This is a genomic window from Sporosarcina cyprini (assembly GCF_022048975.1).
In the GTDB taxonomy this organism is placed as follows: domain Bacteria; phylum Bacillota; class Bacilli; order Bacillales_A; family Planococcaceae; genus Sporosarcina; species Sporosarcina cyprini.
Window position 1 is genome coordinate 173,015 of sequence record NZ_JAKMHX010000038.1, and the last position, 115,343, is coordinate 288,357.

The 115,343-nt window shown below is 45.6% G+C and carries 119 protein-coding genes and 1 other annotated feature (2 of these 120 running past the window's edge); of the genes, 3 read left to right on the forward strand and 116 right to left on the reverse strand.

All coding sequences use genetic code 11. The features are described 5' to 3' along the window. The 59 genes from flhB to L7D49_RS19675 all read right to left on the reverse strand — a co-directional run. Nucleotides 1-381, reverse strand: partial view of a flagellar biosynthesis protein FlhB gene (gene flhB, locus L7D49_RS19385; RefSeq protein WP_238084051.1) — the beginning only. Its footprint begins 711 nt before the window's first position; 381 of the gene's 1,092 nt are visible here — the first part of the coding sequence; the start codon lies at nt 379-381; the stop codon falls past the left edge of the window. Further along, nucleotides 374-1,150: a flagellar biosynthetic protein FliR gene (gene fliR, locus L7D49_RS19390; RefSeq protein ID WP_238084053.1), complete on the reverse strand. Its 777-nt coding sequence runs from the start codon at nt 1,148-1,150 to the stop codon at nt 374-376. Before fliR ends, flhB begins: the two co-directional genes overlap by 8 nt. 4 nt (nt 1,151-1,154) lie before the next feature. Then, on the reverse strand, nt 1,155-1,424 hold the full coding sequence (gene fliQ, locus L7D49_RS19395; protein ID WP_238084055.1) for a flagellar biosynthesis protein FliQ: 270 nt from the start codon (nt 1,422-1,424) through the stop codon (nt 1,155-1,157). 41 nt (nt 1,425-1,465) lie between these two features. Then, on the reverse strand, nt 1,466-2,131 hold the full coding sequence (gene fliP / locus L7D49_RS19400; RefSeq protein WP_238084056.1) for a flagellar type III secretion system pore protein FliP: 666 nt from the start codon (nt 2,129-2,131) through the stop codon (nt 1,466-1,468). Further along, nucleotides 2,124-2,816 carry a flagellar biosynthetic protein FliO gene (locus L7D49_RS19405; protein ID WP_238084058.1) on the reverse strand — a complete coding sequence of 231 codons (693 nt, stop codon included), beginning with the start codon at nt 2,814-2,816 and terminating at the stop codon, nt 2,124-2,126. Before L7D49_RS19405 ends, fliP begins: the two co-directional genes overlap by 8 nt. A gap of 4 nt (nt 2,817-2,820) precedes the next feature. Continuing rightward, on the reverse strand, nt 2,821-3,183 hold the full coding sequence (locus tag L7D49_RS19410; protein WP_238084060.1) for a response regulator: 363 nt from the start codon (nt 3,181-3,183) through the stop codon (nt 2,821-2,823). A 20-nt stretch (nt 3,184-3,203) separates the two neighbouring features. After that, complete coding sequence (gene fliY / locus L7D49_RS19415; protein ID WP_238084355.1) at nt 3,204-4,412, reverse strand: flagellar motor switch phosphatase FliY; 1,209 nt, start codon at nt 4,410-4,412, stop codon at nt 3,204-3,206. Then, nucleotides 4,405-5,403: a flagellar motor switch protein FliM gene (gene fliM / locus L7D49_RS19420; RefSeq protein WP_238084063.1), complete on the reverse strand. Its 999-nt coding sequence runs from the start codon at nt 5,401-5,403 to the stop codon at nt 4,405-4,407. Before fliM ends, fliY begins: the two co-directional genes overlap by 8 nt. Nucleotides 5,404-5,448: 45 nt before the next feature. Continuing rightward, entirely contained in the window at nt 5,449-5,877 is a 429-nt protein-coding gene (gene fliL / locus L7D49_RS19425) for a flagellar basal body-associated protein FliL (RefSeq protein WP_238084065.1), read from the reverse strand. Continuing rightward, nucleotides 5,867-6,088, reverse strand: a complete 222-nt coding sequence (locus L7D49_RS19430) for a flagellar FlbD family protein (protein WP_184207140.1) — start codon at nt 6,086-6,088, stop codon at nt 5,867-5,869. The genes fliL and L7D49_RS19430 overlap by 11 nt, the downstream gene beginning before the upstream one ends. 315 nt (nt 6,089-6,403) lie before the next feature. Beyond that, nucleotides 6,404-7,288: a flagellar basal body rod protein FlgG gene (flgG, locus tag L7D49_RS19435; RefSeq protein ID WP_238084068.1), complete on the reverse strand. Its 885-nt coding sequence runs from the start codon at nt 7,286-7,288 to the stop codon at nt 6,404-6,406. Between the two features lie 84 nt (nt 7,289-7,372). After that, complete coding sequence (locus L7D49_RS19440) at nt 7,373-7,753, reverse strand: TIGR02530 family flagellar biosynthesis protein (RefSeq protein ID WP_238084070.1); 381 nt, start codon at nt 7,751-7,753, stop codon at nt 7,373-7,375. A 15-nt stretch (nt 7,754-7,768) separates the two neighbouring features. Then, nucleotides 7,769-8,413 carry a flagellar hook assembly protein FlgD gene (flgD, locus tag L7D49_RS19445; protein ID WP_238084072.1) on the reverse strand — a complete coding sequence of 215 codons (645 nt, stop codon included), beginning with the start codon at nt 8,411-8,413 and terminating at the stop codon, nt 7,769-7,771. A gap of 2 nt (nt 8,414-8,415) precedes the next feature. Beyond that, a complete protein-coding gene (locus L7D49_RS19450) occupies nt 8,416-9,702 on the reverse strand; it encodes a flagellar hook-length control protein FliK (protein ID WP_238084074.1) in 1,287 nt (428 codons plus the stop codon). Nucleotides 9,703-9,742: 40 nt separating this feature from the next. After that, the gene (locus L7D49_RS20390; RefSeq protein WP_238084075.1) at nt 9,743-10,348 is read right to left on the reverse strand and encodes a MotE family protein; all 606 of its coding nucleotides are present in this window, start codon (nt 10,346-10,348) and stop codon (nt 9,743-9,745) included. Nucleotide 10,349: 1 nt separating this feature from the next. Next, nucleotides 10,350-10,802, reverse strand: a complete 453-nt coding sequence (gene fliJ, locus L7D49_RS19460) for a flagellar export protein FliJ (RefSeq protein WP_238084077.1) — start codon at nt 10,800-10,802, stop codon at nt 10,350-10,352. Then, nucleotides 10,802-12,130, reverse strand: a complete 1,329-nt coding sequence (gene fliI, locus L7D49_RS19465) for a flagellar protein export ATPase FliI (RefSeq protein ID WP_238084078.1) — start codon at nt 12,128-12,130, stop codon at nt 10,802-10,804. The genes fliJ and fliI overlap by 1 nt, the downstream gene beginning before the upstream one ends. Nucleotide 12,131: 1 nt before the next feature. Then, the gene (gene fliH, locus L7D49_RS19470) at nt 12,132-12,911 is read right to left on the reverse strand and encodes a flagellar assembly protein FliH (RefSeq protein WP_238084080.1); all 780 of its coding nucleotides are present in this window, start codon (nt 12,909-12,911) and stop codon (nt 12,132-12,134) included. Continuing rightward, nucleotides 12,895-13,908: a flagellar motor switch protein FliG gene (fliG, locus tag L7D49_RS19475; protein WP_238084082.1), complete on the reverse strand. Its 1,014-nt coding sequence runs from the start codon at nt 13,906-13,908 to the stop codon at nt 12,895-12,897. Before fliG ends, fliH begins: the two co-directional genes overlap by 17 nt. 14 nt (nt 13,909-13,922) lie before the next feature. Further along, on the reverse strand, nt 13,923-15,515 hold the full coding sequence (fliF, locus tag L7D49_RS19480; RefSeq protein ID WP_238084084.1) for a flagellar basal-body MS-ring/collar protein FliF: 1,593 nt from the start codon (nt 15,513-15,515) through the stop codon (nt 13,923-13,925). A gap of 56 nt (nt 15,516-15,571) precedes the next feature. Beyond that, complete coding sequence (gene fliE / locus L7D49_RS19485) at nt 15,572-15,829, reverse strand: flagellar hook-basal body complex protein FliE (protein ID WP_238084357.1); 258 nt, start codon at nt 15,827-15,829, stop codon at nt 15,572-15,574. Between the two features lie 70 nt (nt 15,830-15,899). Then, on the reverse strand, nt 15,900-16,361 hold the full coding sequence (flgC, locus tag L7D49_RS19490) for a flagellar basal body rod protein FlgC (RefSeq protein WP_238084086.1): 462 nt from the start codon (nt 16,359-16,361) through the stop codon (nt 15,900-15,902). A 2-nt stretch (nt 16,362-16,363) separates the two neighbouring features. Then, nucleotides 16,364-16,756 (reverse strand): flagellar basal body rod protein FlgB, encoded by a 393-nt coding sequence (gene flgB, locus L7D49_RS19495; protein WP_238084088.1) that lies wholly within the window; start codon nt 16,754-16,756, stop codon nt 16,364-16,366. 299 nt (nt 16,757-17,055) lie between these two features. Further along, nucleotides 17,056-17,832, reverse strand: coding sequence for a GTP-sensing pleiotropic transcriptional regulator CodY (gene codY / locus L7D49_RS19500; RefSeq protein ID WP_184206761.1), 777 nt, complete (start codon nt 17,830-17,832; stop codon nt 17,056-17,058). 86 nt (nt 17,833-17,918) lie between these two features. Next, complete coding sequence (gene hslU / locus L7D49_RS19505; RefSeq protein ID WP_238084090.1) at nt 17,919-19,319, reverse strand: ATP-dependent protease ATPase subunit HslU; 1,401 nt, start codon at nt 19,317-19,319, stop codon at nt 17,919-17,921. After that, on the reverse strand, nt 19,319-19,864 hold the full coding sequence (gene hslV, locus L7D49_RS19510) for an ATP-dependent protease subunit HslV (RefSeq protein ID WP_238084092.1): 546 nt from the start codon (nt 19,862-19,864) through the stop codon (nt 19,319-19,321). Before hslV ends, hslU begins: the two co-directional genes overlap by 1 nt. A 13-nt stretch (nt 19,865-19,877) precedes the next feature. Next, nucleotides 19,878-20,768: a tyrosine recombinase XerC gene (gene xerC, locus L7D49_RS19515; RefSeq protein WP_418895912.1), complete on the reverse strand. Its 891-nt coding sequence runs from the start codon at nt 20,766-20,768 to the stop codon at nt 19,878-19,880. Nucleotides 20,769-21,133: 365 nt separating this feature from the next. Then, nucleotides 21,134-22,453, reverse strand: coding sequence for an FADH(2)-oxidizing methylenetetrahydrofolate--tRNA-(uracil(54)-C(5))-methyltransferase TrmFO (gene trmFO / locus L7D49_RS19520; RefSeq protein ID WP_238084096.1), 1,320 nt, complete (start codon nt 22,451-22,453; stop codon nt 21,134-21,136). Nucleotides 22,454-22,473: 20 nt separating this feature from the next. Next, nucleotides 22,474-24,552, reverse strand: a complete 2,079-nt coding sequence (topA, locus tag L7D49_RS19525) for a type I DNA topoisomerase (protein ID WP_238084098.1) — start codon at nt 24,550-24,552, stop codon at nt 22,474-22,476. A gap of 175 nt (nt 24,553-24,727) precedes the next feature. Further along, nucleotides 24,728-25,603: a DNA-processing protein DprA gene (gene dprA, locus L7D49_RS19530; RefSeq protein WP_238084100.1), complete on the reverse strand. Its 876-nt coding sequence runs from the start codon at nt 25,601-25,603 to the stop codon at nt 24,728-24,730. A gap of 65 nt (nt 25,604-25,668) precedes the next feature. After that, complete coding sequence (gene sucD, locus L7D49_RS19535; protein ID WP_238084102.1) at nt 25,669-26,571, reverse strand: succinate--CoA ligase subunit alpha; 903 nt, start codon at nt 26,569-26,571, stop codon at nt 25,669-25,671. Nucleotides 26,572-26,589: 18 nt separating this feature from the next. After that, nucleotides 26,590-27,750, reverse strand: a complete 1,161-nt coding sequence (gene sucC, locus L7D49_RS19540; RefSeq protein ID WP_238084104.1) for an ADP-forming succinate--CoA ligase subunit beta — start codon at nt 27,748-27,750, stop codon at nt 26,590-26,592. Between the two features lie 94 nt (nt 27,751-27,844). Then, complete coding sequence (locus L7D49_RS19545) at nt 27,845-28,150, reverse strand: EscU/YscU/HrcU family type III secretion system export apparatus switch protein (protein ID WP_238084106.1); 306 nt, start codon at nt 28,148-28,150, stop codon at nt 27,845-27,847. Next, the gene (locus L7D49_RS19550; protein ID WP_238084108.1) at nt 28,147-30,084 is read right to left on the reverse strand and encodes a hypothetical protein; all 1,938 of its coding nucleotides are present in this window, start codon (nt 30,082-30,084) and stop codon (nt 28,147-28,149) included. The genes L7D49_RS19545 and L7D49_RS19550 overlap by 4 nt, the downstream gene beginning before the upstream one ends. Then, nucleotides 30,032-30,862: a ribonuclease HII gene (locus L7D49_RS19555; protein ID WP_238084110.1), complete on the reverse strand. Its 831-nt coding sequence runs from the start codon at nt 30,860-30,862 to the stop codon at nt 30,032-30,034. The genes L7D49_RS19550 and L7D49_RS19555 overlap by 53 nt, the downstream gene beginning before the upstream one ends. A gap of 135 nt (nt 30,863-30,997) precedes the next feature. Beyond that, nucleotides 30,998-31,876, reverse strand: a complete 879-nt coding sequence (ylqF, locus tag L7D49_RS19560) for a ribosome biogenesis GTPase YlqF (RefSeq protein ID WP_238084112.1) — start codon at nt 31,874-31,876, stop codon at nt 30,998-31,000. A 20-nt stretch (nt 31,877-31,896) separates the two neighbouring features. Next, nucleotides 31,897-32,454 carry a signal peptidase I gene (gene lepB, locus L7D49_RS19565; protein WP_238084114.1) on the reverse strand — a complete coding sequence of 186 codons (558 nt, stop codon included), beginning with the start codon at nt 32,452-32,454 and terminating at the stop codon, nt 31,897-31,899. Between the two features lie 105 nt (nt 32,455-32,559). Beyond that, nucleotides 32,560-32,904, reverse strand: coding sequence for a 50S ribosomal protein L19 (rplS, locus tag L7D49_RS19570; RefSeq protein ID WP_184206775.1), 345 nt, complete (start codon nt 32,902-32,904; stop codon nt 32,560-32,562). Nucleotides 32,905-33,034: 130 nt separating this feature from the next. Next, on the reverse strand, nt 33,035-33,772 hold the full coding sequence (trmD, locus tag L7D49_RS19575; RefSeq protein ID WP_238084359.1) for a tRNA (guanosine(37)-N1)-methyltransferase TrmD: 738 nt from the start codon (nt 33,770-33,772) through the stop codon (nt 33,035-33,037). Then, nucleotides 33,772-34,287 (reverse strand): ribosome maturation factor RimM, encoded by a 516-nt coding sequence (rimM, locus tag L7D49_RS19580; RefSeq protein WP_238084116.1) that lies wholly within the window; start codon nt 34,285-34,287, stop codon nt 33,772-33,774. The genes trmD and rimM overlap by 1 nt, the downstream gene beginning before the upstream one ends. A gap of 106 nt (nt 34,288-34,393) precedes the next feature. Further along, on the reverse strand, nt 34,394-34,627 hold the full coding sequence (locus L7D49_RS19585) for a KH domain-containing protein (protein ID WP_238084118.1): 234 nt from the start codon (nt 34,625-34,627) through the stop codon (nt 34,394-34,396). Between the two features lie 15 nt (nt 34,628-34,642). Beyond that, on the reverse strand, nt 34,643-34,915 hold the full coding sequence (gene rpsP / locus L7D49_RS19590; RefSeq protein ID WP_060209070.1) for a 30S ribosomal protein S16: 273 nt from the start codon (nt 34,913-34,915) through the stop codon (nt 34,643-34,645). A gap of 103 nt (nt 34,916-35,018) precedes the next feature. Next, nucleotides 35,019-36,374 carry a signal recognition particle protein gene (gene ffh / locus L7D49_RS19595; protein WP_238084120.1) on the reverse strand — a complete coding sequence of 452 codons (1,356 nt, stop codon included), beginning with the start codon at nt 36,372-36,374 and terminating at the stop codon, nt 35,019-35,021. Nucleotides 36,375-36,387: 13 nt separating this feature from the next. Continuing rightward, a complete protein-coding gene (locus L7D49_RS19600; protein ID WP_238084123.1) occupies nt 36,388-36,720 on the reverse strand; it encodes a putative DNA-binding protein in 333 nt (110 codons plus the stop codon). Between the two features lie 86 nt (nt 36,721-36,806). Further along, nucleotides 36,807-37,799, reverse strand: a complete 993-nt coding sequence (gene ftsY, locus L7D49_RS19605) for a signal recognition particle-docking protein FtsY (RefSeq protein WP_238084125.1) — start codon at nt 37,797-37,799, stop codon at nt 36,807-36,809. 27 nt (nt 37,800-37,826) lie between these two features. Beyond that, the gene (smc, locus tag L7D49_RS19610) at nt 37,827-41,387 is read right to left on the reverse strand and encodes a chromosome segregation protein SMC (protein ID WP_238084127.1); all 3,561 of its coding nucleotides are present in this window, start codon (nt 41,385-41,387) and stop codon (nt 37,827-37,829) included. A 2-nt stretch (nt 41,388-41,389) separates the two neighbouring features. Further along, complete coding sequence (gene rnc, locus L7D49_RS19615; protein WP_238084128.1) at nt 41,390-42,157, reverse strand: ribonuclease III; 768 nt, start codon at nt 42,155-42,157, stop codon at nt 41,390-41,392. Between the two features lie 137 nt (nt 42,158-42,294). Continuing rightward, nucleotides 42,295-42,531, reverse strand: coding sequence for an acyl carrier protein (locus L7D49_RS19620; protein WP_238084130.1), 237 nt, complete (start codon nt 42,529-42,531; stop codon nt 42,295-42,297). A 98-nt stretch (nt 42,532-42,629) separates the two neighbouring features. Then, nucleotides 42,630-43,376, reverse strand: a complete 747-nt coding sequence (gene fabG, locus L7D49_RS19625) for a 3-oxoacyl-[acyl-carrier-protein] reductase (RefSeq protein WP_238084132.1) — start codon at nt 43,374-43,376, stop codon at nt 42,630-42,632. Next, the gene (gene fabD / locus L7D49_RS19630) at nt 43,376-44,320 is read right to left on the reverse strand and encodes an ACP S-malonyltransferase (RefSeq protein WP_238084361.1); all 945 of its coding nucleotides are present in this window, start codon (nt 44,318-44,320) and stop codon (nt 43,376-43,378) included. Before fabD ends, fabG begins: the two co-directional genes overlap by 1 nt. Continuing rightward, nucleotides 44,314-45,309: a phosphate acyltransferase PlsX gene (gene plsX / locus L7D49_RS19635; protein WP_238084135.1), complete on the reverse strand. Its 996-nt coding sequence runs from the start codon at nt 45,307-45,309 to the stop codon at nt 44,314-44,316. Before plsX ends, fabD begins: the two co-directional genes overlap by 7 nt. Continuing rightward, nucleotides 45,306-45,890, reverse strand: coding sequence for a transcription factor FapR (gene fapR / locus L7D49_RS19640; RefSeq protein WP_238084137.1), 585 nt, complete (start codon nt 45,888-45,890; stop codon nt 45,306-45,308). Before fapR ends, plsX begins: the two co-directional genes overlap by 4 nt. 311 nt (nt 45,891-46,201) lie before the next feature. Then, nucleotides 46,202-48,250 carry an ATP-dependent DNA helicase RecG gene (recG, locus tag L7D49_RS19645; protein ID WP_418895909.1) on the reverse strand — a complete coding sequence of 683 codons (2,049 nt, stop codon included), beginning with the start codon at nt 48,248-48,250 and terminating at the stop codon, nt 46,202-46,204. Next, entirely contained in the window at nt 48,231-49,139 is a 909-nt protein-coding gene (gene sdaAA, locus L7D49_RS19650; RefSeq protein ID WP_238084139.1) for an L-serine ammonia-lyase, iron-sulfur-dependent, subunit alpha, read from the reverse strand. The genes recG and sdaAA overlap by 20 nt, the downstream gene beginning before the upstream one ends. 12 nt (nt 49,140-49,151) lie before the next feature. After that, nucleotides 49,152-49,814 carry an L-serine ammonia-lyase, iron-sulfur-dependent subunit beta gene (sdaAB, locus tag L7D49_RS19655; RefSeq protein ID WP_238084141.1) on the reverse strand — a complete coding sequence of 221 codons (663 nt, stop codon included), beginning with the start codon at nt 49,812-49,814 and terminating at the stop codon, nt 49,152-49,154. 225 nt (nt 49,815-50,039) lie between these two features. Further along, entirely contained in the window at nt 50,040-51,707 is a 1,668-nt protein-coding gene (locus L7D49_RS19660; RefSeq protein WP_238084143.1) for a DAK2 domain-containing protein, read from the reverse strand. Between the two features lie 18 nt (nt 51,708-51,725). Beyond that, on the reverse strand, nt 51,726-52,085 hold the full coding sequence (locus L7D49_RS19665; protein ID WP_238084145.1) for an Asp23/Gls24 family envelope stress response protein: 360 nt from the start codon (nt 52,083-52,085) through the stop codon (nt 51,726-51,728). A gap of 365 nt (nt 52,086-52,450) precedes the next feature. After that, nucleotides 52,451-52,681 (reverse strand): hypothetical protein, encoded by a 231-nt coding sequence (locus L7D49_RS19670; protein ID WP_238084147.1) that lies wholly within the window; start codon nt 52,679-52,681, stop codon nt 52,451-52,453. Nucleotides 52,682-52,926: 245 nt separating this feature from the next. After that, entirely contained in the window at nt 52,927-53,163 is a 237-nt protein-coding gene (locus tag L7D49_RS19675) for a hypothetical protein (RefSeq protein WP_238084149.1), read from the reverse strand. A 141-nt stretch (nt 53,164-53,304) separates the two neighbouring features. Here L7D49_RS19675 and L7D49_RS20260 point away from each other — a divergent pair, with 141 nt between their 5' ends. Next, nucleotides 53,305-53,436: a hypothetical protein gene (locus tag L7D49_RS20260; RefSeq protein WP_269136070.1), complete on the forward strand. Its 132-nt coding sequence runs from the start codon at nt 53,305-53,307 to the stop codon at nt 53,434-53,436. Between the two features lie 259 nt (nt 53,437-53,695). Continuing rightward, nucleotides 53,696-53,884 (forward strand): 50S ribosomal protein L28, encoded by a 189-nt coding sequence (rpmB, locus tag L7D49_RS19680; protein ID WP_184206806.1) that lies wholly within the window; start codon nt 53,696-53,698, stop codon nt 53,882-53,884. 60 nt (nt 53,885-53,944) lie between these two features. Here the strand turns inward: rpmB and spoVM are convergent, their stop codons facing one another. The 13 genes from spoVM to gmk form a co-directional block, all read right to left on the reverse strand. After that, on the reverse strand, nt 53,945-54,091 hold the full coding sequence (spoVM, locus tag L7D49_RS19685; RefSeq protein ID WP_207962124.1) for a stage V sporulation protein SpoVM: 147 nt from the start codon (nt 54,089-54,091) through the stop codon (nt 53,945-53,947). 14 nt (nt 54,092-54,105) lie between these two features. Further along, nucleotides 54,106-54,762 (reverse strand): thiamine diphosphokinase, encoded by a 657-nt coding sequence (locus L7D49_RS19690; RefSeq protein ID WP_238084151.1) that lies wholly within the window; start codon nt 54,760-54,762, stop codon nt 54,106-54,108. After that, a complete protein-coding gene (gene rpe, locus L7D49_RS19695; protein WP_238084153.1) occupies nt 54,759-55,427 on the reverse strand; it encodes a ribulose-phosphate 3-epimerase in 669 nt (222 codons plus the stop codon). Before rpe ends, L7D49_RS19690 begins: the two co-directional genes overlap by 4 nt. A 2-nt stretch (nt 55,428-55,429) precedes the next feature. Continuing rightward, on the reverse strand, nt 55,430-56,314 hold the full coding sequence (gene rsgA / locus L7D49_RS19700) for a ribosome small subunit-dependent GTPase A (protein WP_238084154.1): 885 nt from the start codon (nt 56,312-56,314) through the stop codon (nt 55,430-55,432). Between the two features lie 18 nt (nt 56,315-56,332). Beyond that, nucleotides 56,333-58,315 carry a Stk1 family PASTA domain-containing Ser/Thr kinase gene (pknB, locus tag L7D49_RS19705; RefSeq protein WP_336246410.1) on the reverse strand — a complete coding sequence of 661 codons (1,983 nt, stop codon included), beginning with the start codon at nt 58,313-58,315 and terminating at the stop codon, nt 56,333-56,335. Nucleotides 58,316-58,317: 2 nt separating this feature from the next. After that, on the reverse strand, nt 58,318-59,070 hold the full coding sequence (locus tag L7D49_RS19710) for a Stp1/IreP family PP2C-type Ser/Thr phosphatase (protein ID WP_238084366.1): 753 nt from the start codon (nt 59,068-59,070) through the stop codon (nt 58,318-58,320). A 26-nt stretch (nt 59,071-59,096) separates the two neighbouring features. Continuing rightward, complete coding sequence (gene rsmB, locus L7D49_RS19715; protein ID WP_238084159.1) at nt 59,097-60,458, reverse strand: 16S rRNA (cytosine(967)-C(5))-methyltransferase RsmB; 1,362 nt, start codon at nt 60,456-60,458, stop codon at nt 59,097-59,099. Next, a complete protein-coding gene (gene fmt / locus L7D49_RS19720) occupies nt 60,455-61,399 on the reverse strand; it encodes a methionyl-tRNA formyltransferase (protein WP_238084162.1) in 945 nt (314 codons plus the stop codon). Before fmt ends, rsmB begins: the two co-directional genes overlap by 4 nt. Next, nucleotides 61,396-61,902, reverse strand: a complete 507-nt coding sequence (gene def, locus L7D49_RS19725; protein ID WP_238084165.1) for a peptide deformylase — start codon at nt 61,900-61,902, stop codon at nt 61,396-61,398. Before def ends, fmt begins: the two co-directional genes overlap by 4 nt. A 14-nt stretch (nt 61,903-61,916) precedes the next feature. Beyond that, nucleotides 61,917-64,331, reverse strand: coding sequence for a primosomal protein N' (gene priA, locus L7D49_RS19730; RefSeq protein ID WP_238084168.1), 2,415 nt, complete (start codon nt 64,329-64,331; stop codon nt 61,917-61,919). Further along, nucleotides 64,321-65,541 (reverse strand): bifunctional phosphopantothenoylcysteine decarboxylase/phosphopantothenate--cysteine ligase CoaBC, encoded by a 1,221-nt coding sequence (gene coaBC, locus L7D49_RS19735; RefSeq protein ID WP_238084171.1) that lies wholly within the window; start codon nt 65,539-65,541, stop codon nt 64,321-64,323. The genes priA and coaBC overlap by 11 nt, the downstream gene beginning before the upstream one ends. Nucleotides 65,542-65,770: 229 nt before the next feature. Next, complete coding sequence (gene rpoZ, locus L7D49_RS19740; protein WP_238084175.1) at nt 65,771-65,995, reverse strand: DNA-directed RNA polymerase subunit omega; 225 nt, start codon at nt 65,993-65,995, stop codon at nt 65,771-65,773. 4 nt (nt 65,996-65,999) lie between these two features. Continuing rightward, nucleotides 66,000-66,617 carry a guanylate kinase gene (gene gmk / locus L7D49_RS19745; RefSeq protein ID WP_238084177.1) on the reverse strand — a complete coding sequence of 206 codons (618 nt, stop codon included), beginning with the start codon at nt 66,615-66,617 and terminating at the stop codon, nt 66,000-66,002. 214 nt (nt 66,618-66,831) lie between these two features. Between gmk and L7D49_RS19750 the strand changes: the two genes are divergently transcribed. Then, the gene (locus L7D49_RS19750; protein WP_238084180.1) at nt 66,832-68,523 is read left to right on the forward strand and encodes an Rqc2 family fibronectin-binding protein; all 1,692 of its coding nucleotides are present in this window, start codon (nt 66,832-66,834) and stop codon (nt 68,521-68,523) included. Nucleotides 68,524-68,672: 149 nt separating this feature from the next. Here L7D49_RS19750 and L7D49_RS19755 read toward each other — a convergent pair whose 3' ends face one another. From L7D49_RS19755 to L7D49_RS19970, 44 genes are all read right to left on the reverse strand, one after another. Continuing rightward, entirely contained in the window at nt 68,673-69,113 is a 441-nt protein-coding gene (locus L7D49_RS19755; RefSeq protein WP_238084183.1) for a hypothetical protein, read from the reverse strand. A 151-nt stretch (nt 69,114-69,264) separates the two neighbouring features. After that, entirely contained in the window at nt 69,265-71,493 is a 2,229-nt protein-coding gene (locus tag L7D49_RS19760; protein WP_238084186.1) for an S-layer homology domain-containing protein, read from the reverse strand. 142 nt (nt 71,494-71,635) lie between these two features. Continuing rightward, nucleotides 71,636-72,265 (reverse strand): orotate phosphoribosyltransferase, encoded by a 630-nt coding sequence (gene pyrE, locus L7D49_RS19765; RefSeq protein ID WP_238084368.1) that lies wholly within the window; start codon nt 72,263-72,265, stop codon nt 71,636-71,638. Continuing rightward, a complete protein-coding gene (gene pyrF / locus L7D49_RS19770) occupies nt 72,265-72,975 on the reverse strand; it encodes an orotidine-5'-phosphate decarboxylase (protein WP_238084188.1) in 711 nt (236 codons plus the stop codon). Before pyrF ends, pyrE begins: the two co-directional genes overlap by 1 nt. Then, nucleotides 72,972-73,886 (reverse strand): dihydroorotate dehydrogenase, encoded by a 915-nt coding sequence (locus L7D49_RS19775; protein ID WP_238084192.1) that lies wholly within the window; start codon nt 73,884-73,886, stop codon nt 72,972-72,974. The genes pyrF and L7D49_RS19775 overlap by 4 nt, the downstream gene beginning before the upstream one ends. After that, nucleotides 73,883-74,659 (reverse strand): dihydroorotate dehydrogenase electron transfer subunit, encoded by a 777-nt coding sequence (locus L7D49_RS19780; RefSeq protein WP_238084195.1) that lies wholly within the window; start codon nt 74,657-74,659, stop codon nt 73,883-73,885. Before L7D49_RS19780 ends, L7D49_RS19775 begins: the two co-directional genes overlap by 4 nt. Next, a complete protein-coding gene (gene carB / locus L7D49_RS19785; RefSeq protein WP_238084197.1) occupies nt 74,656-77,853 on the reverse strand; it encodes a carbamoyl-phosphate synthase large subunit in 3,198 nt (1,065 codons plus the stop codon). Before carB ends, L7D49_RS19780 begins: the two co-directional genes overlap by 4 nt. Next, nucleotides 77,846-78,946, reverse strand: coding sequence for a carbamoyl phosphate synthase small subunit (locus L7D49_RS19790; protein ID WP_238084199.1), 1,101 nt, complete (start codon nt 78,944-78,946; stop codon nt 77,846-77,848). Before L7D49_RS19790 ends, carB begins: the two co-directional genes overlap by 8 nt. Beyond that, complete coding sequence (locus tag L7D49_RS19795) at nt 78,946-80,223, reverse strand: dihydroorotase (RefSeq protein WP_238084201.1); 1,278 nt, start codon at nt 80,221-80,223, stop codon at nt 78,946-78,948. The genes L7D49_RS19790 and L7D49_RS19795 overlap by 1 nt, the downstream gene beginning before the upstream one ends. A gap of 1 nt (nt 80,224) precedes the next feature. After that, the gene (locus L7D49_RS19800; RefSeq protein WP_238084203.1) at nt 80,225-81,103 is read right to left on the reverse strand and encodes an aspartate carbamoyltransferase catalytic subunit; all 879 of its coding nucleotides are present in this window, start codon (nt 81,101-81,103) and stop codon (nt 80,225-80,227) included. Nucleotides 81,104-81,302: 199 nt separating this feature from the next. Beyond that, nucleotides 81,303-82,589, reverse strand: a complete 1,287-nt coding sequence (locus L7D49_RS19805) for a uracil-xanthine permease family protein (RefSeq protein ID WP_238084205.1) — start codon at nt 82,587-82,589, stop codon at nt 81,303-81,305. A 27-nt stretch (nt 82,590-82,616) separates the two neighbouring features. Next, complete coding sequence (pyrR, locus tag L7D49_RS19810) at nt 82,617-83,192, reverse strand: bifunctional pyr operon transcriptional regulator/uracil phosphoribosyltransferase PyrR (protein WP_238084208.1); 576 nt, start codon at nt 83,190-83,192, stop codon at nt 82,617-82,619. Between the two features lie 175 nt (nt 83,193-83,367). Then, nucleotides 83,368-84,282 carry an RluA family pseudouridine synthase gene (locus tag L7D49_RS19815; RefSeq protein ID WP_238084210.1) on the reverse strand — a complete coding sequence of 305 codons (915 nt, stop codon included), beginning with the start codon at nt 84,280-84,282 and terminating at the stop codon, nt 83,368-83,370. Further along, the gene (lspA, locus tag L7D49_RS19820; RefSeq protein WP_238084212.1) at nt 84,282-84,758 is read right to left on the reverse strand and encodes a signal peptidase II; all 477 of its coding nucleotides are present in this window, start codon (nt 84,756-84,758) and stop codon (nt 84,282-84,284) included. Before lspA ends, L7D49_RS19815 begins: the two co-directional genes overlap by 1 nt. Before the next feature lie 178 nt (nt 84,759-84,936). Further along, nucleotides 84,937-87,696, reverse strand: a complete 2,760-nt coding sequence (ileS, locus tag L7D49_RS19825; RefSeq protein ID WP_238084214.1) for an isoleucine--tRNA ligase — start codon at nt 87,694-87,696, stop codon at nt 84,937-84,939. Nucleotides 87,697-87,776: 80 nt separating this feature from the next. Next, nucleotides 87,777-87,990, reverse strand: a binding site (T-box leader). Nucleotides 87,991-88,041: 51 nt separating this feature from the next. Further along, complete coding sequence (locus L7D49_RS19830; protein WP_238084216.1) at nt 88,042-88,548, reverse strand: DivIVA domain-containing protein; 507 nt, start codon at nt 88,546-88,548, stop codon at nt 88,042-88,044. A gap of 89 nt (nt 88,549-88,637) precedes the next feature. Further along, nucleotides 88,638-89,414: a YlmH family RNA-binding protein gene (locus tag L7D49_RS19835; protein ID WP_238084219.1), complete on the reverse strand. Its 777-nt coding sequence runs from the start codon at nt 89,412-89,414 to the stop codon at nt 88,638-88,640. A gap of 71 nt (nt 89,415-89,485) precedes the next feature. After that, the gene (locus tag L7D49_RS19840) at nt 89,486-89,773 is read right to left on the reverse strand and encodes a YggT family protein (protein WP_238084222.1); all 288 of its coding nucleotides are present in this window, start codon (nt 89,771-89,773) and stop codon (nt 89,486-89,488) included. A gap of 26 nt (nt 89,774-89,799) precedes the next feature. Further along, the gene (locus tag L7D49_RS19845) at nt 89,800-90,243 is read right to left on the reverse strand and encodes a cell division protein SepF (RefSeq protein ID WP_238084225.1); all 444 of its coding nucleotides are present in this window, start codon (nt 90,241-90,243) and stop codon (nt 89,800-89,802) included. Between the two features lie 2 nt (nt 90,244-90,245). Beyond that, a complete protein-coding gene (locus L7D49_RS19850) occupies nt 90,246-90,932 on the reverse strand; it encodes a YggS family pyridoxal phosphate-dependent enzyme (protein WP_238084227.1) in 687 nt (228 codons plus the stop codon). A 70-nt stretch (nt 90,933-91,002) separates the two neighbouring features. Continuing rightward, nucleotides 91,003-91,248, reverse strand: a complete 246-nt coding sequence (locus L7D49_RS19855; protein ID WP_238084228.1) for a PRC-barrel domain-containing protein — start codon at nt 91,246-91,248, stop codon at nt 91,003-91,005. A 316-nt stretch (nt 91,249-91,564) separates the two neighbouring features. Continuing rightward, the gene (sigG, locus tag L7D49_RS19860) at nt 91,565-92,347 is read right to left on the reverse strand and encodes an RNA polymerase sporulation sigma factor SigG (RefSeq protein ID WP_418895913.1); all 783 of its coding nucleotides are present in this window, start codon (nt 92,345-92,347) and stop codon (nt 91,565-91,567) included. A 97-nt stretch (nt 92,348-92,444) separates the two neighbouring features. Beyond that, entirely contained in the window at nt 92,445-93,155 is a 711-nt protein-coding gene (sigE, locus tag L7D49_RS19865; protein ID WP_184206871.1) for an RNA polymerase sporulation sigma factor SigE, read from the reverse strand. Beyond that, the gene (locus L7D49_RS19870) at nt 93,145-93,999 is read right to left on the reverse strand and encodes a sigma-E processing peptidase SpoIIGA (protein WP_238084232.1); all 855 of its coding nucleotides are present in this window, start codon (nt 93,997-93,999) and stop codon (nt 93,145-93,147) included. Before L7D49_RS19870 ends, sigE begins: the two co-directional genes overlap by 11 nt. Before the next feature lie 190 nt (nt 94,000-94,189). Then, the gene (gene ftsZ, locus L7D49_RS19875) at nt 94,190-95,359 is read right to left on the reverse strand and encodes a cell division protein FtsZ (RefSeq protein ID WP_238084234.1); all 1,170 of its coding nucleotides are present in this window, start codon (nt 95,357-95,359) and stop codon (nt 94,190-94,192) included. Nucleotides 95,360-95,402: 43 nt separating this feature from the next. Next, nucleotides 95,403-96,689, reverse strand: coding sequence for a cell division protein FtsA (gene ftsA, locus L7D49_RS19880; protein WP_238084236.1), 1,287 nt, complete (start codon nt 96,687-96,689; stop codon nt 95,403-95,405). A 95-nt stretch (nt 96,690-96,784) separates the two neighbouring features. Further along, nucleotides 96,785-97,156, reverse strand: coding sequence for a small basic family protein (locus tag L7D49_RS19885; RefSeq protein WP_238084239.1), 372 nt, complete (start codon nt 97,154-97,156; stop codon nt 96,785-96,787). 2 nt (nt 97,157-97,158) lie between these two features. Further along, nucleotides 97,159-97,878 (reverse strand): DUF881 domain-containing protein, encoded by a 720-nt coding sequence (locus tag L7D49_RS19890; RefSeq protein ID WP_238084240.1) that lies wholly within the window; start codon nt 97,876-97,878, stop codon nt 97,159-97,161. Between the two features lie 30 nt (nt 97,879-97,908). Further along, nucleotides 97,909-98,631, reverse strand: a complete 723-nt coding sequence (locus tag L7D49_RS19895; protein ID WP_238084243.1) for a DUF881 domain-containing protein — start codon at nt 98,629-98,631, stop codon at nt 97,909-97,911. After that, nucleotides 98,612-99,394 carry a cell division protein FtsQ/DivIB gene (locus tag L7D49_RS19900; protein WP_238084246.1) on the reverse strand — a complete coding sequence of 261 codons (783 nt, stop codon included), beginning with the start codon at nt 99,392-99,394 and terminating at the stop codon, nt 98,612-98,614. Before L7D49_RS19900 ends, L7D49_RS19895 begins: the two co-directional genes overlap by 20 nt. A 12-nt stretch (nt 99,395-99,406) precedes the next feature. Then, complete coding sequence (gene ftsW, locus L7D49_RS19905) at nt 99,407-100,501, reverse strand: putative lipid II flippase FtsW (RefSeq protein WP_238084248.1); 1,095 nt, start codon at nt 100,499-100,501, stop codon at nt 99,407-99,409. Between the two features lie 30 nt (nt 100,502-100,531). Next, nucleotides 100,532-101,881: a UDP-N-acetylmuramoyl-L-alanine--D-glutamate ligase gene (murD, locus tag L7D49_RS19910; RefSeq protein WP_238084250.1), complete on the reverse strand. Its 1,350-nt coding sequence runs from the start codon at nt 101,879-101,881 to the stop codon at nt 100,532-100,534. After that, on the reverse strand, nt 101,878-102,855 hold the full coding sequence (mraY, locus tag L7D49_RS19915) for a phospho-N-acetylmuramoyl-pentapeptide-transferase (protein WP_238084252.1): 978 nt from the start codon (nt 102,853-102,855) through the stop codon (nt 101,878-101,880). The genes murD and mraY overlap by 4 nt, the downstream gene beginning before the upstream one ends. Nucleotides 102,856-103,014: 159 nt before the next feature. Further along, on the reverse strand, nt 103,015-104,928 hold the full coding sequence (locus tag L7D49_RS19920; protein WP_238084370.1) for a penicillin-binding transpeptidase domain-containing protein: 1,914 nt from the start codon (nt 104,926-104,928) through the stop codon (nt 103,015-103,017). A gap of 57 nt (nt 104,929-104,985) precedes the next feature. Continuing rightward, nucleotides 104,986-107,169, reverse strand: coding sequence for a penicillin-binding protein (locus L7D49_RS19925; RefSeq protein WP_238084255.1), 2,184 nt, complete (start codon nt 107,167-107,169; stop codon nt 104,986-104,988). Nucleotides 107,170-107,204: 35 nt separating this feature from the next. Then, entirely contained in the window at nt 107,205-107,576 is a 372-nt protein-coding gene (gene ftsL, locus L7D49_RS19930) for a cell division protein FtsL (protein WP_238084257.1), read from the reverse strand. Nucleotides 107,577-107,590: 14 nt separating this feature from the next. Continuing rightward, nucleotides 107,591-108,523: a 16S rRNA (cytosine(1402)-N(4))-methyltransferase RsmH gene (gene rsmH / locus L7D49_RS19935; RefSeq protein ID WP_238084372.1), complete on the reverse strand. Its 933-nt coding sequence runs from the start codon at nt 108,521-108,523 to the stop codon at nt 107,591-107,593. 53 nt (nt 108,524-108,576) lie between these two features. Beyond that, on the reverse strand, nt 108,577-109,008 hold the full coding sequence (mraZ, locus tag L7D49_RS19940) for a division/cell wall cluster transcriptional repressor MraZ (protein ID WP_238084259.1): 432 nt from the start codon (nt 109,006-109,008) through the stop codon (nt 108,577-108,579). A 395-nt stretch (nt 109,009-109,403) separates the two neighbouring features. Next, nucleotides 109,404-111,020 (reverse strand): bacillithiol biosynthesis cysteine-adding enzyme BshC, encoded by a 1,617-nt coding sequence (gene bshC / locus L7D49_RS19945; RefSeq protein ID WP_238084261.1) that lies wholly within the window; start codon nt 111,018-111,020, stop codon nt 109,404-109,406. A gap of 96 nt (nt 111,021-111,116) precedes the next feature. Next, nucleotides 111,117-111,506, reverse strand: coding sequence for a DUF3397 family protein (locus L7D49_RS19950; protein ID WP_238084263.1), 390 nt, complete (start codon nt 111,504-111,506; stop codon nt 111,117-111,119). Beyond that, a complete protein-coding gene (locus L7D49_RS19955; RefSeq protein ID WP_238084266.1) occupies nt 111,494-112,411 on the reverse strand; it encodes a 2-dehydropantoate 2-reductase in 918 nt (305 codons plus the stop codon). The genes L7D49_RS19950 and L7D49_RS19955 overlap by 13 nt, the downstream gene beginning before the upstream one ends. A 73-nt stretch (nt 112,412-112,484) precedes the next feature. Further along, nucleotides 112,485-114,035 (reverse strand): acyl-CoA carboxylase subunit beta, encoded by a 1,551-nt coding sequence (locus tag L7D49_RS19960; protein WP_238084268.1) that lies wholly within the window; start codon nt 114,033-114,035, stop codon nt 112,485-112,487. Nucleotides 114,036-114,070: 35 nt separating this feature from the next. Then, nucleotides 114,071-114,286: a biotin/lipoyl-binding carrier protein gene (locus L7D49_RS19965; RefSeq protein WP_238084270.1), complete on the reverse strand. Its 216-nt coding sequence runs from the start codon at nt 114,284-114,286 to the stop codon at nt 114,071-114,073. After that, nucleotides 114,283-115,343, reverse strand: partial view of an acetyl-CoA carboxylase biotin carboxylase subunit gene (locus L7D49_RS19970; protein WP_238084272.1) — the 3' portion only. The gene runs 301 nt beyond the window's last position; only the last 1,061 of its 1,362 coding nucleotides appear in the window; the start codon falls outside the window, past its right edge — the gene reads right to left on this strand; the stop codon is at nt 114,283-114,285. Before L7D49_RS19970 ends, L7D49_RS19965 begins: the two co-directional genes overlap by 4 nt.

A 115,343-nucleotide genomic window follows, 5' to 3' on the forward strand; every position in this document is an offset into this window, starting at 1 on the left:
CCCTGTAAAAAGCAGACCGAACTGGACCAGATTCCCTGCAACTCCTGCGATCACGGCAATTAACATGACAGGCAGGAGAATGTAAGCCATTTGCTTTACCATTTGCAAGTAGATGAGCATGACACCCTCATGATCCAATTGATCAATGGATATGTATTCATTGAAGGTGTGTTCAAAAAAAACAAAAAGATGGTCTCTCATAAATCCGGCAGCAAAAAACAAAAAGAGAAAAACAAACAGCAATACGATGGCACTTGTCACATCTTGGCTTTTTAGAACTTGTCCCTTTTTTCTAGAGTCTTGACGCTTCTTAGGCGTGGCTTTTTCTGTTTTTTCACCGGCAAAAAATTGCAAATCGAGCCGCAGCAACAAATCAGCCACCTCCTAAAATGATCATCAACCCACGCATGGAGGACATCATTACTTCAAACAACTTCTGCATGACGGCAATCATAACGCCAGCCATTGTAGCAAGAACTAGAAAACTAACCCCAATCTTGATTGGAAAACCGACTACGAAAATATTTAATTGAGGAACTGTCCGTGCCGTAATACCAAGTGCCAAATCCACTAAAAAAAGAGTGGCGACAATCGGGATGGACATTTGAAAAGCGATGGCAAAGGTCATGGCAAACGTTTTGACAACGAATTCGATTAATCGTTCATCCCCAAATGCTGGCACCAGATGATCTACCGCTATGAATTGATAGCTATAAAAAATGCCATCCAGCAGCATATGATGGCCATTCAGCGTCAGCAGCAACAACAGCGCAAGTGCGTTGAAAAACTGCCCGAGTAAAGGCGACTGAGCGCCGGTTTGAGGGTCGATAACGTTTGCGATGGCAAACCCCATTTGAAAGTCGATGAATCCTCCGGCAATCTGTATGGCAGAGATCACAATATAGGCGATCATCCCGATAAACAGACCGACCATTGCTTCTTTCATAACGAGGAGAAAATAGGCCCCATCGATTTCAATCGGCGGAACATCCATCGTAAAGACAATCATCCATGCGAGCAGCGCTGCAAAAATAATGCGGTGCGTAGCGGGGATCGCACGATATGAAAATAACGGAACGGTTAAGATAAATGCTGATACTCTCGTCAAAATTAACAGATACAACGGGATGGATGGTAAAAACTGTTCCATTCAATCACCCGATAAACCGAGTCAGGTTATCAAATATATCGGAAGCAAACGAGGTAACACGTGATAACATCCATGGGCCGAAAAAGATAATGGCGACAAGGACTGCTATGATTTTTGGGACAAACGCCAAGGTCTGTTCCTGTATTTGCGTCGTCGCCTGGAAAATACTGACGAGCAAACCCGTCACCAGCGCGACTATTAATAATGGGCCTGAAGCCAATAGGATGACCCAAACCGAGCGTTCGGCGATGGAAATGACCATTTCTCCCGACATATGGACCCTCCTGACTACTCCTGTTTTATCAGTTCATTTCGCTAAAAACTTTGCAACAACGATTTTATGATTAAATACCAACCATCGACTAAGACGAAAAGTAATATTTTAAAAGGAAGAGAGATCATGACAGGCGGTAACATCATCATACCCATGGACATCAGAACACTCGCCACAATCATGTCAATCACGAGAAAAGGAATAAATATCATAAATCCCATTTGGAATGCCGTCTTCAGTTCACTAAGTGCAAATGCCGGAACGAGCATAGTAAGCGGGATGTCTTCCATCTTTTCAGGACGTTCCGCTTCATTGTATCGGAGGAATAGCTCCAGATCCTTTTGCCTTGTATGCTTGCTCATGAACTCCTTAAAAGGCAGGCTCGCATTTTCATATGCTTCGTCCAATGTAATTTCCTCATTGAACAGTGGAGTCAAAGCGGTTTCATTCACCTGCTGAAAAGTCGGTGCCATTATGAAGAAAGTTAAAAACATGGCTAGACCGACAAGCACCTGATTCGGAGGCATCTGCTGCGTGGCTAGTGCCGTCCTGACAAACGATAGAACGATTATGATCCTTGCAAATGATGTCATTAGAATAAGAATAGCCGGCGCTAAAGACAGAACTGTGAGCAAAAGGAGCATTTTGATGGATGTTGAAACATTTTCCGGATTACTATCCGAGAAGAATTGCACAAACTCATTCATCTTTTCTGCTCTCCTTTTCCTCCAACCGCTTGATATGCTGCTTTCTTTCCGCCTTCATTTGCTCAATCCGCTCAGAAAAAAGCTGTCCAAACTGACTCGTGCCCTCCGCCTCTTTTGAGGTTGATGGTGCCACCTTCTTAAATGCCTTTGAGAAGAGGCGGTCTAATAATCCATCAGTCGGCAAATCATCACTTTCCTTGAAGTATTGTTGAAGACGGTTGATCTCATCAGGATCTGTTATCTCCTTGAGCAACTCAACATTTTCGCCAACACCTACAATATAGAAGGCGTCCCCGATGGTTACAAGTTGGATGGATTTTTGCTGGCCTAATGCCAAGCCGCCTAAGTTTTTCATTAATTTATTTGATTGATAGGCTTTATTTTTGCGGTTAATGAATTTCAACAAGGCGAATAACAGACCGATTACGAAAACAAAGGCGACTAGTGTCTTGCCAAAATCGAGCCAAGACGTACCATCAGCTGCCCCGCCTTTCGGACGGTTAGCAGCTGATTTTTCATTTTCGGTATCAGGTTTTTCGTCTTGTCCAGTATTTTTACCATAGTAATCCGAGACAAATTTGCTAGAATCGGACGCCGCTACTACTGTGGTTGATTCGTCATGAATGTAAACTATGGCAACAAGCAAGAGCACTGATAACAAACGGAAAATGACTGATTTCTTCATTCGTTTATCCTAAGGCTTTTTGAATTGCTTCGACTACCCGGTCTGCCTGGAACGGCTTAACGATAAAGTCTTTGGCACCCGCTTGGATTGCATCAATAACCATCGCCTGCTGACCCATAGCTGAGCACATGATGATGGTAGCAGACGGATCCTTTGCTTTAATTTCCTTTAGCGCTGCGATTCCATCCATTTCGGGCATTGTAATATCCATCGTGACAAGATCCGGTTTTAGTTCAAAATATTTTTCAACCGCTTGTGCGCCATCGGCTGCTTCACCGACAACTTCAAAATTGTTTTTCGTTAAAATATCTTTAATCATCATGCGCATGAAAGCAGCGTCGTCTACTATTAAAATACGTTTACTCATGTAAGGGAGCCTCCTAGATTCTATCGTAAATTATTTAATCGTTCTGTTTGACTTAAAATATCTGTGATCCGCACGCCAAAGTTTTCATCGATGACAACGACTTCTCCTCTGGCAACATGCCGGTTGTTAACAAGAATATCAACCGGTTCTCCAGCCAGCTTATCCAGCTCGATAATGGAACCGCTCGACAATTCAAGAATCTCCTTCACAGAGCGCTTCGTGCGGCCAAGTTCGACCGTCACATTTAGCGGAATATCAAGCAACATATTCAAATTGTTCGATTCCGATTGGCTTAACGAAGGTGTCTCGAAATTCGCAAATTGAGCCTGTTGGACATGGACTTGCGGCTGTGGGCTATGCTGCCGTGGCGGCAATTGTGTTGCGGGCTGTCCAAAACTAGGCATGCTTTGCTGATCCTGCTGGTATGGAAACGGGTCATGAGCTGTCTCATACCCCGGCTGTTGCTGAACATACGGCTGTTCATGTTGCACTGGTCTTGCCGGTGCTTCCACTGCTGCAGCCGCCTCATCATTCGAACTGTCGTCCAGCAAGGAACCTACTAATTTTTTTCCGAAATCGAGCGGGAATAATTGCATAATATTCGAATCGATTAAGGTGCCGACTTTTAATTCGAATGAAACTTTTATGAGTGGATTTTCATCTGGGATATGTTCCATCCCCTCATCTGCCTGAACATCCATCAAATCGATCGTTGGCGGAGAAATATCCACCTTTTTATTAAAGACCGTCGACATAGAAGTCGCGGCGGATCCCATCATTTGATTCATCGCTTCTTGCACCGCGCTTAAATGAATCTCATTTAATTCTTCCTGCGGGCTAAGTCCATCTCCACCTAACATCAAATCAGCGATGATAGCCGCATCACTCTGTTTAATGACAAGTAGATTGATTCCATTCAAGCCTTCTGTATATTCCACTTGGATCGCAACATAAGGATGAATGAATTCCGATTCCAATATGGAACGGTCGATGACGGAAATAGAAGGCGTTGTGATCTCTACCTTCTGTCCTAGCAAGGAGGATAGCGCGGTGGCAGAACTGCCGAATGAAATATTTCCGATTTCGCCTAACGCATCTTGTTCAATTGCACTTAAATGATCTTCGGTACGAATATCTGCCGGGGAATCCTTTGTCTCGTCACCAGACGGCAAGGGCTCTCCTCTGAGCAGAGCTTCGATTTCTTCCTGAGAAAGAATATTATCACTCATCATCTTCATCCCCTCCATTCCATGTATCTATTATTTGGACAGCCATACGTTTCCGTAAATGCCCTGGCTGACCAATGAATTTCGGCAAATCGCCAACCTTTATTGTAAGCGGATCGTCAATTTTGCTATTCAGCGAAATGACATCCCCTTGCTGCAAATAGAGGAAGTCTTCAACAGAGATTGTTCCTTGACCCAGCTCGGTAATAACCGGCAATGTCGCCTGCTTCAACCGTTTCTCTAGACGCTGGCTCTGTTCCGGTGATGGTTCTTTCTTATTTGTTTGCATCCAATAACGAACCGATAAATTTGGCACTATTGGTTCCAAGACAACGTGCGGAATACAAATATTAATCATTCCACTAGATTCGCCAATTTGGATATTGAACGAGATGACCACGACCGTTTCATTCGGTGAAATCATTTGAAGGAATTGAGGATTCACTTCCATTTCGGTCAAATACGGATCAATTTCGATAATGCCTGACCAGGCTTCCCGCAAATTGTCAAATGACCGTTCAAATAGATTCGTCAAAATCTTCGTTTCAATCTCGGTCATATTATCCACTTTGCCCGGTCCTTCACCCATGCCTCCCATTAATCGGTCCAGCATGGAATAGGCAACATTCGGATTGACCTCCATAAGGATATTCCCTTCCAAAGGGGGAACTTCAAAAATATTAATCAGCGTCATGTTCGGAATCGAACGGATAAACTCCTCAAAAGGGATCTGATCGACAGAGGCGACATTAATTTGAATATAGGTCCGCAACTGAGCAGAAAAATAAGTCGTCAACAACCGGGCGAAATTCTCGTGAATTCTCGTTAAACTGCGGATCTGATCCTTAGAGAACCGAAGAGCACGCTTAAAGTCATACACTTTCACCTTCCGGGTTTCTTCGTCCTTCTTCATGTCTTCCGCCGACATTTCCCCTGTTGACAACGCGGACAACAGAGCATCAATTTCACTTTGGGATAAAATATCTCCCGACATAAGGCCACCTCCCCCGGTACTTACTTCAACAAATCCATCCTACACTTACTGGATGATATAGGAAACGATATATACTTTTTCAATTTCCCCCGATTGCATAAGCGGGTTCAATTGTGATTTGATCGAGTCCTCAAAAGCCTGTTTCCCGGCTTTGCCTTCCAGATCTTTAGGAGTCATTTCAGAGAGTTCCTGAATGACGATGTTATTCACTTGGAAATCACGTTTTGCCAACTCTTCCGCGGCTTTTTTGTTATCCGTTTGGATTTTTAATGAAATGCGAATAAACTGGCTGCCAGATAGATTCGTCGTAATTTCAGGTACATCGACAGACGCTTCAATGATTTGATCAATCGATGGTTCGTTTGGTCCGTTCGCGCCTTTATTAAATTGCAAAGCGAGAATGAGGCCGACAATCCCAACAAGTGTAATAACAACTAAAATGATCAAGGTGATCGTAAGTGCTTTATTCTTCATCTTCTTCCCCCCGGATGTGCGGATTCGATAAAAGCTGAACCGACTGATAAAATGCGATGATACGGCGATTGACTTCGTCTATCGGATCGAGGACGACATACTTAGAGCCGGTCGTCAACGTGATCGTCGTATCGGGGAACGATTCGACTTTCTCTATGTACAGTGCATTCAACGTAAACGTCGTGCCGTTCAATCGTGTGACTTGTATCATATGTAAGGGGCCGGGCGCAGAGCCGGCCCGACCCTCCTTTTATACCTATTATAAGTGTTAGTTGATTAGTAGTATATAAAAAAATTAATAATTTCATTGAGAAGCTTTTTGAAAAAATTAGTAATTCAGCTGGGCTAACCAGGCTGAACAGGTTATCGGAACCAAGCAAACACTCTTTGTTTGATTTCAGCCCAATGCGGTGGCTTACGCAAGGGAACCACGCGACCTTCGATTTTAATGAAGGACTACACTGCCCATGGAAGCCGCCGCATGTGGCTTCAATCAAGTTACGATAAATTAGTAGATAGACTGAAATTATCGTTTCAAGTTAACAAGCTCTTGTAGAATTTCATCTGAAGTCGTGATAATCCGCGTATTCGCCTGGAATCCACGCTGTGCAACGATCATTTCAGTGAATTCTTCGGATAAGTCGACGTTGGACATTTCAAGGAAACCTGATTCAAGATCTCCTATACCACTTTGTGTAGGGATATTCACTGTTGCATCCCCAGAGTTAGAAGATTTTTGGAAATAATTACCACCTATTTTTTCCATACCACCAGGGTTTGGGAATTTCGCAAGAACAAGGTGTCCCGCGTATCTTAAAAAACCATCCTCATCAACAAATGAAACTGCACCATCTTGTGCCACGCTCATGCTTTGTGCTGTAGTAGGAATTAAAATTTGCGTATAAGTTGGTGTTGCTCCAACCGTTGGTGCAGTTATGAGATCATCTTTAGTAACTGGAGCATAAGTACCTGTAGTTGAACCTCCAACTCCGACTAAATATTTTCCGCCTCCATCAACTAAGTACCCTTTGTTATCCATATAGAAGTTTCCTGCCCTTGTATACTGAACGTTACCAAGAGTAGTTCCAGACATCTCACCAACTTGAAAAAAACCATCGCCAGCAATCGCTAAATCTAACGTATTCCCTGTAAATTGTGTAGAACCTCCTGTGTGGAGAGTGTCAATCGCCGCAATTTGCGAACCAAGGCCAACTTGTTTCGCATTAACACCACCACGTGATGCATTCCCACTTGAGGCACCAGCAACAGTCTGTGAAATTAAATCTTTAAAAATCACTCGTCCTTTTTTAAACCCATAAGTATTGACATTCGCAATATTATTACCAATCACATCTAGCTTCGTTTGGAAATTCTTAAGCCCTGAAATTCCTGAGTACATCGATCGTAACATCTTTATTTTCCCCTCTCGGATTGTAAGTTGTAGCTGCCTCTGTCGGTCGGCAGTACGATGGCATCCTCTTTTGGAGGTCCTGCCTTAGTTCAGCACAATCGTGCCGTCAATATTTGTGAAGAGTTGATTTTTCGCTTCCATGCGATCCATAGCCGTGATGACTGTTGCATTTTTCGCGCTGATGATTAGCGCGGCTTTGTCCATGAGAACCAGTGAGTCCTTGATACCTTTTTGCCTCGCTTCATTCACTTTTTCAGTGACTTGCGCCCATTCGGCATCCGTAATGTGAATGTTCCTATCACGCAATCTTTCGCTGGCATGTTTGCTAATTTTTAACGGCTGCGCTTGAATGGCGTCATTAAGCTGTTCCAAGAATGACTGCTTCGGACTTGGTGCAGGCTGTAACGACTTTCCTTGGCGGATGAACGGCTGAGATGGAACGCGATGGATGTTTAGTTGATCCATACGATCGCCCCTTTTCTATTGGCTGATGGAGACGAAACTATTTCCGTCAATTCGGCTACCATCGGCTAAAATGTATTCCAGTTTTCCTTCTTTATTCGAGACAGACGTGACAACGCCAGTCTTTTCTTCTTCCCCATCCATGTATCCGACTGTCTTGCCAATCAGCAGGCTCGCTTCCACTAAACTATTGCTGCCAGTTCCGCCAGACATAATTTCTGAAATGTTTCCAGGTGTCAGCTCCTTGCCGTCTGCCATCGTGAATACAACCGATCCATTTACGTATTTCAAGGATTTGATAACGCCTGTTCCTTCATTGACAATCAGCTTTCCGTCTTCGTCTTTTTTATCCGTAAGCTCATGCCAACGAACATTTTTACCAACAAATTCGTTGTATTGAATCAACTGAGACTGATTTTGAGATTCTGCAAACTTTTGAAATGAGTTTGCTAAGTTCATCGTCTGTTCCAAGGAAGAAAACTGAGCCATTTGAGCAATGAATTCGTTATCTTTCATTGGATTGGTCGGGTCCTGGTTTTGTAGCTGGGCGATAAGGATTTTCATGAACGCGTCTTTATCCATTGTGCCAGGTCCTGTTTTCCGCTGATCTCTTTGTTTGTTAATTAAAAACATCGATTCCGTAATGGGTTTCTGTTCTACCACTGTTACACCTCCAATTCGATTAAATATTCCTCAAATAAGGTTTCTGTTTCAGTTGATTGCTCGTTCTTGCTATCCTCACCTTGCTGTTCGCGCTTGTACTGTTCATTGAAAGCTTGTTCCCGTTCTTTTGTCGGTTCCTGAACCGATTGAGTAATATCGATACGATCCACTTGAACGTTCTGTTGATTGAATGCATGTCTCAATTGATGCATCTGGCTATCCAACATTTCTTTGGCAAGTGCTGTAGAAGCAAGAATTCTCGCAGAAATAATGCCATTCGTTTCATGTAGTTCAATTCGAATTTGTCCCAGATGCTCAGGATATAACTTGATCAGCATTCTATTTGAACCGCCGGCTTGACCAAAGTTGGCTCTCTTGAAAAGTAATTGCATTTCCTTCATCAGTGTCTCACTTCGATTCTCCTGCGTTTGCCCAGTCTGAACTGTCACCGTTTCACTCTTGGAGACCGTTGGATATACAGCCTGATGAGCAGAATGAACTGGCTGCTCGGATTTGCTTTGAGAATTCGACTGATCCTTCGGCTGTTCACTTTGGCTTGAATCTGTCAAGATACGAATAGATTGTGTTTTTTGCATCAGATGCATGAATTCAACCTTATTGTTTGAACCTTTTTCGAGAGTCTCCGTAATCCGAGTTCCCGATTGGGACAAACTAAATTGCAGGCTGGCTAGTTTTTGCTCTTGTGAGAGAACCATGTCTGTTTTCGGAGCAACAATCTCAAACGCTTTTAACAAAGTTAAAACCTGAATTGAGGATGCGCCCTCCACGTTCTTTGTCGCTTGAGACAGAGAGTCGGATAAATTTGCAAAAAAACGGGGAGCCACTTCGTCCACGAATCCGATTAGCGTCCATAATGGTGTTTCATCATCCAGTTGTTCCAACTTTTCCTTTGAAAGACCTGCTTCTTGTAATAATGTCTTCAAACTTCCCATTAGGCTGTCTGCATCAAGTGAGAGTAAATCTGCAAACTCCTTGATCGTCTTAAAAACGAACGGTCCATTCTCCGGTAATGTCATTTCAGTGCCATTGGTCGCTTCCAAAGCCTCTTCAAGTGAAGGTAGATCCAATGCGTTAAATATCGCTTGGATGGCATCCATTTGGTTCCCGGCTTCTGTTTGTTGGCCCACTGAATTGTTGATTGAAAGAGACGTTGCGCTAGCAAAAACAGAACCAAATGATTGGCTGCCCTGGCCGGCACTTGTTCCGGGAGATGAAGTCAGTTGTTGTGACGTAACGCCCAATAAATTTTGCAAAGAGCCGATATTCAATTCTTTTTCACCTCCCTTCAGGCTTCCACCCTTACTATCGTCATTTCGTTAGAAGGCTTGTATACTTCGCGGCATCTTCCGGTGACATTTTCTCTAAAATTGACGCTAATGTGTCCGGTTTCAGTTTTGACAAAATCTGAATTGCCTCTGCATCACTCATTTTTGTTATTACCGGTGCAGCTGACTTGGCTGACATGCTCTCAAACGTCGAAACGATTTCTTTCATGTCTTTTTGTGAATCGTTTTTAGCCGACTTCAGCATTTCGATTTCCGCAAGCAACTCTTGTTGTTTTGCGAGCAAGTTGTCTTTATCTTTATTTGCCTTCTCCAAATCGCTTTGGATTTTTGTCAATTCCGCTTCTTTATTCTGAATTTCTGCTTGGAGGGAAACGACCCTTTCACCTAAGACGAGATCCGTCTGAGCTTTCTCTTTGTCCTCATCCTTCTGTAAGAAAGGAATTGATTTAGTCCATTCGCCCGCTTTATCGAACACATTGACATCAGCCACTTTGGCGATGATTAGAAGAACAGCAGACGCGAAAAGGAGAGGGATTAAGACCCAAAGCAGCAACACCTGAAAAATGCCGATTGACTTCTTTTCCCCTGTGGAAAACTCCTCTGTCTTTTGTTTCGTTTGTTTGACCACATTACCACCCATTTTCTTTTCTAGTGAATTGCTGAGTGGAAAGTTCATCTAATCGATTTGCTTCGGATTGTTGCATTTCAAATTGATATCGATTGAGATCTTTTTCCTTCATCTTCTCGTATTTCTTCACTTCGATCGTCTTCTCAAGCAGCTTGTTCTCGTACCAGACCATTTTGGAACGGGCTTTCATGACGAGCGGCTGCAAAGTTTCAATCCGCTTTTCTAAGCTATCGATGAAGCGTGCATAATGATGGATATCTGTAATGAAAAAGCCTGTCGCCATTTTTTCCTGCTGCTCATCCAAAATATCCTCTTTTTTCTTCAGCAAGTCGTAAAGCTCCGTAGCTATTGTTTCAAACTCCTCAATAGCCAGCTTATATTCGCCTTCGGTTTCGTTTTTTTCTTGCTCACGGTATGCGAGCACTTTTTCAAATCGATAATGATAAGGTTTCATCACATACCGCCTCCCATAGCAAGTGAAACCAATTCGTCAATGCTGTCTTCCATTTGCACGTTTTCGTTATAGCTTTGCTTCAAGAACTTCGTGATGAGTGGCTCGTATTCTATCGCATCATCAATTTCTTTCGATGTTCCTCGCTTATAGGCTCCGATATTGATAAGATCTTCGGATTTATCGTACGTATAATATAATTCTCGAAGTTTTTCGGCCGCCTTGACGTGTTCTGGGCTGGCAATATGGTTCATTAACCGGCTGACGCTTTTTAGCACATTAATGGCTGGATATTGTCCTTTATTGGCAAGTGTACGATCCAAAACAATATGGCCATCAAGAATTCCTCGCACCGCATCTGCAATTGGTTCATTCATATCATCGCCATCTACAAGAACGGTATAAAACGCCGTGATGGCCCCTTTATCATTCGTTCCAGAACGCTCAAGCAATTTCGGCAGAATCGAAAAAACAGAAGGCGTATAACCCCGGGTTGCAGGTGGTTCTCCAACAGCCAATCCGATTTCCCTTTGTGCCATGGCAACGCGGGTGACCGAATCCATCATGAGCATGACATTCATCCCTTTGTCACGGAAGTATTCAGCGATGGCTGTTGCCGTGAAAGCTCCTTTGATGCGCATCAATGCAGGTTGGTCGGAGGTAGCAGCCACAACAATTGTTCTTTTTAATCCTTCCGGCCCTAAATCCCGTTCAATGAATTCCCGAACTTCCCGTCCCCGTTCACCAATTAATCCGATGACATTTAGATCAGCTGTCGTATTTCGAGCAATCATGCCAAGTAATGTACTCTTCCCGACGCCAGAACCTGCAAAGATCCCGACACGTTGCCCATTACCGACTGTCAGCATTGAGTCGATCGCTTTCACTCCTACCGCCAGTTTTTCATCTATCGGTTTCCGGCTCAAAACATTGGGCGGTTCCTGTTCTGTTCTTACAGTCGCCAAGCCTTTTGGCAACGGACTTTGATCGATCGGCTTTCCTAAGGAATCCAGCACTTTGCCGATCAAATTCATGCCGACTTTTACTTCCAGTGGTTTGCCGGTGCACTCTACTAAGCAGCCGCTTGAAATATCATGGATATTGGAATAAGGCATGAGGATCACGATTTCTTCGCGGAAGCCGACAACTTCCGCCAGCATGACGGACTCCCCGCTTCCTTTATGATTCAAATGGATGAGACAGACATCTCCAATGGAACTCTCCGGACCTTGCGACTCAATCATCAGTCCTACGACACGTGCTACCCTGCCGTATTTCCTGAACGTATTCAGCTTAGGAATGACTTCGGATAATTCTCCCGCTTTTTTCACTTCATTCTCCGCCTTCCAAGATTTCCACGAGTTTTTCTTTTAATTCATTCAACTGTTCATCGACAGAGACGACAATCCGTCCGTGATTCGTTTCAATCGTACATTCGGTGGAATCAAAATCCTCATTGGCAAAAATCAGGAAAGGGACATCTGGAGGGAAAATCGCTGCAAGTTCCGTCCGGTTTTCAGAAAGCAATGGGTAGTACTCCGATGAAACATACAATTTTATTTCTTTCATTTCCCTGGCTTCCTTCAAACCTCTTTTGACGATCGATAAAAATGCTTCATCGTCTTGTTCCAGCTTTAAACCTAAAATTCGCTCTGCTGTTGAAATGGCGAGATCTAAGATGACTCGTTCTTGGCTTTCTAAATACTTCGCTGAATTTTCTTGGGACATCTGGGTTACTTTGTTGGCGCGATGAATTGCGTCCTGCATCTCTGCAAGCGCTTTGTTCCGGCCATCTTCAAAACCTACCTGGAATCCTTCCTCATAAGCTTGCTGCTGCAATACATTCTTTTCTTGCTGCCATGCTTCTTGCATCGCGGCAATATCTGTTGAAGCCATTTCACGCATTTGTTCGATTGCGTTCTTTTCCAGTTCAATCGCTTGTCTTGCATCGCTTAATAATAGATCTCGTTCTTTCAGTACTGCATCCATTGTCAGTTGTTCTTTCACGCCTTCCGGTGCAGGCGGGCGCAGATTTCGGATTGCAATCTCTTTAATATTCGCCGCCTCGGAAATCGTGTGGATAGATCGAAAGATTTTAGACAATGACGTCATCCCCTCCGCCTCGGGCTATGATAATTTCACCGGAGTCTTCCAATCTGCGGATGATCGAAACAATTCTGCTTTGCGCTTCTTCCACATCACGCAAGCGAACCGGCCCCATAACATCCATTTCCTCCTGGAAGGATTCCGCCATGCGCTGGGACATATTTTTGAAAAGAATTTCTTTGACTTCTTCGCTGGATACTTTCATTGCCAATATAAGATCCTCATTTTCACATTCACGGATGATCCGCTGAATAGACCGGTTATCCAATGTAACAATATCTTCGAATACGAACATTCTCTTCCGGATTTCTTCTGCCAGTTCCGGATCTTGTATTTCAAGCGCATCGAGGATTGTTTTTTCCGTTGCACGATCCACGCCGTTCAACACTTGAACAACCGCATCGACACCGCCCGTTTCTGTGAAGTCCTGCGTCACTGTAGAAGACAGCTTTCTTTCAAGTACCGCTTCAATTTCACTGATGACTTCCGGTGACGTCGAATCCATCGTAGCGATCCGTTTGGCGATATCCGCCTGTACCTCTTGAGGCAAGGAGGACAGAATCATTCCTGCCTGCTCCGCCTCTAAGTAAGATAAAATCAGTGCAATGGTTTGTGGATGCTCGTTTTGTATAAAATTCAGTATTTGTCCTGGATCTGCCCGTCTTGCAAAGTCGAATGGACGAACTTGCAAGGAAGAGGTCAAACGATTGATAATCGCTTGGGCATGTTCTTTCCCGAGTGCTTTTTCCAACACGGTCTTTGCGTAGCCAATACCGCCCTGTGTAATGTAATCTTGCGCAAGTGCAATATTATGGAATTCCTCAATAATTTCTTCTTTAACAGAACTGTCCACTTTTTTAACGCTGGAGATTTCGAGTGTCAGCCGTTCAATTTCTTCCTCATTCAAATGCTTATAGACAGCCGCAGACACTTCTGGACCGAGCGAGATGAGGAGGAGTGCCGCTTTTTGTTTACCAGACATGCCCTTTTCTTTCTTAACCACGATTCATCCCTCCATCAATCCTCGGCAATCCAAGTCCGCAATAATTTCGCAAACTCTTCCGGCTTCTCTTTTGCCATCTTTTCAAGCTGCTTTCTTCTTACAGTTGCTTCTGTTTCATGTTCCACATTGATGTCGTCAACATTTAACGTCTCCCGCTGCTCTTCCATAATCAGTTCTTCTTCCAGCTCCCGCTCTTTTCTCCGGTTGCGGATGTAAGCGAAGACTAGAATGCCGATAACAACTAGAAGAGCTGCACCAATTGCATAAACCCACCAAGGGATACCTGCCGGCTCGTCGGAAGCAGCAATCGCTTTTCCGTTGAATGTTTGAACAGACAATGCGATTTTACTGTTCCAATAAGCGTCATCCGCTTCAGTTGGAACCAATTCCTTGTCCATCGATGTCTGAATGATTGTGCGCAGAATGTCTTGAATGTCGTTTCTCACTTCTGCCGTCATCGTAGCAGGATCTTGTGGATTCGGCGGTTCTACCATCACTTGCAAACCGATGTCCCGGATTTTATATGGACTTTCAATAATGTCCTTCCGGATACGGTTCACTTCATTGTTAATGGTTTCTTCCAGACGATCGTAATCGCCGTTCGACATATTTCCTTCGACAAAACCTGTACGATTATCTGTCGGGTCTTCCCCTTCAGGTGTTCCGCCAGCCACAGTGCCATTTCCGGAGAAAGTCTCTGTTACCCGCTGAATACTGATCGCTAGGCTGTCCCGCTCATCATCGATCGGTTCAACACGATTCTCTTCCCGGTTTTCCTGTTTGAAATCGATATCCGTCGTGACGGAGACGACTACTTTATCTTGTCCGACCATCGTACCAAGCATCATCTGCACTTTTCGCTGCAATTCGCGTTCAATGGTCTTTTTAATAGCCATTTGGTCCGTAACGTTCGGTCCACTCGCCATATTTCCTGACTCCAAGTCGTAGTATTCGAAGTATTGATTCATAATGACTATGTCGTCAGTTGATAAATTCGGTAAGCTTTTCGATACTAAATTATATAGTCCAGTAATCTGCTGTTCTGTAAATTGATAACCAGGTTCCGTTTTGAGCACGATGGATGCACTGGCATTTTGGACACTTTCATTCAGGAAGACGGATTGAGTTGGCAGCGTGATCATTACTTTTGCATCCTGAACGCCTTGAATTCCTTTTATCAAGTTGGCCAATTCAGTTTGCATCGCGCTTAACTTGATCATATTAAATTCATTGTCCGTCGTTCCAAAACCGGCATTTTGTGAGAAAAACGAGTAGTCTATCGTGCCGGAATGAGGAAATCCTTCTGCAGCCAGGGAAACGAGCAAATCATCCACTCGTTCTTTCGGGACAAGAATTGAGGTTCCGCCTGGTGCAATTTCGTTAGGCACCCCTTGTGCATCCAATTCTTCTTTAATCCGGCCAATTTCCGCACGTGAAACATCTTTATAGAGCGTGACATACTCCGTTCTTGACAAAAAGTAGGTTAAAAATGCAGCCAGTGCGATTACCGCTACAGCAGAGCCGATATATACAGTTTTTTGAGTTTTTGTCCGACTGGACCAGAACTGACTGATGTCAGCTCGGATCTTCGCCAATCTTTCTTTCATTCTAATCCCCCGGTCAGCTTACATAATTAAGAAATCCGTACTTGCTTATCATTTCATCAGACTGGCATACGAATGATTTCTTGGTATGCTTCGACAACTTTATTTCGGATTTCCATCGTGGCATTCAAAGCTACCGAAGCCTTTTGTGCAGCAATCATCACATTATGTAAATCGACTTCTTGGCCCAATGCCAGCTTTTGTGTCAGCCGATCTGATTCGATCTGTTGGTTATTGACATCCTGGATGGCATCTTTCAAAAAAGCACCAAAGCTTTTCTCCGCCTCATGGGGTGTTTGTTGAACAACCGGCTTCATTACGTTTGCGATATTCCCGGAATTCAGGACTGATTGTATAGGCATTTCACTATCTCCTTATCTATTATTATCATTTGCCGATTTCCAAGGCTTTCATCAGCATTGCTTTATTGGCATTTAACACGGTTACATTTGCCTCGTATGATCTTGTCGCGGACATGAGGTCAATCATTTCACGGAGTGGATCTACATTTGGCATTTGGACATAGCCATCTTCATTTGCATCAGGATGGGATGGATTGTAGACAAGTTGGAAGGGGGTTTCAGTATCTTCCTTTATAGAGGAGACCGTCACTCCATATCCTGCTGCCCCTGTAGACTGTTTTCCCATAGCCGCTTGTAGCATGGAAGAAAATTGGCCTTCACGAGGTTGGAAGGAGACGGTTTTGCGGCGGTAAGGCTGCCATTCCCCATCGACCATTTTTCCTCGCGTCGTCTCGATATTAGCCATATTGGATGAAATGACATCCATCCGAAGACGCTGTGCAGTCAATGCGGATGCCGATGTATTCAGACTATGAAAGATGCTCAATGTCAACGTCCTCCCTTAATAACATTTTGCAGTGTGTTAAATTTACCATTCAACCTGTCAACCAGCGCATTGTAATAAATTTGGTTCGCAGCTAAGTCCGCTTGCTCTTTATCCATATCGACTCCGTTTCCGTCTTGCCGATAACGGAAATTTGAATAATTGAAGACGCCTGCATGGGGTGTTCTTTCGGCAAATTCAATATGCAGCTTATTAGTTCGGTACGCTTTGACAACATTCGACTTCTCTCTGTCGAAAACTTCTTGAAAGCTCACGCTTTTCGCTTTGTAATTTGGTGTGTCAACGTTTGCGATATTTTGAGCAATCGTCTTCCCTTTCGTCGAAGAAAAATCCAGCCCCCGTTCTAACAACGACATGGTCGAACCGTATAAATTCATAAAGCCACCCCTTCTTATACTAGTAAACTATTATTAAGAATATTATTTTTTTATATATAAATCTACTTAATACGACATATAATTCATTGTAGCGGATAAGGAAGGAATTTGTCTATAATTTATGATGAAATTCTTATGGTTCCAAACAGCCTTTTTAATTATATAAACGCAAATTTGAATGGTTCTTAGGTACAAAAACTCAAGTTAGTCAGCAATCTTTTTATAGTATTTAAGTACCATCTATTTCATTTTCGACAAAAAAAGACCTCACCCTGTTGGATGAGGCCTTCTCATTTTTTTTAGTTTTTATGTTTTTCCAACTCTTCAAGGAATTTGCTGTTCAATACCTTAATGTACGTTCCTTTCATTCCTAGGGAGCGGGATTCGATTACGCCAGCGCTCTCCAATTTACGAAGGGCATTGACGATAACGGAGCGAGTGATTCCAACGCGGTCCGCAATCTTTGAAGCGACAAGCAAACCTTCATTGCCATCAAGCTCTTTAAAGATATGCTCGATTGCTTCGTGTTCACTGTAAGACAAGGAATTGATCGCCATTTGAACTACCGCTTTGCTGCGGGCTTCGATTTCGATCTCTTCAGCCTTTTCACGAAGGATTTCCATGCCGACTACTGTAGCGCCATACTCAGCAAGGATCAAATCATCTTCGGTGAACTCCTCTTTCAGTCTTGCCAATACTAATGTGCCAAGACGCTCTCCACCTCCGATGATCGGAACGATTGTAGTCAAGCCGTCTTTGAACAGTTCGCGCTCTTCTTCTGGGAACACTGTGTATTCGCTGTATACATCAATATTAGAAGACGTTTCATTTACTTCAAATAATTTTTTTGTATATTCTTCAGGGAACTTGCGGTCTTCAAACATCTTCTTCATCCGCTCATTCTCAATTTGCTGATGAATTTCAAGACCAAGCAATTTTCCTTTTCTGCTGACGATAAATGCATTGCACTCAATGACAGAACTCAATTTTTCCGCCATTTCTTTGAAATTGACCGGTTTCCCTGCTGATTCTTGAAGCATTGCATTAATTTGACGTGTTTTAGCTAATAAAGCCATTTTTCTTTTCCTCCTTAAAATTATGGACATCCCACTAAAGAATATTCTAAAGCTTTTTAATCATTAAATAAACTAAAATGTTCTTCTTAAAGGATAAAATGTGACAAATCTTTGTTTTTTACGATGTTTTTCAACTTTTCGTCGACATAAGCCACTGTAATCTTGATCGTGGAAGGTCCAATTTCGGCCGCCTCATACGATAAATCCTCCAGTAGCTTTTCGAGTATGGTATGAAGGCGTCTTGCCCCGATGTTTTCGGTATTGTCGTTTACTTCAAACGCAATCTCAGCCACTCGTTCAATTGCATCTTCTGCAAATTCAATATGCACTTCTTCAGTTGCCAGAAGTTTCTCATATTGTCGAACAAGAGAGAAATCAGGCTCCTTCAAAATCCTGACAAAGTCATTTTTCGACAATTTATCAAGCTCCACCCGGATTGGAAAACGCCCTTGTAATTCCGGAATGATATCAGAAGGCTTCGACATATGAAATGCACCTGCGGCAATGAACAAAATGAAGTCTGTCTTGACCGCTCCGTATTTTGTCGTAACCGTGGATCCTTCAACGATGGGCAGGATATCACGCTGCACACCTTCCCGCGAAACGTCTGCTGAAGAGCCTCCACTACCGCCTTTGCTTGCGATCTTATCCATTTCATCGATAAAAATGATGCCGGATTGCTCCGCCAGTTCAATCGCTTTTCTGGCGATTTCGTCTTGATCAATCAGCTTATCCGCTTCTTCAGCTTCTAATACCGTTCGTGCATCTTTCACTTTCATCTTCTTTTTGGCTGTCTTTTTCGGCATGAGAGAGGAGAGCGCGTCTTGCATGCTCGCTCCCATTTGCTCCATTCCTGAACCTTGCAGGGCGTCAAACATGGAGGGCTGTTGCATTGTTACATCAACTGTAATCAATTCTTCTTCCAAGTTCCCTGCTCGCAGACGGGCCAATATATCAGATCGCTTCTGCTTTACTTCATTTAATTCGGATTGGTCTGGTTGTTCTTGCTCGACTTTTTGGCCAAAAAGCATTTCAAAAGGGTTTTGCATATTCCCCTTTTTCTTCTTTTCAGGAACAAGCAATTCCACAAGTCGCTCTTCGGCATGCTTTGCCGCTTCATCTTTTACTGCTTCGCGCTGCTGTTCCCGGACAATACGGACACTCGCTTCTGTCAAATCACGCACCATCGATTCAACATCACGTCCGACATATCCCACCTCAGTGAATTTTGTCGCTTCCACTTTAACAAACGGAGCATTGACCAGTCTCGCAATTCTCCTTGCTATTTCAGTCTTCCCAACACCGGTCGGACCAATCATCAAAATGTTTTTGGGAATAACTTCCCGTCTTTCCTCTTCATCCAGCAGACTTCGCCGGTATCTGTTCCTGATCGCAACGGCAACCGCTTTTTTGGCATTATCCTGCCCAACAATATAACGATCTAGATAGGCGGTTAGTTCCCGAGGTGTCAATTCTTGTTTTCTCATCAATCAAGCACCTCCACTATGATCTGATCATTCGTGTACACACAAATTTCAGCCGCCGTTTCAAGTGCAGCCTTCGCTATTTGTTCAGCAGTTAATGAGTCTCCGCTATATTTAGCTAGGGCTCTTCCAGCTGCGAGCGCATAGTTGCCGCCGGATCCGATGGCAAGAATACCATCATCGGGCTCAATGACTTCACCCGTCCCAGATACGAGTAATAACCGGCTCTCATCCGCCACTAGCAGCATAGCCTCCAGCTTTCTAAGGATCCTGTCTCCCCGCCATTCTTTAGCCAGCTCGACAGCAGCACGTTCAAGATTTCCGTTGAATTCGGCTAATTTCCCTTCAAAAAGATCAAACAGCGTAAATGCATCAGCGACAGACCCGGCAAATCCAGCAAGGATTTTGCCCCCAAACAGCCGTCTCACTTTTTTGGCCGTATGCTTCATGACAACAGATTCCCCCATTGTCACTTGTCCATCTCCTGACATGGCACATACTCCTTTGTGCCGTATTGCAAAAATGGTCGTTGAATGGAATTCCATCACTTCACTCACCCTCCTATGCACGCGGATGTGTATTCATATACGTTTTCCGCAAGTGCTCTTTCGTAATATGTGTATACACTTGAGTTGAAGATATATGGCTATGCCCAAGCAATTCTTGGACTGTTCTCATATCCGCCCCATTTGCCAGTAAATGTGTTGCAAACGAGTGGCGGATCATATGTGGGTGGATCTTCGTATGGAGGGAGGCACGCTTCATCAATTCATTCAATACATGCCGTACGCCCCGATCGGTCAACGGTTCGCCTCGCATATTGACAAAAAGAGCTTCATGCTGCCTGTTTTTCATCAGCAGCGGCCTGCCATCAGCGAGATACGTTTCCAAAGCCGATAAAGCAAAACTGCCAAAAGGTATGTACCGCTCTTTTCTTCCTTTCCCCATTACGAGAACAATCCCAAGCGACAGGTCGATATCCCTAATTTTTAAGGCGACCAATTCACTGACACGCATTCCAGTCGCATAGAGCAGCTCCAAAAGCGCCCGGTCGCGTAATGATTTTTTGTCATCCAGACCACAGGCAGCCAAAAGTTCCCCCATTTCCTCCTCATAAAAAAAAGCCGGAAGTCGCTCTTCCTTCTTCGGATGATGCAACAATCGGAATGCATTATCGTTTACCCCGTAACGAGCATTGGCAAACTTGTAGAACGAGCGCAGCGAGGAGATCTTTCTGGATATGGTCGTCCGTGAAAATCCGTTATCATACAGTTTCGTTACGTATAACCGCGCTACTGGATAAGTAACATCCGAAAGATTAAAAATCCCTTCCGCATCCATGAATGCAAAAAACTCGGTGACATCCCTTTCATACTCCGAAACAGTGAAAGATGAAAAGTTTTTCTCAAGTCGAATGTAGGAAATATACGCAGCAAAAGCTTCTTTGGTCACATCGGTCAAGCAATTCACCTCCAGAATGAATCACTCACATATACATTATAACAAAGTTTGAAAAGATTTGAATAGTTTTTAAATAGTAATTTGTGGTAATCTTTAGAATCCAACTTTTTACATGAATACTCGAAAATGTCGACTACTTACTCTATTCAAAAGTCATCCACGATTCACTATACAGCAATCGACACTCCCGCCGCAATCAATTCGTATTGAGTTAAAAGGGTTTATGTTACGTATTCACCGGATCGTCACAATTTATTCAAATTACGCAGGCTATCCTTTTCCTGTTCCTGGAATCTAAACTGTTTAATTTTCCACAATAGGAAAGAGCTGCCCCAGTAATCAGGGGCAGCCCGCTATCACAATGTAACGGATGTACGGAAACTTTCTAGCGCCTCCAGCGCCCTTCCGGCATGTTTCTCCGCTCTCTCCACTTTTGACTTGACACGTTCACCCAAATCAGGAAACAGTCCAAAATTGACATTCATCGGCTGGAAATTTCTCGGATCGGCTTCTGTAATATATCGTGCCATGCTTCCAAGTGCCGTCTCCTTAGGAAAAAGAATCGGTTCCTTGCCCAGCGCCAGCATGGCGGCATTAATTCCGGCAATTAACCCGGAACCGGCGGATTCCACATATCCTTCCACACCAGTCATCTGACCAGCGAAGAACAAATTCTCTTTTGATCTCAATTGATATGTCGATTTTAGCACCTTTGGAGAATTGATGAAAGTATTGCGATGCATGACACCGTAACGAACAATCTCCACGTTCTCCAAACCAGGAATCAATTGGATGACTTCTTTCTGTGCTCCCCATTTCATATGCGTCTGGAAGCCGACGATGTTGTACAGTGTACCTGCTGCATCATCCTGCCTTAGCTGGACGACCGCTCTTGGACGTTTCCCTGTTTTAGGATCTTCCAGGCCAACTGGTTTTAGCGGCCCAAACAACAATGTCTTTTCTCCACGTTGGGCGAGTACTTCCACCGGCATACACGCTTCAAAATACACTTCTTTCTCGAACTCTTTCAATGGAGCTACTTCAGCAGATACGAGTGCATCGTAAAACCTTTTAAATTCCTCATCGTCCATAGGACAATTTAAATAGGCCGCTTCTCCTTTATCATAACGGGATTTCAAATATACCTTTTCCATATCAATGGAATCCTTTTCAATGATCGGCGCAGCCGCATCGTAAAAGTATAAGTATTCTTCCCCGGTCAGCTCCTTGATCTTCTCTGCTAATGCAGGAGATGTCAGAGGCCCCGTCGCAATCACTGTGATCCCTTCCAGCAGTTGCGTGAGATCTGTCACTTCTTCGTTAATCACTTCAATCAGCGGGTGATTTTTAATTTGCCCGGTCACATTGCCTGCAAATTCATGACGGTCTACAGCAAGTGCCCCGCCAGCAGGTACTGCACATTGATCTGCGGACTCGATGATTAGGGAGCCCAGCCGTCTCATCTCTTCTTTGATAATCCCGACAGCGTTCGTTAAATTGTTGGCACGCAGTGAATTACTGCATACTAGTTCCGCAAACTTATCCGTATGATGTGCGGGTGTCTGTTTGACAGGACGCATCTCATACAATCGGACATTTACACCTCGGGACGCAATCTGCCATGCCGCTTCACTTCCTGCCAGGCCGGCTCCTATTACGTTTACGACTGGACGCATTTCCTCACTCTTTTCCTGCATCATTCTTGCACGTTTTCTTTATAATCACATTCCGTACATTGTATCTGAATGCCTTTTTTTAATCTTTTTTCAACTAATGTATTTTGACATTTCGGGCATGGACGTGCAATCGGTTTATCCCATGATACATATTCGCATTCAGGGTAACGGTCACAGCCATAGAAAATCCGTTTTGTTTTGCTCTTTCGTTCAACGACCTGGCCTTCTTTACAGGAAGGACATGTGACGCCGATCGGCTTAACGATCGCTTTCGTATTTCTGCAATCCGGGAAATTGGAACAAGCCATAAATTTCCCGAAGCGCCCCATCTTAAATACCATCGGAGAGCCGCACTTTTCGCAATCTTCCCCGGCAGGCTCGTCTTTAATTTCGATTTTCTCCATCTCTTCGTCAGCCACTTGGACGTGCTTTTCGAAATCCCGATAGAATTCATCGATGACTTGCTTCCACGGAACCTCGCCTTCTTCAACATCGTCCAGGCTCTTTTCCATTTCAGCAGTAAACTCAATATCGATAATATCCGGGAAGTACTGATTGACCGCCTGATGGACAATCTCACCTAACTCGGTAGGAACGAAGCGTTTGGCATCTAATGTGACGTAACCTCGCTTTTGAATTGTATCAAGAGTTGGCGCATATGTCGATGGCCTGCCTATTCCTAGTTCTTCCAGTGTCTTGACAAGCCTTGCCTCTGAATAGCGAGGAGGCGGTTGGGTAAAATGTTGTTTCGGCTCGATTTCGAGACTTTTCACCTTTTCACCCGTTTCCAACGGCGGGAGAATAGACTCTTTCTCTTCCTCCTGGTCTTCGTCGCTTTCGATGTACACTTTCATAAACCCCGGAAATTTCACTTCGGATCCAGTCGCTCGGAACTTCACATCTCCGTTTAGCAAGTCTGCAGTGACTGTATCCAAAATAGCAGGAGACATTTGGCTGGCAACAAACCGTTCCCAAATTAATTTATACAGACGAAGTTGATCTCTAGAAAGGTATTCCTTCATTGATTGAGGCGTTCTCATGACAGAAGTCGGACGTACCGCCTCATGGGCATCCTGAGTATTGGCTGATTCCTTGCCTTTCGGCTTCCCAGGCACCGAGACAAACTCCTTGCCGTACATCGTCTCAACAAATGAAACTGCCTCAGATCTTGCTGTATCGGAAATACGGGTAGAGTCTGTACGCATATAACTGATCAGACCGACACTGCCTTCCTTGCCGACATTAATCCCTTCATACAGCTGCTGGGCAAGCATCATTGTTTTCCGTGCACGGAAGTTCAATTTCCGTGCGGCCTCTTGCTGCAATGAAGATGTAGTAAATGGCGGCGAAGGATTTCTTTTCCGTTCCTTTTTGATAACGTTTACAACTTCAAACATGTCCCCGTTCAAAGTCTTCAGCGCCTCGTCGACTTGTTCCTTTGTCGATAGTTTAACTTTTCCTTCCGTGTTGCCATAGTACGCAGCCTCGAATGAACTGCCGTCTTTTTGGAATTTACCTCCGATGGACCAGTACTCTTCAGGCTGGAAAGCTTTTATTTCTTTCTCCCGGTCAACAATCAGACGGAGAGCTACAGATTGAACCCTACCTGCTGATAGGCCCTTTTTAACTTTTTTCCAAAGGATCGGGCTGATGTTATAACCGACCAGACGATCCAATACACGCCTTGCCTGCTGTGCATCCACCCGATTCATATCTATTGGACGTGGATGTTTAAAAGATTCCTTAATGGCATCTTTCGTTATTTCATTGAATACAACGCGGCAATCCGAATCAATATCGATGCCGAGCTGATGAGCCAAATGCCAAGCAATTGCTTCCCCTTCGCGATCCGGGTCAGCCGCGAGAAAGACTTTCTTAGCTTTTTTCGCATCTTTTTTTAACTCTTGCAGAATAGGCCCTTTTCCGCGTACCGTAATATATTTCGGTTCGTAATTATTTTCGGTGTCTACACCCATTTGGCTGCGCGGCAGATCACGCAAATGACCGATCGATGCCCGCACCTTATATTTTTTCCCCAAATAGCGTTCAATGGTTTTCGCTTTTGCCGGGGATTCCACTATTACTAAATAATCCGCCATAACTTTGCTCCTCCTCAAGAGGTACCCTTTTAATCAAAAAAGTATATTATTTGTTATCTTCTAACCAGCATACCTTTTTCTGCTGGCAACTTAAAAGAATATCTGTTGCAAAATGTATAACAGATTTGAATTAAAATCAACCTTTTCAATATCAAGACCTCCAAAAAGCTCCTTCTCAGAAGGCAGTTTCGATGATTTGAAAGCCGTTCCAGACAGGGTTTGCTCCTTCTTCGATTAATTTATTCGGACCGATCGATAAAGGAGAGGTTATAGGCCCTGGAACCGCGTATACGACCTTTCCGTGATCGAGGGCATGTTCTACCGTACTCATCGTGCCGCTCCTCTCCGCGGACTCTGTGACGACCACAGCATCCGCTAATCCGCTAATGATTCGATTTCTCATAGGAAAGGTCCATCTGGCAGGCTGCACGTATGGAGGGTATTCCGTAACAAGCAGATGATCTTTTGCAATTCTGGAAGCAAGCATTGCATTTTCTTTAGGATATACATGAAAATGGCCGCTGCCTAGCACGGCAATTGTTTGACCGCCATACTCAATTGCTGCTTCATGGGCAAGTGCATCAGCACCTTTTGCCAGTCCTGAGACGATAACTATGCCGTGTTTTACCAGCGGAGGAACAATCATAGAGAGGGCCGTTCTGGAATATTCCGAAGCCTTTCTCGAGCCGATGATCGATATTTTTGCAGGGGCACTGAACAATGTAGTGTCCCCTTTTGCATAGAGGACTGCCGGGGGATCAATAAGCCGCTTTAAATCGTTCGGGTAGTGGGAATGTGTGATAGGAATGGGGGTAATGCCTTCTTGGCGATATAGGCGATCTAAAGGGGTTTGGTCAAGTTCTCGTAGCCGATCGCTCAATCGCTCGGCTTTGCTGATAGGTAGTCGCAACAATCGCGATAGCAGTTCAGGCTTCATCGCAGCCAGCCTTTCCAGTTCGGGGTCTATCTCGAATAGTGGCTGGATCCGATTCCAAGGAACAGGATAAATATAATGCAGGCGGAGCAGCTGGCGCTCCAATGGACTGTACAATTGGTCAACCTCCTTAGAAATAATAGCAAAATGCAGTATGCCATTACAGCATACTGCATTCGTCATTAATGAGTTTTACACTTGTCGTAGATGCCTTTTTCCTTAATGACTTTAATTAAAGTTTCGCCGATTACAGATGGTGTATCCGCTACTTCAATACCTGCTTCTTTCATCGCTTTGATTTTTTCAGCAGCAGTTCCTTTACCGCCGGAAATGATAGCGCCAGCATGACCCATACGCTTTCCTGGAGGTGCAGTTTGTCCACCGATGAAGCCTACAACAGGCTTCGTCATGTTGGCTTTAACCCACTCTGCCGCTTCTTCTTCAGCAGTACCGCCGATTTCCCCAATCATTACAACAGCGTATGTTTCAGGGTCTTCGTTGAATGCTTTTAGAACATCGATGAAGTTCGTGCCGTTAACAGGGTCTCCACCGATACCAACAGCTGTCGTCTGGCCGATTCCAGCTTGGCTCAATTGGTGAGTCGCTTCGTACGTAAGCGTACCAGAGCGGGATACAACACCAACATGGCCTTTCGTATGGATATAGCCAGGCATGATGCCGATTTTACACTCGTCAGCCGTGATGACGCCTGGGCAGTTCGGGCCGACAAGACGTGTTTTCTTGCCTTCCATGTACCGCTTTACTTTTACCATATCAAGAACAGGAATATGTTCAGTGATACAAATTGTCATATCCAATTCTGCATCCACTGCTTCCAAAATCGCATCAGCTGCGAATGGAGCTGGTACATAAATAACAGAAACGTTAGCCCCTGTAGCTTTTACAGCTTCTTCAACTGTATTGAAGACAGGTACGCCTTCCACTTCTGTGCCGCCTTTACCCGGTGTAACACCGCCGACGATTTTTGTACCATACTCAAGCATTTGTTTTGTATGGAAAAGTGCTGTAGATCCTGTAATACCTTGTACAATCACTTTAGTATCTTTATTAATATAAATAGCCATTGTTTGTCCCTGCCTTTCTTAGCCTACGAGTTCAACAATCTTTTGTGCACCATCAGCCATTGTATCGGCAGCGATGATGTTAAGTCCTGATTCGTTCAATAGAGCTTTACCTTTGTCGACATTTGTCCCTTCAAGTCGAACAACAAGAGGTACTTCAAGGCCGACTTCCTTAGCAGCTGCGATGACACCTTCAGCAATTACGTCACACTTCATGATACCGCCGAAGATATTGACGAAAATTCCTTTAACGTGCTCATCAGAAAGGATGATTTTGAACGCTTCTGTAACTTTTTCAGCTGTCGCGCCGCCCCCAACGTCAAGGAAGTTTGCGGGTGAACCGCCGTAATAGTTGATTGTATCCATCGTAGCCATCGCAAGTCCTGCACCATTGACCATGCAGCCGATATTGCCATCTAGGGAAATATAGCTTAGGTCATATTTGGAAGCTTCAATTTCTTTCGCATCTTCTTCATCGAAGTCGCGAAGTTCTACGATATCCTTATGACGGTACAAGGCATTGTCGTCAAAGTTGAACTTTGCATCCAAAGCGAGTACATTGTCATCGCCAGTTACGACGAGTGGGTTAATTTCAACGATGGAAGCGTCCTTCTCAACGAATACTTGATAAAGGCCCGTCATGAATTTTGCCGCTTTATTCACAAGATGGGATGGGATGTTCATGTTGAATGCCATGCGTCTTGCTTGGAAACCAGTAAGGCCGACAACCGGATCAATTACTTCTTTGAAAATCTTTTCCGGTGTGTTTTCAGCCACTTCCTCGATGTCCATACCACCTTCTTCTGATCCCATTAATGTAACGCGATCAGTGGCACGGTCAACGACTAGGCCGATGTAGTATTCTTTTTTGATGTCAGAGCCTTCTTCAATTAGAAGTCTCTTAATTTCCTTGCCTTCTGGACCTGTCTGGTGAGTGACAAGTGTTTTCCCAAGTAATTCTTTTGCATATTCACGCACTTCATCAAGATTCTTAGCAATCTTGACTCCGCCCGCTTTACCACGGCCGCCTGCATGGATTTGTGCCTTTACTACGACAACATCCGTACCGAGTTCCTTAGCCGCTTTTACAGCTTCATCGGGAGAGAATGCTACCCGACCGTTTGAAACAGCGACGCCATAGTCTCTTAGCAGCTGTTTTCCTTGATATTCATGGATATTCATCTTACATCCTCCAATCGAACTTGTAACTATTATTTACTGCCCTATCTATTGTAGTAAACCTGTCATATAATGTCCACAATTGTCTTTCGCAGATTTAATGATTTTCGACAGATTTCACACTGTTTTTTCCATATTCCCTATCCAATTGGTAAATGTATGCAAACACTTCGGCCACTGCCTGGTATAATGGCTCCGGAATTGTTTCATTTACATCTAGATTTCCAAGAAGTTCAATTAACGTAGGATCCTGCTGAACGGGTACGCCATGCTCCATCGCTTTTTCCAAAATATTATCTGCAATCTTGCCTTTCCCCTTCGCAACCACTTTGGGAGCCTCTAAAGAACCCGGATCATAGGATAAGGCGACCGCTTCATGCCGCTTATGTTTGTTTTCCTTCATATCCTGAAATCAATCCCGTTCTCCCTGCTCTGCTCGGCAGGTTTTTGTCTCATCTCTTCGGCAAAGGGTTTGAAAAACACACCAGACAGATGATAATCCGCATTTTCCAACCCTTCTCTCAATCTGTTTGTAAATAAATCACCAACCGGTTTCAGCTCTGCTTTTTCATTAAAAATCGTTACAGTCACAATCCGGCTTTGCACCTGCATGTCCACAATCGTTTTGTCAAGCGCTTCAAGATCCAAGTAAAATAATATTCTTGCATAATCCGGATCGATTTGATCGTTTTCTTTCATTCTCCCGTTCCATTGCAGCGTAGCGTCGATTTTTCTACCGAAAAATGAAATGGGCACTTGCATGATCAATTGGTAGTTCAAGGATGTTTCGCCGGATAGCAGGGAAGGTCCATTGAACCTGGCAATGACCGCTTCCGCCAAGTCCCGCACAGCGGGAGATGCAGCAGGGTCATGGATGAGCGAGAGCAATTGCGGTTTTAATGAGCGCGCCAGCTGGGCTGCTGCATCGGAGTCCTTATTGGCAAGACCAGCTTCATACTGCAAGCCAAAAGACTTTGCGATCGTTTGCATCGCATCTTTTATTAAATGACCATTGAGATTCTCTGCCAACTTCTCATTCGCTTCACTCGCCAGCCCTTGAACAGCCGGATTACTGGACTCGGCTGCCATTTGAAAGAGATTGCGCAGCTCCTGCCCAGTCTTATTGCCTGCCAGCAGGGAGGTCATCGGATCTGTCTCTTGCATAAGCGGCTGCGCCGTATGGTGCGCTACGACGGCACGGACAACCATTTCGGTCAGTCGTTGTAGTGGCTCTGCAAGGGAACCTGCCTGGGTTGATTGCAATCGTTCCGTTGCCATATTAATAGAAGCCTTTTGTTCGTTTGAGAGCCAGGTCGCCAACTTCAGTTCATTTTTCAATAAAGTAACTGCGGCAGGATCCTTTCCGGATGAATGTAATACATTTTGTAACAGGGCCACGATTCGGTCCGTGCTGCCAGGCGGCATTGTCTGTTGCGTCATACGTTCTACGCTGCCTGTTTCCAAAGCGCTTATTCCAGAGAGGTTTTGGGGGACAGTGGCTGGCGCTGATTCCACACGGCCGGCTACTATGTCATGGAGAATGCTTGGAAAGTTAGCTAGCGATGCCCTTGCAGGCAAGAGATCCGCTTTTTTCAGCCATTGTAACACTTGGAACCTTTCCTCATTCGGTACTGTTTTATCTATCAACTTCAGGATTGCTTCATTTAGAATCAATTTTGCTGCAGCTTCATGGCCGCCTTTCGTTACGGCTGCCAAGGAGTCCATTAGGGTATTTTTTGTAGCGGGAGGGATGGAAGAATCTTCACTCAACACTACTTGCAATGCTTGAAGCAACGGGTGCAGCGGTTCTTTCCCCACTACACCGAGAATAGCGCTGAAATTGGTTTCCGTTAGGGGCAACTTCAATTCCATTAGTTTTCCAATAGCAGCAAGGGCGGCTGTCTGTTGCTTGCCGGCAATGGTTCCCAGCAATTTTTCAGCCTGAATTAACTGCTCCTTCGAAACGGGAATCTTATTTTTCAACATGAAAGCAAGAAGACTTTGCATCTCCTTTGTTTTTGGAAGGTCCAAAGATTCCAGTAAACTCGCAATTTGTTTTCCTTGGCTTTCACTCGATTGCATGGGACCCGAAACGATTTTCAATTGCAACTCGGGTTCGACCGATTCCACTTGAAAATAATAGGCGTCGCCCGCTTTCATCGGAACTTCCAATCGCGCAAGCATTCGATTGTTTCCGATTTGAATTTCAGCCATTTGGCCGGGGAATAATTGTTTGACACTTCCGTGGAACATTTGGCCTTCCCGCAGGACAATCGGCTTACTATTATTTTGTGCGAAGGATCCTCCTGTGACTTGATTGATCATCGGATGGCTCATCAGCAAACAAGCCCCTTTCCATTACTGTTTTTACCGGTTCAAACGTTTTTCTGTGAATTTCACATGGGCCATAGGCATATAAGGCTTCCACATGCTCTTCCGTTCCGTAGCCTGCATTTTGCTTAAAATTGTACATCGGATATTTTTCATGGAACTGCTCCATCAAGTCGTCCCTTGTTGTTTTCGCGAGGATTGAAGCAGCTGCGATCGCCAAGCTTTTGGCATCCCCTTTTATGACAGAGACAGCCTCACAGCCGGTATGCAGGGGCATTGCGTCAGCAAGGACGACATCCGGACGGACATGCAGCTCCGCGATTGCAGTCTCCATTGATGCTTTTGTTGCAGAATAAATATTCAGTTCATCAATGCGCTTTGCAGTTTGTATATGTATTGAATAACTGATGGCGATTTGTTTAATTAATTCCGCCAGACGGATACGCTCGTGTTTCGGAATTTTTTTTGAATCGTCCAGTCCTATAAGTACTTCCGTTTCTTTTGGTAAGATAACTGCCGCACAAACGACCGGTCCTGCAAGAGGCCCTCTTCCGGCTTCATCAATTCCCGCCAGCATTGCACCATCGAACCGTTTATACGATTCGTCAAATTGTACTTTTTCCATGTATGCCGCTTCTTTAATCAATCGTTTTTCATACCGGCGCTGCCAGCGTTTCAGTTCATTTTTCACTCCAGCCCGAGAATCTTTTGCTAATTCAACCATCCACGACTCAGGCACTTCCGTATTTTGCAGCCGCTCGGCAATTTCCTTTATTGTTTTCATCCGTACACCTTCTGACACTAGTATTGTTCCTTAGCCTATTATATCGACAAAATAACGTAAGAATCGATACCCATTCTAAGAAAAGGCCCATTTATCCATCCCGCAGCCTATGACAAATCAAAAAAGCTGATGCAATTAATCCATCATTGCATCAGCTTGCTCTTCCATCTCGCTCACAAAATCGAATGTCAGCTTCCCTAGGAGCTCATTTCGAATATCTTGTACAATTAACTCGGCCACTTTTTCATAATCAATTTCTCCGCCAGCCGCATACACTTTCCGGTTTTCACCGACTTTATCGAATACAGCAGCGATATCTTCGCCAACCGTACTAATATGATAGCGTTCGGAAAGCCGTTCAGGATAGTGTTGTTCCAGAAACCGCAGGCCATAGACAGCCAGGTTTTCCATATTGACAATCGTATCCTTGATGGCACCTGTCAGCGCCAGCTTGTAGCCGACCGATTGATCCTCGAATTTAGGCCAAAGGATTCCTGGAGTATCGAGGAGTTCCAGTTCCTTTCCGAACTTGATCCATTGCTGTGCTTTTGTCACGCCGGGTTTATTTCCGGTTTTGGCAATATTCTTCTTGGCCAGCCGGTTGATCAGCGTTGATTTTCCTACATTCGGAATCCCGACGATCATTGCCCGTATTGCTCCCGGCCGGATTCCTCTCCGTTTCATCCGCTCAATCTTAGGTGCCAGGATTTCTTTTGCAGCTTTCGTAACGGCTTGCAGCCCTTTTCCTTCAAACGAGTTGATGGCGACCGCATGGATCTCTTTACTTTCAAAATACCGGATCCATTTGGCTGTTTCCCTGTCATCAGCCAAATCCATTTTATTCAATATGAGCAGCCGCGGCTTTTGCCCGAGCACTTCATCAATCATCGGATTTCGGGAGGACAGCGGCAATCTCGCGTCTATTAATTCAAAAACAATATCGACCAGCTTCAGCTGCTCGGTAACTTCCCTTCTGGCTTTCGCCATATGACCCGGAAACCATTGAATGGTCATTTATCATCAAACCCTTTCCATCATTTCACCATGCCGAAGTCTTCGATGGGCCAGAAGATAAATTTTGTACTGCCAATGATTTCATCAATTGGCACAGCGCCAATATGTCTGGAGTCTTTACTTTTTCTTCGGTTATCACCCATTACGAAAACATATCCCTCCGGAACGGTTTTCCTGTCAATCTTCTCTTCCAGTGTAAAGTCTTCTGTCAACGGACCATCTGTGACCGTCTCTTTGTATTGATCCAAATACGGCTCGTCATAGGCTTTCCCGTTCACATACAAGACATCATCCTTGTATTCCACTGTATCTCCCGGCAAGCCGATGACCCGCTTGATATAATCCTTTTGTTCGGGTGCATGAAAGACGACGATATCGAAACGGTTCGGCGTCCCGATGGTATAGCCGATTTTATTGACGATCATCCGATCCCCGTCCTCCAATGTCGGCATCATAGAAATGCCGTCCACTACGATAGGCGTAAATAAGAAAATACGTATGATGGCAGCAAGCCCGAAAGCAATCAGTAAGGCTTTTATCCATTCCAGTGTTTCATTTTTCGTCTTTTTCTCTTTCATTGTCTGAACCTCCTGAGTACTTCCTATAGTTATTGTACCTTTTATCCGTACTCCAGGCAAAAAGAAAGAAGGCCATATTGCAGGCCTTCTCTGATGTTCGTATGATTAGCGAATTTCTTTGATACGTGCAGCTTTTCCGCGTAGGTTGCGAAGGTAGTACAATTTCGCACGGCGTACTTTACCACGGCGTGTCACTTCGATTTTTGCAATCTTTGGCGTGTGTACAGGGAATGTACGTTCAACACCAACACCACCCGAGATTTTACGGACAGTGAAAGTTTCGCTGATTCCGCCTCCACGACGTTTGATTACAACACCTTCGAAGATTTGGATACGTTCGCGAGTACCCTCGATGATTTTCACGTGCAAGCGGACAGTGTCCCCAGGACGGAAACTTGGAAGATCAGAACGAAGTTGATCTTTTGTTACTTCTGCAATAATGTTTTGCATGTTTTTCTCTCCTTATTCACAGATGCTCTTGCAACATTTCCTGTGCAGCGGAACACCAGTCAGTACGGCTTCACATAGAAGCACATAGTAGATAGTACCATAGAATGTGCTATGGTGCAAGGCATCTCATTCAATTTTCTTGCCGTTTCAGCTGTTCCAAAACCTTTTGCTGATGAGCCGTTAACGGGGCGGTTTCCAGCAGGTCTTTTCTACGTTCATATGTCCGTTTGAGCGACTGTTCTTCGCGCCATTTTTCAATTTCCGCATGATTCCCGGACAACAGCACCTCTGGCACTTTCATCCCTTCAAAATCCGCTGGGCGTGTATACTGAGGGTGCTCAAGCAAGCCGGTAGAGAAGGAGTCGAGTACAGGGGAATCGGAATTCCCAAGCACATTTGGAAGCAGCCTGACGACGCTGTCGATCATCGCCATGGCGGCAAGCTCGCCGCCTGTTAAAATGAAATCTCCAATCGACAGCTCATCCGTGACGAGATGTTCGCGGATTCTTTCGTCGTACCCTTCATAATGGCCGCAAAGGAAAATGAGCTGCTCTTCCGAAGCCAGTTCTTCGGCCTTTTTCTGGGTGAACGTTTCGCCTTGCGGGCACATTAGAATGATGCGTGGACGTTTCTCCGATTTTGCAGTTAACTCCTTAACCGCCGCAAAGAGAGGTTCTGGTTTTAATACCATTCCCGCCCCTCCGCCGTATGGATAATCGTCAACCTTTTTATGCTTATTCGGAGAATATTCCCGGAAATCGACGACTCCGAACGAGACAGCTCCGTTCTCCTGCGCCTTTTTCATGATAGAAGATTGAAGAACCCCCTCAAACATCTCAGGAAATAACGATAACACATCGATTTTCATCATGAGAGAAGGCCTTCCATTGGCTCGATAATTATTTTCTTCTCTTCGATATCCACTTCTTTTACGACGTCCTCGATATACGGAATATAATGTGGTTTTCCTTTTTCAGGGGTCACTGTCCAAACATCATTAGAACCCGTTTCCAATATTTCGGTCACTTTCCCGAGCTCTTCTCCTGAATCCGTAAAGACCGTACAGCCAATGATTTCGTGGTAATAAAATTCGCCTTCTTCCAAATCGCCCAGCTGCTCTTCAGATACTTTTAGGATACCATCTCTATATTTCTCTACATCATTAATATTCATATGGCCTTCAAACGTAAGAAGGTCAAAATTCTTATGGCGGCGGTGTGTCGCCACTGTTAACGTTAAAGGCTTCTTTTCATTCGGAAGAAATAAAGCCAGCTTACTTCCGACCGCATACCGTTCCTCCGGAAAGTCCGTCCGTGAGATAACCCGGACTTCACCGCGAATCCCATGCGTATTCACTATTTTCCCGACATTAAACCATTGCATGCTGCTCACCTTCCTTTAAGTCCCATAATAAGGAGCCGATCCTCCAATGCTTTGATTGGACAGAATCAGTGTAGACGAAAAAAGGAAGAAACATAAGTTCCTTCCTTTAGTCGACTATGTCTAGGTAAACTTTCTTACCGTGGTGACTTCCTGCTGCTGAATAAACAATAGTACGTATTGCTTTCGCCACACGTCCCTGCTTCCCGATCACCTTTCCCATATCTTCGGGATTCACGGAAAGTTTGTACGTAATCCGATGTGACTGTTCATCGACATCGATTTGGACATCTCCCGGATGATCGACTAACGGTTTAACAATTGTTTCAATCAGCTGCTTCATGTCCACCCCTCCTGATTATTTACCGTATTTTGCGTTGTGGAATTTCTCCATGATGCCTTGTTCAGAGAACAGATTACGAACTGTATCTGATGGTTTCGCACCATTTTGAAGCCATTTAAGCGCTAGTTCTTCATCGATTTTCACTTCAGCCGGCTTCGTTAGTGGATTGTATGTTCCCACTGTTTCGATTTGACGACCATCACGTGGTGAACGTGAATCTGCTACTACAATACGATAGAAAGGAGTTTTCTTTGCTCCCATACGTTTAAGACGAATTTTTACTGACATTTTTACTTGCACCTCCGAATAGTTTCACACAAGATAGTATATTATCAAGCTTTCTCATGTTTGTAAAGTGTTTTTTCTTAACACCCTGCTGATTGTTCTATTATCACTTGAAAAACGAATCAAAACCAGGCATTTTCATCTTCTTTTTGCCTTTTTGCTGCATATTGGTCATCTGTTTGACCATCTTTTTCATTTCTTCAAATTGCTTTAACAGACGGTTTACTTCCTGAATGGATGTCCCGGATCCTTTGGCAATCCGTTTGCGCCGGCTGGCATTAATCATTTCAGGCGTCGTTCTTTCTTCCTTGGTCATGGAATAAATGACCGCTTCGACTCGGCCCATTTGACTTTCGTCGACCTGGGCGTTTTCGATGCCTTTGATTTTATTAAACCCAGGCATCATCTTCAACAATTCATCAAGAGGTCCCATTTTCCGAACTTGCTGAAGCTGATCCAGAAAATCATCCAGCGTAAACGTCTGCGTTCTGAATTTCTGCTCCAGCTCTTTTGCTTTCTCTTCATCGACATTCGCCTGCGCCTTTTCGATCAGAGACATGACATCGCCCATACCTAGTATGCGGGAAGCCATGCGTTCCGGGTGAAATGGCTCAAGGGCATCCATTTTCTCGCCCATCCCGACGAACTTAATCGGTTTTTGCGTAACCGAGCGAATGGAAAGCGCTGCTCCACCACGGGTATCCCCATCAAGTTTCGTCAGCACGACACCCGTTATGCCGATTGCTTCATCAAATGATTTCGCAACGTTGACAGCATCTTGCCCTGTCATCGCATCGACAACGAGGAAAACTTCGTCTGGTTTGCTTAATTCCCGGATGTCTTTTAATTCTTGCATCAATGCTTCATCGACATGCAGGCGTCCGGCTGTATCGATAATAACGACGTCATGATGATTCTCTTCTGCATCCTTCAATGCCTGACGAGTAATTTCCACAGGAGAAACCTCGGTGCCCATTGAGAAGACTGGGATTGTCAGTTGCTTCCCTAATGTCTCCAATTGCTGAATAGCGGCAGGCCGATAAATATCCGCAGCGACGAGAAGCGGCTTTTTATTATGCCGTTTACGCAAAACAGTCGCAAGTTTACCGGTCGTTGTCGTTTTACCTGCCCCTTGCAATCCGACCATCATAATAACAGTCGGTGGTTTGCGGGAGAATTGGATAGGGTTCTGCTCTCCGCCCATCAGGTTTGTCAATTCATCTTTTACTATTTTCACAACTTGCTGGCCAGGTGTCAGGCTTTTCATGACATCTTGCCCGACGGCCCGCTCGCTTACCGTCTTGATAAATTCTTTAACTACCTTTAAGTTGACGTCTGCCTCAATGAGCGCAAAGCGCACTTCACGCATCATCTCTTTGACGTCAGCCTCGCTGATCTTGCCTTTACCTGTAATCTTTTGAAGCGTCCCTTGCAGGCGCTGGGCTAAACCTTCAAATGCCATGCACAGACTCCCCCTACTCGTGTTCTTTTAATCGGCTCACCAATCTCCGCATTTCCTCGGATGTATCCTGTTGATCATCGAGCAATTCTTCCAGACGCTCAATGATGTCCATCCTGCTTTGGAATTTCGAAAATAGATTCAGCTTTTCCTCATAATCTTCGAGCATCGATTCCGTCCGACGTACATTATCATAGACGGCTTGCCGGGAAACACCGTATTCCTCGGCGATCTCGCCAAGAGATAAATCGTCCAAATAATATAATTGCATATACAACCTTTGCTTATCGGTCAACAGCGATTGGTAAAAATCAAAGAGGAAATTGACGCGAGTCGTTTTTTCCAACATAGTTGCCTACCTCCTCGCCTAGCCTTCCTCTGTATATTAGTATTGAACTGCATATCTGTCAAGTAAAATTACTTGTCTTACAGAGCTCAATGCTCCTCTTCCCGTTCCAAACCTTCCGCAAAAAGTCCATAGACATACTTCTCCGGATCGAACGGCTGAAGATCATCTATGCCTTCTCCAAGTCCGACGAACTTAACAGGAATATTCAACTTGCTCCGGATAGCCAAGACGATACCGCCCTTCGCAGTCCCATCAAGCTTCGTCAGGACAATTCCTGTCACATCTGTCGCTTCCTTGAAAGTCTGCGCTTGAATCAAAGCGTTTTGGCCCGTCGTCGCGTCTAGCGCGAGAAGCACTTCATGCGGCGCCCCTTCAATCTCCCTGCCAATGACACGATGCACTTTTTCAAGCTCATTCATCAGATTTACTTTATTTTGCAACCGGCCGGCTGTATCGCAAATCAACACATCCACGTTACGGTTTTTTGCCGAACGAATTGCGTCATACATAACAGCCGCCGGATCAGAACCTTCGGATTGCCTGATCACTTCCACGCCGACACGCTCTCCCCAGACGACTAGTTGGTCGATCGCGCCAGCACGGAACGTATCTCCCGCTGCAAGCATGACCGACTTCCCTTCCGCTTTGAACCGGGCAGCCATTTTGCCGATGGTCGTCGTTTTTCCTACTCCATTGACACCGACCATTAAAATGACGTTTAACCTTCCGTCCTGCAAGTTAAGCTCATTCGTTTCTTCGTCGCCGGCATTATAGATTTCCACCAGCTTTTCCGAGATGATCGACTGGATGCCCGCTGTATCTTTGATGTTCTTCCGTTTGACTTCAAACTTCAGCTCATCGATCAATTCCATAACCGTTTCCACGCCGACATCCGCCTGCAAGAGGAGTTCTTCCAGCTCTTCGAAAAATTCCTCATCCACTTCCCGGAATCGGGCAACAAGGTCATTAACCTTCGAGGTGAATGAATTTCGAGTTTTCGATAATCCATCTTTGAATTTTTCTGTTACGGTTTCGTTCGTTCCCGTTATTTTTTCTTTTAATTTCTTAAAAAAAGACAATGCACTCTCTCCTCTTATCCATTCATTTTAGCTCATCGCCTCAACCGGCACTTCTGAAAGCTTCACCGATATCAGCTTGGAGACGCCTGATTCCTGCATCGTAATGCCATATAGGACGTCCGCACCTTCCATCGTCCCTTTCCGGTGTGTGATGACGATGAACTGCGTATTGTCGGAAAACTTCTTCAAATATTTACTGTACCTTATTACATTCGCTTCGTCGAGAGCGGCTTCCACTTCATCCAGAATGACAAAAGGAACCGGTCTGACCTCGATAATGGAAAATAGCAGTGCAATTGCAGTGAGTGCCCGTTCTCCGCCAGACAGCAGGCTTAAACTCTGCAATTTCTTCCCTGGCGGCCGGGCTACTATTTCAATGCCCGTTTCCAACAAATTCTCCGGTTCAGTCAGAATCAAATCCGCATCCCCACCGCCAAACATTTCTTTGAAAACAATATGAAAACGGCTTTTCACAGCATGGAAAGTAGTCGAGAACCGGCTTTCCATTTCACGATCCATTTCAGACATTGCCTCAGTCAGCGTCTTCTTCGCTTCCAGCAAATCGTTCCGCTGCTCCGTCAGAAACTGATGCCGTTCTGACACTTCCTTGAATTCCTGTATAGAGCTTGGATTGACAGGCCCAAGCTCTTCTAATTCTTCTTTCAGCCCGTTGACTTGCAGACGGATTTGCTGTGCATCAAAATCTTCCAATACGGATTCCATATCAGGGAACAAGCCATACTCATCCAGCAATCTGCTTGTGACCGATTCATATTTGACTTCCAGCCTGGAAAGCACGACATTTAGATCATTCAACAGTTTGACGAGTCGATCTGTTTCTGCACGCAGTTTCTTGAGCGATTCCTCTTTTTCCTGCAGTGTTTCTGCGAGAAGAACCCTAACTGCCCGCTCCTCATCCACTTTAGATTCGATCGATTTTTTCGCGGAGGCCGATTCTTCTATCTTCTTTTCTATTTCTTCCGGCGTATAGTCGTTCCCTTTTCCTTTGCCGGAAAGGAATTGGCGCTCTTCTGTTAAGCGATCGACTTTGCGTTGAATGTCGAGTAAAAGTCTTTCCATATCGGAAACGGAAGTCTGATGGAAAGTGACCTGTTCTCTAAGGACGGCTGCCCGTTCTCTTAATTCGGAATTACGGGCTAGTAATGCTGCCTCTTCCGTCCTGCGATCAGAAGCCAGCCGTTCCAATTGTGATATTTCAGCCTGCAATGTTTCCAGATCGTTTTTTACTGTTTGGTGCTTTTGAAGTAAATGCTGACGTTTAGCCGCCAGCTCTGAGCCTGCCGTTTCCGCCCCTTTCATGCCGATTTCCGATGTGGCGATTTCCGACTCCACCGTACGGATCTCCATCATCGTTTCGCGCATGCGGTTTTCGACTGTGGCCTTCTCTTGTCTTATCGTTTCAAGTTCCTTTTGCAAACTGTCCGCTTCGTGCATTTGCTGGGCGACTTTCATTTTCGAATCACTAATTTTTTCCGTTCCAATATCGATAGATTTGGACATTTTATCGAGATGGCTCTGCAGGGATTCCAGCTCCGCTTTCCTTGAAAAGACGGAGGATTGTCCTTTCACCCCGCCTCCGGTCAATGATCCGCCCGCATTCACGACGTCGCCGTCCAGTGAAACGATTCGGTATTTATAGCCGATCGTTTTGGCAATTGCCGAAGCTCCGGCCAATGTTTTCGCGACTATCGTGTTTCCAAGAAGATTGGCGGCAATGACGCGGTAGACATCCGCAGTGGAAACGAGCGAGTCTGCCGTTCCTACATACTCCGGATGCTGCTTTGCGACCTGTAAGGACGCCTCCGGAAGAACTCTCGGCTTCATGACGTCTCTCGGCAAAAAGGTCGCTCTGCCCGCATTTCTTGATTTCAGATAGGCAATTGCCTTGCGGGCATCCTGTTCGGTTTCCGTAATAATATGCTGCATTGCACCTCCAAGAGCGATTTCAATCGCTTTGGCATATGGAGGCGAGACCGAAATTAGTTCAGCGACCGCTCCGTCAATCCCAGTCAACTTGTCCGCTTTCCTGGCAACTAAAATTTCTTTAACACCTGAATAGAAGCCTGAAAACTCCGATTCCAAACTTCGCAAGGCACGCAATCTGCCCTGCATTTCATGTTGTTTATTCAAAGCGGTTTGCATTAATTGCTGTTGTTCTGCCAAATCTTTTTCGGTAGAACGCAATGAATCCATCGCCGTCTTGTACTGATTTTCGCTATCCTTCAGACGAGCCGTCAATGATTCAAACTTCGACTGGCGGATTTCCCGCTCCTCCTCCAACTGTTGGCGGCGTTCTAGCAATAGTGCGGTTTGCTGCACAATTCGATCGGTTGACAGCTTTTCTCCCTGCAGTCGTTCTTCAATATGCTTTACATCATTCCGGATAGTCGCTTCTTCATTCAACCGTTCGATATAAGTCGATTTTAGTTCCTCAATTTCCTTTTCCGTCTCGCTGACAGAACGCTTCAGAACTTGAGAAATCTCATCCATTTCTTTTTTAACTGATTGGCTCTCGGTAAGGATTTTCTGTAATTTTTCTTTCGTTTGTTCAAGTTTATTGACAGTTTCCTCATTTTCAACTTGCGCAACGGATAATTCATTCGTAATACGTTCCAAATGCTGCTCAGCATTCCGTTGCTGTTCGAGTGATAGAAGGCGGCGTCCTTCCCATTTTTCGGCTGCCGCACTCAAATCGATTAATTGCTTTTGGAGTGCATCGAGCAGTTGATCCTTTTCAGCAAGGGAAGCTTTTGTTTCCTCTGCCTCTCCCTCCAGCTTTTTTAGAGCGCTGTCCACCTCGGTCTTTTGAGCTTGAAGTTTATCCAGCTCTTCCATTTCACCGATGATGTCATGTTTCAACTGAAAAGCATCGAAATTTAATAACTGCACATCTGCTGCACGCATCTGCTCAGACAGGGCAAGATGTTTCTCAGCTGCTTCCGCATTCTTTTGCAACGGCCCGATTCTCGTATCGAGCTCTTTAAGAATATCCAGCACCCGATCTAAATTATCTTCCGTCTCAAACAGCTTGTGCTCCGCTTTCCGTTTGCGTGTCTTGTATTTTAATACACCCGCCGCCTCATCAAAGATACTCCGGCGATCTTCTGGTTTGCTATTGAGGATTTCATCGACTCGGCCTTGGGAGATGATGGAGAACGCTTCCTTGCCGAGACCTGAATCCATAAAAATATCGTTAATATCCTTCAGACGGCATTGTTGACCATTCAACAAATATACGCTTTCGCCTGAACGGAAAACCCTTCGACTTACACTGATCTCAGAGTAATCGAGAGGAAAACGACCTTGCGTATTATCAAGAATTAACGTAACCTCAGCAAAATTGAGTGGTTTACGTGAATCACTGCCGGCAAAAATAACATCTTCCATTTTTGAACCACGCAACGATTTCGCCGATTGCTCACCGAGCACCCAACGGATCGCATCCGTTACATTACTCTTCCCGCTTCCATTCGGTCCAACAACTGCTGTCACTCCCGGTACAAAGTCAATGCCGACCCGTTCCGCAAACGACTTGAATCCAATGATCTCTAATCTCTTCAGAAACACACTCAGTTCTCTCCTTCGTTGCCTTTCCCCTGCAATACTTGAATTGCCTGGCAGGCAGCCTGTTGCTCGGCCTCTTTCTTCGATTTTCCAATGCCTGTTCCAAGCTGTCGATCATCTAATCTGACAACGGTCACGAACTTTTTCGCATGCGCAGGACCCTTCTCCTCAATAATTTCGTAATGAAGCTGCCCATTATCATTTTGCTGGACAATTTCCTGCAAACGGCTCTTATAATCCATCACATGCGAAAAAGCACCGACGCCAACCTTTGGAAAAACGACTTTCTCCAAAAACTTCGTTACAACTTCCATTCCTTGATCCAAGAACAAAGCACCAATAAATGCTTCAAACACATCGGCCAGCAGAGCAGGACGCGTTCTTCCTCCTGTCTGTTCTTCACCCCGCCCTAATAAAATATAGTCACCAAATTTCAGTTCATTTGAAAAAGTGACGAGTGAGGGTTCACAAACGATAGCCGCTCGAAGTTTTGTCAATTGGCCCTCTGACATATTGGGTTCTGTAGAATATAAAAATCGGGAAACACCTAATTCCAATACGGCATCTCCTAAAAATTCCAGTCGTTCATTGTCGGTAAATCGTTTTCTTCGATGTTCATTAACATAGGACGAGTGCGTGAATGCGTTGTACAGCAGTGAGGCGTCCTTGAATTGAATTCCTAATGCTGATTGGAGTTCCTCAAATTTTTTCCGCTCTGCCACAGGCAAAGAGCCTCCAGTCGATTTGCTTTTTTGATTGCGATTTTGTGTCATATAACGATCTGCCTTTCTTTCATGGTGTTTTCATTTTACCTCGTTCACGCAGCACATGCAAAACCGAAAAGAGACACTTTCAATTCAATCCGGCAGCCGGTGAAATGAAAGGGTCTCAATCGGAGAAAAGTATTTTCTTATTTTGTTTTTTCTTCGATATAACTAACTGCATCGCCGACAGTGCCGATTTTTTCAGCATCGTCGTCAGAAATTTCCATATCGAATTCATCTTCTAATTCCATAACTAGCTCAACGACATCCAAAGAGTCTGCGCCAAGATCATCACGGAAAGAAGCTTCAGGTTTCACTTCGCTTTCATCGACACCAAGACGGTCGACAACCACTTTCGTTACGCGCTCAAGTACAGTAGACAAATTAGTCACCTCCTTTCAAAGATAGTGCCCGTCCAAAATACCCCGGAGTTGAAATTGCCTAAGGATTTAAACAGGAAATCCAATCATTCATTGATAAATTACATGACCATGCCGCCGTCTACATGAATTGTTTGTCCCGTAATGTACGCCGCTTCATCCGAAAGAAGAAATGCGACTACATTCGCGACATCTTGCGGATCGCCTAATTTACCAAGAGGGATCGTCGAAAGCATTTGTGTTTTCACGTCTTCAGGAAGAGCATCGGTCATGTCCGTTGTAATGAACCCCGGTGCAACAGCATTCACTGTAATATTGCGGGAGGCGAGCTCCTTTGCCGTTGTTTTCGTCAGTCCGATGACACCAGCTTTCGCTGCCACGTAGTTGGCTTGACCCGGATTACCTGAAACGCCAACGATGGAAGCGACATTGACAATTCTGCCGGCCCGCTGTTTCATCATTTGGCGGGTAACAGCCTTTGTACACAAGAAGACACCTTTGAGATTAATGGCCATGACATCATCCCATTCGTCTTCCTTCATGCGCATCAATAAATTATCGCGTGTGATTCCCGCATTGTTTACTAGATAATCAATGGAACCAAATTGCTTCATTGTCTCGTCCATCATCGCTTTCACGCTTTCCGCATCCGCAACGTTTGCCTGGACGGAGATCGCCTGGCCGCCTGATGAAGTGATTTCTGCCACCACTTCTTCCGCTTTCCCTTGGCTGCCACTATAGTTGACGACTACGTTCGCTCCCTCTTTTGCAAGACGCAGAGCAATTTCTCTTCCGATTCCCCGGGATGCGCCCGTTACAATCGCAGTCTTCCCATCAAATTTCCCCATTACGACCATCCTTTCGAAGCTTCAATGACAGCTTGCAATGTATCGTTGTCATAAACCGGCATGACAGTAACACTTCTATCAATCTTCTTAACTAAACCGCTTAATACTTTTCCAGGGCCGCACTCAATGAAATGGGTCACGCCAAGGTCAATTAATTGTCGGACAGATTCTTCCCACCGAACAGGGGAATAGAGCTGTTCAACTAATAACTTCTTGATTTCCGCTGAATCTGTCACTGGTTCTGCTGAAACATTAGCCACAACAGGAATCGCTGCATCTTGCCAAGTTAACTGATCCAATGCCTCCTGAAGCTTTTGAGCTGCCGGTTGCATTAACGCTGAATGGAACGGCCCGCTGACATCCAGAGGGATTGCCCGCTTTGCCCCAGCTTCTTTCAGCTGCACACACGCCAGATCCACTCCTGCTTTCGTTCCCGAAATAACGATTTGGCCGGGACAGTTTAAATTAGCCGGCTGAACGACATGGCCTTCCTTTGTAATGGCGTCCGTCACCACTTTCACTGCATCCGCGTCCAAGCCGAGTATCGCTGCCATTGCCCCTTCTCCCGCAGGAACTGCCTCATTCATAAAGAGTCCCCGTTGGTGGACGATAGATACTCCGTCTTCATACGCAAGCACGCCTGATGCGACAAGAGCCGTATATTCACCAAGACTATGGCCGGCTGTATAATCCGGCACAATACCCGCATCATTGAGCTTGGAAGCAATCATGGCACCGACTGCAAGCAACGCAGGCTGCGCATGATATGTCAACGTCAACTTCTCTTGAGGCCCTTCCTCAATCAGTTCACTCAGGCTGAAAGGAAGTGCGCCATCCGCACGGCGGAGGAGGCTTGCGCTGTTTTCATCAGCCGCAGCCAGCTCTGTGCCCATCCCAACCGATTGAGATCCTTGTCCCGGAAAAATAAATGCTAGTTTCATGATTCTTTCTCCGCCTCTCTAACTGTATCCTGTATTGTTTTGCAAACATTATGCTGAACCATGGTCCTTGCTTGCCGAATCGCATTCAAAATGGCATTGCTATTGGACGAGCCATGGGCTTTAATAACCGGAGCTGCCAGCCCGAACAGGCCGGCGCCGCCATATTCTGTATAGTCCATTTTATGTTTTAATTCACGCAAGCCATCTTTGATGAGAACAGCGGAAAGCTTCGATTTGAATGAAGCTCCGTATACGCCCTTTAGCATGGAAAAGAATCCAGCTGCTGTTCCTTCAATTGTCTTTAAGACCATGTTTCCTGTAAAGCCGTCCGTCACTACGACGTCCGCCACGCCTTCCAACAAATCACGGGCTTCCACATTACCGACAAAATGGATGGGTGCTTCCGACAGCATATCAAAAGCCGCCTTCGTCAATTCATTCCCTTTGCCTGGTTCAGTCCCGATGTTCAGCAGCCCGACCCGCGGATTTGCGATGCCTCTCACCTTTTCCGCATAAATGCTTCCCATAACTGCATATTGGCCTAGATGAGCTGGCTTGGCATCCGAATTTGCACCGACATCCAACAGGACAAACCCTTTCCCATCAAGGGTTGGAAGTGTAGGAGATAAAGCAGGACGATCAATCCCGTCAATGCGGCCGACAATGAATAAGCCTGCCGCCATAAGGGCACCGGTATTACCAGCCGATACGCAGGCATCGGCTTCTCCATCTTTGACAGCCTGCGCCATTTTCACCATGGAAGCGTCCTTCTTCCTGCGAATCGCGCGGACGGGCTCGTCTTCTGCCTCAATTTTTTCACTGCATGGAATGACCTGCAGCCGGTCATGTGTTTCTAGGAACGGGGCCATGGCCTTCTCATCCCCATAAATATGTATATGTATATCGTCAAATGCACGAAGGCTTTGAAGCGCTCCGGCTATAATTTCCTTAGGTGCGTGGTCTCCGCCCATCCCATCCAAAGCGATGATCAATTTGATTCCCTCCTCGTATCTGTACCAGAACGATACATTTGAAACTCACCCGAAAACACCAGTTCATTTTCAACGGAGGAAGTAATTTCGACAACCGTCCGTCTTCCGGTTGAAAGATCATAGTTCACGATCGCCCTTGCAATCACACGGTCGCCGGCTCGAACAGGGCGATGAAAATGCAATTTCGAATCAACCGTCAACGCCAAATCATCATCCAACACCGCAACCGCCAATGAATTCGCCTGAGCGAATAAATGATGGCCGCGAGCAATGCCGCTGCGCTGAAAAACATGGTCCGAAGTAACGTCAAAAATGGATACCGCACGCCGGTCCAGTTCAATATCGACGATTTCACCGAAAACCTCATCAGACTGCATCGATTTCAGTTCTGCCTCCAACGAACGGGTAGCTACACTTTTCAGACGCTCTCGCAACTCAGGTATGCCGCATTCCAAGCGATCCAAGCGAATTGTCTGCACGCTGACTCGAAAATGTTTGGATAACTCCTCATCAGTCATAAACGGATTTTCATCCAGCAACGCCCCGAGACGATGTTGCCTTTCCTTTTTAGGAATCCTCAACCCATTCACCCTTCCGGATTAGCACTTGGTACTAATATCAGTATATAAAGAGTAAAATAAGATTGCAAGCATGAATCGGATTGGCGTGACCCATTTTCATATGCCATAACAGCCTTTTATGTGGTTTCATGATTCGCCGCAGGAAGAGGGTTGTATATTCCTAGCACTACCGATAGGAAAGCAGACTTACTACGTTAAAAGCAAGATGGGGGTATTGATTGACAGGTCAAATCACATAAAAAAAGTGACGGGCGAACTAGTTGTTTTCCCGTCACTTTCCTACAAGACAATTGAATCAGCAAAGGCTTCGTTCAGTCGATCCGCTCACCGCTTAATGCGCCGGACGCCTGCAAATAATCCCGCAACAGCACGTATTCCGGCTCTTCCCAAAATGCAGGCATTTCGAGCAACCGCTCCGCATCATGTCTTGCTGTATCAAGCGCACGATAATCATGGACGAGATCGGCCATTTTGAATTCCGGCAAGCCGCTTTGCCTTCTGCCGAAGAATTCTCCGGCCCCCCGCAATTCCAAATCCTTTTCAGCAAGCACAAAGCCGTCGTTCGTCTCCGTCATAGACTGCATGCGTTCTTTACCTTCCTCGTTTTTCGGATCCGCCAGCAGCACACAAAACGATTGATCCGCCCCCCGGCCGACCCTTCCGCGCAATTGGTGTAACTGCGCCAAGCCGAACCGAGTCGCGTCATAAATGAGCATGAAGGTCGCGTTTGGCACATTGACCCCTACCTCAACGACGGTCGTGGAGACTAAACAATTAATCTTGCCCTCACTGAATTCCCGCATGATTTCATCTTTCTCATCTGCATGCAGCCTGCCATGCATCAAGCCGATTTTATACCTTCCAGCAAAATGGGCAGTGAGCTGCGCATGGACATCCACTGCGTTTTGAACGTCAAGTTTATCCGATTCTTCGATAAGAGGACAGATGACATATGCTTGACGGCCCGCTTGCAATTCCTTCTCCATTTTTCGCAAGACGGGCAGGATCGACGATTCCTTCAGCCAGAAGGTTTGCACTTTTTTCCGACCCGCAGGCATTTCATCCAGAATCGATACATCCATTTCGCCAAAGGCGGTAATTGCCAATGTTCTTGGTATAGGGGTTGCCGTCATAAATAAAACGTCAGGGCTAATCCCTTTGTCACGCAGCACCCTACGCTGCTCCACGCCAAAGCGATGCTGTTCATCCGTAATAACTAAGCCAAGTTTACGGAAGGTGACCTCCGGTTGAATCAAGGCATGTGTACCAATCAAAATGTCAATCTCCCCGGCCTCTAGCTGTTCTAAAATGATCCTTCTCACTTTTCCTTTTGTCGACCCTGATAAAAAGGCGATGTTCACGCCTAAGGGTTGAAACCAGGCGGAAAGTGATTCCGCATGCTGTTCAGCCAATATTTCCGTCGGAGCCATCAAGGCGCCTTGAAAACCGCCCGTAACTGCTGCGTAAAGGGCGATTGCCGCTACGACTGTCTTTCCAGATCCAACATCGCCTTGCAAGAGGCGATTCATGCGTGTAGGACTTTTTAACTCGGCACAGATTTCGTTAACCACTTTCTTTTGTGCATTTGTCAGTTCGAAAGGCAAAGCTGCAATGAAGGTTTTCAGTTTGTTGATATCATAGGGGATCACTGTACCAGGATCTCGATCTTTCCGGACTTTCTTCATCCCAACCATTTTTAGCTGGAATTTGAGCAATTCCTCATAAACAAAACGGCGTCTTGCGTGTTTGACATCCTGAAGACTGGTCGGAAAATGGATCAATTCCAATGCCTCTGTGAGAGATGGAAGTTTGTAAGCTGTTCGGATATCAGAAGGAATGGGATCTTGTAATTCATGGGCAGCTGTATCCAAAGCAATCCTCATGTACTTCCTAAAAGTTTTCTGATGCATCACACCTTTTAAACTGTAAACAGGTTCAAAGTCATTTTGAGCCGTTTTTGGTCCTTCCGAAAAGTTGCTCACATTAATAACTTGCCGTCCACGATCCCATTTTCCAGTGATGGTCACAATCATGCCGATCTCCAGCCGGTCCTTCAAATAGTGCTGATTGAAAAAAACCGCTTTGACCAGATGATTTCCGACGAGTACACGAACTTGCAACCGGGAACGGTTTTTTCCAACGAAAAGAACGGAAGGCTCGCTTTCGACCCTTCCTTCCACTGTTACTTTTTCATTGTGAGGCGTGGCAGCCAAATCTTTTATCCTAAAATCCTCATGACGATAAGGAAATGTAAGAATCAGCTCTTCGATCGTCTCGATGCCTAGTTTTTGAAACTGCTCCGCCGTCGCTTTACCGACACCCTTTAGCGCTGTGACAGGATCAAGACTTGACAGTGTCACGGGCAGACTGATCCTTTCCGAAGATTTCCGCTTCCAAAGCCTTTCCTGTCGGAGTCGCAGCAAGTCCGCCTTTTGCAGTTTCTCTAAGGGCAGAAGGCATCGTTTGTCCAATGCGGTACATAGCATCAATCACTTCATCTGTCGGAATCCGGCTGACCACTCCCGCAAGCGCCATATCAGCACCGACAAGCGCTTTAGCAGCACCCATCGCATTACGTTTGACACAAGGCACTTCAACGAGTCCGGCGACCGGATCGCAGACGAGCCCGAGCATATTTTTCATAACGATGGAAAAGGCTTCCGCACTCTGTTGCGGTGTGCCACCAGCCATTTCAACAATAGCAGCTGCCGCCATGGATGCCGCAGAACCTGTTTCTGCCTGGCAGCCGCCTGCCGCACCAGAGATCGATGCGTTATTCGCAACGACAAAACCGAACGCGCCAGACGTAAATAAATAGTTGATCATCTGCTCACGTGTCGGGTTCAATTTATTTTTAACAGCGAAAAGGGTTCCCGGTACAATTCCTGCCGCGCCAGCTGTCGGCGTCGCACAAATCATGCCCATAGCGGCATTTACTTCATTTGTAGCGACCGCCTTGCTCACTGCATCCAGAATCAAATCACCAGAAAGCGATTTGCCGCTTGCAATGTAGTTCTGCAAAAGCACTGCATCTCCACCTGTCAAGCCGGAAGTCGATTGTACGCCTTTCAGTCCTTGTTCCACCGCTTGTTCCATAACCGTCAAGTTCCGTTCCATCTGGGCAATGATCTCTTCACGCGAACGGCGGGTAATCAGCATTTCCTGCTCAATCATAATTTCAGAGATCGGTTTATTTTGAGTTTCCGCCAAAGAGACAAGCTCTTTCACGGAGCTGAATAAAATATCCATTTCGAGTCCTCCTTAGTTAGCCAATGTAGATACTTGTGTAACATTCGGCAAGGATTGCAATTGATTGATTAACGTTTCATCAAAGATTTGATCGACTTCGATAACCATCAAAGCCATTTTCCCTTTTTCTTTCCTTCCCACTTCCATATGGGCAATATTCATGCCTTGTTCTGCAATGGCATTGGAAACGCCGGCAATGACACCTGCACGATCATCATGAACTACGAGCAAAGCAGGATAATGTCCGGACAGCCGCAATGGGAATCCATTCAACTCTGTCACTTCCATCGTTCCACCGCCGATCGAGATGCCGACCAACTCCATTTCTCCCTTGCTGTCTCCAATAACAATACGTGCGGTATTCGGATGGTCCGCTTCTTCCTCTTCCGGAATGAATTCATAGGTCATGCCAGCTTCTGCAGCATCCTCGAAGGCGGTTTTGATACGCTCATCATCTGTATCATAATCCAATAGGCCGCCGATGATCGCCACATCCGTGCCGTGACCTTTGTATGTTTCAGCGAATGAACCATATAGATGGATTCTTGCCCACTTCGGCTGCCTTCCAAAAAGATCCCTCGCCACTCTGCCGATTCTGGCAGCACCTGCTGTATGTGATGATGAAGGCCCAATCATGACTGGACCGATAATCTCAAAAACCGATCTGTATTTCATGCCATTTCTCCCCCTTATGAAAGCCAAAACTCTACTCTTCATTTTACACGATATAATAGTTTCTGACAAAAAAGAATGAACGACCAACGTTTCACGCTTCTCATGGAGAGATAAAGGAAATGACCTTATACGGAATGTATGTTCTGTTTTATTATATCATACTACTTTTTCACTGATGAGATCCACAAAAAAACGGCATGCCGAATTTCTGGCATGCCGTATGAATTATTCAACTGAAAGTATATATGGATAAAGCGGTTGCTTTCCATTGTGGAGTTCCACTTCCACATGATCATGGGCTGACTCAATAAAGTCTGCCATTGCTGACGCCTCTGTTTCTGTAACGCCCTCACCATAAATGAGGGTAACAATTTCATCGTCTTCGTCAATCAAAGAATTGATCAATTCCTTCATTGCTTCTTCCAAAGCAGGTGTGGAAATGACAATCTTCCCTCCTGCAATCCCCATAAAGTCATCCTTGTGGATTTCTACTCCATCAATGGACGTATCGCGGATAGAATGCGTTACCTGCCCTGTCTTCACACCTGAAGCTGCTTGAATCATCGATTGTACGTTGTCATCAACAGTAGCCTCTGGGTTGAAAGCAAGAATCGCAGCAAGACCTTCCGGAACTGATTTCGTCGGCACAACGCCTGCTTCGATGCCTACAATTTCTGCTGCTTGATTGGCAGCCATCACGATGTTTTTATTGTTCGGCAAGATGATGACACGCTCCGCTTGCACATCCTGAACCGCTTTGACAATGTCCTCCGTCGATGGATTCATTGTCTGTCCGCCTTCGATCACAACGGAAGCTCCGATGCTACGAAGCAAGTCGGCAACGCCTTCTCCCATCGCCACAGTCACTACCGCATAAGGATGCCTTTCAGCACCTTTACCGGCAGACGGAGCTGATGAATTCGAGCTGCCTACAATATTCGCATGTTGCTGGCGCATATTTTCAATTTTAATATTGATCAACGAGCCATACTTTTGTCCATAATTGAGTGCTTCGCCCGGCTGCTCGGTATGAATATGCACCTTCGCAAGCTCATCGTCCGAAATAACAAGAAGAGAATCTCCAAATTGGCTGAGATCTTGACGGAACGCATTTTCCTCAAAAGGCGTTGCCGCTGTTTTCTCTTGCTCAAAACGAACCATGAATTCCGTGCAATAGCCGAACTCAATATCTTCTGTATTCATAAAATCTTGTACGTTGCGATGGTGCTCGGCATTCACCAGGTCATCCATTGAATCGATGACGGAACGCTCTGGCAGCGGCTCTCCTCGCAAGCACGCTAGGAACCCTTCGTATACAAAAACGAGACCTTGTCCACCACTATCGACGACGCCAACTTCTTTCAAAACGGGCAACAGATCAGGAGTGCGTTTCAAAGAAGCTTTCGCCTCTGTGACGACCGCTTCCATCACTTCGATTAGATCTTGGGTTTTCGCCGCTGTGGCCACCGCTTGTTTGGCAGCGTCCTTCGCGACCGTCAGAATGGTCCCTTCCACCGGCTTCATTACAGCCTTGTACGCTGTTTCCACGCCATATTGAAGGGCATCCGCAAATGATTGGCTTGTCAATGTCGCTTCATGCTCCACAGCTTTTCCAAAACCGCGGAACAGCTGTGACAGGATAACGCCGGAATTACCCCGCGCCCCCATCAGCAGCCCCTTGGATAGAGCCTGTGCAGTTTTACCCAAATGCTCCGATTGATTCGCTTCCGTCTCTTTCGCACCGGACGTCATGGATAAGTTCATATTCGTCCCTGTATCGCCATCCGGCACCGGAAACACATTTAACGAATCCACATAATCGGCATTTTCATGAAGGTGATGAGCACCCATCTTCACCATTTCCGCAAATTTCAAACCATCTACTGAGATCATCGAAATTAAATCCTCCTTCTAGTTCGTTACCCGAACCCCTTGAACAAATATATTGACTGATCCGACCGTCAGCGAGAATGTCTTCTTCAACGTATAGATCACTTTGGATTGCACTTGGTAAGCAACTTCCGAGATTTTCGTCCCATATCCGATAATGACATACATATCGATATGTGTCTCATCACCAATATTCCGAACGATGACGCCACGGGCATAATTCTCTTTGCGAAGAATATCAGTAAGCCCATCACGAATCTGGTGCCGGGAAGCCATGCCGACAATACCGTAGCATTCCACAGCCGCTTCTCCAACCACTTGGGCGATAACGTCATTCGTAATATCGATTCTACCGTACTCGTTCTTCAATTCGATTGACATAATTACGTCCCTCCTGCATCCTTTATAAACTTCCCTAATTGTACTATACACTAAATAAAAGCGGAAGTGCCCGTTTAGCGTCGTACAGACTGGAGACTTTCCGACAAGATAAAGGAAACACGGCGAAGTGAAACGAGTCGATGTTGACTTATCGAAGTCGGTACAGTCGAAGTCTGCTAGACGCTGGGCACTGGAGCTAGATACTAACTGTACAGAGTAATCTGCATCGAGTTAAGAAAAAAGCGGAAGTGCCCGTTTAGTCTCTAAAGCGGAGGCGCCTCGATCAGCCCCGACAAGCATAAGACGGATTGGCGGAATGTCCGATCTTTGGACATGCAGCCAAGCTGGCTTATGACCTCGAGGGGCTAGGCGCCGCAGCTGGATGTCTCTAAAGCGGAGGCGCCTCGATCAGCCCCGACAAGCATAAGACGGATTGGCGGAATGTCCGAACTTTGGACATGCAGCCAAGCTGGCTTATGACCTCGAGGGGCTAGGCGCCGCAGCTGGATGTCTCTAAAGCGGAGAGGGCCGCTTAGCCTCGACAGGCGCTGGCCGACTAAACTCGCCGCGTCCTGCGGCAACGTCGGCACTAGCACGTCGTGTGCGTCGGAGCGCTTGGATGAAAGGCGCTTTTTGCCTTACATCCAAGACCGAAGCGACCCGAGAGGCTGGCCCTCGCAGCTGGATGAGTCGTACAGACTGGAGACTTTCCCTTCAAGATAAAGGAAACACGGTACGCAAAGCGGACCGATGTTGACTTATCGAAGAAGGAACAGTCGAAGTCTGCTAGACGCTGGGCACTGGAGCTGGATACTAACTGTATAGAAGAATCTGCGTCGAGTTAAAAAAGCGGAAGTGCCCGTTTAGTCTCTAAAGCGGAGGCGCCTTGATCAGCCCCGACAAGCATAAGCCGGATTGGCGGAATGTCCGATCTTTGGACATGCAGCCAAGCTGGCTTATGACCTTGAGGGGCTAGGCGCCGCAGCTGAATGTCTCTAAAGCGGAGAGGGCCGCTTAGCCTCGACAGGCGCTGGCCGACTAAACTCGCCGCGTCCTGCGGCAACGTCGGCACTAGCACGTCGTGTGCGTCGGAGGGCTTGGATGAAAGGCGCTTTTTGCCTTACATCCAAGACCGAAGCGACCCGAGAGGCTGTCCCTCGCAGCTGGATGAGTCGTACAGACTGGAGACTTTCCGACAAGATAAAGGAAACACGGCGAAGTGAAACGAGTCGATGTTGACTTATCGAAGTCGGAACAGTCGAAGTCTGCTAGACGCTGGGCACTGGAGCTGGATACTAACTGTTTTTCGGTCAGATATAACTGCTGCTCAGCTGGAGATATTGGCGTTTAGCCGGAGTTATTGGCGTTCAACTTGATTTATTGGCGTTCAGGCGGAGTTACCGGCAATTTCGCGTTAACCGATATTTCTGTGTAGCATTGTCATACTTTTCAGCAACATATAGATCTTCTTTACAAAAAGAAGTGTAAAGTATTACTCCTTGAAAGAGACTCCAAAAAAGGTTGCAAGCCTATAGGTCCTATGATAAAGTATTATGGTATGCGAATGATAAAGTGAATCGCTTAATCAACAATAGCGAGGAGGAAATAAAATGGCTAAACAATGCGTAGTTACTGGTCGTAAAGCACGTTCAGGTAATTCCCGTTCACACGCGATGAATGCAAACAGACGTACATGGGGTGCAAACCTTCAAAAAGTCCGTATTCTTGTAAATGGTAAACCAAAACGTGTTTGGGTTTCTGCTAGAGCCCTTAAATCAGGTAAAGTTCAACGCGTTTGAGGATTGTCTCAACGCACTTTTCCTTCAAAACAAAAAAGTAAAACGCCAAGCCGATGGAAATCAGCCTGGCGTTTTTTCTTTTTTCTTCTTCTTTGTCCGATTGTTAGAAGACGCTGTCGCTTGCTTCTCTTCTTTGTTCATGACGACCATGCATTTTCTAACAAAACTACTGAGAAACTTCGGCATTGTGAACGTATAGACTCTCAATTCCCCGGCTCCTTTCAGGAATCTGAACTCCTTACCATTAAACATATGCCCTTTCGGAACGAGATAGTACAAACTTCTGAAATTGCTTCGTTGCTTGTGAATCGAGTCATGCCTGTTTCAAGTAGCGCATTGGCGACTTCATATTTAAAGCCAGTCAATGTCATACCTTCCACCGTTGCCCCGCCAAAAGAAAAGAATGATACATACTCCAGTTCATCTTCTTTGTTCATCCGATGAACTCCTGGAAATAAAATAGCCAGTTCATTGGATTTACTGCGGATGGTAAATCTTTTTTTCGGATGCATCAACTGCATGCGATACAGCAGATGGAGGGCCGATTCGAAGTGGTCCAATCTCCCTCCAGTCACACCTGTTATCAAAATATGTTGCGGGTCGAGAGTTAATGCACGCTGTATGGCCAATTCCGTATCCGTTTCATCTTTTTCCGATTCTACTTTCGTCACGACAGGTACAAAATGAGAAATTCTTTCGTATTCCACATTCGTGACTGAATCAAAATCCCCTATTGCCTCAATCGGAAGGATTCCCACGTTTAACAGATAAAGAGTTCCCCGATCGGCACCAATGAATACAGTATCTTCTTTTGATAATACAGTTAAATCACATAAATCCTCTTCCGGGCCGCCTGAGCAGACGACGACCTGGCTCATTCGTTCAAAGCTCTTTCGCCGGCTGACTTGATGCGTTGCAATGCCTCCGCCCGGTCTGCCTCATTATAGATCGCCGATCCCGCCACAAAAATGGTAGCACCCGCTTTCACACAAGGAACAATCGTTTCTTCGTTGATTCCTCCATCAATTTCTATCTCGATGGATAAGTTGCGCTCACGAATGATCGTTGATAGCTGTTCCACTTTCGGCAGAACCGAATGAATGAATTTCTGTCCGCCAAACCCAGGATTCACTGTCATGAATAAAACCATGTCGATGTCCTCCAGCACATGCTGGATCGTTTCTAAAGGCGTATGCGGGTTCAAGACGACCCCTGGCTTCACGCCATAGGATTTGATTAATTGCAGCGTACGGTGCAGATGGCGGCACGCCTCTACGTGGACTGTTATATAATCAGCACCCGCTTTTGCGAATTGTTCAATGTAGTTGTCCGGATTCTCAATCATCAGATGGACATCCAATGGCAGGGTTGTGACAGGCCGCAGTGCCTCCACTACGATTGGACCCATTGTAATATTCGGAACGAAATGGCCATCCATGACGTCTACATGGATGAGTTCCGCGCCTGCCTTTTCAACTTCTTTCACTTCTTCCCCAAGCTTTGAAAAGTCAGCAGATAAGATGGACGGAGCAATTTTAACCATGATTACATATACCTCGGCTTTCGGTCTGTGATTTCTTGTAGAAATTGCAAATAGTTGTCGTACCGCTGTTGAAGTACCTCCCCTTCCTCAACAGCTCGTTTTACTGCACATCCTGGCTCTTTCAGATGGAGACATCCACGGAATTTGCATTCGGAGGATAGTTGATCCATTTCAATAAAATAATGGCGCAGCTCTTCCCGTTCGATATGTTCAAAATCCAACGAGCTGAAACCAGGCGTGTCCGCGACAAGGCCACCCGCCACTTTTATCAATTCCACGTGGCGTGTCGTATGCCGCCCCCTGCCTAGCGCTTCGGATATTTCACCTGTCTTTAGCTGCAGTTCAGGCAGAAGTGTGTTTAATAAAGTAGACTTGCCAACGCCGGACTGGCCGGCGAGAACGGTCGTCTTTTCAGAAAGATAAGGTTGGAGCGATGCCAAAAGAGACGAATCATCCCTATGGGTTTCCAGCACATCGTAACCGATCTTCTTATAATAAGATACAGCTGAATCAGCAAAAGCAAGTTGCTTTTCCCCAGCAATATCTCTTTTTGTCAAGCAAATAATCGGCTCAATACCAAGCGATTCCACGATGACAAGAAATCGGTCCAACAAGTGGAGACTCAAATCAGGTTCTATGATCGAGAACACAAGCAAAGATTGATCGACATTTGCAATGGGCGGGCGCACGAGCTCATTTTTTCTATCATGGACTTCTGTAATCGTCGCATCATTATCGCCCTCTTGATGGAAAGTAACCAGATCGCCTACAAGCGGACTGATCCCACGATTCCTGAATACTCCCCTGCCTTTGCATTGAATCACTCTTCCTTCATGCTCAACATAATAAAAACCACTGATCGCTTTAATAATTAATCCTTCCGGCATCCAATCCCTCTTTCTGAATCATTCTTTATCTTCGTAATTGATTGTAACATTTTCTATGATTTGATTGTCGCGTACAACACGATAGCCGCCCGTTTGGCCCTCATCCAGATTGATTGTAAACTGTTTTTTCGTGTCCTCATAAATCTCGAACTCATCATAGACATCGTCCATGGAGTGAGTTCTGTCTTTAAGATAGATCTGAACTACTTGAGGTTTAGGTGCAACCTCTTCCTCTTCTCCATCCTCATCAGAATTACTGTTGTATTGTGGTTCATATGGGATGGTTACTGAACGGGGGAATGATTTCATCGGCAATTTTTCTTTACCTTTTGAAACGACTACCTTCACCGCTTCCCCTTTTCTCAATTGTGCGCCAGAACTAGGGGTTTGCCTGATAACCTGCTTTTCAGGCACAGTATCGTTAAACTCCTCACTAACAACCCTAATTTCTAGCCCACTCTCTTTGCGATACGCATCGAGTTCACCCTCCGTATAGCCTTCCAAGTTTCGAACGGTGACCAATTCAGGACCTTTACTGACCGTGAATACGAGATCCGTTTCTTCAGGGACGACCTCTTCATCTCCAGCCGGTGACTGACCGATAATAGTCCCTTCCGGCTCATCCGAATATTCCGCTTCCGACTTGATCGTTCTAAATCGTTCGGAAAGGAGATTACTCACATTTTCATAGCTTTGCCCTCTGTAATCTGCCATGACCATCGTTTCCTTGCCCTGACTGACATAGATCACAATGGCAGTGCCGACGTCCCGCTTCTTGCCACCTTCCGGGATCGTGCGGATTACTTTTCCTGCTTCCACTTCATTCGAAACTTCTTCGATCTTTTCATCTACCTTAAACCCTTCCGACTCCAAGATCTCTATTGCCGCACGCTCTTCTTCACCGGTTACATCTGGCACAATAGCTTTCTTGGGGCCAAGCCATCCAGGAAGGAACAGCAGGAGCATGATAACGAGAAGAATTCCGCCGAGAATACCAGCGATAATCGGCCCTTTCTTTTTCTTCTTTTTCTGCTTCTCTTGCGGTGCAGGCGCAGAAGGCGTTACAGGTTCTAATTTTCTCGTCTCTTCCGCGTGATCGAACTTCTGCGCTTCGTTAACAATCGGGATGGCACGGGTTTTATCATTGTCCACCGGTTCCATGAATTTCGCTTCATTTGCCCTCTCTGAGGATAAGACAGTCAATAGATCCTCGTACATTTCATCGGCCGAGCGGTACCTGTTAAATGGATCCTTCGCCGTTGACTTCAAAATGACATTCTCAACGCTTTGTGGAATCGATGGGAATTGCGCACGCACTGAAGGCGTCTCTTCCTGCAAATGCTTCAAAGCAATCGCAACTGCTGTTTCCGCCGAGAATGGCAGCTCCCCGGTCAATAATTCATAGAACACGATGCCGAGCGAATAAATATCGGATTTCTTTGTCGCCATGCCGCCTCTTGCCTGTTCTGGGGACAAATAATGGACCGTTCCGAGAACCGAATTCGTCTTCGTATGTGCTGTTGAATTCAAAGCCATCGCAATGCCAAAATCGGTGATTTTCACATCTCCGTTTTGATCCATTAAAATGTTCTGCGGTTTAATATCCCGGTGGATAATCCCGTTATGATGGGCGTTTGCTATCGCGGAAACAAGCTGTTTCATAATGTGGACAGCTTGTTCAGGGCGAAGCGGACCATTCGTTTGGATGAACTTTTTTAATGTCCGGCCGTCGATATACTCCATGACGAGATAGTGCAGCTCATCTTCTTCGCCAACATCGAAAATATTAACAATATGCGGATGGGTCAGGCTTGTTGCGGATAAAGCCTCCCGCTGGAATCTTCTTTTTAAATCTTCTTCGTTTGCAAAATCATAATCAAGCACTTTGATCGCTACATCACGATCCAAAATGATATCATGGGCCAAATAAACTTTCGACATGCCGCCTTCGCCGATGCCTCTTATGATTTCATAACGTCCACCAATTCGTTTGCCAATCACTGTTAACTCACCTCCGAGCGGAACGGGCCGACTAATATGACCGAAATATTGTCTTCTCCGCCCATATCATTCGCCAAGTCAATTAGCTGCTCCGTTTTTTGCGAAAGCGGCAATTCTGACATGACAACTTCTTTCATTTTTTCATTCTCGATTTTATTGCTTAATCCATCTGTACATATAAGCAGATAGGCACCATCCTCAAAGTGGATGGAGTAAAAATCGAGCTCGATTGTTTTCTCCGTTCCGATTGCACGCATGATCCAATTTCGTTGCGGATGGCTGGCGGCCTCTTCTTCCGTAATTTCACCGCTGTCCAATAAGGCATTGACGAACGAATGATCTCTCGTAATCTGTTTCAATTCGTTCTTGTCCACTCTGTACACTCTGCTGTCGCCTGTATGGGATATGATGCAAGACGATTCGAAAATTATTACCGCATCGAGCGTCGTTCCCATTCCTTTGTATTGCTCATCCGCTTCAGCCATCTTAAAGATCTCCAGGTTGGTTTGCGTGATGACATCCTCCAGCCATGAAATCCATGATTTTTCATCCATGGCTTTTGGATTCTCAATTGACTTGAATTGCTCACCGATCGATTGCACAGCTGTTGTGCTGGCCAGTTCACCACCGCGATGGCCTCCCATTCCATCAGCAATAATGGCTAGCACAGGCCCCCCTGGTAGTTCATATACCGCCGCACTGTCTTCATTAACGGACCTTCGTTTCCCGATATCTGTCCTGAATTCATACTGCACCAATTGTACCCCCCCAAGATTTCCTTTTATCTCTCCGATTTTTTCTTGCGCAGCGCAGCTACAAAAAAGCCATCGCTGTCAAAATGGTGAGGCAAGACTTGAAGCATGTCCCCTTTTATTGTATCTGTTTCATGCCCTACCAGATGTTCCAGCGGAATCGTTTCCATATCAGGATGTCTTTGCAGGAATTCGGAAACGGACCCGATGTTCTCTATTTGATCAACCGTACAAGTACTGAAGACGATGATGCCATCTTCCTTAATTAAGTGGTAAGCAGTATCCAGCAATTCGGCTTGTATTCCCGCCAAATCATGCAGGTCACTTTCTTGTTTATTATATTTAATTTCCGGCTTCCTACGGATGACCCCGAGACCGCTACACGGTGCGTCCAACAAAATGCGGTCAAAAGATGAAGCTGGATAGATTTCCGTCAGCTTCCTGCTGTCACCGCTTCTTGTTTCGATTGATTCCAATCCTAGCCGCTTGGCGCTCGACGTAATAAGGGATAATTTGTGATCATGCAAGTCGTGCGCGAACACTTTCCCTTCATCCTTCATCTTTTCTGCAATGAATGTCGTTTTTCCTCCTGGAGCCGCACACATATCCAAAACAGACATCCCGGGCTCCAGATTTAAAGCGAGTACGGGCAGCATGGAGCTTTCATCTTGGATAGTAATTAAACCATTTGCAAACGCCTCTGTTTTCGCCAAGTTTCCTCCAGCGACACGAATGCATTCCGGCACTACTTCCCCTTTCATCACTTGAAACCCTTCAGACGCCAACTGTTTCATTACTTCTTCCGTAGTCGTTTTCATCGTGTTGACACGCGCCGTCATAGTCGGGGGCATATTGTTCCTGCTGGCCATCGCAATGGTGCTCTCTTTGCCGTATTGATCGATCCATCTGCGCAGCAGCCATTCGGGATGGCTTGTCTCTATCGACAATCTCGTAATGTCGTCTTCAATTTCCTCCACCGAAGGTACACCCTCGCGCAGGATGGAACGGAGAATACCGTTCACAGTCGCAGAAATCCCTTTATGTCCTCTTCTTTTCGCAATTTCCACCGCTTCGTGCACAACGGCATGCGGAGGTATTTTAGAAAGATAGACGAGTTGATAGACTGACAATCGAAGAAGTTCCTTCACCCATTTGTCCAATTTCCCTCGGACAAACGGCTTCACGTAATAATCCAGCGTCATTTTATTCTGCAAGGTGCCATACGTCAATTCAGTCAATAATCCCCGATCTTTCGGTGCAATCGAATAAGTCTCCATTGTCTTATGCAGCAATAGGTTGCTATAGGCTTGATTGTTTGCCACTTCCAACAGGATGGATAGTGCAGCATCTCTGACATTGCCATTCCATATTTTCTTTTTATTAGTTGTCATTCGAAACGGTCTCCTACTTGCCATTTGGAACCGACGCCGTTAAGGAACACGTCGATCGCCATGCGCTTTTTCCCTGCTGGTTGCAGCTCTTTAATTGACAATGCTGTATCATCGCCGCATTGAACAATCATTTCATCTTTATCAATGGAGATGATGGTGCCTGGTTGCCAGGCAGCCGAATTACGGTGCACCTTTTCAGCCTTATACATTTTCACATTATCACCTAGAAAGGTTGTGTAGGCGTTCGGCCAAGGGTGCAATCCGCGGATTTGATTGTAAATAGCCTCGCCCGGTTTATTCCAATCAATCCGTTCTTGTTCCCGAGATATATTATGTGCAAAAGTGGCTTCGGATTCGTTTTGCGGTATTCTTTTATTCGTCCCATTCAAAATGGATGGCAACGTTTCTTTTAAAAGCTGAGTGCCCGCTGCCGATAAAGCATCGAACATCATGCCTGTGTCATCATTCTCTTTGATCGGAACAGTGACTTGGGAAATGATATCACCAGCATCCAGTTTTTCTGCCATATACATGATCGTTACACCCGTTTCGGTTTCCCCATCCATAACAGCCTGGTGGATCGGTGCGCCTCCCCGATACTTTGGCAGCAAGGACGCATGAACATTTATACAGCCGAGTCTTGGGACATCTAGAAGCTCCTTTGGCAAAATTTGACCATATGCTGCGGTAACAATCAAATCAGGGGCCATCTCGACCAGCTTCTTTAATTCGTCTGAACCTCTTAACTTCTCAGGTTGGAGAACATCAAGCCCAAGCCGGATTGCTTCCTCTTTAACAGGGGGCGGCGTTAACACACGCTTTCTGCCAACTGGCCGGTCAGGCTGCGTGACGACGGCCAAAATGGAATAGCCTTCGTCTACTAGCATGGAAAGTACAGGGACTGAGAAGTCGGGTGTACCCATAAATACGATATTCGTCAATTCTGCTCATCCTCCTCCAGGTCGTCTGGCTCCTCCTCGAATTCCGAAGGATCTACTACTCGCAGGATTTTCGTATCAAACAATACACCATTGAGATGATCAATCTCATGCATGATAGCTCTCGCTTCATAATCTTCCGCTTCTAATTGATACAGCGACCCGTCCCGTTCTTGCGCTTCAATCCGTACGAAAAACGGACGTTCGACTTCACCATATAGTCCTGGGAAACTGAGGCAGCCTTCCACTTCGACTTCTGAACCGCCCACCGCAGTTACGACGGGGTTCACCATTTCAATTACGTCGTCTCCTTCGCCCATGTCGACGATCGCTACACGGATTGGTTTGCCCACTTGCGGTGCAGCTAATCCAATTCCGTCTGCAGCTACCATGGTGTCATGCATATCATCCAGCAAGGTTGCCAGCTCTTCGTCAAACGCCACTACTTCTTTACATGATTGTGTCAATATAGGTGAAGGATGCTTCACAATTTCCAATATGGCCAATTTAATTCCTCTTTTCAAAAAATGGATGTTGGATCAACATCTACCGACATAAGTAATCCCGATTTAATCCAATCGGTACGATAGATTTTAATCAGCTGCTGGAGAGTTTCCGTCAGCTTCGGTTCTTTTTTGTATTTTAGCAAACATTGATATCGATATCTATTGTTCACACGGCTGATTGCTGCGGCAGCAGGTCCGATAATGACCGTATCCGGCGAGAGATTGTCTTTCAAAAACCGAGTGCCCTTCTCAGCAAAATCCACCGCCTTCAGTAAATCTTCATGGGAAAATTGCAGCAAGGTAATATAATAAAAGGGCGGATAACCGTATTGCTTTCTTGACGCCATCTCCAGTTGATAAAAAGGTTCGTACTGCTGGGCTTTCGATAATTCAATGGCATAATGCTCAGGAGAATAGGTTTGTATGAAAACTTCTCCGGGCAGTTCATGCCTGCCTGCCCTTCCACTCACCTGTGTCATCAGCTGGAACGTCTTCTCGGCCGCTCTGAAATCAGCTAAGTGCAATGTTGTATCTGCTGCAAGTACACCAACGAGTGTGATTGCCGGAAAATCTAATCCTTTCGCGATCATTTGAGTGCCGAGCAAGATATCCGCTTTCCCTTCACTAAACTGGCGCAAGAGCCGTTCGTGCGATCCTTTTTGCCTTGTTGTGTCCACATCCATGCGCAATACTCTTGCTTCGGGAAGCAATCTTGCAATCTCTTCCTCGGCTTTTTGCGTTCCCGTTCCAAAAAAACGGATATGCTCGCTCTGGCATTCCGGGCATTCAAGCGGAACAGACTCTTCATGGCCGCAGTAATGGCATTTCAGACATTCATTTGCCCGATGATAGGTCAATGAAATATCGCAGTTCGGACATTGAACGACCGTTCCACAATCGCGGCAAAGAACGAAGGAAGAGAATCCACGTTTATTTAGAAATAAAACGGTCTGTTCTTTGTTCTCCAGGCGCTGTCTCATCGCTTCGGCAAGCGGAACAGAGAACATCGAACGGTTCCCTTCTTTTAATTCCTCCCGCATATCGACAACATGGACCGTCGGCAAACTTTGTTTTTTGGCCCGCTCTGAAAGGGTGAGAAGCGTGTAAACCCCTTTGGACGCTCTAGCAAATGACTCAAGCGAAGGAGTAGCACTTCCTAAGATAACGGGACAATGATGATATTGCGCCCTCCAGATCGCTACATCACGTGCATGATAACGTGGATTATCCTCCTGTTTATACGTCGATTCATGCTCCTCATCCAAGATAAGCAGTCCTAGATTTTCAAACGGAGCAAAAATAGCAGAGCGGGCACCGACGACGACCTTCACTTCTCCCCGGTGCACTTTTCTCCATTCATCATATTTTTCACCTGATGATAACCCGCTATGCATGACAGCGACCAATTCGCCGAAACGCTCTTGGAACCGTGCTGTCATTTGAGGCGTCAATGAAATTTCAGGAACGAGTACAATCGCTTCTTTCCCCTGCTGCATGACGTGTTGGATGGCACGCAAATACACTTCCGTTTTTCCGCTTCCTGTTATGCCATGCAAAAGGAAAGTTTCGGCGCTGCCCTGATCGAACGCTGCCGTCACTTTCGCTAAAGATAGCGCTTGTTCGTCTGTCAATGAAATGGGAATCGCAGTATCTTTCAAGCGAGGAGCCGCCGGTTCGCGGTACGTTTCCACATACTCTTCCGTTGCTGCGCCTTTTTCAATAACCGATTTTAATGCAGGATTTTGAATACCGGATTGCTCAATGACGGAAACCGCAGCTATCGTCTGTCCGGCCCGTTCCGCCATCCAGTGCAGCAGATCCTTCTGCTTTCTTGCATTCGGATGGATCGTTTTGAGCAGGGAAGTAATGGTCTCACGGTCTGCCATCGTGACCACACGTGCTTTTTTCACTTCGGTCTGCTGGCCGATGGCAATATCTACGGATACAATTCCTTCAGCCGCATAGGACTTCAGCTTCCTCAAAAGGCTTGCAGAACCAGCCGCCTGCTTTAAGGGAAGTCTTGTTTTATTTCCAATGAACTGCTTGAATTCCTCATCTTGAATGTCTTCCATCCGATGGACCGTAATGAATTTCTCATATTTCGCTCGCATCGCTGCTGGCAGCATGACCTGCAATGCGTCGATCTCGTATGACAACGTCTTCTCCGCAAGCCATTTAGACAGCTGTAACAGCTCTTCTGATAAAACCGGTTCCAAATCAATCAGCTCGGCAATCGGCTTCAATTTATCTGCCGGCACATCACTTTCTTCTTTTAGATTCACAATATAGCCGAGCACAGCCCTTGGACCGAATGGCACTTTGATTCGCGATCCACGCTGAATGACCGACTCCAAATGCGTAGGAACTTCATAGTCAAATGGTCGATCAATTGGATAAGCTGCCACATCGACAATGACCTCAGCGATCATGCGGCATCACTTCTTCCTCTTCCATGATCGACTCAAATAGTTTTTTGGCCAACACAGGCTTGGCCATCGCCCCAAATGGCTTATGGGTGCCATTCTTCGATAACAATGTCACGACATTCGTATCGCTTCCAAATCCGCCACCCGGATCCGTCACGTCATTCACAATGATATAATCTAAGTTCTTTTTCTCGAGTTTGGATTGTCCGTATGCAATGGCATCGACTGTCTCAGCCGCAAATCCGACGAGCAGCTGTCGCTCTTTCCTCTCTCCAAGGGTTTTGAGAATATCCGTCGTTTTCTCAAGCACCAAAGCCATTTGCTGATCCTTCTTTTTCATCTTCTGCTTTTTGACTTCAGCAGGACGATAATCCGCGACAGCCGCCGATTTAATGACGATATCCGCATCTCCATAGTGGGAGAGGACGGCTTCGAGCATCTCCTTGGCGCTCTCGACATCGATGACTTTCACGCCTTGTGGTTTCGCTAAGCAGACAGGTCCTGATACGAGTATCGTTTCTGCACCTAAAGCAGCAGCGGCCTCCGCCATGGCATATCCCATTTTCCCGCTGGAAAAATTGGACACATAGCGGACCGGATCAATTCGTTCACGTGTCGGACCGGCTGTAATGATCACCTTTTTTCCTTGCAGCGGCAGTGGCTTTTCGCTGTTGTTGAAGTGTTCAGCAATCAAGGAGACAATCTTCTCCGGCTCTTCCAATCGCCCTTTCCCTACATAGCCGCAAGCCAAAAACCCTTCTGAAGGTTCAATGAAACGGTAGCCATCCTGATGCAGCGTCTCAATGTTCCGCATGACAGCCTTGTTTTCATACATATGAACATTCATCGCTGGTGCAATCCAGACATCTGCCGTTGTGGCCAGAAGCGTCGTTGTTACCATATCATCCGCAATACCATTCGCGATCTTCCCGATGGCATTTGCCGTAGCTGGCGCAACGACAACAAGATCCGCCCAGTCCGCCAAATCAATGTGGGCGATGACTCGCGAATCTTTTTCATCAAACGTATCGTAATACACATCATTTCGGGATAACACTTGGAAGGAAAGCGGTGTGACAAATTTCATGGCGGATTCTGTCATGATCACCTTCACTTGCGCACCAGCTTGCGTCAATTTACTGACGAGTGCAACCGCTTTGTATACTGCAATCCCGCCAGTTACACAGAGGAGTATGTTTTTATTCAACAACACCATTCCACCCTTTCTACATATCGGCAACTTTCTTTTGTAAGGTTTCAGACCACTGTTGCTTCCTGACGCCCCTACATGTGCGGGGCATGGAGTATACGGCGGTGCTTATCGGTACGGATGGCTGTCCGTCCAATCTCATGCATTTCATTTAAAAACGACAAACTCCCTAAGAAACAATTCAAAGGGAGCGTAGCTTGGTATATGGAACTAACCGTTTCAGGTTGAAAGATCAGACTTCGTCTTCGTATACGATGGAATCATCCTGTGCCTGTATGGAAAGGACACCCGCAGCCACTTCCTCAAGTGCTTTGCCAACATTTTTATGGGAACGATAGTAGTCAAGAAGGACTTCTCTCGTCTCCTGCATCTCTCTTGCACGTTTCGAAGCAAGTGTCACAAGAGTGTATTTAGAGTCAATTTTCTCTTTTAATGAATCGACTGATGGATATAACATGAATTTATTCCCCTTCCAACATAAGTAGATATCTTTTTTCAACGCGTTCCCGGCGGCAGTGTTCTGCCATGACAATTGCATTAATTCTGTCACAGGCCTTGGAAACTTCGTCGTTTTCCACAACATAATCATACAGATTCATCATCTCAAGCTCTTCCCGCGCCTTTAGTACGCGGCTCGCAATGACGTCTGCTTTTTCCGTGCCTCTTCCGACCAACCGGTCCTCGAGCTCCGATAAGCTGGGTGGTGCCAAAAAGATGAACAAACCATCCGGCATTTTTTCCCGCACTTGTGCGGCACCGACAACTTCAATTTCTAAAAACACATCTCTGCCTGCATCCAGTGTTTCATTCACATAGTCAAGCGGAGTGCCGTAATAATTGCCAACATACTCGGCGTATTCCAGCAATCTTCCTTCCCCGATCAGCCGTTCAAAATCCTGACGGGACTTAAAGAAATAATCGACTCCATCCTGTTCGCCTTCACGAGGGCTTCTCGTTGTCATGGAAATCGAGTATTCATAATTCGTATCCGGTTGTGAAAACAGTTCTTTTCGCACCGTCCCTTTGCCAACGCCGGAAGGGCCGGAAAGAACGATCAACAAGCCACGTTGTTTGTACATGCAATCCCTCTTCTTATGTATTCTCAAATTCGTCCCGTTTCATTCTAGTTTACACTCTCGCAAGAAAACAGCAGACGTACGGACAGATGCCTTTCAAGCATCCTTAGGCTTAACAACTTCGTTATTTGTTAAACAGCATACTCATATTATAACATATCTCTTCAATAGAGTGCTAAAATGGGACTAAACGATTTTTTTGAAAGAGGAATTCATTATGGCATTTGACGGTTTATTCACTGCTGCAGTCACTTCAGAGCTTCAGCAGATTCAAAATGGCAGGATTACAAAGATCCATCAGCCGAACATACAGGAAATTATCTTGCATATCAGAGCGGGCAATCGAAATCATAAATTACTTTTGTCCACACACCCTTCCTACTCAAGAATCCAATTGACAGAGGAGACGATTGTTAATCCGGCGGAACCGCCGATGTTTTGCATGGTCCTACGGAAGCATTTGGAAGGCGGTATGATAACTAAAATTGAACAAGCCGGCACAGACCGCGTCATCAATCTTTCAATCCGTGCGAAGGATGAAATCGGGGATGACATGGAACGTGTGCTGAGTATAGAAATTATGGGCCGCCATAGTAACATTTTATTGATTGATCCTTCCCGGAATATGATTGTCGACAGCATGAAGCATCTGCCTCCATCCATGAACAGCTATCGAACGATTCTGCCGGGACAGCCGTATATACCGGCACCGCCACAAGAGAAGACGAATCCGTTTACTCTAACAGAGCAAGAATTCGACCAATTATTCGCGTCGTTTGAAGCAGCTGGAGACCTTGTCAGCTCTCTGTCCGGATTTTCCAAGCTGAATGCTGAGGAGCTTTTATACAGATTGCGATCTACTCCCAAAAACGAATGGTTCAAAATCTATCAAAACTTCCTTGCATCGTTTAACGGAACCGAGCCAAAGCCCAATTACGCAGTCATCAATGGCAAAATGTCATTTTCGGCCACTCCGTTAACACATGCAGACGAAACTTTAACTTATTTTGAAACGCTCGGCACGCTATTGGATAAAGTTTATTTTGCACGGGCGGAGCGTGAACGCGTAAAATCCCAGGCAGCAGATTTGGAACGCTGGCTCGACAATGAAATTTCGAAACTTCAATTGAAAATGAAGAAATTGCAAAAAGAACAGGATGCAGCCAGCAAGCTGGATACCTTCCAGCTGTACGGCGAATTATTGACAGCCAACAGCTATGCGATCCAAAAGGGAGAAACAGAAGCTACTGTAGACAACTATTATACAGAAGGTGAAACAGTCACCATCCCGCTAGACCCGAGAAAGACACCGATCGAAAACGCGCAGCGGTATTACGCCCGGTATGTAAAAGCGAAGAACGCCCTCATCATGATTGCTGAACAGCTAGAAAAAGCGAAAGAGGATATAGATTACTTCGAAATGATCAAGCAGCAAGTAATGCAGGCTTCCACGGAAGATATTGATGAGATTAGAGAAGAGCTTGCCGAACTGGGTTATATGAAAGCGCGCAAGCTGAAGAAGAAGCAAAAACCGAAGAAACCATCTCCGGAGAAATATGTTTCAAGTGCAGGCATTCCGATTTCCGTCGGTAAAAATAATAAGCAAAATGACTATGTCACATTCAAAACAGCTTCTCGTGACCATGTCTGGCTGCACACAAAGGATATACCGGGATCGCATGTGGTCATCCATGAGGCCGAACCGGATGAAGAGACCATTCGAGAAGCCGCAACACTTGCCGCTTACTTCAGTAAAGCAAGGGAGTCCGCTTCCGTCCCAGTAGATTTCACCGAAATCCGACACGTCAAAAAACCAAGCGGTGCCAAACCCGGCTTTGTCATCTACTTTGAACAAAAAACGATATTTGTGACACCGGATGAAGATTTGGTGAGACAGCTGAAAAAATAATTCGCAATTTGAGCAGGGATGGAAAGAGAGATTGCTTCCATTCCTGTTTTTTTGTGTGTTTGGGGAGATACTTAATATTTAGGATCGAAGTAAGTATTGGCGGTTGGCCCCCATTATTTTTAATGAACACTAGATATTTGAGCTGAACACTAGTATATCGGAATGAACGCCAGATAATTGAGTTGAACGCCAGTATACCGGAATGAACGCCAGATAATCGAGTTGAACGCCAGTTTACCGGAATGAACGCCAGTATACCGAAACGAACGCCAGATAATCGAGTTGAACGCCAGATAAATGAGCCGAACGACAGTATACCGGAATGAACGCCAGATAAATGAGTTGAACGCCAGTATACCGGAACGAACGCCAGATAATCGAGCTGAACGCCAGTATACCGGAACGAACGCCAGATAAATGATTTGAACGCCAGAATACTGGAACGAACGCCAGATAAATGATTTGAACGCCAGTATACCGGAATGAACGCCAGATAATCGAGTTGAACGCCAGTATACTGGAACGAAAGCCAGATAAATGATTTGAACGCCAATAACTCCGGATGAACGCCAATTAATCAAATTGAACACCAATAACTCCTGCCGAACGCTAAGTAATCCAATTGAACGCCAGTAGCCCCCACCAAAATTAATTCCAACACAAAAACAGACCACAAACAAACCCGCTATACCACGAGCTCATCTGCAGTCCGCTAGTTGTAGCATGAAGTAAATCACTTACTTACAGCGCGTCTGTCCGTTCCTCACCATCCGGCAAGTATTTCAGCAAACCGAGTTTGCTAAGTCCATTTTTGATTTTCGTTGTATAGCCGAGTTTTTCACTAGACAAATATGACGCTTTGGATGCGATCATCTCTTCTAGTACAGGGAGAAAGCTTGGATCGATCGGCTCCCATAAGCTATAAGAATTGATGAGGTCCTCTAAGGTCAAATGCTTGTAATCATCGCCTTTATAGCCATAGTCCGGTGAGATGCGATACCAAATATCCCCGTTATCCCGAATCCAATCATCCTTGTTAATGACGATCGCATTTTGGATCGACTTTGCCGTTTCCAAGTACCTATCGTCCCCGAATTCGTTGTACGCCATCAATAGGATGTTCATGCCGCCGAGTACGTGGTTCATGGACGCGTGCGTCGGTCCTTCCTGTATGATCGGGAAATAGTCCGAAATATAGTACGCATCTTTAGAGACAGGGATTACATGACCCTGCTCTTTTTGTGAGACTAATAAATCCGCATAATTTCGTAGCGGTTCTTTATACTCGCTAATATCGAACTCATCGCCGCTCCGATAATAAAACAATGCGATCTGTTCATTGAATCGGGTGTCAATGAACGGAGCTGTGATGCCATATAGCCCTTTCAGATACGTACTCGTCACTTCCGTTTCCCAATACGGCTTATCGCCCCTGAAGTTTTTCAAATTAACGAATGCATTATAAATCAAGTTTTCAAAGTATCGGTCCTGCTGTTCATGGAACAACGTCATTGCCCGATCTTCTTTCATAAGCAACAAACTTCTGCCGTACCCCTGCCCATTTTCCGGCAGTGGTTCTGTTGTCGTCACCATCTTATTGAAGGGGCCGATCGCAGTATACCAATTGTTCCGTTTCTTATAGTATTGTGCGCTCTCTAGCATCCATGATTCCCGATGTGCATCTTTGTTGAAGAGCATATTCTCCGAATTCAAATACCATTGATCGACTATGTCATTCCCTTTAGATTTCAAGGCATGGACGGACATAAAAGTGGAGCCGACTTGGGTAAATGACAATGATTCCTCTTCGGCGAGCAGTTCACGCATCCGGCTATGGCCGCCTTCCGCATAGTCCATTGCAAGCTGCCTGGAACGGTAGGATTGGCCAACCATCCGCTCCTGCACCGACCCGTCCTCATTGAGAAAACGAAGGACGCCCGTTGGATAGGATGTCAGATCTGCATTAAACAAATCCTCGCTATTCCGTTTAATTGGATGCTGGTCAAACCGGTACAGCTCATAGCTGTCCACGTAGTTTTCCTTTTGCAAGACATCGACCGTAACCGCTTCGCCCGTTGGATTTTCCAGCTTGGAGAACAGGAAGTAGTCCCCATTATCAAATGATCGAACGGTCAATTCGATCGTTGTTCCTTCTTCGCCTACCTCGTAAAGATAAGTATTATCTCTGGAGAAATCGTTATCAATTCGGGTATGACCTGTAAATTGGATCGGTTTTTCGGAACGCAAGTAGATTGGATGTTCATCAAATGAAACCTTCTCTAAATGCATTCGCCCTATTGCAGGAGAAAAGTCTGGTGATTGAATTGCTGCCGACAACTCATAATTTTTATCGTCAGGTCCCATGTTCTTTTCTTTCATCGCATTGTAAAGCACGGCTGAGAAGGTGGCACGGTCGACTGCTCCTCTTTCAAGCAACGCTTTTTTCTGAACCGGGTTTTTGATTCTGAATAACGCAGCCTTTCCTTGTCTTTGACTGTCAGCTGGCCAGATTTCCTCTATCTTATCATCAGTTAACTCGAAGGCTTGGCGAATTGCCGTTTTCAACTGGCCGATTGTCATTACGCTCTCTTTCGTCAACAAGCCATTGGCAGGTGTTTGAAAAATTCCAGCGTTATGCATCGCTTGTATGAGCAATTCTTCATTCTCATAACCCTTACCTGATTCATCTGGCAATCCTGGTATGGATTTAGCACGATTGAATGCCTGCGCTGCTTCTCCCATCGTCATCGCAGTGGATGGGCGGAATTGCAAATCGCGATATCCCGTCATGATTCCTTGATCTACTAGCCACATAATTTCATTTTTAGCCCAAAACTCATTTGTAATATCGGTAAAGGGAGTCACCCTCTCCTCTTGAACTGCCCGGCGTTCATTGGCTTCTGCATTCGGCGCGGTCACCAGTACAGCTGCAACGAGAATGAGAAATGCAAATCTCATCAATTTTTTCATCTGTTGATCTTCACCTCATTCACCATGATACACCATTCAGTTTACCATCAATTACAAAATAGGTATATACTGTCGAATCCTGCGTAAAAAAGCGTTATGCCCTGTGAAAAGACATAACGCTTTGCATTCACAACTTATTTTATTACAACAAGCCTTCTTTCAACTTTCCATGCCACGCCAGCAGTCCATCCATTGATTCATTGCTGATTGCTCCGCTTTCAACTGCAGCTTCTGCTAATGAACCGAAATTAGTCAAGCTTTTGTAGACGAGCCCTGCTTCAGAAAAAGCAGAGTCCGCGCTTGCCAATTCATATGTAAAGATTGAAACGACACCCGTCACTTCGACTCCTTCTGACCGTAAAGCTTCTACTGCGTTCAAACTGCTTCCTCCAGTGGAAATCAAATCTTCGATAATGACGGCTTTGTCATTTGCAGCCGCTTTCCCTTCAATTTGCTTGCTTCTGCCATGTCCCTTTGCTTTCGAGCGGATGTAAACCATCGGGAGCCCAAGGATATCCGCAACCCACGCAGCGTGCGGTATGCCTGCTGTTGCTGTCCCGGCAATTAAAGTAGTTTCTGGGAAATGAGTGCGAACTAGTTCAGCAAGTCCTTCCGCGATTTGTTTGCGGCCGTTTGGATCGGACATTGTTAACCGGTTATCGCAGTATATAGGTGATTGAATACCGGATGCCCATGTAAAGGGATCGTTCGGGCTTAATTCAACTGCACCGACATTCAACAAAATTTTAGCAATTTCCTTTTGACTCATAATTAGTTCTGTCCTTTCCATAAAGCGTTTATTAGGTCGTATGCCGCTTTCGGTTCTGCCGATCCAGTGATGGCGCGTCCGACGACAATATGGGTAGAACCTGCAAGTCTTGCTTCTTCAGGCGTCGCAATCCGCTTCTGGTCCTGTGTGTCTCCTTGCGGCAAACGGATGCCTGGCGTGACCTTCAAAAATTCTCGGCCACACGCTTCTGCTATAGCAGCTGACTCGTGGACTGAACAGACTACTCCATCCAAACCGGCTGCTTTCGTCAATTTTGCATAGTGAAGAACAGATTCCTCAAGCGGCACACGGATCAGCTGCTCTTCTGCGACTTGCTTTTCGTCTGTCGAAGTGAGCTGTGTGACGCCGATGAGAGCTGGACGTTTCAAGCCTGCCGGTGTACCTTTGTCCAGGCCTTCCAATGCGGCTTCCATCATCGTTTTTCCACCTGCCGCATGGACATTGACAAGATCAACGCCAAAGCCGGCCAGAACTTCCATAGCGGATTTTACGGTATTTGGGATATCGTGCAATTTCAAGTCCAGGAAAACATCGAATCCAAGCTCTTTCAGTTTCGCTACGATGGATGGCCCCTCTTTGTAATAAAGCTGCATACCCACCTTAACGCTTACATCTCCATCAAACGGTTGCAAAAATGCAAACGCCTTTTCAGCGGAATCAAAATCTAATGCGATGATCGGGGATGTTTTCATAATCGATGGCTCCTTCCTACAAGTTCAGATAGTTGGCCTATTCCTAGCTCGTCCAACTTTGCTGGCAATTCCTCAATGATGTTCGGACAAACGAAAGGATCGACAAAATTGGCTGTTCCGACAGCTACAGCACTCGCACCTGCTGATAGGAAATCAATAACATCATCGGCTTCCGAGATACCGCCCATTCCGATGATTGGAATATTAACCATCTGGCTCACTTCATACACCATCCGGATGGCGACCGGTTTGACCGCAGGGCCGGACAATCCGCCTGTACCGTTCGCGATGACCGGGCGGCCGGTTTTATGGTCGAGGCGCATGCCGATAAGTGTGTTGATCATGGTCAGTCCGTCTGCGCCGCCTTCCTCAACAGCTTTGGCGATCTCCTTAATATCCGTCACATTTGGAGATAGTTTAACGTAAACCGGCACTTTTGATACTTCTTTCACAGCTGCCGTCAAATCACGAGCTTGTACTGGATCGGTTCCAAAAGTGATGCCGCCGCATTTGACGTTCGGACAGGAAATATTCAATTCCAATGCCTTCACATTAGGAGCCGTCGAAATGGTTTTTGCCACTTCTACGTAATCCGCTGTCTCCGTTCCTGCCACATTCGCAATAATGGGAACATCAAACTGTTCGAGCCAAGGCAATTCATTTTCCATGACGCTTGTAAGACCTGGATTTTGCAGGCCGATTGCATTCAGCATGCCGGAAGCCGTCTCCGCCACACGCGGTGTCGGGTTGCCGAATCTTGTCTCCAGTGTCGTCGCCTTGATCATTATAGCGCCGAGCTTCGATAAATCATAGAAATTCGCGTATTCTTTTCCGAAACCGAAGCAGCCAGATGCTGGCATAACCGGATTTTTTAACTCCAGGCCAGGAAGTTTCACTGCTAATCTGTTCATATGGAGACCACCCCCGCTGGAAATACTGGACCGTCCGAGCAAACTTTGACATAGTCCTGTCCTGTTTGTTCGGTTGTATGGCAAACGCAAGCGAAGCAGGCGCCAATGCCACAACCCATCCGTTGTTCAAATGACAGAAACCCTTTTTTCTCCGAATAAGTAGCTTGCACTGCTTGTAACATCGGCATCGGGCCACAGCTGTAATACGTAGCAAAATCGTTATCCAATTGTGCCATCACATCCGTGACAAAACCTTGTGTTCCTCTAGATCCATCTACCGTAGCGATATACGTATCGCCCAGTTGTTTGAACTGTTCCTCGTAAAAACATACCGCATCCGTCTGGAATCCAAGGATGTGGATGCATTTGACGCCTTTTGCCGTCAGTTGCTTCGATAATTCATATAATGGAGGAACACCGATGCCTCCCCCAATCAAAACAGCCGTTTCGCCAGCAGCTGTTTCTTCGACAGGAAAACCATTTCCTAGAGGGCCAAGCACATTTACAGTTTCCCCGGTTAATTTGCTCGAGAGGAGCTTTGTGCCTCGTCCTTCAGCTCGATAAATAATCGTCATTTGGGATAATTCTTTATCTATCGAGGCGATTGATATGGGTCTTCTAAGCAAAGGCTCCATTGTTTCAGATACGCGGACATGGACAAACTGGCCAGGGGAAGAGATTTCCCCGACCAGTTTTCCGGCTAGTGTCAGTTCAAAAATATGTTCGGCTATTTCAGCGTGCCGTACGACTTTCATTTGCTCTTGAATAATCATAGTACCACCTGTTGTTTTGGCATATGGTCTGTCTGGAAGGACATCGATTCAATCACACGGAGCATAGCATCCGCCGTATCGATGGACGTCAGGCATGGAATTCCGTTTTCAACAGACTCCCTGCGAATTCTGAAACCATCACGCTCAGGCTGTTTGCCCTTCGTCAATGTGTTAATGACCAGTTGTGCTTCCCCTTTTTGGATCACATCCAATAAAGTCGGACCTTCCGCCCCTATTTTCCCTACTGTTTTTACGTTCATTCCGGCAGCTTCCAACACTTTCGCTGTGCCTTCCGTCGCCAAAATCCGATAGCCAATCTTGATGAATCTTTCAGCGAGGTCAACCATTTCCTCTTTATCCTTGTCGGATACAGTCATCAGCACGGAGCCGTACTCTTTAATTTGCATGCCGGCTGCAACTAGTCCTTTATATAAAGCTTTTTCAAGTGTAATGTCTTTCCCCATAACTTCTCCCGTTGATTTCATCTCAGGTCCGAGCGTGATATCCACTCTTCGAAGCTTAGCGAATGAGAATACCGGCACTTTGACATAAACCCCGGCTGGAGCCTGGGCAAGCCCTGTCTTATACCCTTGCTCTGTGATGGATTGGCCAAGTATGGCTTTCGTTGCGATATTGGCCATCGGCAGATTTGTAATCTTGCTTAAGAATGGTACAGTCCGGCTGGAACGCGGGTTTACCTCGATAACATATACTTGGCCTTCCGAGATAACAAATTGGATGTTAAGCAACCCTTTGATGTTCAATCCGATTGCAAGCCGTTTCGTATAATCGACGATTGTCTCCACCATCGATGCCGATAGGTTTTGCGGCGGATAAACGGCGATCGAGTCCCCGGAGTGAACGCCAGCGCGTTCAATATGTTCCATGATGCCTGGAATCAATACATTGACTCCGTCGCAAATGGCATCCACTTCAATTTCGGTTCCTGTCAAATAGCGGTCGATCAGAACCGGATGCGCCGGGCTCGCTTCCACAGCATGTTCCATGTAGTGGAGCAATTCTTCTTCCCGATAAACGATTTCCATCGCCCGTCCGCCGAGTACATAAGATGGTCTGACGAGTACAGGGTAGCCGATTTCATTCGCAATAACGACTGCTTCCTCAACAGATACGGCTGTTTTGCCAAGCGGCTGTGGGATTCCGATTTCACGAAGAGCCTTCTCGAACTTATCTCGATTTTCAGCTCGGTCGATATCTTCAAGGGATGTGCCGATAATGTTGACTCCCCGTTCTTCCAATGCGTCAGCTAGATTGATGGCTGTCTGCCCTCCAAATTGGACGATGACTCCTTCTGGCTGCTCCAAATCGATAATATGCATGACATCTTCAATTGTCAGAGGTTCGAAATATAATTTATCCGAAATCGAGAAGTCTGTTGATACCGTCTCCGGATTGTTGTTGATAATGATTGCTTCGTAACCCGCTTGCTGGATTGCCCATACGGAATGGACTGTCGCATAGTCGAATTCGACGCCTTGCCCAATCCGTATTGGACCTGAGCCAAGGACGACAACACTTTTCTTATCCGATTTAACTGATTCGTTCTCTTCCTCGTAAGTTCCATAAAAATACGGCGTATCTGACTCATATTCACCCGCGCATGTATCGACTTTTTTATACACCGGAATAATCCCATTTTCTTTACGGAAATCGTATACTTCCCGTTGCTCTTTATTCCATAATGCAGCAACCGTCACATCAGAAAAGCCCATTCGCTTCGCTTTATAAAGAACATCTACGTTGAATGGATCGGCTTGCAACTCCCTTTCCATTGCCACGATCTTCTCTAGTTTCCGTAAGAAAAACAGGTCGATCTGGCTCCAGTCATGGATTGTCTCGATTGTCACTCCGCGTCGCAGCGCCTCACCGATGAAGAAGAGCCGCTCATCCCCAGCCCGTCTGATCCGCTTTTCAATCCATTCATCCGTCAGTTCATCTGCGTGTTTCAATGAAAGGCCGAATTGGCCAGTCTCCAATGAGCGGACTGCTTTTAAAATCGATTCCTCGAATGTCCGTCCGATCGCCATCACTTCGCCCGTCGCTTTCATTTGCGTGCCAAGATTTCGCTTTGCAGATTCAAATTTATCGAACGCCCAGCGAGGAATCTTACTGACGATATAGTCGATCGTCGGCTCGAAGCACGCGTAAGTTGAACCGGTTACCGGGTTTTTCATTTCGTCCAATGTGAGGCCGACTGCGATCTTTGCAGCCAGCTTGGCAATTGGGTAACCTGTCGCTTTTGAAGCTAGGGCAGAAGAACGGCTTACCCGCGGATTCACTTCAATAATGTAATAGTTGAAACTATGCGGGTCCAGAGCGAGCTGCACGTTGCAGCCGCCTTCGATTTTAAGCGCGCGAATAATTTTAAGTGATACATTCCGAAGCATCTGGTTTTCGCGGTCTGTCATCGTCTGGCATGGCGCGACGACGATGGAGTCGCCTGTATGGATGCCGACCGGGTCGACGTTTTCCATATTGCAAACGACGATGGCATTATCGGCAGAATCCCGCATGACTTCATATTCTATTTCTTTATAACCAGCAATGGATTTTTCAAGAAGGCATTGCGTCACGGGGCTGTATTTCAAGCCGCTTGTGACGATTTCCTCTAAATCTTGATCGTTGTAGCAAATGCCGCCGCCAGTGCCTCCTAATGTGAAGGCCGGGCGTACGATGACCGGATAGCCGATTTCCTTTACAAAGGCCTGTGCTTCCTGCAAGTTATGAACAATTTCACTTTCCGGCACCGGTTCGCCTAATTCATTCATCAGCGTGCGGAACAAGTCGCGGTCTTCCGCTTTATGGATCGCATCCAATTTCGTCCCCAAGATTTCAATGCCTAGCTCATCCAAAATGCCCGATTCTTGAAGTTCAATCGCCATATTGAGCCCAGTTTGTCCTCCGAGTGTCGGAAGGAGGGCATCCGGGCGTTCTTTGCGGATGATCCGGCTAACGAAGTCGAGTGTGATCGGCTCGATATAAACTTTGTCTGCAATTTCCGTGTCTGTCATGATCGTCGCCGGGTTGGAGTTGATGAGAATAACACGGTATCCTTCTTCTTTTAAAGACAGGCATGCTTGTGTTCCTGCATAGTCGAACTCTGCTGCTTGACCGATGACAATCGGCCCTGAACCGATGACGAGGATCGTTTGGATGTCTTGACGTTTAGGCATTGAAATTCTCCTTTCGAGTGCTGGCATTCATTACGTTGTCAAAGCGGTCAAACAGATGGCTGGCGTCATGCGGTCCTGGCGATGCCTCCGGATGGAATTGGACCGAGAATACACGATCCGTTTCGTGACAGATCCCTTCGATTGTTCCGTCATTCAGCGCCCGGTGCGTAACGGTAAGTGGTGTTGAAGCGATGGAGGATTCCTCCAGCACATAACTGTGGCTTTGGGAAGTCAGTTCTGTCCTTCCAGTCGTCAAGTCCTTCACTGGATAATTCCCGCCGCTATGTCCGTTTTTCATCTTTTGGATTTTTGCTCCGTATGACATGGCAAGTAGTTGATGGCCAAGCCCGATACCAAAGATTGGCGCGTTCCCGATAAGATGTTTGATTGTATCTGCTGCCCCTTCTACGTCTTCCGGATTGCCAGGTCCGTTAGACAATAAAATACCGTCCGGCACAAGCGAAAGAATAGCTTCAGTCGAAGTATTATATGGTACAACAATTACGTCAAAGTCACGTTTGTTCAGCTCTCGCAGCAACCCATGTTTCAAACCGAAGTCGATGACGACAACACGCTTACCCTGTCCTGGGCTGGAATATGGCTTCTTTGTTGAAATGGAAGCGACTTGGTTTACAGGAATTTCATATGCCTTTGCTTCACCAATGGCTAAACTAGCATCCAATTCTTCACCTGCCGCTGTCAGCTTGCCTTTCAACGGGCCCTTTTCACGCAGCAAACGGGTCAACTTTCGCGTATCAATTCCTTGGATACCCGGAATCCCTTTTAGTTTCAGAAGGTCGCCTAACGTCATGGCGCTACGGAAGTTGGATGGCTCGTCGCTATATTCCCGGACAACGATTCCGTTGATTGCTAGTTCGATTGATTCATAATCGTCTCGGTTGATGCCTGTATTTCCGATCATTGGATACGTCATAACTACAATTTGGCCATAACCGGATGGGTTAGATATCGCTTCCTGATAACCAGTCATTCCTGTCGTAAAAACCGTTTCTCCGATGGTAGCCTTCTCAGATCCAAAAGCTTCCCCTTTGAACACAGTGCCGTCCTCTAATACGAGATATCTTGTCTTCATCATTCCCCATCCTTCCAAACGATTTTGCCTTCGAAGATTGTTGTCGCCGGCCATCCAAAACATGTCCAGCCGTCAAATGGCGTGTTCTTCCCTTTTGAAATGAATGTCGAACGGTCGATGGTCTGTTCTTTATTCAAATCTAGCAAGACTAGATCCGCTTTAGCTCCGACTTCGATTGTTCCATATGGCAAGCCAAATACACGAGCTGGCTTCACAGTCATCCAATCTACTAATTGTTTTAAAGTCCATTCGCCTTTCTTGACGAAGTGCGTATACAACAGTGGGAAAGCTGTCTCAAATCCTGTAATGCCGAATGGTGCCTTCGCGAACCCTGCTGCCTTTTCCTCAGCCGTATGAGGAGCATGATCTGTCGCAATGAAATCGATCGTCCCGTCCAGCAAGCCTTCAATAAGTGCGTCGCGATCTTCGCTGCTTCTGAGCGGAGGGTTCATCTTCCAATCTGCATCATCGCCCGGAATATCATCTTCACATAGCAAGAGATGGTGAGGCGTGACTTCAGCCGTCACACGGACTCCCGCCTTTTTCGCATCCCGGATGACTCTCACTGATTCCTTTGTGCTGACGTGGCATACATGGTAATGTGCCCCTGCCGCTTCCGCCAGCAAAATATCCCTTGCAATATGCACAGATTCAGCGATGGAAGGTATGCCTGTTAAACCAAGTTCTTTGTTTCGCTTTCCTTCATGCATGGAACCGCCGTATATCAATGTATTGTCTTCACAGTGAGCAACAATGGCCATATCCAGTTTGGCTGCATCCTGCATCGCCTCGTACATCATTCCAGCCTGCTGGACACCGACACCATCGTCTGTAAAGGCAAATGCTCCCTCTTCTTTTAGTGCAGCCAGATCTGTTCGCTCTTTCCCTGCTTCCCGAATCGTAATGGAAGCATAAGACAATACACGAATATGTGCATTTTCACGAATGAGCGAATTGACATGCGCCAGATTTTCTTTCGTATCAGGAACGGGTCTTGTATTCGGCATCGCACAGATTGTCGTGTAGCCCCCCTTGGCAGCTGCAAGTGTTCCGGAATCAATCGTTTCCTTATGCTCGCCGCCGGGCTCACGCAAATGCACATGCACATCGATGAATCCTGGAGCTGCCCAAAGTCCTTCACCTGCAATGACTGTCGCATCCTGACGATCTAAATTCTGGCCAATCTCGCAAATTACATCGTCTTTCATTTTAATATCTGCCGTAACGGCAACTCCTTCATTATTTATCAGCTGGACATCTGTCAGAATCGTATTCATTTCATTGTTTCCCCCTTGATATCATGTCTAGAATTGCCGCTCTTACGTAAACACCGTTTTCAACTTGCTTGAATATGCGGGAACGTCCGCATTCAATTAAGGAATCTGCTATTTCTACATCTCGATTGACTGGTGCCGGGTGCATGATGATTGCTTTCTCTTTCATCATCGACTCCCGATCAACCGTGAGTCCGTACTGTGCATGATAGCTTTCTTTCGTCAGTGACGTTTGCTCATCATGCCGTTCATGCTGAACCCGAAGGAGCATAACGACATCACTTGTTCTAATGACTTCATCCCAACAATCTACACAGTCAAACTCTCCAGCCCACTCTGGCGGGCAAAGGAACGTAACTTCCGCGCCAAGCCGTTTCAGAGCATCCGCATTGGAACGGGCTACCCGGCTATGGGCAACATCCCCTGCGATCAATACTTTTAAGCCTTCAAAACTGCCAAACTCCTCTTTGATCGTGTACAAGTCTAGTAAGGACTGCGTCGGATGCTGGCCAGAGCCGTCACCCGCATTGATCAATGAAACATTAACGTTGTCGAGCAGCGGCTCATAATAACCATCTTCCGGATGCCGGATAACCAATGCATCCAAGCCGATCGCTTCCAACGTTTTCACCGTATCGTAAAGGCTCTCTCCCTTTAATGCACTGGAGAATCCAGGTTCGAACGGAAGGACATCAAGACCCAATTTCAACTCCGCCATCTCGAAACTCGTTTTAGTTCTTGTACTCGGTTCGAAAAACAAATTACTGATTATGTATGGAGATGGTGTTCGACGAATTCCATATTTCTTAAATTGCTCTGCACGTTCCAGGATCATCATGATTTCGTCAGTTGAAAGATGTTTCATAGATAGTAGATGTTTCATTTTTGTTCCCTCCTAATTGTTCAACCTTCGCCTGCTTTGTTGTGTCGTCATATGTTCCATGCTTATGAAAAAACGAGCCTTTCCAGTGGTGGAAAGGCTCGTTTAAAGAGACGGGTCTGCCATTCCCCCAATAATTAGGGGCATGTCACCGTCAATCGAACCTTTCCTTGCCTCTCTGGACAATGTTAAAAGGTCTTACTTATTCAGTTTCATCCATCATTGTTTCGTTCTTTCTTCCAGGAAGCACAAGGTTCAAAACAACTCCGACAATCGCTGCCAGCGCCATGCCGCCTACTTGGAATGTTTCACTAATATGGATGGAAGCGCCGCCTACTCCAATGACAAGGATAATGGAAGCGATGACCAGATTGCGCTGTTCTCCGAAATCCACCTTGTGATCTACCAGCATCCGAAGTCCGGATGAGGCGATGATACCGAAGAGGAGAATGGACACGCCGCCGAGAACCGCAGTAGGGATCGTTGTGATGGCAGCCATCACTTTACCCATGAAGGAAAACAGGATGGCGAATACAGCTGCGCCGATAATTACATAAACGCTATATACTTTCGTGATTGCCATAACCCCAATGTTTTCACCGTAAGTCGTTTTCGGAGGTCCGCCGAGCAATCCGCTTATGAAAGTCCCTAATCCATCACCAAGTAATGAACGGTTCAATCCTGGGTTTTTAATGAAATCCCGTTCCACAACCCGTCCGAGGACAAGCTGGTGTCCAATATGCTCAGAAATGGTTACGATAGCGATCGGCACCATGATGGCGAGCAGTGTTGGCGTGATGACGAATTCATAATCGACACCTGGGATCAGGAACTCAGGAATTTGGATGAAGTCCGCTTTTTTAATCGGTGCGAAGTTGATGATGCCGATTTGCCAAGAATACAAGTAGCCAACAACAATTCCGATCAATACCGGCATCAGGCTAATGACGCCTCGGAAAAACATCAGGCAGATAATCGATGTCAGCAGTGTAACAAGTGCTGCAGAAAAATGGAGAAGGCTGTACGTTTGAACGCCGTCCACTTCAATCATGCTGGCCATTTGCACAGCTACCGGCGCTACGCCGAGTCCGATTACCATAATGACCGGCCCTACCACAACCGGCGGCAGGATTTTCATAATCCATCGATAACCGGTTTTCCATATGACCAGCGACACGAGCGCATAGACCAGTGCGACAAACAAGCTTCCGATCATGGCACTTCCTATACCGCCTGTATTCGTCGCCGCAATAATAGGTGCAATGAAGGCGAATGATGATCCTAAATATGCAGGCACTTGAAATCTTGTGACCAGCACGAATACTATTGTTGCAATTCCACTCGTTAATAAGGCGATCGCCGGACTTAAATCTACTAACGTTGGCACTAATATTGTCGCTCCGAACATGGCAAACATATGCTGCAAGCTAAGAACCAACCATTTGCCCGCTTGAGGTCTTTCATGTACATCCAAAACTTTGTCGCTCATGTTCCTGTACCTCCGTTACCCAATTCTCTATTTAATGTGTATAGTGACGCCATCTTTGCCGTCTTCTTCATTGACATTGACGACAACGCGCTCTTCGCTCGATGTCGGGATATTCTTTCCGACAAAATCGGGCCGGATCGGTAATTCACGATGGCCCCGGTCTACAAGCACCGCAAGTTGAATGGCGGCAGGCCGGCCCAAATCCATAACCGCGTCCATCGCGGCGCGGACTGTTCTGCCCGTATAGAGAACATCATCCACAAGAATCACTTTTTTATTGTTAACGTCGTGCTGAATATCTACTTGGTGCACTTCCGGTTCCTGGCTTTCATGTTTGAGTTGCAAGTCATCCCGATATAACGTGATGTCTAACTCACCCGTAAGAATTGGCCGGCCTTCGATCTGTGCTATCTTGTCCGCAAGACGTTTTGCCAATACAGCCCCTCTTGTTTTAATTCCGACCAGAATACATTCGTCAATTCCCCGATTCCGCTCAATGATTTCATGTGCAATCCTTGTGACCGCCCTTGCGATGGCTTGTTCATCAAGAATACTAGCTTTTTCTACCAAATCGCACCCCTCCGATTGTTCAATTGATTTCATAAAAAACCCTCCAGCCATTTATGGCGGGAGGGCATACGTACAGAAAAATTCATACACGAATTGCGCGCAGCAATTCTACTGTACTTCCGTGCAACCTTCCCAGCCTCTCTGGACTGTCTTTAAAGGTATCGCTATTCATTTGCTGTGATTAGTATACTGCCATCTATTTCCGATGTCAATGCTTTTCTTCTCGCATTTTTTCAAGCAGTTGCTGGAAGTCCTCCGGCAATGGCTTGGAAAACTCCATATATTCACCCGTTGAAGGATGGTCAAAGCCGATGATGCCGGCATGAAGGACTTGTCCGCCGAAGTCAATTGTCTTTTTCGGCCCATACTTCGGATCACCTGCAAGCGGATACCCGATATATTTCATATGCACACGGATTTGATGAGTCCGGCCCGTCTCCAACCGGCATTCAACTAAAGTGAAATCACCGAAGCGTTCGAGTACTTTAAAATGGGTCACTGCATGCTTGCCATGATCAACAACCGTCATGCTTTGACGGTCTCTCGGATCCCGTCCGATCGGAGCATCAATCGTACCGTTATCATGCGGGATATGGCCATGTACAAGCGCAGTATAGACACGGGTCACGGTTTTAGCCACTAATTGGTTAACTAGAGATACGTGTGCCTTATCGTTCTTCGCCACCATCAAAAGACCTGAAGTATCTTTGTCAATCCGATGGACAATACCAGGGCGCAGGACGCCATTGATGCCGGATAGATCCGTACAGTGATGCATCAAACCGTTTACGAGCGTACCGGAAAGATGGCCTGGCGCAGGATGGACGACCATGCCGCGCGGCTTATTGACGACGAGCACATCGCTGTCCTCATATACGATATCCAAATTAAGATCTTCCGAGACTATATCCAGTTCTTCAGGTTCAGGCTCCGTAACTGTTACGAGATCACCCTGTTTTACTTTCATATTGGGTTTTACGGTCATGTCATTTACTAAAACAGCCCCGTCCTTCACCCACTGTTGAATTTGCGTGCGAGACCAGTCTGGATTATAGAGGGAAAGTGCTTTATCAATTCGATTCCCTTCCAGCTGCTCTGTTATTTGTATTTCGTGTTGTTCCATTAAGACACCTTTTTCTTATTCTTTTTTTCTTCCGCTATGACATGAATAATGATTAATACGACACCAATCGTTAATGCGGCATCTGCCACATTGAAAATCGGGAAATCATAGTTAATAACTGGAATGAGAACGTCCACAAAGTCGACTACTTCCTTGCGCCAAATCCGGTCTATGAAGTTTCCGATGGCACCACCGAGCAGAAACATGAGGCTGATTGCAAACAGGCGATTCGTTTTGCCTTCCTTCTGGAAGAAATAAATGATGCCCACGACAACCAGCAGTGTCACCACATAGAATAGCCACATTTGCCCTTCCAGCATCCCCCATGCCGCACCTCGGTTACGGTGCGATAAAAGCCCGATATATGGGTCCCAGATGGTGATTTTCTCACCGAGTTCCATATTTTTCACAACAAGCCATTTTGTCAATTGATCCAGCAGGATGACTACAATGGCAATTCCGTAGTAAATAACCACTCAACTAAACCCCCGTCCGACAGATTCTGATTCATTTTACCACAAAAAGAAGGAGGAAATGAAATGTGAGTCAAAACAAGATCGCTATATCAAATAATTTTTCATTCAAAAAACGGCGGAGGTCCTGATCGGTTCCTCCGCCGTTCCTTGTAAAATTATTTTATTGCAGCTGCTACTCTCACACGTAGTATGTTTTCACGACGTTTGCGCATCGTGCACAAAGTGCTGGGTGTTCAGCATCCGAACCGACTGTTTCAGAAATGGTCCAGCATCTTTCACATTTCTCTCCGTCCGCCTTCTCAACTAGGACGCTTGCGTTATCCAATTGCAAGGAAGCCTCTGGCATTTGATCCATCGCCCCTTCTTCAAATTGAGAGACGATGAAGAACTGCGCCAAATCGATATCTCCAGCATCCAAGATGCCTTTCATCTTGTCCGGCAAGGCAACGGTCACTTTCGCTTCAAGTGATTTTCCGATCACTTTTGCATTCCGTGCCTCTTCCAATGCTTTCAATACATCATCACGCACGAGCATCAATTTTGCAAATCGCGCACGAAGCTCTTCAGCACCTTCCAGCTCTAAGCTTTCCGGCATATCGACCAATTGAACACTTTCTTCCTGGACGTGTTCCAAATAAGCCCACATTTCATCTGCAGTATGCGGAAGAATAGGTGATAACAGTTTTAATAAAGTGACAAGCGATTCATACATAACCGTTTGCATTGCACGGCGATGTGGATGATCTTTCCCCTCGATATAAACAACATCTTTCGCAATATCAAGATAGAACGAACTCAATTCATTCGTACAGAAGTTGTTCACTGCATGATAAACATCTGCAAAATGGTACGTTTCGTATGCATTGTGCACTTCCTTGATCAAATCTTGCAATTTCACATACACGTATTGATCGACTGGCCGCAAGTCTGCGAACGTCACGCTGTCAACAGATGGATTGAAATCCGACGTATTGCCGTGCAAGAAACGGAGTGTGTTCCGGATTTTACGGTACACTTCAGACACTTGCTTAAAGTTTGAATCGGATACCCGGACATCTGCCGTATAGTCGACAGAAGAAACCCATAAGCGTAAAATATCCGCACCGAGTTGATTTACCACTTTCGCCGGAACGATCGTGTTGCCGAGTGATTTACTCATTTTTCGGCCTTCGCCGTCTAGTGTGAAGCCATGGCTCAATAACCCTTTGTAAGGTGCAATGCCGTTGATGGCAACACTTGTTGTCAAGGAGGAGTTGAACCAGCCTCTGTATTGATCGGATCCTTCCAAATAAAGATCCGCAGGGTAAACAAGGTCATCGCGCTCTACTAAGACACCTTGATGTGTTGAACCGGAATCGAACCAAACGTCCATAATATCCGTTTCTTTTGTAAACTGTCCATTTGGGCTGCCTTCGTGTGTAAAGCCTTCTGGCAGAAGTTCTTTCGCATCCCATTCAAACCAAATATTTGAACCATGCTCTCGGAACAATTTTGCTACATGTGCAATCGTTTCGTCCGTAATGATTTCTTGGCCGTTTTCCGTGTAGAATACAGGGATCGGAACACCCCAGACGCGCTGGCGGGAAATACACCAGTCTCCGCGGTCACGTACCATGTTATAAAGCCGAGTTTCGCCCCACTCCGGTGTGAACTTCGTATTGCGGATCGCTTCAAGCAATTCACCGCGGAATGATTCGATGGAAGCAAACCATTGCGCAGTCGCACGGAAGATGACAGGCTTCTTCGTACGCCAGTCATGCGGATACGAGTGTGTAATGAAAGAAAGCTTCAAAAGCGCGCCGACTTCATCCAATTTCTTCGTCACTTCTTTGTTTGCATCCTCATAAAACATACCTTCGAATCCAGGAGCTTCGTCCGTCATGACACCACGGTCGTTGATCGGTGAAAACGCCTCAATTCCATATTGCTTGGAGACATAAAAATCGTCTTCCCCGTGTCCCGGAGCTGTATGGACACAGCCGGTACCCGCTTCAGCCGTGACATGCTCTCCTAACATAACGAGAGAATCACGATCATAGATAGGATGTTTCGCAATGACACGATCCAAATCGGACCCTTTGATTTCTTTTAGAACTTCATATGTTTCCCAGCCAATATCTTTCGCCACATGTTCAACGAGGTCTTTCGCAAGCATGTACTTTTCCCCGCCCGTCTCGACGACAGCGTACGAGAATTCAGGGTGCAATGAAATTCCTAAGTTTGCAGGAATTGTCCATGGTGTCGTTGTCCAGATGACGATTTTCACATCTTCCTCTACGACCCCGCGGCCATCTTTGATCGGGAATGCAACATAGATGGATGGTGATTTCTTATCTTTATATTCAATTTCCGCTTCAGCAAGTGCAGATTCACTGGACGGAGACCAATAGACTGGCTTAAGGCCTTTGTAAATATAGCCTTTCTTCGCCATCTCGCCAAACACTTCGATTTGTCTAGATTCAAACTCAGGCTTCAGCGTAATATACGGATTCTCCCAATCGCCACGAACTCCGAGCCGCTTAAACTCCGTACGTTGATTATCAATTTGGCTATATGCATAGTCTTCACACATTTTCCGGAATTCCGCTACAGATAGCTCTTTCCGGTTAACCCCTTTATTGACCAGTGCCTGTTCAATCGGAAGGCCGTGAGTGTCCCAGCCTGGAACATAAGGCGCATGGAAGCCGGACATCGACTTATAACGGACAATCATGTCCTTTAACACTTTGTTCAGTGCATGCCCCATATGGAGGTCTCCATTTGCATAAGGAGGTCCATCATGTAAAACGAAGAAAGGACGACCTTCCGTGCGCTTTTGCACTTTCTTGTAAATGTCCATTTCTTCCCATTTCTTTTGCATTTCCGGTTCTTTGTTCGGCAAATTACCGCGCATCGGAAAATCTGTCTGCGGCATGAGCAACGTATCTTTGTACTCCATCAAAATTCCTCCTCAAATGTTTTAAATCATATTTATTGAAACCGCACCGAGCCCGAGAAACAAAAAAATCCCCGTCCCCATAAAGGGACGAGGAATGAGTCTCGCGTTACCACCCTAGTTGCAATGGACGATTGCCCACTGCCTCTCAGCCACCGTAACGGGGTGTTCCGGGATTGCGTTTCTTCAATCCGGCTCCAGAGTGATTTTCGTCTCCGTATCTACGTCCGGGCTTCCACCAACCCCGGCTCGCTATGCGTGAATATCGGAAAGTACTGTCTCTTTCAATGCCTGTCGTTCATTATATGCACATTATTATAGTTGTGAATGAAAAGAAAAGTCAAGCTTTCATTCCTGATCAGCAGCCGCTTCGAGCTTTTCTGTATCTGGAACATATTCCATCAGGCGATCCCAATCCTCTGTCTTGATTAAATCAAGCTGCGCTTCGATCAGCATTTTGAAACGGTTTCTGAAAACTTTGGACTGCTTTTTCAAATCTTCGATCTCCAGAGCGATCCGGCGTGCTCTGGAAAGTGCTTCGTTAACAATCCGGTCTGCATTCTTTTCCGCTTCTTTAATAATCAACTTGGATTCTTGCATCGAATTGCGTCTCACGTCCTCAGCAGCCTCTTGGGCAATAAGGATTGATTTTTGGAGCGTTTCTTCGATCGAGTTGAAATGCGAAATCTGCTCCTTCGTTTCTTTCAGGTCACTTTTCAATTTCTTATTCTCATCCAAGACATTTTCATAGTCTTTCATAATCTGTTCCAGAAACTCGTTCACTTCATCTTCATCATATCCGCGGAATCCGCGGCTGAATTCTTTATTATGTATGTCAAGTGGTGACAGTGCCATCTAGTGGATCTCCCCTTTCAGGTATTCTATTCTATTATACATACTGGCAGGAAAGAAAGCAGTAGTTTTTCGCTCGATTGTCTGAAAAATCATTCTAACTTACCAATATTCAGACGAATTTTGTCTTTCTTTGTCCTGCCTTCAATCGTCAAAATTTTAAATCTGCCTGCCCCCCTGATCGAAATCATATCCAATTCATTGATTTCAAAAGACGTTTGATCACGGGTCGTCCAATTGACTTTTACCTTTTCTCCGTGTATTAATGCAGAGGCTTTTTGTCTTGCACAATTCAGCAAGGAAGCCACAATGACATCTAAACGAAGCGAACTTACGATATGCAAACTTTCCAGCCATTGTTCGGTCGATGCTAACAATTTTTCAGGTGTGTCGACAGAATCTAGCCTGACTTTCGAGCGGCCGACTGAATCAAAATTAGCTCTCAAGTAATCCTTCATCTCGTTTGCCACAGCCAGCTGAGCCTGTCCATTGTCAATTAGAATATCGCCGAACTTTGACCGATCGATGCCAAGCGCCATTAATGAACCTAAGACATCACGATGCTCCAATTGGACAAACTTGGAAGGGTAATGAATTTCAAAGACTGAAATCTGATAATCTTCTGGTGCAGGCTCATAATAATCGGGATATAGAAGAACACGCTGCCTCTCCGCTTCTCGGAATCCTCCATCTGAAGAAGAGAGCAATCCGGCTCCTTGTGAGATCGTCTGCAATATAAAACGCTGCCTTGGATCTAAAAATCCCGTCAGCTTCGGAGAATACGTATTCTCTACTTCATTAACCCAGCCAGACGCCATTTCGATGAAAGGCTGTTCATCTTTTCTGAAATGCTGAATGATCGAATCCATGTCGAAACTCCTTTTTGCTCTCTATATAGAAAAATCCTCACCCAATTGTGAGGACTGTACAGCTTTATCCCTTAGAGGAGAGAATTTATTATGATCATGAAGACCTGCGCTAGGCCTCTTCCGATAAGGTTTAGCGCGAACAGCGCAACCAAAGGGGAAAAATCGATCATGCCAAAGGGCGGAATGAATTTACGGAAAAACCCTAAATACGGTTCAGCGATTTTCCCAAGTAAGATCCCAATCTTTGTTTCCCTGGAAGCAGGTACCCATGACATTAAAATATAGATCACAAGTAGAATACTGTAAATATTAATACCATACATAATTAGTTGAAATAGTTTATATAGTAACACGGCCATTATGACTGTCACACCTCATTTAATTTCTATCGTTCAAAATAATCGGTTATGGAGCCGGCTACTTCGACGTTTTCTGGGACGCATAAGAAGATATCCGTGCCGATCCTTTGGATGTCGCCTCCAAGTGCGTAGACGGTTCCGCTTAGGAAATCGACAATGCGGACTCCCTGATCTCTTTCGATCCGTTGCAGATTGACAACGACAGCACGCTTGTTCTTCAAGTGCTCGGAAATATCCTGCGCTTCCGCATACACCCGCGGCTCCACCAAAATAACTTTTGAGGATTTTTGGATGCTTTGCAAGCTCACAATATTGCCAGTCGGCTGAGGTTCGTTTGCAGTCTGCTTTCTAGTATTCACACGTTTAGGAGGTTCCTGCACTGGTTGCTGCACTTGGACGGAACGTTCTTGCTCAAATTCCTCTTCGTCCTCTAAATAGAACCATTTCTCGAATCTTTTCTTCATGCTCACTGTTATCCCTCACTCTCTGTCCCGACTAACGCGGTTCCGATTCTGACATGAGTCGCGCCTTCTTCAATTGCAATTGTATAGTCATTCGACATGCCCATGGACAGCAACTGGCATGGAGCATGATCCAGCTGCTTTGCTGCCATTTCATCACGCAGCTCCCGTAGCGAACGGAAAACCTGGCGAATGAAATCCGTATCCTCCGTAAAAGGCGCCATTGTCATTAAGCCGACAACACGGATTTTATCGTACACAGCAAGATCTTCTAAAAATGTACCGACCTCATCAGGAGTTAAACCGGATTTGCTTTCCTCTCCTGAAACATTGACCTGGACGAAGCAGTCGACCGGTTGATCTGCCCGTTTCTGAATCTCTTTTGCCAATCCGAGGCGATCCAAGGAATGCAAATAATCAATTTCATTAATGAAATCCTTCACTTTTCTGCTTTGCACATTTCCGATGAAATGCCAGATGACATGATCTGTAATCGCTTGCCGCTTTCCTAGAAGCCCTTCAGCGCGATTTTCGCCTAAATGGACAATCCCATCGGCGATAACTTCCTTTGCCCTCTCAGCAGAAACCTGCTTTGTCACCGCGACAACCGTAACGTCAGAAGGCTGGCGTCCGCTTCTTTCACAAGCAGCTATGATTTCTTGTTCAATATGATCAATTCGACTCTTGAGTGCGTCCATACAATTATCACTACTTTTCTTCTACTTTGCTTTATTGTATCAAGCAAACACGCACATATCAACGTTTAGCTTATCCGTTCTCACTTTTCTTTCCAATTAAAACGATATCTTTTCCGATCGTCACCACTTCTGCATACTTGACCTGTTTCAAATCTTTCATTTTTGAATCAGAAAAAAACGACCGCTCTGCACCTCCTACATGCAGTGAATCAACCTTGCCACTTTTAATGTCAATTGTGGCGTCTTGGACAAATCCTAAAAATGATCCTCTTCTCACTTCGATGACTTCCTTCTTCTGTAAATCTGTAAATTTCATTGCCTCTCCTCCCTTCTTACTAAGATATGAAGGAGCCGGCAAAAAAAGCAATAGGACAAGCACTAGATCGAAGAAGAAGCCTTTTAGAAATAACCTAGCTGCTAATTGTGATTTTTAAGGAGTAAAAAAAGATTTCCGAGTAACGAAAAACAACAAACAGATCTGTGTCTACTGTCGAGAGCAGACCAATTGAGCATAACAGTTCCTAAACTGCGCATAATTAAACGACAGCATAGCTGCCACATGTTTCCCCGTTCTGCTACAAAACATCCAAAAGGCGATTGGAATGAATCCAACCGCCTTCAACTTGCCATTTTCATTTTTTACTTTCCATGCCATCACGTATGATTTTGATTGCATTCTTCTCAAGACGGGAGATTTGAGCTTGGGAAATGCCGAGTTCCTTTGCAATCTCCGTTTGGGTCTGGCCCAGATAGAACCGTTTTGAAAGTATCAGCTGCTGCCTTTCACTCATCTCGGATACTGTTTCTTTCACAGCTACATAGGTGAGCCATCGTTCTTCCGATACGGTTTTGTCCTGCAACTGATCCATAATGAATACCGGATCGCCACCATCGCTGTTCATCGGCTCATGAAGTGACATAGGATCTTGAATCGCATCTAAGGCAAATAAAATATCATCTTCCGGGATGCCGGTCGCTTCAGCCAAGTCCGATATCCGGGGTTCTTTTTGGTGTTCGTTAATATATTGCTCTTTTGCCTTGATCGCTTTGTAGGCAATATCCCGTAAGGATCGGGAAACACGGATTGCATGATGATCACGCAAATGCCGTTTGATTTCTCCGATGATCATCGGAACTGCATATGTTGAAAACCGGACGTTATGTTTCAAGTCGAAGTTATCAATCGATTTTAGCAAGCCGATGCACCCGACTTGGAATAGGTCATCCGCCTGTTCACCGCGATATGCAAAGCGTTGAACGAGGCTTAGTACTAATCGTAGGTTTCCGACGACAAGTTCTTCCCGAGCTGATTCGTCACCGTTTTGAAGCCGAATAAAAGTTTCTTTCATCACTTCGTTCGACAGTAATGGCAAGTTGGACGTATCGATACCGCAGATTTCCACTCTAGTACGCATCATTCGCTTTTCCTCCGCTTTCTGTAGATGACTGTAGTGGATAGTTTGTCCTCCGAATTACAGAATATGCGAAAAAGGGAAGCGCCAATTATAACCATCAGGCAATCGGATGATTCAATCGATCACGTAAATCCGATATGATTTTCTTCTCAAGCCGGGAGATATACGACTGGGAAATGCCTAATAACTCCGCCACTTCCTTCTGCGTCATTTCAAGCTGGCCCGTCAGGCCAAACCGGCATTCCATAATATAACGCTCTCGTTCATCGAGCAGCATGATCGCTTCAATCATATGCTGCCTTTCCAATTTTTTTTCGACATCATCAATGATAATATGCTCATCCGTACCCAGAATATCAGATAACAGCAATTCATTGCCGTCTGCATCTGAATTCAGAGGCTCATCAAAGGAAATTTCTGATTTGGTTCGGTTCGTTTTGCGCAAGTGCATAAGAATCTCATTTTCAATGCATCTTGAAGCATAGGTAGCCAATTTTATGTTTTTGTCGCTTTTGAATGTCTCAATCGCTTTGATCAACCCGATTGTCCCGATACTGATCAAATCCTCGATATGAGTATTCGTATTGTCAAAACGTCTTGCAATATAGACGACTAGTCGAAGATTCTTTTCAATTAATGTATCTCTCGCTTCCATATCGCCTTCCATGAATGCACGGATTGTCTGCGCTTCTTCTTCCCTCGTCAATGGCTTCGGAAGTGATTCATGGCCCCCAATATAAAAGGTGCCCCGTTTTCTCCGGAAAAAACTTGTTAAGATCGACAACCAACTCTTCAACTTATACCACATGCGCAGTTCCCCTTTCCTTTGATATGGACTCCATAGCAGAAACGTGTAATATTGCGTCCGCCCCATCCGGATAACGATTGTCCTCTTTTGTCAGCACGAGATAACCGGGTTGCAATTGATCACCCTCATCCAATCTCCACCACTCGTACTTAAATCCGATTGCCCAGCTTACTCCTTGTACTGTAGTAAGGCGGATCAGCCGGATCCCTTTTTGATATTCAGCTGGAAAAGAACTTACATTAGCCAGTTTTTTCGGGTTCCATTGTTCGAGCGGGCCAATTAAATCCTCTGGGATCATCTGTTTTACCGCCCGATAGGAAACGAAATGCACCGGCGCTCCTGTCATCGGCTCTGTACAACTATTGCCGGTGTCAATGAACACCTGCATCCGAATGTCTTGTTTCCATATTCGCAGAGTTGACATGCAAGCAAAGTCATCCATCTGCTTAGCCACACGCACATCCAGCCATTTTCCTTTAAAGATTGATAATGAAATGAAAGCAATGAGTGCACTAAGAAAGACAGAAAGGTAAGCCGGCAGCGGAAAGGACTGTGCGGAATAAACGGTCAGCAGGCCACCGGAAAACAAGGCACCCACTAAGACAATTCCTACCGCTTTCCGCCATACGGCCAAGGCTTTCCCAAAAGCAAAAAATGTCATGAGCAGAAACGAGATAATCATGCTGATGAAAGAGGATGAAAATAATGTGACGGGTAAGGCACCTGCAAAGGAGGCGAACCAAAGTCGTCCACGGGCGGCCTGCAGGTTTCCTGTCTTGTTCGCAAAAGAAAGCACGGCAAAATTAAAAACCATATTAATCGCGATGATCAGCTCACCATACATGAACCACCCTCCCTTGATGGTTAGGATAACACTTGGTCCATGAAATGTTTGTCGGAATGGGAATTTATTTTCTTCGATTATTCGACAGGCCACATATTACAGATGCCTGGTTCAGCCTCTTTCGTTTCACCTAGTTACAGACAAAAAAGGACTCCCAGCCGAAATAGCTGGAAGTCCTTTCTTATTGATTTTATTGTCTGCGCTGGCGGTTCCGCAAGAACGTCGGAATATCGAGCGCATCCTCATGCTGATTCGTTTGCTGCGGTTGCCGCTGCGGTTCGGATTGCGTGTGGTGCTGAAGCGGTTCTTCCCGTCTTGCAGGAGCGGCTTGCTGGGCAGGCTGCGCTTCCCGTTGACGAGTGCTGCTAAAACCTCCACCTCGGTTGGAACGCACTTGTGTAAGTTGTTCCTCATTAAAGCCAGTGGCAATGACTGTAACAATGATTTCGTCTTTCAAATCGTCATTGATGACCGAACCGAAAATCATATTAACATCTTCATCCGATGCAGACGCTACGATATCCGCAGCTTCCTGCACTTCAAACAAGCTTAGGTTGGAGCCACCTGTAATATTCATGATGACGCCTTTTGCCCCATCAATGGATGTTTCAAGCAATGGGCTGGAAATGGCTTTTTTCGCCGCTTCCGCCGCACGATTTTCGCCAGTCGACATACCGATACCCATTAAAGCAGAGCCTTTATTGGACATGATTGTCTTGACATCCGCGAAGTCCAAGTTGATCAGACCTGGCGTGGCGATCAAGTCGGAAATACCTTGTACACCTTGTCGAAGTACGTTGTCCGCCTCACGGAACGCTTCCAGCATCGGTGTATTTTTATCGACGATTTCGAGCAATTTGTCATTTGGAATGACAATAAGTGTATCGACCGATTCTTTCATCGCTGAAATTCCGCCGATTGCTTGAGTCGAGCGTTTCCTTCCTTCGAAAGTGAAAGGACGAGTCACGACACCGACAGTCAATGCACCAAGATCTTTTGCCACCTGGGCGATAACCGGTGCGGCACCTGTGCCTGTTCCGCCGCCCATGCCAGCTGTAACGAACACCATATCAGCGCCGCGCAGAGCTTCCTCAATCTGTTCCTTGCTCTCTTCTGCTGCTTTCTTACCAACTTCAGGATTGGCCCCTGCACCAAGACCTCTCGTGAGTTTTGCCCCAATTTGAAGTTTAACGCTTGCGTGTGATAGCTTAAGCGCTTGCGCATCAGTATTGACCGCAATAAATTCCACGCCTTGCACTCCATGCTCAATCATCCGGTTTACCGCATTGTTTCCGCCTCCGCCTACGCCAATCACTTTAATGACAGCAAGCGAGTCGATATTTGTATCAAAATCTAGCATCCGTCTCTCCTCCTAGTTCTCTTAACAAAGTAAAATTTCGCAGTCACTCGAAAAATCCATCAAAGAATTTTTTCGTTTTGCTTATCAATGATGATTTCTTCTCTCTCGGACGGTCATTTGCTTGTTTCTTCACATTGACTTGTCCTCGTTCAATTCCTTCATCCACCACAGTTGCAGGAGAGGATGGGGATACTCCGAAGTAAGCATCTTCCATGTAAGCATATCGGATGAGACCCACCGCCGTTGCATACATCGGTTCACGAACACCGATGTACTCTGGCGTATGAATTCTAACCCTAGTTTTCAAAACGTGGCGGGCCAGCTGTAAGATGCCCTCCAGCTTTGTTGTGCCGCCAGTCAAGACGACGCCACCCGGCAGATCACGGATGCCCATTTGATAAAACTCTTCGAGCACAAGGTCAAATAGCTCTTCAAGCCGGACCCCAATGATCTCCGATATGTATCTTTGACTATACTGATCTTTGGAATCCGCTCCAATGACCGGTACTTCAAACAGCTCATCATCGGACGCATCATCATAGAAGGCATGTCCATATTGATGTTTGATCTTTCTTGCTTGTTCTGTCGGTGTTTTCAAAATAATTGATAAATCTTTTGTGAGATGGTCTCCACCGACCGGAAGAACCGATGTTGTAATTAAACGGTTGTCCCTAAAGATTGAAATTGTTGTTGAACCGCCACCGATATCGATAAAAGCGGTACCGTGATTTTTTTCATCATCCGTTAATGCAAAGGTGCCTGCCGCAAGCGGCTGCAAATAGATTTCTCGAATCGTCAGGCCTGCACGTTCCACGCAGCGCAAAATATTATGCACCAATGTTTTTGATGTTGTAATTAACGTACCGTCCATTTCAAGCCGGACGCCAATCATGCCTCGCGGATCTTTTATTTCATCATAATCATCCACAATAAACTGCTTTGGAATAATATTGACAATTTCTCGTTCCGGCGGGACAGACATCACTTGCGCGGATGTAATGACGCGACCTAAGTCATCATCCGTAATTTCACGGTTTTCGGAATTGACTGCGACGACTCCCTTGACGTCTTGCAAAATAACGCCATTCGCAGGAATTCCAAGGATCACATCCCGGATTTGCATACCGGTCATACGTTCTGCTTGGTCAACCGCTTTACGGATTGACTGCACAGTCGCGTCAATGTCAATGATCGTCCCTTTCCGTATGCCAGCGGATTGGACGTTGCCCACGCCGATAACATGCAGGGATCCGCCATTGACTTCCCCGATCAGTACTTTGACGGAAGAAGATCCTATATCAAGTGATACATAGATAGTAGATTGACTCAATTACATGGCACCTCCCATAACAACTCTTACATTCCATTCTATTGTATTATAGTCGTATTGTCTAAATATTTTCGCCATCGGCAACCCAAATCCTTTCATTTCAAATCATTCGCCTCAGAAACCTTCCCCCGATCCGTCCATTTGGTCAGAAGGATCCTACGAATAACCGCTATATTTTGGAACAATCTGACTCCAAATGCAAATACCGCAGCCAGATACAGATCAACGCCCAAATGCACGCCAAGGAAGGCAAGCGCGGCTGCTAACGCGATGTTAAAGAAAAATCCGGAAATAAACACTTTGTCATCATAAATATGTTGGAGATGTGCCCGGATGCCGCCGAAAAGTGTATCCAATGCAGCCAATACCGCTATGGATAAATAGTTTGCATAAATTTGCGGTATCTGAATATCTGATAGAAGACCAAGCGATATTCCGAGCAACAGTCCTAATAACGGCAACCACATTGTCATTCCCCTTTCGGAAGTTCTTCTAAATACAGATTTTCAAATTTTTCTGGCCATCCGCGGATTGCTACCTCTTCCTGCGGCTCACTAATTTCCATGATCAGGTTTTCCAAGTAAAAGTCATCATGGATGGATGAAGCCAGCAGATAATTATAGAGCTTTTCGCAATCCTGTTTTGTTTGTGTCACAATCTTTATTTTGAAAGGCGGAGTAGCGACATCCAGACCATTAACGGCCGTCATGCCATTGATGTCCCGTATGGAACTCAGTATGGTATACCGTTTCCCGTCAATTTCAAGATCATGGCCTTTGAATCGGTTCAAGTCGTTGACAAAACGGTTGAGCAAGTCTGATGAAATGCTCGTGATTGGCATTCCATACGCGATGCTTTCGGGAGAAGGCTTAACCTCTATAATGAGCCCGGGTCCCTGTAAATCTGTCTCACCTGCTTGCTGACGCAGTTTATCCACCGTATCCGCCAATGCTTGTCCCGTATTCTTTTCCGTCATCGACTGATAGGACGCAATCGTCTTGTCCAACTCACGGATTTCTTTCAACAGTTCGGAGTGCGTCTTCTTCTCCTCCGCCAATTCTTGGCGGATTGCCCATATATCCCTTGTATCACGTTCCTCAGGATGTTTGACCGTATTATATTGGATGGACACCATAAAGCCGATGATGAGCAGGACGACTGAAAATTTCCAACCGATCGATCTCTTCAATTGTTACCGTCCCCCCTTCAGCCATTTTTCTTATCTTTCATTCCGCAGTGCAGGCAACCGAATATCTTTCAGCTGTTCCAGTGTTACAACGATGTTTTCCCTTGCCAGTCCGTCCAGTACGCCGCCTTTCAAACTTAATGCCGAGGAGAGGACATCTGAATCCCCTACAGCCTCGATGACGAATGGCGCAGGAAATGTTCTTCCGTCAATCGTAATGACGGGGCCTGTACACTTAATAGACGAATTGGAAGTGATCCGTTGACCATTGATCGCCAGCCCTTGGGCTCCTGATATCCGCAACTCATTAATGACTCGCAAAATATGGGATTCATGAACAATGTAATCATTCGGATTCTGTTCAACCGGATTGTAGTCAGCATCTTTCAATGTAACTTTTACGCCAGATCCAGTAGACGGTATGGCGCCAAGCAGAAGCCGCAAGTCTTGTGCTTCTTCTACAAGCCCTTCATGATCCTTCTCCTTTTCAGAAAAAGATTGTTCTGCCTTCCGGATCACCTCTTGCTTGGAAGCTATTTCGTCAGCCAGCTCTTTGTTCCTTTCCTGCTGCTCGATCAGTTCTTCCCGGTATCGTTCCTCCTGCATGAGGGAAGGGTATTGATAAGACTCCTCATCGTGCTGATTGCCCAACATCCGGTAAGAAAAAGCGAAAATGAATCCTAGAACAAGAAAGACTAACGGAAACAGAATGTGCCGTCCCCCTTTCCGCTTATCGTCATTCGGTTTCTTCTTCATCCACCTCACCTTCCTTTCCAGTCCCATACGCTTCGCTAAACGGAGTGAAGAAGGTGCCGACTTCCATATCGATTATACCTTTTTCATAGCCTGATAACTGCGCAGTAATTTCTGGATAATAATCCATCTTCTCTGCCAGCGATGGGATCTCCGCATGTACTTCATATCCATCGTCCATATAAATTACCAGACTGTCCGGATCGACCTCATCTCCCGCATAAATGATCTCTGAAATCAACTGCGAGACATTCTTGTCCATTTTCAACATTTGTTTAATAATTCTTTTTGCTAGTTCTACGTCATCCACGTTTGACAAAATGGGAACATCCGGCTTCACCGTCCCGGCATGAAACGCCTTCCCATTCTCCAGCAAAATGCTGTACTGGCCTTTCTTTTCTAAATACGCGACAGTTTTCCATTCTGTGATTGAAATCTCAACATCATGGAACCACTTCCTCGAAACTTTTGCTTGTTTTACGCCTTCCAGCTTTCTTAGTGAATGCTCAGCCTCATCCATTTTAAATCCCCACAAGGAGCCATTTGTTTCAATCCCACTTTCCTGTATATAGAAGTTCTCGTCCTGCAACTCAGCGCCTTTCACATGAACGGTGCCGATTTTACTTAGTGGCGATTGGAAATAAAGCAGGAATAGAAGGGCAATACAGAACACAGCCAATATGAAGATGAACTTTTTATTCGTTTTTCTTCGGCGTTTTTCACGCATGGATGGTATTCTGTCTTGAATATCTATGACTTTGTCCATATTGTCCCCTCCTTATCTACTTTGTTCCCGATAGAATGCAAAATGCAAAATGGTACCGACTGCCATCCAAGTTGTCAAAAGAGAGGATCCTCCATAACTGATGAAAGGCAATGTAACTCCTGTGACTGGTAATAGTCCTGACACGACACCGGTGTTTAAAAAGGTTTGAAAAATGATCATTGATGCCATCCCGGATGTAATGAGAAACGCATGGAACGTTTTTGTTCGTATGGCAATGCCGAATGCCGAAAACAACAAGACTCCAAACAGGATTAATAACGTTGTTGCTCCGATGAACCCGGTCTCCTCTGCGATGATGGAGAAGATGAAGTCATTTTGAGGTTCAGGCAAGTATAAATACTTTTGACGGCTATTCCCGAAGCCATGCCCAAACAACCCGCCAGGCGCGATGGCAAATAAGGATTGAATGCCCTGAAATCCTTTTCCTAACGGATCGCTCCAAGGATCAATATAAGATTTAATCCGATCCATCCGATAGGCGGCAGAAGCGATCAGGACAATAAATGCACCTACTCCGCCGACACCTAGCAGCCCAAAAAACGTTAATGGATAGCCAGCAATGAACAAGATGACGAACGCAGATACAATCATGATGACGGCTGAGCCTAAATCAGGTTGCATCATAATCAGAGCGGCTGGCAGCAAAATGAGAACAAAGTGCTTGATTTCAAAAGGATTTTTTCCGCTCGGCTTTCTCATGCTGCAAGCCAGCTTGCCAATGAGCGCCACCTTCACAAACTCCGCCGGCTGTATGCTAAAAGGTCCGAGAGCAATCCAGCTTTGCGATCCGTTCCGAACCGCACCAATGCCAGGAATCAGCACTGCAGCTAGCAAAATAATCGCAATGTAGTAGAAATAGGTCCAAAATGTCGAGTTCGACAGAAGAGGACTTTTCATCATCAGGTAGGCAACCCCGAATGATATTGCCATATAGATTCCTTGTTTGACAATGAACGGTGACGAATCGGCATAATGGATTTTTCCCCAGTAAGAACCTGCCGAATGGACAAAAATAAGCCCGATGAACGACAGCGCCACTGCCGAAATGACAAACGCCGCTTTCAGTTTCTGCTCCAGTGAACGCATCCTTCCGTTTTTAAAATAAGAAAAGCCGCTCTACAGCTTCATGACCGCTTCTATGAACGCATCCCCCCGCTGTTCAAAGTTTTTATATTGATCCCAGCTTGCGCAGGCGGGAGAAAGCAAAATTACGTCTCCTGGCTCCGATTGCCCGTACGCTTGCTGGATCGCATCATCCATCGTGCCAGCTGCAGTAATTTGCGAGATACCACAGGAGGAGGCAAACTCATTAAAACGCTCTGCCGTCTCCCCTACTGCGATGACGGATTTGACATGCGTCATATGAGGCCGTAATTCCTCAAAGCTATGGCCCCGGTCTAACCCGCCCGCAATTAAGATCGTTGGCAATTCAAATGAAGAGAGCGCGCTCTTTGTAGCCAGAGTATTGGTTGCCTTGGAATCGTTATAAAACTTGCGGCCTTTTATTTCTTTCACAAATTGCATACGATGGCGGACGCCTGTAAATGAGCTCAAAACATCCTCAACCGTTTCCTTATCGCAATCCATCAAAATAGCTGCAGCAGTTGCTGCCAGTATGTTTTCAAGATTATGCCTGCCCGGCAGTTTGATCATGGCGCGCTCCGCATAAGGCTCGCCTTTCCAATAAATAAATTGTTCATCTGCAGAGATGCCGCTTTCTGTTCGCCCTGAAAGCGAGAATGGCACCATCGTAGCATGACTGTCTTTCCTATGTTCCAACAGCTCAGGCTGATCCGCATTATAAATTAAATAATCCTCGGCAGTTTGGTTCTTTGTAATATTCGCTTTCGCCTGTGCATAAGCCTCGGGCGAGCCATGATAGTCCAAATGGGCATCGTATAAATTCGTCCAAATGGCAATATGCGGCTTAAACATCTCTGTTCCAGCCAATTGAAAGGAGGAAACTTCCATGACAATCAACTGATCAGAATGTGCTTCCTGCGCGACAGAAGTAGCAACCGTTCCGATATTTCCAGCTATCAGCGGTTTCTTTCCGCCAATATTTAAGATATGGAAAAGAAGTGTGGTAGTCGTCGTTTTACCATTCGAACCTGTTACGGCTATAACGGGGGCTTCGCTAATCCGGTAAGCGAGTTCCACTTCTGTCCAGACCGGAATCCCCTTTTGAATCGCTTTTTCAATAACTATGTTTGAATAAGGGATGCCCGGGTTTTTCACAACGAGGTCAAAGCCGAACTCCAGGATTTCAGGCGGATGTCCTCCACATATGACTTCAATTCCTTTTTCTTTCAAGAGGTGCGCTTCTTGATTCCCCTCTTCAGGAGATGCATCGTTGACTACAATCTCTGCGCCCGCTTCATGAAGCATATTGGCGGCAGCGAATCCACTTTTTGCAAGTCCAAGCACGAGAACTTTCATTCCTGAAAATTGATCGGGATTTTTCATGATAACACCTCCAACATGACTGGCAATAAGGCCGAGAGTAAAGCAACTCCCCAGAACACAACGACAATTTTCCATTCCGACCAGCCGGACAATTCAAAATGGTGATGAATCGGGCTCATTTTAAACACACGTTTGCCAGTCAATTTAAAGCTTGCCACCTGAATCATTACGGACAATGTCTCAATGACATAGACAAGGCCAATCAATAGAAGGAGCAGTTCCTGTTTAACGAGAACAGACAACATAGCCAGCGCCCCTCCCAGTGCGAGAGATCCGGTATCTCCCATGAATACTTTCGCCGGTTTCATGTTGAACAACAAAAAGCCGAGCATCGCTCCCGAAACGACAAAAGCAAACATCGCAATATCGTATTGTTCATAAAACAACCCATGCACACCAAAAGCAGCAAATGCGATCGTGGATGTACCAGCGACGAGACCGTCTAAACCATCTGATAAATTGACTGCGTTAGAAAAACCTACGAGCCAAAAGACGAGAAACGCGACGTAAAATACGCCCATCTCGAGTTTAATATCAGTGAAAGGGATCTGCAATGTCGTATCGAACGGCCCCATTTTCAACAGGAAGAAAGCTGCAATGGCAATAATGATTTGGCCGATCAATTTCTGGATCGATGTCAAGCCCAGATTCCGCTTCATGACGACAATGATGAAGTCATCTAAAAATCCGATAATCCCGAAACCGGCCAGCACAAGCATCAAGACAATCGTCTGAGTAGTCAACACATCTTCATATATGTATGATAAAACGAACATTGAAATGATGATCGAAATCAGGAAAATAAGGCCGCCCATCGTCGGCGTACCTGCCTTCTTTTGATGAGCTTCCGGGCCTTCTTCCCTTATACTCTGGCCAAATTTCAACTTTCGAAGTATTGGTATGACAGCAATACCAATGATTGCTGTCAATACAAATGTAACGGCGATTGCCGATAAAGTAGTGACGAGTGTCATAGTAAGTTCTCCTTAATTGTTTTGAAACAAGATCTTCTATCATCTTAAAGTAAATATTGATATCGCGCTATAATTTTTTACCACTTATACTTGGAAGTCCCCACTCTTTTTTCCATACGATCGATGAGGACTTCCTAGCAAGACACAGATATTCTTAACTCATTCCGTATACAAATGGATGACATCATCCACTTGCATCAAAGTGTCTGCAGCAGGCAGCTGATACTTCACTTCTTCGCCATCCCCATGCCACTCAATCCGGTACGTATGCAGCTGTCTCGCAATCATTCCTTTCGTCATGCCTGTAAGATCTGGAACACGATGCGTAAGTGGGTCACCCCATCTGTATTCTTTCTCCAGCTGACCCTCTCTTTTTGTTATGCCAGCCAAAGGTGCGATTTCCTCAATGATTCGTCCCACAATGGGAGCCGCGATGACACCGCCGAACTGAATCGAGTTCTGAGGACTGTCCACTGCGACATAGACGAGCAGCTCCGGATCATCCGCTGGTGCAAAACCAATAAAGGAAACGATATAGTCTCCATCTTTATATGTGCCGTCGACGACTTTCTGGGCAGTCCCTGTCTTTCCACCGACCCGCAAACCATCTGTAAAGGCGTTCCGGCCAGAACCGTTTGCGACTACAGACTCCAATGCTTCCCGCACCTGTGCTGATGTCTCCTCGCTTATGACTCTTCTTTTTAATTCCGGCTCAAATGACTGAATCGTGTTCCCTTTCTCGTCCTTTATCTCTTTTACGATATAAGGCTTATAAAGATTACCCCCATTGATGGCTGCTGAAACAGCTTGCACCTGCTGGATTGGTGTAACTGATATCCCTTGGCCAAACGCAGTGGTCGCTTGTTCAACAGGACCGAAGGCTTCTTTGGAAAATAGGATTCCCTTCGCTTCGCCCGCTATTCCTGAATTAGTGGATTCACCGAAACCGAAATCTCGAATATATTTATCCAGTCTTTCACTTCCAAGGCGCTGACCGATTTCAATGAAACCGGGGTTGCATGAATTTTCCACAACCTCCAAAAAGGACTGATGTCCATGACCGGAACGCTTCCAACATCGTAATTTCGCATTTGCTACCATGGAAAAGCCCGGATCATTAAAGTGATCATTATGTAGATCGATGACCTTCTCTTCCAATCCGGCAGCCAGCGTAACAATTTTAAATGTCGAGCCCGGTTCAAATGTCATCCAAACCGGCAGATTTCGGTTGTAAATCGATTGATCAGCTTCTTGGTAATTGGCGGGATCAAAAGTCGGAAAAGAGGCCAGCGATAAAATTTCACCAGTTTTCGGATTCATAACGATGCCGAGCGCTTGCGCCGCATCATACTTTTCCATCGCCTGCATTAATTCCCGTTCCACGATCTGCTGCATTTCCAAATCAATAGTCAGTTCAACTGTAGCACCGTTTTTCCCTGTTTGGAACCCGTCATCTACATGAGGGAGCGGGATTGTCCTTGCATCCGTATACATCCGGATGACATCTCCTGTACCTTTAAGAAATTCATCATATGCAAATTCAATTCCTGCAAGGCCATCACCATCGTAGCCAGTAAACCCGATCAGACGGGCCAGTAAATCTTTATATGGGTACGTACGGATAAAATCTACGCCTGTATACAGCCCTTCTATTTGAAGCTTGGCAATTTCATCTGCTTGTTCCTTCGTAATGTTCTTGCCTTCAGGCGCCAATTTGTTCATGTATCCCTTTTTCGACATTTTTTCAAGTAATTTTTCTTTATCAGCTCCTAAAATCGGGGCCAGAAGGGCTGCACTCTTTTCAATGTCCTTGTTTTGGGATGGCATAAAATACAAGGTAGGGGCCAATTGATTTCCCACAATCATCTTGCCATTGCGATCATTAATATTCCCCCGAACGGCACCAAAGGGTATTTCCCTGTCCCAATTCGCTTCCGCTCTTTCTTTCAACCATTCGTGCTTAATAATTTGTACATGAAACAGCTTTCCGACAACTAGCAGCAATGCAATGAGAAAGAGGACGAATACAGCGCGGATTCTCTTTTTCGATTGAATGGTAATGGCTTTTCGCAGGACTCCACACCTTCCGTTTTTTATAACAACCTATGAATGTGTGGACGCTCCTATTCGTCAACCACCGATAATCTGTTCTTCTTCGTCTTCTGTTTCCTGCTGTTCGTACTGCTCTTTTGGAGGCTGTAAAATAATAACCAATGGTTCATTGGTGTTCACAACCGTGCCGGGCGACAAACTTTGTTCCATGACGAAACCGTCCCCATTTAACCGAATATCGAGTCCGGATTGCTGTTTAAAGGACAGAACCATCTTTTTTGACCAGCCAGTGAAATCAGGTAGCTCTGTTTTTCCAGCTGTTTTCAAAAGCACTAATGAATCCTTTGTCAGCTTCGTCCCTTCACTCGGATATTGCGAAGCAATTTCTCCGCCTTCGCCGATGAGCACCGGCCGGATTCCTTTTTCCTTCAATCCCTCAATGACTGTTGCCGAATCTTTCCCTGCATAATCACCCAGCTTGAAGGTCTCAGTCTTCTCAACATTTTCAGGTACGATATTCAAATACTTCAAACTGCTCTCCATAACCGGCTTGAATACTTTTGATACCGGATCCGATCCAATTTCACCCGGCTTTAATTGAGGCTGTTGGACGTAAACATAAGTGACGAGCTGCGGATCATCAATCGGTGCCATCCCTAGGAATGAATACAAGTAATTTCCATCGCCTGACAAGTATTTACCTCGGGAATCAGGTATTTCTGCAGTTCCTGTCTTTCCGCCGACATCGTACCCAGGAATTGCGAACTTCCGTCCCGTTCCGACTTCTGACGTAACAGTGGACGCCAAAATGTCCCGTACTTTTTTCGCTGTCTCTTTTGAGATCGGACGTCCCTTTTCTTCCGACTTGTGATTTTGAACTGTGTCACCTGTATTTGGGTTAATGATCTCGTCAATGACATATGGCTTCATCATCACACCGTCATTCGCTATGGCGGTTGCAGCTTGAATCATTTGAATCGGTGTCACTGTGGAGCCCTGTCCGTATGATGTTGTCAATCGTTCAGATGGATAGCTGTCCAAAATATGCCCCGCTGCTTCGTGCGGCAGATCTATTCCTACCCTTTCTCCAAAGCCGAACTTCTCTAAGTACTCTATGAACTTACGATCTCCTAAACGCTCTAGCAAGTAGGCCATAGACACGTTTGAAGAACGCTGGAACCCTTCTAAAAATGTGATGCTTCCCCAGCCCACACGATTATGGTCTCGAATTGTACGATCGTAAATCGTATATTGTCCAGAGTTATATTTAGCTGCTGGATCCCATTTGTTTTCTTCAATCGCGGCGGCAAGTGTAAACATTTTCATTGTGGAACCTGGTTCGACTGTCGTTTCCACTGCCTCATTCAACCAGTTTTCCGTCAACCCTTCTCTTGTACCCGGATGGAAGGACGGCCGCTGGCTCATTGCATAGATTTCACCGGTTTTTGGATTCGCCACAATAACAAGCATTTTTTTCGGCGAATACTCCTTTTCCACCCGTGACATGGCATCTTCAACAAAATTTTGGATTGTTTTATCAAGCGTCAAATGAATTTCATTTCCGTCTTGTGGCGAGGTAATGATTTTCTCGCTTTTCGGGAGGATAAAACCCCATACGTCCGACTGGAAATCGACTTTCCCATCAGTGCCTGTCAATTCCTTATCGTACGTCTTTTCCAGCCCCATCTTTCCTACAGTCTTATAAGAGCCATCTTTTTGCTCTTCACGCATAGCGAAACCGATTAGGTAAGAAGCGAAATTTCCATTTGGATAAAGCCGCTTTTTCTCTTCCATGAAGTTAATTCCGGTAAGGCCTTCTCTCTTTATCGCTTTTCTAATTTTTTCCATCGTTTCGTGATTGATGCCGTTCCCGGCCTTACCGAATTCGATTTGCCAAGGCACTTTTTCCTTATTCGCTGCACTTTCCAGCTTCTGCAAAATCTCTTGTTTCGGCATGGCAATATATTGGCTCAATACCTCTGCCGTTTTGTCATAATCCACGACATGATAGAGCGTCTTGGATCCGTTTGGAGTCGCTTTGTCGCTGATGACAGCAAACAGCCGGTAGCTTATCGTATCCGATGCAATCAGTTCACCGTTGCGATCAACGATTTCGCCGCGCTGCGCCCTTAATACGTTTTCTCTCGCATATTTAGAAGCGGCCATTGCGGCGAGCGGCCGCCCTTCGGCTTGTCCGGTAATCTGAATGGATAAAAATCGGACCATTAATAGAAAAAAGAGCCCCCCAAAAACTACAAACATCAGAAAGGCTCCCCATTGAAATCGAAATATCTTCTTCATTGTCCAGACACTACCTTCACGTTCTTTTCGTTAAGGTCCAAGCCGAGCGCTTTCGCTTTCTCCCAAATGACTTCGTATGTAGATTTCTCACTTACTTGGAAGGACAACTCTGTATTCTGTTTTGTAGTTTCTTCAATTTGTTTGTTAATGAGCTGCACTTCCTTATTGGTATCATTGATTTGCGCTTGCGTGTGCAAAATCATTACGGAAAAAGCGATGACAACGGCGCCGAACACCATAAAGAGAAATTTTTCACCTTTAGAAAAAAGTTTTCTTGAAGGACGCTGTGAAGGTTGTTGAATCGGCGATTTCGTCGTCTCAATTGCCGGATTGCTATATGTCTGCAACTTCTTTTGGGCCAATCCCATCAGTTATTCCCCCTTTACAATTTTTCTGCAATTCTCAGTTTCGCAGATCTCGAACGCTTATTTTCCTCTATTTCTTCTTCGCTTGGAAGGATCGGCTTTCGTGATACTAGTTTGAGTATCGGTTCCATTCCTTCCGGGATGACCGGCAAATTTGGTGGAAGTTCCGGTAAGGAGGAAGCTTCCTTAAAAATCGTTTTGCATAGACGGTCCTCCAATGAATGGAAGGTAATGACACAAATACGGCCGCCTTTTCTCAAAAGCCCGATTGCATCGGAAATCGAATCTTCTGCTGCACCCAGCTCATCATTGACCGCAATCCGAATCGCTTGAAATACCCGTTTGGCTGGGTGTCCACCTGTTCTGCGAGCAGCGGCAGGTATGCCAGCTTTAATAAGCTCAACCAGATCAGATGTCGTTTGAATCGGCTGTTTACTGCGCGCTTCTTCGATTTTACGCGCAATATTCTTTGCGAATTTTTCTTCTCCATAGCGATAAAAAATACGGACCAGCTCTTCAAAAGGCCATTCATTTACGACGTCATAGGCAGTTAAGTCAGCATCCATATCCATGCGCATATCCAATTGCGCTTCATGATTATAGCTGAACCCTCTCTCAGGCGTATCCAGCTGTGGAGACGACACGCCTAAATCGTACAACACACCATCTACCTCAGTGACACCAATGCCTTCTAATTCCTGTTTAAGATATCGGAAGTTTGAACGGATGAATGTAACCCTGTCCAAATAATCTTTGAGCGTCACCTTGGCCGCCTCAATCGCCGTTGTATCCTGATCGAAGCAGATCAGCCTGCCTTTAGGTGACAGCCTTTTCACAATTTCTAAACTGTGGCCGGCACCGCCAAGTGTGCAGTCCACATAAATACCATCTTCTCTTATATGTAAGCCTTCGACGGCTTCATGAAGCAAAACTGTAACATGGTTAAAAATCGAAACCGCCCTCTTTCTGTGTGTGTTCAATAGCGCTTCCATAATCGACAAAGTTAAAAGTCAAAGTCGATAATGTTTTCCGCTATTTCATTAAATGACTGTTCAGATTCATCGTAATAGGAATCCCAAAGTGATTTTGACCAGATTTCAATCCGGCTGGAAACCCCGATGACAACACAATCTTTTTCAATCTTTGAATAGTTGAGCAAGGAAGATGGAATATTGACCCGGCCCTGCTTGTCTATTTCGACTTCAGTGGCACCTGAGAAGAAAAATCTTGCGAATGCACGAGCATCTTTTTTCGTAACGGGCAACGCTTTCAACTTCTCCTCCAGTCGCTTCCATTCATCCATAGGGTAACCGAAGAGGCAATTATCCAATCCACGGGTCAACACAAAACCATCCGCCAAATGTTCCCTGAACTTAGACGGGACAATCAGCCGACCTTTTGTATCGACAGTATGTTGATATTCACCCATGAACATACTCTTCACCCCACTATATGAATTTAATGTACCACATCCCTCCACATTCCTCCACCCATAATCCTCTTTCCTATGAAAATGTGTCAATAGTACTTGTTTCATTGAGATTTTTACATAAATCAACAATGTCGGGAAGACAATTTTCATAAATGAACATAAAAAACCTCTTGGCAATTACCAAGAGGTCAGGACATAGTCAAAGTCTAATTATTTTTTTGCACATGAATAATGCGTATTTCATAAAAAATCGATACATATTCAAGGCGATCGCTTTTCAGAGCCACCTACACAAAACGAAAGCGGCTTTTTCGAGTTTAATTAACTGCTCAGCGAGGAATTGTAGTTGCCACACCTGTTATTGTTACATACTCAGCAGTCAATCCCAAATTAATTTCTTATAAATAGACAAGATAATGTTTTCCATCGAGTTCAAACGGCATGTTAAGAAGATCTTGTATTAAAGACGGTCCGTAATTGTTCATAAACATATACGGAGTGTACACCCTTTCCTGCAGGGAGCCGCCTGGATACAGTTCGCCTTCCAGGATGAGATATTGGCGCAATGCCTGGTCGTCCTTCAAAAGGATTGACTCTTGTGATTTTCTTCTGACAAAGTCCAACTGTTTTTTATGGAACGTTATGTTTTTTAGCAGGATTTGCTTCATGCCTTCATCTTCTGCATCTAACGTCAGCGACATTTCCTCGTATTGCTTTTCGAGCAATGCTTCCGTTTCATTTAATACGCTGTCCAGCCGTTCGTTTTGCAAGGAGGAAAGATAGTCCTCATAAGCTGGCTGGAGACGTCCACCCACTACATCATCAAATGAAAGGGAGGTTTTTATCATCGCTTTGGCAGCTTGTGGGGAAACAAGTGTCATTGAAATTCTTGGCACAAACAGCGGCATTCGGATCCCCATATGGTGGAATGCCTCTTTTAATAATGCCCAATAAGATAGCTCCCCTGGCCCGCCGACAAACGATAGGACCGGAAAAACAAGATCTTGCATGATGGGTCTTGTCGCAACATTATTGCTTAGCAATTCCGGCTTCTCTTTCGCAATGACTACCAGTTCCTCTTTTGTGAAACGGACACCGGTCTGGCGATTGACAAAATCACCCTCATCTCTTGTGAGAAGAATACGCCCTGTTTCATGAATATAAAAAAGATTGGCGGCATCCTTTTCAGCAAAAATGGGCTGGCCCAAACCAGCTTCGGAAAACATCGATTCTTGTTGAACTATCAATTCTGCCAGCTGCTCGGACTCTTCAATCAACCGGATAAAATAATCGGATTCCAATTTCCGCAGTCCTTCAAAAGCCGAATCGATGAATAACAAGCCTTCTTCTTTGAACATTCCATTCATAAGCCGGACGAAGAAGGTAGTAAAGGTGGATTCCGACTCAACTGCCGAAAGCACTTCCGCCAATAATGGCTTCGTATACTTAGCCTCTCCGTACTTGGAAAAGATACTTTGAACGTACTGCCTCATCGACTCTTTATCATATTCGGCATCTGAAGCCATCCATTTAAAAATAAACTTTTCCTCATATTGCTGTTTTACCGCCTGGCCCCGGCTATGTGTGTAGACATGATTAATTTCATTCAAATCATGATCTTCCCCTGCAATCCAAAATACAGGAACGACAGGGATTCCCAGTTGTTCTCTTTGCTTTTTAGCCAGCAGAATGACGGTAATCGCCTTATGGACAGAATAAAGCGGACCCGTCAATATTCCCGCTTGCTGGCCGCCCACAACAGCGAGTGCATCGGATGCCAGTTCACGGAGATGGAGGTCCGCCTGTTCTGAAATGCCAAACGGTCCCATAAAGGAACGGATCACCTCGGAAAGTTCATTCCTTTTGAATGTCCTCTCTGTCAACTCCTGCGCACGGTCTCGGAAAGATGCCTCATTCAGTTCGTAATCAAAAAATGTATGTATGAATTGCTGATCATGATAATACGCCTCGATTACTTTATTTGTAATCGGCAGTGACTGTGTTTCAAGTTCCATCATTCATGCCCCTTTTTTCTTCGTATGCACAGAGTATAACATTACAACCCGCTTGTTAAAAAACTTACGCACTGAAAGTCTTGAATTCAGGGCAAATCATTTTAAATGACTTATAATATTCAGCACTAACCCAATGATGAGAAGCAACGCATATGTAATGACAAGCAATAGGAAAAATAACCGCCAGATCTTTTTCAGCAAGTGCATGATTTCAAACTCTTTCACTTTTAGCCTCTCGATCACGGCATAGCAGATTGCGATAATGATAGCGATGACTACTACATAAATACCTGCATGGGATCCGAAGATGGAATCTGAAACAATATAGACAGCCAGAAAGAGGAATGGCGTTGTAATATCGGCCGCTTGCCCAAATGATTTCCGTGAAGCTCTTCCCGTTTGCCGGACAAATAAAAGATAAAGCAACGTTACGATAAATGGAAACAAAATAAGAATGCCAATGACAATTGAAATTAATCCTCCCATGACCGCTTGAGACCTCCCGCTCCGTCCATTGCTACTAATAGTTTCTCAAAAATCGACAACATTGGCAATGCTCCGCCGCGAGCCTCGGCTTTTCTAATGAGCGCACCGACAATCGCATCAATCTCCATCCGATTGCCTCGCATGCGATCCGTTAACATGGAAGATGTATTGGATGCGGTTCTTCGGCAAATCTCTGATGCCTGATCATACGGCAGCTCCGTTTTCATTTCAGGAAAGACAGCCATGATCTCATCGTATAACTGGTCAAACAGTTCCTTGCTTTGTCGATTGCGCAGCAATTCACCATTCTTCTGAAGCAAGATGGCTGTTAATGGATTAATCAAGCAATTGACAATGACCTTACGAAGCAGCAGTTTTTCCGCATTCGGATGAAATTCAACGGGAAACACTTCAGATTGGAGCGTTTCAAACCAACGAAAATCAGTTTCGATACCTCGGCCCACAGCAATTTTGGTGAATCCGATGCCATGATGGGCCACCATGTTATCACCTAATCGTTCCGCCCCGTGTTCAACTGTTGCAAATGCCATGCTTCTAGAGGTTGCGTCCAGGTTCATCGCCATTTCATAATGACTCAGTCCGTTCTGAATGAACAGCAGTGGATTAGGAAGACTCCTCAGTTTATTGACGACCTCGGTAATCCCTCCCGTTTTTACCGCAACAATTATGAATGCATCTTCCGGAATGTCGGCTTCATTAAGGATGGCCTTCACTTCTTGTCTGGAAACTTCCAGCCCGTTCCTATACTTAACTAGCCCTTCCTTTACTAAACGTTCCGCCTGTTCTGCACGTCTGACAAGAAACGTAACGCGGTGGCCTTTTTCAGCCAAGAAGGAGCCGAACAGCAGCCCGATGGAACCTGCCCCTGCGATTACAACATCCATTTTGCCATCCTCCTTTACTCGAAAAGGCCCCCCTTGGCAATCAGGCGGACCTTTTCTATCGTACAAATTTTAATTATACAGGATATACAGGATGTTTTTTAGGCGGTAACGGAATATTCTTAGTTGAATAATAGCGGAACCGTTCTGCGAGAACCATCCGTAAATCGGAGGGAGCAATAATTTCATCAATAATCATTTCAGATGCCATTTTGTAAATGTCGATTTCGGCTTTATACTCCTTATGTTTCTCCTGAACAAACGCCATTCTCTCTTTAGGATCCTCGATGGCTTCGATTTTATTGGAATATACAGCATTGACAGCTGCTTCCGGTCCCATTACCGCAATTTGCGCGGTCGGCAGTGCAATACAGACATCCGGCTCAAAAGCTGGCCCAGCCATTGCATAAAGTCCGGCTCCGTACGCTTTTCGAACTATGACTGAAATTTTAGGGACAGTCGCTGAACTCATTGCCATAATCAGCTTAGCCCCATGACGGATGATTCCGTCACGTTCTACTTTCGTTCCGATCATGAATCCCGGGACGTCAGCAAGAAAGACAAGTGGAATCGAAAACGCATCACATAGATTGATGAATTTTGCCGCTTTATCCGCAGAATCGACAAAGAGGACGCCACCTTTCACTTTCGGCTGGTTTGCAATAATCCCCACGGGCTGTCCTTCAATCCTGGCAAGCCCTGTAATGATTTCTGGCGCAAACCGTTTTTTAATATCAAAAAAACTGCCCGCGTCAATAATGGCATCAATCGCCTCATACATATCAAACGGCGCATTCTGATTTTCCGGAATGATTTCTTCAAGCGTCCGTCCTGCCTTTGCTTCTACCTTTTCTTTGACGGGCGGATCCATCGTATAATTTGCAGGGAAGAAGGCCAAGTAGCGGCGGGCTTCGGCAATTGCTTCATGTTCATCAGCAGCCAAGACATCTCCACAGCCGCTAACCGTGCAATGCATTCTCGCGCCGCCCATTTCCTCAAGCGTCACTTTTTCCCCAATTACTTTTTCAGCCATTCGTGGAGAGCCCAAATACATAGAAGCATTTTTGTCTACCATGATGACAATATCGCAAAACGCAGGGATGTAGGCGCCGCCAGCTGCCGACGGTCCGAACAAAATGCAAATTTGCGGAATGAACCCCGATAATCTGACTTGGTTATGAAAAATACGTCCAGCACCGCGCCGGTTCGGAAACATATCCAGCTGATCGGTGATTCTTGCCCCGGCAGAGTCCACTAAGTAAAGCATCGGCACTCGGTTCTTTTCTGCAATCTCTTGAATGCGAATAATCTTTTCAACTGTCCGGGATCCCCACGACCCGGCCTTAACAGTGGAATCATTCGCCATCACACATACAGTTTGCCCATTCACTTTCCCCATCGCAGTGACCACGCCATCCGCCGGCAAATCAGACGCTTCGCAATTGGCAAACCGGCCATCTTCCATATACTCTCCGTCATCGAATAATAATTCCAGCCGGTCTCTGACGAATAACTTGTTTTGCTCTTTAAGCTTTTCGTGATATTTCGAATGGCCACCTTGAAATATCGTTTGCAGTTTCTCTTGCAATTTCTCGTTATATGCCGGCCCCTCTGTTGTCTTCGTCATGAATCATTACCCCTTCCGTCAACCCTTTTCCTCTATTAAGCTTCTACAGTTGCCAAAACATCCTCTTCATTAACAAAATCCCCGACATTCACGTTAATGGAAGTCACCTTGCCAGCAGACTCCGTTTCAACAGGAATTTCCATTTTCATTGATTCCAGTACAACTATGACCTGGCCTGCTTCTACTTCATCTCCGACTGACACATTCACTGTAAATACAGTTCCTGCCATCGCCGCTTTCACTTCTGTCATTTCGCCAACTCCCCTTTATGCGTTTTCAGCCAATCAGCCAAAACTTTCGTATGATAATCCCCTTGTTTGAATTCCTCTGACTCGATAAATTCCTTAAAGAGAGGCAAATTCGTTTTCAGCCCCTCAATACCAACTTGTGCAAAAAACGTCTTCGATCGCTCAATCGCTTCTTCGCGATTTTCTGCTTGAATGATTACTTTCGCAATCATCGGGTCATAGAAAGGCGTCACTTGATCCCCTTCCTGATACCCGGCATCAATCCGGACTCCATCTGCATTACCCCAATCCAGCTTTTGCAGCGAGCCGGGAGATGGCATGAATGTGTGAGGATCTTCCGCATACAGTCGAAATTCCATAGCATGGCCGGTAGTTTCTATATCGTGCTGCTCAGTTATCGGCAACGGATTTCCTTTTGCCACCTCAAGCTGCCACTCGACAAGATCCAGTCCAGTCACCTCTTCCGTGATCGGATGCTCCACTTGCAGGCGGGTATTCATTTCTAAGAAATAAAAGCTGTTATCTTCCCCTACAATGAATTCCACTGTCCCTGCGTTTTTATAATGAACCGCTTTCGCCGCTTCCACAGCAGAAGCCAGCAGTCTCTCCCTGACATCTTCAGATAAGGAAGGAGACGGTGATTCCTCAATAACTTTTTGATTCCTTCTCTGAACCGAACAGTTTCGTTCATAAAGATGGACAATATTGCCTTGGTGGTCACCGAAAATTTGGACTTCTATATGACGCGCGTTTTCAATATATTTTTCAAGAAACACGACATCATCACCAAAATAAGCTTTCGCACGGTTTTTCACGGTTTGGAATTGTTGACTGAGCGCTTGCTCATTTTGACAGAGCACCATACCGATACCTCCACCGCCGCTGCTTGCTTTCAGCATGACGGGATAACCGATTTTCCCCGCTTCTTGCTTCGCCTCATCGAGAGTGGCCACTCCATCGTCTGTCCCTGGTACAACCGGCACCCCGGCAGCCTGCATGGTTTTGCGTGATTCGATCTTATCTCCCATCCGTTCGATCGTTTCTTCATCAGGACCGATAA

Bases quoted from the DNA above. Each gene is read 5' to 3' on its own strand.
- fliR (WP_238084053.1), bottom strand. From the start codon at position 1,150: ATGGAACAGTTTTTACCATCCATCCCGTTGTATCTGTTAATTTTGACG.
- fliQ (WP_238084055.1), bottom strand. From the start codon at position 1,424: ATGTCGGGAGAAATGGTCATTTCCATCGCCGAACGCTCGGTTTGGGTC.
- fliP (WP_238084056.1), bottom strand. From the start codon at position 2,131: ATGAATGAGTTTGTGCAATTCTTCTCGGATAGTAATCCGGAAAATGTT.
- L7D49_RS19405 (WP_238084058.1), bottom strand. From the start codon at position 2,816: ATGAAGAAATCAGTCATTTTCCGTTTGTTATCAGTGCTCTTGCTTGTT.
- L7D49_RS19410 (WP_238084060.1), bottom strand. From the start codon at position 3,183: ATGAGTAAACGTATTTTAATAGTAGACGACGCTGCTTTCATGCGCATG.
- fliY (WP_238084355.1), bottom strand. From the start codon at position 4,412: ATGAGTGATAATATTCTTTCTCAGGAAGAAATCGAAGCTCTGCTCAGA.
- fliM (WP_238084063.1), bottom strand. From the start codon at position 5,403: ATGTCGGGAGATATTTTATCCCAAAGTGAAATTGATGCTCTGTTGTCC.
- fliL (WP_238084065.1), bottom strand. From the start codon at position 5,877: ATGAAGAATAAAGCACTTACGATCACCTTGATCATTTTAGTTGTTATT.
- L7D49_RS19430 (WP_184207140.1), bottom strand. From the start codon at position 6,088: ATGATACAAGTCACACGATTGAACGGCACGACGTTTACGTTGAATGCA.
- flgG (WP_238084068.1), bottom strand. From the start codon at position 7,288: ATGTTACGATCGATGTACTCAGGAATTTCAGGGCTTAAGAATTTCCAA.
- L7D49_RS19440 (WP_238084070.1), bottom strand. From the start codon at position 7,753: ATGGATCAACTAAACATCCATCGCGTTCCATCTCAGCCGTTCATCCGC.
- fliJ (WP_238084077.1), bottom strand. From the start codon at position 10,802: ATGAAACCTTATCATTATCGATTTGAAAAAGTGCTCGCATACCGTGAG.
- fliH (WP_238084080.1), bottom strand. From the start codon at position 12,911: ATGACGTCATTGTCTAAAATCTTTCGATCTATCCACACGATTTCCGAG.
- fliF (WP_238084084.1), bottom strand. From the start codon at position 15,515: ATGAAAGAAAGATTGGCGAAGATCCGAGCTGACATCAGTCAGTTCTGG.
- fliE (WP_238084357.1), bottom strand. From the start codon at position 15,829: ATGAAGCCGGTTGTTCAACAAACACCCCATGAGGCGGAGAAAAGCTTT.
- flgB (WP_238084088.1), bottom strand. From the start codon at position 16,756: ATGAATTTATACGGTTCGACCATGTCGTTGTTAGAACGGGGGCTGGAT.
- codY (WP_184206761.1), bottom strand. From the start codon at position 17,832: ATGGCTTTATTAGCTAAAACACGTCAAATTAATGCAATGCTTCAAGAA.
- hslU (WP_238084090.1), bottom strand. From the start codon at position 19,319: ATGAGAAAACAAGAATTGACACCTCGGGAACTAACCGCCTATCTAGAT.
- trmFO (WP_238084096.1), bottom strand. From the start codon at position 22,453: ATGCGTCCAGTCGTAAACGTAATAGGAGCCGGCCTGGCAGGAAGTGAA.
- topA (WP_238084098.1), bottom strand. From the start codon at position 24,552: ATGGCGGATTATTTAGTAATAGTGGAATCCCCGGCAAAAGCGAAAACC.
- sucD (WP_238084102.1), bottom strand. From the start codon at position 26,571: ATGGCTATTTATATTAATAAAGATACTAAAGTGATTGTACAAGGTATT.
- sucC (WP_238084104.1), bottom strand. From the start codon at position 27,750: ATGAATATCCATGAATATCAAGGAAAACAGCTGCTAAGAGACTATGGC.
- L7D49_RS19545 (WP_238084106.1), bottom strand. From the start codon at position 28,150: ATGAAGGAAAACAAACATAAGCGGCATGAAGCGGTCGCCTTATCCTAT.
- L7D49_RS19550 (WP_238084108.1), bottom strand. From the start codon at position 30,084: ATGAGCCATCCGATGATCAATCAAGTCACAGGAGGATCCTTCGCACAA.
- L7D49_RS19555 (WP_238084110.1), bottom strand. From the start codon at position 30,862: ATGAAAACAATAAAGGAAATTGCCGAGCGGCTGCAAAATACGGAAGTG.
- ylqF (WP_238084112.1), bottom strand. From the start codon at position 31,876: ATGACCATTCAATGGTTTCCGGGTCATATGGCGAAAGCCAGAAGGGAA.
- lepB (WP_238084114.1), bottom strand. From the start codon at position 32,454: ATGAAAGAGAAAAAGACGAAAAATGAAACACTGGAATGGATAAAAGCC.
- rplS (WP_184206775.1), bottom strand. From the start codon at position 32,904: ATGCAAAACATTATTGCAGAAGTAACAAAAGATCAACTTCGTTCTGAT.
- trmD (WP_238084359.1), bottom strand. From the start codon at position 33,772: ATGAAAATCGATGTGTTATCGTTATTTCCTGAGATGTTTGAGGGGGTT.
- rimM (WP_238084116.1), bottom strand. From the start codon at position 34,287: ATGCAATGGTTTAATGTCGGGAAAATAGTGAATACGCATGGGATTCGC.
- L7D49_RS19585 (WP_238084118.1), bottom strand. From the start codon at position 34,627: ATGAAGCAGCTGATTGAAACAATTGTTAAACCGTTAGTCGATCATCCG.
- rpsP (WP_060209070.1), bottom strand. From the start codon at position 34,915: ATGTCAGTAAAAATTCGTCTTAAACGTATGGGAGCAAAGAAAACTCCT.
- ffh (WP_238084120.1), bottom strand. From the start codon at position 36,374: ATGGCATTTGAAGGTTTAGCCCAGCGCCTGCAAGGGACGCTTCAAAAG.
- L7D49_RS19600 (WP_238084123.1), bottom strand. From the start codon at position 36,720: ATGTTGGAAAAAACGACTCGCGTCAATTTCCTCTTTGATTTTTACCAA.
- rnc (WP_238084128.1), bottom strand. From the start codon at position 42,157: ATGACACAAAATCGCAATCAAAAAAGCAAATCGACTGGAGGCTCTTTG.
- fabG (WP_238084132.1), bottom strand. From the start codon at position 43,376: ATGGGGAAATTTGATGGGAAGACTGCGATTGTAACGGGCGCATCCCGG.
- sdaAA (WP_238084139.1), bottom strand. From the start codon at position 49,139: ATGGATATTTTATTCAGCTCCGTGAAAGAGCTTGTCTCTTTGGCGGAA.
- sdaAB (WP_238084141.1), bottom strand. From the start codon at position 49,814: ATGAAATACAGATCGGTTTTTGAGATTATCGGTCCAGTCATGATTGGG.
- L7D49_RS19660 (WP_238084143.1), bottom strand. From the start codon at position 51,707: ATGATCTCAGTAGATGGTTTGAAATTTGCGGAAATGGTGAAGATGGGT.
- L7D49_RS19665 (WP_238084145.1), bottom strand. From the start codon at position 52,085: ATGTCAATCGAATTGAAGAACGAGTACGGTAGAATCGATATTACGAAT.
- rpmB (WP_184206806.1), top strand. From the start codon at position 53,696: ATGGCTAAACAATGCGTAGTTACTGGTCGTAAAGCACGTTCAGGTAAT.
- L7D49_RS19690 (WP_238084151.1), bottom strand. From the start codon at position 54,762: ATGAGCCAGGTCGTCGTCTGCTCAGGCGGCCCGGAAGAGGATTTATGT.
- rpe (WP_238084153.1), bottom strand. From the start codon at position 55,427: ATGGTTAAAATTGCTCCGTCCATCTTATCTGCTGACTTTTCAAAGCTT.
- rsgA (WP_238084154.1), bottom strand. From the start codon at position 56,314: ATGCCGGAAGGATTAATTATTAAAGCGATCAGTGGTTTTTATTATGTT.
- rsmB (WP_238084159.1), bottom strand. From the start codon at position 60,458: ATGACAACTAATAAAAAGAAAATATGGAATGGCAATGTCAGAGATGCT.
- priA (WP_238084168.1), bottom strand. From the start codon at position 64,331: ATGATCGCTGAGGTCATTGTCGATGTGGCAGCTTATCCAATTGATCGA.
- rpoZ (WP_238084175.1), bottom strand. From the start codon at position 65,995: ATGTTATATCCATCAGTCGATTCATTAAAAGAGAAAATTGACTCTAAA.
- gmk (WP_238084177.1), bottom strand. From the start codon at position 66,617: ATGTACAAACAACGTGGCTTGTTGATCGTTCTTTCCGGCCCTTCCGGC.
- L7D49_RS19750 (WP_238084180.1), top strand. From the start codon at position 66,832: ATGGCATTTGACGGTTTATTCACTGCTGCAGTCACTTCAGAGCTTCAG.
- L7D49_RS19760 (WP_238084186.1), bottom strand. From the start codon at position 71,493: ATGAAAAAATTGATGAGATTTGCATTTCTCATTCTCGTTGCAGCTGTA.
- pyrF (WP_238084188.1), bottom strand. From the start codon at position 72,975: ATGAAAACATCCCCGATCATCGCATTAGATTTTGATTCCGCTGAAAAG.
- L7D49_RS19775 (WP_238084192.1), bottom strand. From the start codon at position 73,886: ATGAACAGATTAGCAGTGAAACTTCCTGGCCTGGAGTTAAAAAATCCG.
- L7D49_RS19780 (WP_238084195.1), bottom strand. From the start codon at position 74,659: ATGATTATTCAAGAGCAAATGAAAGTCGTACGGCACGCTGAAATAGCC.
- carB (WP_238084197.1), bottom strand. From the start codon at position 77,853: ATGCCTAAACGTCAAGACATCCAAACGATCCTCGTCATCGGTTCAGGG.
- L7D49_RS19790 (WP_238084199.1), bottom strand. From the start codon at position 78,946: ATGAAGACAAGATATCTCGTATTAGAGGACGGCACTGTGTTCAAAGGG.
- L7D49_RS19795 (WP_238084201.1), bottom strand. From the start codon at position 80,223: ATGAATACGATTCTGACAGATGTCCAGCTGATAAATAATGAAGGAGTT.
- L7D49_RS19800 (WP_238084203.1), bottom strand. From the start codon at position 81,103: ATGAAACATCTACTATCTATGAAACATCTTTCAACTGACGAAATCATG.
- L7D49_RS19805 (WP_238084205.1), bottom strand. From the start codon at position 82,589: ATGAGCGACAAAGTTTTGGATGTACATGAAAGACCTCAAGCGGGCAAA.
- pyrR (WP_238084208.1), bottom strand. From the start codon at position 83,192: ATGAAATCAATTGAACAATCGGAGGGGTGCGATTTGGTAGAAAAAGCT.
- L7D49_RS19815 (WP_238084210.1), bottom strand. From the start codon at position 84,282: ATGGAACAACACGAAATACAAATAACAGAGCAGCTGGAAGGGAATCGA.
- ileS (WP_238084214.1), bottom strand. From the start codon at position 87,696: ATGGAGTACAAAGATACGTTGCTCATGCCGCAGACAGATTTTCCGATG.
- L7D49_RS19830 (WP_238084216.1), bottom strand. From the start codon at position 88,548: ATGGCACTGTCACCACTTGACATACATAATAAAGAATTCAGCCGCGGA.
- L7D49_RS19835 (WP_238084219.1), bottom strand. From the start codon at position 89,414: ATGGATTCGATCATTCAGCATTTCAGAAAAGATGAACAGCCTTTCATC.
- L7D49_RS19840 (WP_238084222.1), bottom strand. From the start codon at position 89,773: ATGGCCGTGTTACTATATAAACTATTTCAACTAATTATGTATGGTATT.
- L7D49_RS19850 (WP_238084227.1), bottom strand. From the start codon at position 90,932: ATGGACGCACTCAAGAGTCGAATTGATCATATTGAACAAGAAATCATA.
- L7D49_RS19855 (WP_238084228.1), bottom strand. From the start codon at position 91,248: ATGAAATTTACAGATTTACAGAAGAAGGAAGTCATCGAAGTGAGAAGA.
- sigG (WP_418895913.1), bottom strand. From the start codon at position 92,347: ATGCGTACTAGAGTGGAAATCTGCGGTATCGATACGTCCAACTTGCCA.
- sigE (WP_184206871.1), bottom strand. From the start codon at position 93,155: ATGTGGTATAAGTTGAAGAGTTGGTTGTCGATCTTAACAAGTTTTTTC.
- L7D49_RS19870 (WP_238084232.1), bottom strand. From the start codon at position 93,999: ATGTATGGTGAGCTGATCATCGCGATTAATATGGTTTTTAATTTTGCC.
- ftsZ (WP_238084234.1), bottom strand. From the start codon at position 95,359: ATGCTAGATTTTGATACAAATATCGACTCGCTTGCTGTCATTAAAGTG.
- L7D49_RS19885 (WP_238084239.1), bottom strand. From the start codon at position 97,156: ATGTGGTTGCCGTTATTAGGACTGTTGCTCGGAATATCGCTTGGTCTT.
- L7D49_RS19895 (WP_238084243.1), bottom strand. From the start codon at position 98,631: ATGAAGAAGAAACCGAATGACGATAAGCGGAAAGGGGGACGGCACATT.
- L7D49_RS19900 (WP_238084246.1), bottom strand. From the start codon at position 99,394: ATGGACAAAGTCATAGATATTCAAGACAGAATACCATCCATGCGTGAA.
- ftsW (WP_238084248.1), bottom strand. From the start codon at position 100,501: ATGCGTTCACTGGAGCAGAAACTGAAAGCGGCGTTTGTCATTTCGGCA.
- murD (WP_238084250.1), bottom strand. From the start codon at position 101,881: ATGAAAAATCCCGATCAATTTTCAGGAATGAAAGTTCTCGTGCTTGGA.
- mraY (WP_238084252.1), bottom strand. From the start codon at position 102,855: ATGACACTCGTCACTACTTTATCGGCAATCGCCGTTACATTTGTATTG.
- L7D49_RS19925 (WP_238084255.1), bottom strand. From the start codon at position 107,169: ATGTTTGTAGTTTTTGGGGGGCTCTTTTTTCTATTAATGGTCCGATTT.
- ftsL (WP_238084257.1), bottom strand. From the start codon at position 107,576: ATGGGATTGGCCCAAAAGAAGTTGCAGACATATAGCAATCCGGCAATT.
- mraZ (WP_238084259.1), bottom strand. From the start codon at position 109,008: ATGTTCATGGGTGAATATCAACATACTGTCGATACAAAAGGTCGGCTG.
- bshC (WP_238084261.1), bottom strand. From the start codon at position 111,020: ATGGAACTTGAAACACAGTCACTGCCGATTACAAATAAAGTAATCGAG.
- L7D49_RS19950 (WP_238084263.1), bottom strand. From the start codon at position 111,506: ATGGGAGGATTAATTTCAATTGTCATTGGCATTCTTATTTTGTTTCCA.
- L7D49_RS19955 (WP_238084266.1), bottom strand. From the start codon at position 112,411: ATGGATGTTGTAATCGCAGGGGCAGGTTCCATCGGGCTGCTGTTCGGC.
- L7D49_RS19960 (WP_238084268.1), bottom strand. From the start codon at position 114,035: ATGACGAAGACAACAGAGGGGCCGGCATATAACGAGAAATTGCAAGAG.
- L7D49_RS19965 (WP_238084270.1), bottom strand. From the start codon at position 114,286: ATGACAGAAGTGAAAGCGGCGATGGCAGGAACTGTATTTACAGTGAAT.